The following is a 115343-nucleotide window of genomic DNA, read 5'->3' on the forward strand; positions in this document are numbered from 1 at the left end:
CTGCCGGCCAGCCGGCATGTGGAAGCGCTGTTCCTCGGCGAGGACGGCCTCCTGGCGCGCATGGCCACGGGCGCGCTGGTGATCGACTGCAGCACGATCGCCCCGGCGAGCGCGCAACGCGTCGCGCACGCGGCGCAGGCGCGCGGCCTCGCCATGCTCGACGCGCCGGTGTCCGGTGGCACCGCGGGCGCGGCGGCCGGCACGCTGACCTTCATCGTCGGCGGAGAAACGACGGCGCTGGAGCGTGCCCGGCCGGTGCTGTCGGCGATGGGCCGGAACATCTTCCACATGGGTGCGTCGGGCGCGGGGCAGGTCGCCAAGCTGTGCAACAACATGGCCTTGGGCGTGATCATGGCAGTGACGGGCGAGGCGCTGGCGCTGGGCGTCTCGCACGGACTCGATCCGCAGGCGCTGTCCGACATGATGGCCGTGAGCACCGGCCGCAGCTGGGCGACCGAGGTCTGCAACCCGTGGCCCGGCGTGAAACCCGAGGCACCGGCCTCACGCGGCTACAGCGGCGGTTTCGGGAACGACCTGATGCTCAAGGACCTGGGGCTCGCGGTCGAGGCGGCCCTGCAGGTCGGCGCCGCCGTGCCGCTGGGCGAGCTCGCGCGCAACCTGTATGCGCTCAACAGCCGCGCCGGACGCGGTGGACTGGACTTCTCGAGCGTGCAGGAGCTGCTGCTCAGCCCGCGCTAGCGTCGCGAAAAGGGTGCGGCCCTCTCGCCTGCGCGGTGAGAGCGGGAGTATGCAGAGCACCAATCGATCGCCCTCGCCCGCGAAGCGGGAGAGGGAGGGGTGAGGGCTCGGGTGAGGGCACGGTTCCCTTCGAAGAGCCCTCACCCCCCGCCCTCTCCCGCTTCGCGGGCGAGGGGGCCAAAAGCGCGCCGATTGACACGGTTGCTCTCCCGCTTCGCGGGCGAGTCTCCGGCGACGGAGCTATCTCCACAGGGCCACTCCCCCTAGACGCCGCCCGCGGAGACCACCGGACCGGTGGGCTGGCCCGTGGGCGATCCTCCGGCGGGTTCCAGGCTGACCGCGAACGCCTTCGTGCCCTGCAACAGGCCGGCGCGTCTGACCGTGGTCGGCACGTCCCCCGCCTGGATCAGGCCCAGCGAGCGGGGCGAGCCCTCGATCGGAATGGCCCACAGCTCCAGAACATGCGCGGGATCGATCTTGATCGGACCCAGCGGCTTGAGCACCAGCGCGCGCCCATCGGGCGTGACGCTGGCGACGAATCCGGTTTTCACCAAGGTCAGCCCCGCCGGTGTGCCTTGCAGCACGACGACCACGGGCGCCGGCTCCTCCACCGGACGGACCACCAGGAAGCCCAGGATCAGCGACGCCGCCAGCGCCATCGATCCCAGGACCTGCCATACCCGCAGCGCCCGCGAACCGGTGCCGGCGCCGCGAGCGCCGCCGCTCGTCGACGACAAGCGCTCATCGTTGGCCGCGCCGAACAGCTGGCGCTGGATGGCAGCCCAGACATGGGCCGGCGGGTCGACCGGATCGATCCGGTCGGCGAGCAGGTGCAGCCGGTCGGCCCAGCGGGCCGCGGCGGCCGCCAGCGCGGGATGCGCCGGCAGCAGGCGCTCGAAGCGACGGCGCGCGCCGCCGCGCAGCGTGCCCACCGCGTAATCCGCCGCGAGGCGATCGGCACGATCCGGATGGCCGTAGTCCATCAGGCAGTCCTCCCCAGCGCGCCGACGCGGGCCGCCGCGCGGTCCAGGCAGCCCCGCAGGCTCAGCAGACCACGCCGCACCCAGCTCTTCACGGTCCCCAGCGGTTGGTGCATGTGCTCGGCCACTTCCGCGTGCGACAGCCCCTGGTAATACGCCAGCGCCAGGCTGCTGCGCTGTTCCCCGCTCAGTTGGTCCATGCAATGCGCCAGCGCATGCGCGCGATTGGCGTCATCGAGCAGTTCCAGTGGGGATCGCTCCGGGCTGCTCATGCCATCGAGCAGGTCGATCTCGTCCTCGCCGCCGCCGGCCTCGTCCGCCAGTCCGCCGAAACGGCTGATGGTGACCGGCTGCGCGCTCTTGCGCCTCAGGCTGTCGATCGCGCGATGACGCGCGATCGTCGTCAGCCAGGTCATGACCTTGCCTTGCGTGCCGTCGTAGCTCGACGCCTGCCGCCAGGCGCTGATGTAGACCTCCTGCAAGACTTCCTCCGCGCAAGCTCGGTCGCCGTTGATGCGCAGCACCACGCCGAACAACGCGGCGCTGGTGGCGCGGTAGAGCTCGTCAAAAGCCGCTCGATCGAGCGCGGCGACCCGGACCATCAAAGCCTCGAGGCGCGCATCCCTTTCAGGACGCGCGGCATGCGAGGGACCGGCCGAGGCGGGCTCGGCATCGTCGAGTGGGGTGGTCATCCCGCTTGTACGCACGCGCATCGCGTTTGGATCAGCGGGAGGCACAGGGCCCGGACGACCGCGGGCCATCGCCGGCCATCGCCGGCCACCGCGGGGTGCGTGGTCAGCGCATGGCCACCGGCGTCCAGAAGATGTAGTCCGCCTGATAGTCCACGACCTGCTTCTGCCCCAGGCTGGACGCGTCACAGGCCGAGGCCGGTGCCACCCCGCCCTTGGTCGCCACGCGCTGGATGTGGCTGACGCCCTGCATCGCGCCCATGCCCATCGCGGGATTCGCCTTCACCAGCTGCAGCGGAATGCTGCCGGGCGAGGCCGGTGCCACCGCGAGCTGCGTGCCGGTGATCTTTGACCCGTCGCGCGATTCCCAGGTCGCAGGCGGGCCGTAATACTTGCCGACCATCTGCTGCTTGCGGTCCATCAGCGTGGCGTCGGGGCCGACGAAGGCCCACTCGTACTGGCCCGCCATGTCCTTCTTGCCGCGGCACTCGTAGGTGATCTTGCCCACACCCACCGTCTCCATCGACACCTTGTGCCCGTCGGGCACCTGCACGGCCGCCGGCAGTCCGGACTGCGAGTACATCGGCATCGCGCCGTCCCTGGAGGCGCCCGACATCGCGCAAGCGCCCAGCAGGGCCGCGAACATCAACGGAATCGCCAGCTTCGTCATGGTGGTGGCACGAGCCTGCAAGGGGGTCATGGTGGTTCCTCGTTGGTCAGGACCGCACCGACCGGTGGGGTCTCCCTGTGATGTACGCAGGGCGGCCGCTTTTGGATTCACCGCTTTCCAGGCGGCCGCGCTCGGAATTCCGGGCGCCGTCTCCGAATCTGTCTCTCAGAAGCTGCGCCTCAGCGTGACGCGCACGGTGCGCGGCTCGGCGGGATGCACATGGCGGTCGGCGACCGGGGCGGCCTCGCCGGGCAGGCGTGATTCATAGAAGTACGCGATGTCATTGACCCGGCGGTCCGTCAGGTTGAATACGTCCAGCGTCAGCTCGGTGCGCGCGCCGAATCGTCTCGCCACGCGCAGGTTGGTCGTGAGCGACGGGGACGACTGGACGCGGTTGTCCTCGATCAGCGGCGCGCGTCCGAGGTAGCGCCATTGCAGGCTGGCCGACCACGGCCCCAGCTCGCGCAGCGTCACGCCCGCCGAGGCGACGCGGTCGACCGCATTGGGAATGCGCGACCCCGCGGGATCGGCATCGGAGAAACGCGCCCGCGTCCACGCCAGATCGACGTCCAGCAGCAGCCATGGCACCGGCATGTAGCGGTTGTTCCATTCGACGCCATGCCGGCGGCTCGGACGATTGGCCTCGGTGGCGCCCGCGTCACCGACATAGACCAGCTCCGAGTCGAAGTCCAGCTTCCACAGCGCCAGCGAGGTCTGCAGGCCGGGCAGCCACTCGCTGCGCACGCCCAGTTCCCAGCCGCGGGCCTTCACCAGTCCCGGAACCGCCTCCACCGGCTCGAGGCTGCGTGGATCCACACGCGCCGTGACGCCCCGTGCATCGTTGCTGTGGAAGCCGCGCCCCGCGTTGACGAAGAACTCCGTGCGCGCCCAGGGTCCCAGGATCAGCGAGGCCTTGGGCGAGAACAGCGTCTGCGAGGCCCGGCCCGAGTTGTCCGCGTTGCTCAGGCTGTCCACGTGGAAGCGCGCCTGGTCCACGCGCGCGCCGACCACGGCCCGGGCCCACGGTGCAACCTCCACGCCCAGCTCGCCATAGGCGCTGCCGAGCGTCTCCCGCACGCGGTCGTCGCGGGTGGTGGCGAGGGTGACGCGGTCCCGGGTGTCGAAGAGCCCCACGCGCGCGCGGTCATGGCGCAGCTGCACGCCGGCCTCCGCCCGCGCGGGCAGGCCGCCCAGGGACAGCTCAGCCGCGTGGCTCGCGCTCAATCCGTAGATCTTCCGGTCATCCTTCTGCGCGAACTGGTCACCGGTCTCGGGGCGCTCCATCGCGTAGGTGAAGTTCGAGTACAGCGACAGCCGATAGGCCATCGCATAGGCGGCCACCCGGGTCGTGCGGCCGTCCTCGCTGCGGGACCACTCGCCCGAGACGCTGCTGCGCCGCGTGTCGCCGCCATCGCTCGGATCGATGGCATCGAAGCGGCCGAACGGACGGCCCTGGTAGCTGCCGGCGTCGATGAGGCGTTGGGGCACCTGGTCCGTCGAGGTCCAGTCCGCACGGTAGTCCATCAGGCCGATCCGCCAGCGGTCGATGCCCGATTCGCCCGAGACGCCCAGCACCACGTTCCTGCGGCGCAGGTCTTCCGGCAGCGTCCACGGACCGTCGTTGCCCATCGCCTCGACGGCGCCCAGCACCTCGATGCCCTCCCCCACACGCGCGGAGCCCGCCGCGAGCGCGCGCCGGTATCGGCCCTCGCCCAGGGTCAGGCTCACGAATGGCGCGTCGAGCCGGCGCTGGTAGTCGATGTCCGCCGAGCCCGCTGCGGCGAAGTCGCCATTGCGCGCGAAGTACGGTCCCTTGCGATAGTCGATGCGCTCGACCAGCTCCGGGATCAGGAAGTTGAGGTCCGCGTAGCCCTGGCCATGGGCGTGGCTGGGCATGTTCACCGGCAGGCCCATCACCGTCGTGGCGAAGTCCGTGCCGTGGTCCAGGTTGAAGCCGCGCAGGAAATACTGGTTGGCCTTCCCGTCGCCGCTGTGCTGCGTGACGATCAGGCCCGGCACGAACTCCAGCACCTCACCCGGACGCAGCACCGGCCGGCTCTTCATCAGCGCGGCGCGAATGGTGCCCTGCGACGCGGCATCGCTGCTGCCGACGCCGTTGTCGTAATGCTGGCCGTCGACCTCGACACGTTGCAGCGCGAGGATCTCCGGGCGTGGCGCCGCAGACGCCGCCGCTGGCGCTGGCGCTGGTGCGGATGGCGCTGATTGCCCTTGTGCCGAGCTCATCGTGAGGATGAGCAGGCTCAGCATCGGAAGGTTCCACGTCGTCATGCGCCCAGCCCCAGCAGTTGCACATCGAAGAGCCGCTCCACCAGCCAGGTCACCGCGATGGCGGCGATGGCGACGGAGCCGCCGCCCAGGATCCATCGCGCATAACCGTCCCAGCGTCGTGCCCACCACGCCAGCGGCACCAGCACGGCCACGATCACGAGCTGTCCCGCCTCGACGCCCAGGTTGAACATCACCAGCGGGCCGGCGAGGTCGGCGCGGCCCAGCCCCAGGTCGCGCAGCGCGCTCGCGAAGCCGAAGCCGTGCACGAGTCCGAAGACGAAGGTGAAGCGCCAGCGCGACTCCACCAGCACCGGACGAAGGTTGTTCAACGCCGCCAGCAGCACGCTGAGCGCGATCAGGCTCTCGACCCAGCGCGCGGGCGGCTGCACAAGCTCGAAGACCGCCAGGCCCAGCGTGATCGAGTGCGCCACGGTGAAGGCCGTGACGATGCCGATCACGCGCCACGACGCCTTCCGCCAGTCGCCGGCCGGACGCCAGCGCCCGTCCTCTCGCCGCATCACCGCGGGCAGCAGCAGCACGACCAGGAACAGCACGTGGTCGAGACCGATCCAGATGTGATGGACGCCGTCGCGGAAGATGCCGCTCAAGGTGGAAGCCGCTTCGGCGTCCGCCGCACCCGTGGCGCCGGAGGCAGCGGAGGCGTCGGAGGACGTCCGCGCGGAAGGGCCGGCCGAACCGGTGCCCCCATCGAGCAAGGGCACGGACAACACCGCGGCGTCGGGTGGCACGACGGCGGTGCGCGCTGCCTGTCCCTGGTCCTGTCCCTGGCCCAGTCTCCAGAGCAGCACGCCGCGATGGGTCGGATCGCTCGCGGCGAAGAGTCGATAGCGGAGTTCGGCAGACGCGGGTGCGCGCGCGCAGGTCCAGTCACGGCGCAGCACCGCATAGCGGCCGTCGCTGTGCTGCTCCAGCTGCAGCGGCGCCGCGCTGCCCGCGACGCACGGCGCGCCGGACGAGTCCTTCACCTGCCAGACGATGTCCCGGTCGGCGAGCGCCTGGATGTCGGCGGTCCTTGAGCGGACCTCGCCCCAGGTGAGCTGGCCGTCGTCATCGAGGTCCAGCACGAGGTCGCGGTCCAGATCACGCAACGCGATGTCGCTGCGCAGCGTGACGACGCGCTCCTCGACGCTCAGCTGCAGGTAGGCGTCGCTGGCCTTGTGGGCCCACGCCGGCGAGAGCGTCAGGGCCAGGATCGCGGTCAACGCCGTGGCCAGGGTCCTCGAGACCAACGTCCACCAGGCGACAAGGGATGGGCTCAGCGTCATCGCGCCGCCTCCAGCCGGCGGTCACGCAGGCCCTGCTCGCGCTGGAAGGCCATCACCGGGGCGGCCGCCTCGGGCCGACGGGCGGCGCGCGAGGCGCGCATCAGCAGCACGGCATCGGCGGGCTCCCGCTGTTGCGTCCAGTTGAGCGTGGCCTCCCGCAGCGCGACGGCGGCATCCTGGCGCACATCGAGCGCGAAACGCGCACGCTCCCGCGCGTGGGTCGTGTCGCCGCGCAGGGCCGCGGCATCGAAGCGGGACTGCATCTGCGCTGCGGCGCGCGCTGCATCCGGGTGACTGCTTCGCTTCCAGGCGATCGCCACACGCAGCAGCAAGGCATCGGGCAGATTCTCGATCGCCAAGGGCGCGGCGGCCTCGCTCGCCGCGCTGGCCGTTCCTGCGACGCCGGCCATCGCCACGGCCGCGGCATCGGCGGGCCGGCCGGCATCGAGCAGCCAGTCGGCGTAGGCCGCCCGGACATAGATGCCTTCCTCGAGCGCGAGCGCCCGCGCGTAAAGCTCGCCGGCCTCGGGGCGGCCCTGGCGCTCGGCCATCTCCGCGCGCAGCAGCATCAGCCACGCCTGTGGCGCCCGCGGATCGCGCTCCAGGGCGCTCAGTTGTTTCATGGCCTGGGCGTCCCGGCCCTGCAGGCTGTCCAGCTCCGCGAGGCAGGCGCGGCCATGCGGCAGCGACAGCGGCGGGCCGGCCAATCGCTGACACCCCTGACGGGCTTCGTCCCAACGTCCGCGCACCTGAAGCAGGGACGCGCGGGTCAAAGCCGCCTGGGCCTCCACCGCCGAGGGCAGCCGAGGCGTCGCGAGCACGTGGTCGAGTTCCGCCAGCGCGGCATCGAATTCATGACGCGCCTGCAGCACGATCGCCTTGAGCAGACGCGCCGCCGGCGGGGCCGCAGGATCGTCCCACCACGGGCGCAGCCAGGCCTGCGCGGTGCCCAGCTCGCGAGGATCGCCATCGCGACGGGCCCGCTCGATGGCCTCACGCGCGGCGCGCAGCGCCAGCCCGAGGTCACGCGGCTGCTGCGCCAGCACCCGCTGCTCGGCGCGTTGGCGAGCTCGCTCCTCGCTGGATCCCACCCGCAGGGGCAGGCGTTCCACGACTTCATCGTCACGGCGGGGCGTGACGGGCGCCGCCTCGACGCGTGTCCAGGCGGCGGACCACCCCGCGACCAGCGTCGCAAGGCAGCCGGCGAGCATCCGCGCTCGCGCGGGGCTCAAGTCACCGGGGCCGGTTCGTCGGTCTCGCTGGCGGGCGGGACCGTCACGTTGTCGGCCGTCAGCGGCTCCGCGGTCTCGCTGGTGGCCTGGCTGGTCATCAGCGTGAACTGCGTGTAGGCCGTCGACGAGGCCAGCGCGCTGTCCGGCACCGACGTGCCCATGGCCTGTCCCGGCGGCGTCATGTCGTCGTCGTCACCGCCGCCGAAGCAACCCACGGCGACAGCCGCCGCGGCCAGCGCGGTCACCGTCACGGCGAGCGTCGGGCCGCGATGAACGCGAGGGACGCGAGGGACGCGATCGGTGGGCGTGCCGGGGCCGGCGGGGGTGCCGTGAGAGGGGCTCGTCGCTGCGAAGGGAGATCGATGCTTGTCCATGTTCGGCTCCCGGTTCATTGCGAGGTCCCGCCGGTCGGCGTGAACAGATAGGGGAAGCCGGGCAGCAGCGGCACCACGGCCTGGTCGACCGCGTCGTGCAGCTTCAGCGACGTGGCGCCCAGCGGCACGGCGGACGGCTTGCAGGCGGCGCCGAAGCCCAGCGCGTCGGTGTTGCCGTTGGCCATGCACAGCCCGCCCATCACGGCCACCAGCGAGATGTCGACGACGTCATCCTTGGGCCGGCGGCCGTTGGGGAATCCGGCGTTGTCGTTGCCGCTGGCCAGGATGTTGCCCACCACGCCCAGGCGGTTCTGCTGCGCGAAGGGCACCGCGGCGATGCTGGTGTTGAGCCGCAACTCCTCCGACGCCACGACGTTGGCCGGCTGGTTCAGGCCCTTGATGCCGGTGAGGAAGGTCGTCACCAGGTCATTGCGCGGCAGGTTGGTCGGCGCGGAGCCGGGGATGTTCAGCACCGTGGCCAGCAGCGCGGGCAGGGTCGGGTTGGTCACGTAGTTGGCGAACTGCGTGTCGTCCTTGGGCTTGGAGGCGTTGAAGCGGTCCTTGTCGGGCAGGCCGATGACGACCTCGTTGACCAGCGGCATGCCCAGCCGCGAGACCTGCACCCAGGCGCCGCCGGCCTTGTCGCCGGACTGGTGGCCGGCCTTGGGCGACGGATCGAGGATGCGGGCCTGACGCATGCTGGCCGTGGTCCAGCCGCCGATCACCGGTTCGGAGCCCGCGACCAGGCAGCTCTTGTGCACTTCCAGCGCGAGCGTGGTGACGTTCTTGCCGTCCAGCGTGTTGGGCGCGGCGTTGATCTGGGCCGGGTCGGTGATGACGCCGACGGGCGCGTTCACGAGGTCGAAGATCGTGCCGAGGTTGACCGCGAAGGGGTCCTTGCGCTGGCCGACGAAGACCTTGGCCGGCTGGGCGCAGCCGGGGATGTTCACGGCGTAGATGTGCTTGGCGGCGTAGGACGCGTAGTCGGCGATGGTCTTCTTGCCGATGTTGTCGACCGGCTTGTCGAAGGTGGCGCCGCCGCCGGCGGCATTCGTGATGGAGCCCCGCGTGCCCGAGCGCCGGTCGCCGCGGACGATGTCGACGGTGTAGGACTCGTTGAGGTTGAGCGAGGCGGCCTTGGGATCGGAGACGGTGCCCGACTGGATCAGCGGGATGGGGACGCTCTTGTCGCCGATGGTGAGCGCGGTGGCCTTGAGGGTGTTCTTGAACCGGAACTGGAAGGTGATGTCTTCCTTGGCGTCCCCGTTGTTGTCGACGTGGATCTCGTAGAGGGCGTTGGGGTCCAGCGAGAAGTAGTTGGGCCCGCCATAGGGATCCTGCAGCGGCAGGTAGTTGGCGATGAGCGTGACGTAGTCCGTGCGACCGGTCTCGTAGCTCATGAACATGTAGAAGTCGGTGGCGTCCGCCTTGGGGACGGTTGTGATGAAGGGCGCCTCGCGATGACTGGACGCGAAGGCCATGGTGGCGCAGAGCGCAGCGCTCGCAAGCAACCCGGCGCGCAACGGCGCCGATCGGGACGGGGTCATGGGCAGCTCCTCGTGTGGGAGGGAACGTGTGGTGGATTCAGGAGGGACGAAGCCCGCCTGAGCCGTTCTACGCAGCTGCTGGCCGATTGGATGCAGGCCCTCGTCCTGGCGGTCGGGCAGACCTGGCGCGGTAGAGGGATGTGTCAACGCCTCCAGAGACGGTTCACGCCCTGTGAAGCCACGCCAACGGTCGGTGGATGCCGATCTGCCCAAGGCCGCGCGCGGTTGAATCGCCCGGCATTGCCGTCGACGATCCGCGAAATCGCTTGCAGCTAGCCGAGCGTCTGTTTGAGCAGGCGCTCGTACTCGCTCTTGACCACGGCGTAGCACTCGCAGGTGCGCCGCTCCAGGCCGGGACGATCCAGAACTCTGATATGGCCGCGGCGGTAGCTGATCAACCCCGCATCCTGTAGGTCGCCGGCCGCTTGCGTGACGCCTTCTCGCCGAACCCCGAGCATGTTGGCGATGAGATCTTGCGTCATGACGAGGTCGCACCCGTCGAGCCGATCCAGGCTGAGCAGGAGCCAGCGGCAAAGCTGCTGATCCAAGGAGTGATGCCGGTTGCACACCGCTGTCTGAGACATCTGCGTCAGCAGGGCTTGTGTGTAACGCAGCAGCAGATGCATCACAGGGCCCGCCCGGTTGAACTCCACGAGCATCAGATCGGATCGCAGGCGCAGAAGCTCCCCGGCACTTTGCACGACGCCCCGACTGGGCGTGGTTTGTCCGCCCATGAAGAGCGACACCCCCACCACGCCTTCGAAGCCCACCACCGAGATCTCGGCCGAACCGCCGTCCTCGAGGACATAGAGCAGGGACACGATGCAAGTCGTGGGGAAGTAGACGTGCGACAGATGTGCTCCGGACTCGTAGATCACTTGACCCAAAGAAGCCTGCACCGCTTCCAGGTCAGGCAGCCATCGCGACAGCTCCTCGTCCGGGAGCGCGGCAAGGAGCAGGTTCTGACGCGCGAGTTCCATGGACACCATGTGAGTCGCCTTTGGGTGTTGACCAGGGATCTGGGTAGCCCCAGGCAAAGCCGATCGATGCGGAAAGGAGGTGGCAATCGGGATCGGACCGCTGCGTGCGATGCCGCACCGACGCCGTGTGGGGAATGGCGCAGCCTGTGCTCGTCACGGGCATGAATGCTTCCCGCCCTCCGAGGGTGAAATTGTGCGCCCGCTGCCTCAGACTCATGAAGGACTCGATATGACGAAGCGTCAACACGGCAACAAGGAACTGAAGAAGCCCAGGCAGGAAAGGCCTCCCGAGGCCGATCGTCCCCCGTCGCCGACGATACCGGTTGCTCCCGCGGCGCGCCCGCGGGTGGGGAGGCGATAGATGGTGGATGTCGCCGCGCGTCTGAGCAGCCTGAGTCTCCTGAGGCGATGCGCGGTCACGGGCAGCGACGGAAACATCGGGGCCGTGCAACAGGCTCTCATCGATCCTTTCGATTGGCGCATCAGCTTCCTTGTCGTGGAAACCGGGGCTTGGCTATTTGGCCGCTGGGTGCTGATCCTGCCGTCATTGCTGCTCCAGCCCATCCAACGCAGAAGCATGCACATGGATGTCAATCAGCGCACGGTCAGGACCAGTCCCACCTTGCATCCGCTGCAGGGCGTCTCCGCGCAGCAGACCCGCGCCACGTTGCTCCACTACGGGCAACCGGCCCCGAGCTCGAGAAACCTGCCGCTGGTGTCCGATGAGGAACTGTGCCGATGTGAGTTGGTCTCGGAGGGCAGAGGCATGGGCAGCGTTGTCGATCTCATCTACGACGATGTCGCATGGAGGCTCCGTTACCTCCTCGTCGATACGTCCGGATGGTGGCAAGGTGGGCCACGTGTGCTGATCAGCCCCCATTGGCTCACGGAGGTGGATCTCGCAGCCAAGAAGATCCACCTGACCGTCCAACGCGAGGCGGTGCGGGCCAGCCCGCGATTTCAAGATATCGGCACGATCGATCGCGATTACGAGACGGCGCTGCACCGTGGATATGGGCAGAGACCCTACTGGATGGGTCCCGCACATGCCGGTTGATCGCTCGTTGTTGGTTGGCAGTCTTCGCATGAGGAGCAGAACATGAACCCCTACCTGGTTTTCTCAGCGGCGCCTTTGGCAGTGCTGGGCGCGGTACTCGTGGCCACAGGCTGGTTCGGCTGGGGAGTCGCGTTCTGGGTACTCGCGATGGTATTGAGTCAAGTGTCATTCGTGGCCGATGTCTGGGCAGAGTACCGGCAGCAAGGCCCGAACGACGTGTCCCTCTATGCCGCGCTCGTCACCTGCCTGCGGCGAAGCGCGTGACCGGGGACCGCCATGACCCACGTGCATCAGGACCCAGGCTTCGCCTCCCAGATCACCTTCGGCGAGCGAGCGGAAGACACGTTCACGAGCGAGGGCGGGCGACCGCGCTCCCACGCCAATGAAGCGGATCGACCGGGAAGGCTCGCCGTGACCGATGACTCGGCGCTCGCGCTGAACATGAAGGAATTCGACATGCATGAATCTATCCTCGTCCCCATCGACGGAAGCCAGGCGGCTGACGCGGGGCTCGCGTTCGCGATGGACCTGGCCACGGCGTTGAAATCTCGCCTGGTTCTCCTGCACGTGGTGGATGTGGAGCCGCTTTTCCTGCAGTCCGCGGGCGACTTCAAGGAACATCGCGACAGTCTTCGCGAGTATGGCAACGAGCTGCTCGCGAAAGCCGCCGTGGCCGCGCAGGATCGTGGGCTCGCGGTGTCGTATGCCCTGCACGAGACCGTTGAGTCGAACGCTGCTTCGATCATCGTGGCGGAGGCGATCAGCCGCGGTTGCTGCCTGATCGTTCTCGGGACCCATGGCCGTCGCCAGCTCAGCAAGCTGCTGCTCGGGCGAGATGCCGAGCTGGTGCTGCGAGACAGCGCAGTTCCCGTGCTGTTTGTCCGCGCAAAGCGTTCCCTGGATGCCGCGCCTCAGCTGCACGGATCGTCGTCGCGCCCGATGAGAGACGCCCATGCTTGATCTCGAGACAGCACCCTTGTCCCGGATGCCGCTGGCACTTGAGTCCGCGACCAAGGAACATGCTCGCCTTTCGCAGGAGGAACGTCGCGCCTGGCTGGCGTTCGTCTGGATTCGTGAAGACGATCAGGCCTTCGCGCCGAACTGGAGGAAATGGTTGCGCGCGAACGAGCGACTGTGCGCCGGCGCTGCACGCCTGTGGGAGCTCCGCATCGAGCTGCTCATGGGCGGCAGGACTGGCGCCTCCGACGCGCTCCGCGATGTCCGACCGGAAGCCGTCGCGAGCGCGGCCCTGACCCCACCTTCGCGCGAGGCGGACGAGGTATCGCTCGATCCGAACCCGAGGCCATCATGAAGCCAGCCGCGTTCTTCGACCTTTCTTCCGGCACCGTTCGCTTCTGGGTGAACATCGGTGAGCAATTCGTGGGTGCCTCAGTGCGAAGGGAGACCCTGCATTACCGCTACAGCCCGCACAGCACCACGGACGATCCGCTCGACACCTATCAGACGCATGCGGAAGAGCTTGCACAGGCGGTGCGCAGCAGGATTGCAGGCGGCTCACGTGAGCCCGTCATGCTGCGAGACACAGACCTGATTCCAGCCCAGGGATGACTCCAGGCGGCGGCGGTTTGGCGTCAACGATGCTTGGTCGTGACGTCGTCGATTGACATGAGGATGAGTGTGCGGTCTGGCCAGGCGACGCGGGCCGCGTTGACCTTGACCGTGCGCGGCCCGATGTGGGGGAACACCGCGCTGACCTCGTAGTCGCGCACCTTCGTGTGTCGAGGAACCAAGGTCTCCAGCAACTCTCTCAGGGCGGGGATGTCCCATTGCCCGTTGCCCAGCTCGTACAGCTTTCCGTCAATCGTCTCTCGCGGATTGGTCTCATAGCACGCGTAGAAGGCCTGGTTGGCCCGCGTGACGCGCAGATCGGGCGTCAGCACCAGCAGCGGCTGGGGCATGGTCTCGATGATCGCGTTGGCAAAGTCGCGGCTTTGCGATACCTCGTCGTGCAGGACCTTGAGCTCCCGGTTTCGGACACGCAACTCGTCGTTGGTCGTGGCGAGCTCCTCGTTCAGCGACTGAAGCTCTTCCTTGGCAGTCTCCAGTTCCTCGTTGGTGCCCTGCAGCTCCATGTTGCTCGACTGTGTCTCCTCCTCCAGCGCCCTGAGGTCTTCCATGGCGCGATCATGTTCCTCGAGCATCATGCGAGTCTGCTCGCGCGTCGCGCGCAACTCGTCGGTCAGGCGCCGAATCTCACTGCGATCCGCGTCGTTGCGTCGAGCGGACCCGCTCCCCAGGCGCGCAATCACTGCGGCTCTGACTGTTTGAGCGATTCCCCGCTGAAGGACAGCGCCGAGCTCCGGCGCGGCTTCCGCGGAGAGAAGAAAGAAGATCAGGAACCAGCGCGGCTCCTGCCCGCTGGGATAGAGCGGAACGACCTCGACGTCAACGTCACGCAGTTGGCCAGGCCCCGTTTCCACCCGCAGTCCGGTCCGTCGCACCGGAACGGATTCGGCGCGGGCAGTACGCAAGGCTTCGTTGACCGCGCCAAAGACGCCGGGACGCGCCAGACGCCGGAGCTGCAGCGTGGGAACGCCGGGGGGGAGTGTCAGGAACGCGCTGGTGTCGCCGCGGAACTCGAGCACGTTGAGGTCGTCGTCACACAGCACGCACGGCGGCGTGAACCGTGCGATCGAGACGCGGTCGATCTCGCGCCGAAGTCCATCGCGATCCGGGGTGGAAGAACTTTCTGCCAGGCGCGGGCTGGGCGGCGCCTTGGTCGACGTCTGCACGGGCCTGGTGATCGCAGCGAGGATGCGATGCGGCACCGAACGCTTCAGGAACAACTTGGAACGCTTTCCGTCCAGCGCGATGAAGAGCTCGGAATAGACACCCACGCTCTCCGAGAGGCCGAGCATCAACAGGCCGTCGCTCTGAAGCGCGAAGTGGAAGGCCGGCATGACGCGCTTCTGGAGTATGGGATCGAGATAGATCAGCAGATTGCGACAGCTGATCAGGTCGATACGCGAGAACGGAGGGTCGTACGCGACGTTCTGCCGCGCGAAGGTGCAACAGTCGCGCAGCCTGTTCGAGACCCGATAGTGATCGCCATCCTGAATGAAGAAACGAGCCAATCGCTCAGGGCTCACGTTGCGGGCGATGTTCTCGATGTAGCGGCCGCTACGTGCCACCGCCAGCGCCTCTTCGCTGATATCGGTGCCAAAGATCTGGACCTCTCGACCCGGCGAGTGTTCGGCCAGGTACTCCAGCACGCAGATCGCGATCGTGTAGACCTCTTCGCCGGTGGCGCAGCCGGGAACCCAGATGCGCAGCGGGCGTGCGGGTTCCACGTGCTGCAACAACCGTGGCAATGCGGTGTCTGCCAGCGCCGAGAAGGCATCGGGGTCGCGGAAGAACTCCGTGTAGCGGATCAGCAGATCACGGCATAACGCATGCGCCTCACCCGGGTCGGACTCCAGCAGCGGCAGGTAGGTCTTCAAGTCGCTCAGTCCGTGCAGGGCCAAGCGTCGCGCCAGACGCCGCTCAACCGTCCCTCGCTTGTAATGGGTGAAATCGATATGGCATACGGTGCTCAGTCGGCGTATGACCCGGTCCATGTGAGCGCCGTCGCGCGAGCCCGCGGTTTCGTCCGTGATGAGCGCCTGGGCATCGAGGAACGGATTGCGCGCCAAGCGCGCCAGTGCAGTGGCAATCTGCGCGGGAGGCAGTGTGAGGTCGACGCCGCCCAATTCCACCGCAGCGCGGGGCATGCTCGTGAACCGAGCTGAGTCGTCATCCTGCGCAAAGCCGATGCCACCGCAAGCTTTGATCTTCTGCATGCCGATTGCGCCATCGGTGCCGCTGCCCGACAGGATGACGCCAATGGCTTTGCAGCCCTGGTCCTTGGCCAAGGATTCGAGCATGTCATCGATCGGCATGGGCGGGCCAAGGCCCTTGCCACGCGGCTGGAGCACGAGGCGACACCCCGCCACCGACATGGTGGTGTCAGGCGGGATGACGTAGACATGGTTCTCTTCGATCAGTTGCCCGTCCCTCGCCTCGGACACGGAGAGTGGCGTGCGATTGGCAAGAATGTCCGCCAGCAGGCTGGGATGAGCGCGGTCGAGGTGCTGCACCACGAGCACCGCCATCCCCGCGTCCTGGGGCAAATGGGCGAGCAATTCGCTCAGAGCATCCAGGCCGCCAGCCGACGCGCCGATGCCCACGATGGGGAAGACCTGCTGGGTCACATCGGCGCTTTCGTGAGGGGAAGGCCCTGACCCATGACAGTCGGGGGCGTGGCGGTGAGTCACGAAACAGGATCGCGACCCATTGATCAGCCGGCAGTGATGCTACGCCAATTACGAGCGCATGTCGGTCATGCGGGGCAGCACTCACCAATCCTCGAGTCTCGGCTGAGTCCAGGCGACTGGAGCGAGACCATGCGCGACACCAACGATGCAAGCGGTTGATGCGAGAGGAGAAATGTTGGTAGGCCGTGCTGGACTTGAACCAGCGACCAAAGGATTATGAGTGCGAGTCCTAGGTCTCGACGGTGACTTCTGCCTCGCCGTAGCTAGCAAAATCAAGCACTTACGAGCAGTCGCTGGCAAGCACTTGCACCCGCTAGCAGCTCAGCTGTCCCAAAATTGTCCCAGCCACTGCCAGCGCCTGCATGGTAACGCGTCTAGGTTCTGAGTAAGCCAGACATAGGAGCCGGGGCCAGCGTTCGCGGGGGGTTGATGGCTCACGCCATTACCAGGCGGACGTCATCCGCGACCGGTCAAACACGTCTCACCAAGAAAACGGACCTTTAACGCGCAGGGCCCAGAAATGCACCGTGACGGTGCAAATTATGGAGCCTCATTATAATTTTTTATAGAAGTTTGCGGGCGTTCCGGAGCCACATCCCGCCCCGGCGAGCGGAGGTCCGACTAGGAAGTTTTCGGCCGTGACCCGCTCAGGTCCCAGCCCTCGCGACGAGCCAGCTCCGCCAAGACCCATCCAGCCTCGTCCGAGCTCAGTTCCCAGCGATGCTGCTCATGCGTGATGCCTCTACGCAGCCGCTCACACAGCTGCACTTTCGTCCACGTGGGGTTCTGCGCGGCGAACTGGAGCACAGTCTTCTGCAACTGCTCCACCAAGTCGACACAGCCCCTATGGCGCACTGCCAGCTCTTCTGGCGTGGGACCCACGATGTAGCGGCCATCGATGAAGCGCGCGAGGAACTTGGGGGCCGCGCCGGGCAACGTGGCGGCTTGAGTGCCGCGGGGGAAGTCAGCTGGAACCATGGCTCATTCTCTTGAGCTGGCTCGTCGCCCGCAAGACTCGCCACGCATGTGACGGCAGCAACGCGTACCACTTCGGCGCGCTGAGCCCCTAGCGGCCACAGAAAATGCTGTATTTGCTATCAATCAGATTGGGAAAGAACGTATTTACAGGTTGTAATTACTGAGTCGGCATTGGTGTCACATAGCAAATACAGCAAGAAACAGCTCCAGCGACATCAGCAGAAGATGCCTTATTTGCTATAGTCTGGGACGCGAGAGGCCTATCCAACCCCATTGGAGAGGGCTTCGCGCCAACCGCGGCGATAGCACATACAGCATATGGACAGCCTTTATTCCCTCGGCCGAGCGGTAGCGCAGCTCAGGCAAGAGCGCGGCATGACGCAGAAGCAGCTCGCTGCCCTCAGCGGCCTGGGCCAGTCGACCCTCGCGCGCTTTGAGACAGGCGGCGTCGCAGAGTTCGGCTCGCGCAAGCTGCTCCGCCTGCTGGAAGTCCTGGGTTACGAGCTGTCGGTAACCCCCAAGAGCAGCAGCTTCACGCTGGACGATGCCCTGGCGGAACGGCAGCGTCAGGCCCAGGAATCGAGTGAGGCCGGCACTCCGCGGTGGAGCACGAGCCGATGAAGCTCAACGTCTACGTCCACAACCAAGCTGTCGCCACGCTGGAGTCGACGGATGGCTTTAGGCATGTGATGACGTACCACCCTGACGTCCCGCCCGAGCAGTTCGTCTCGCTGCTCATGCCCGTGCGCACGGAGTCCTATGCCTACCCGGAGCTGCATCCGCTGTTCCGGATGAACCTACCCGAGGGCTTCCTGCTCTCCATCCTCCAAGAGCAGCTTGGCCCGCATGTCGGCGCATCGCCCCTGAGCCTACTCTCCGTCGTCGGGCGCAACGCCATCGGGCGGGTCAAGGTGGCCACACCGGGCGCAGACCCCACGCAGCCGCCAGTGCCCTTCGACCTGAACGGCATCCTGAGGGGAGACAACTCGGAAGAGGCCTTTGTTGACCTGGTGCGCCGGCACGCAGCGTCTGGTGTGTCCGGCGTCGTTCCGAAGTTCCTCTCGCCAAACACATTTGGCGAGCACACCAAGGGCACCCTCGCCACCGAGCGCTACATCATCAAAGGCACAACAGCGCGGCTGCCCGGCGTCGCCCTCAACGAGCATCTGTGCATGGAGGTGTCGCGCCAGGCGGGCTTCCCGACGGCGACGACCGAGGTCTCCGACGACGGACAAGCGCTCGTGGTGCACCGCTTCGACTTTGAAGCCGACGGTACGACACGCAAGGGCATGGAAGACCTGTGCAGCCTGCTCACGCTGCGGCCGGAGCAGAAATACGAATCAACCTGGGAGCGCGTTGTCGGCCGCATCAAGGACGTCACGCCTCAGGCCGAGCAGCAGAACGCAGCGCTCTCGCACCTCGCGGACCTGCTGCTATTGACCTATGCGCTCCGCAACGCCGATTGCCACACGAAGAACATCGCCCTGCTCTACAGCTCCCGTGAGCACATCGAGCTGGCTCCCATCTATGACATGCTTACCATCACGGTCTACGACGACTACGCGAAGAATCCACCGGGCATGCCCGTCGACGGGCGCAGCACATGGATGCCGGGCAAGGCCCTGGAGCGGTTTCTGCAGGCTAGGTGCAATGTGATGCCAGCGCAAACGCTCGAGCGAGTCGAACGCATCTGCGAGGCCATCGTGAAGGTCACCCCTCAAGTGGTCGCGGCCACAGAGCAGTACCCGGCGTTCTATGAGACAGGCAAGCGCATGCTGCATGCCTGGAACGACGGGATGAACAGCCTGCGTCTTCAGAAGACCTGGAGCTTGCCGTCGCTGGATGAGCCCATCGCCGCGGCCAAGTTCTCTGACCCAGAGCCCATCAAGCCCGCGAAGGTCGAGAAGATTGGCCGCTCGCCTCTCCTGGGGCAGCGCTAGACGCATCCTGTGGCTGTCACGTCCGCCCGGCGCTCACTCCTGGGTCTATTCCCTCGTTTTAGCCGCCTCTCACCAAGCCTTTCGGATGCGCCTCTTCCACGAACTCTCAGCAGGCCGCGCCGTGCTGAACAGCGTATAAAACGCGCCACTAGACCCTGTGTATCGAGGAGGGGGCTGGACACACCGCGCACGATACGCAGCAAAGCGCAGGCGGGACGTATGGCGCACAGCACCGTGGTATGCAGGGGTGCACGAGGACGCGTGGAACTGCGTCGAAGCCTGCAATCGTCGAATCAGACCACGATATCGGCGGGCCCAGATTTCATCGGCACCAGTCCCTTAGCCGTCTGGCTAAGGGGTGGTATTGCCCAGAAGACAAAACGTTCCTCATAGGAAGGACGTTTAGAAAAAACTCCTCCATGGAAAAACTTCTAAGAGTTCATCCTAGGAAGGACGTTAGCCAAGGTCCTCCTTCGGAGGACGAAGCTCTCCCGAAGGCAACACCTGCCATGGCCTTCGGCCAAACGCTCGTCCAGCGCGGCCCTGCGACGATAGGGCCATCAAACAGCACCTGGTGTTCTGTCTAGGAAGCTGCCACCGGAAGCTCTGGCAAGAGGCTACTGTCCCGCCCTTCCGTCGCCGCGGGGTCAAGGCCAGCGACCCATCAGGTGCCGGCACGCAAGACACGGACCTCTGGCGCAGTTCGGCTTCCCAAGCCGCGCTAAGTAGCTTTGCCGCTCGGCGCGCCAGGACCTTCATCGTCGTTCACGACTGAACACCCCTCGTCCGTCATCCTTCGCACAAGCTCAGGGGGCGCATGGTGGCCCGCAGCGTTCGACTGCTCGGCGAGTTCTTTGGCGCGGCGGATGAGCGCCAACTGCTCTACCGACGGGACGAACTTCTTCTCAGACATGACCCGAAGAATAATCCGCGTTCCATACAAGACACAAGACTACCTGCTGGATGCCTCGCATCGTCAACGTCGCTCATCGCAGCTAGCGAGCGTCCTCCAGCACACTACGTCGGCGACGAGCCACGAAACTCGTTCGCTCGATGGAATGCCAGGTAGGGGGCATGTGCGGGCTTGGTCGAGCCGATTTTCCAATCCGCAGAAACTCCCAAAACGGTCCGAGCCGGTGCGGGCAGCGCGCTCGAAATGAGCACAGCACCCGAGTCAGAGAAGGATATCCACCCACCATCAAAAAGCGCGTCCACATGCGGGGCCAAGAGCAATCCGTTGAAAACGTCGAGCCGCTCTTCATCTGTCCCGCATAAGTTCCAAGGCTTGATATGAGAAGCTCGCAAGAGGCTGGGCATCGACAGGCCAGTCACGCAACACCTTCCCTGCCAATAGTCGAGAAGCGCCCCCCGAAAAAGGTCTTGCCCCACGCGCTGCACGACTATGCGCTCCACCTCGGTTGAACGAGGCAGCATCTTGGTGGCTTGCTGGAACGCTTCAGCTACACGATTCGGCATGGTCCTGGCGACCGCGGAAGCGCGCTGCAGCGCCGTGTAGAGCTCCTCGAAGCCGAGAACTTCCTGCGCGCTATCGGCGCCGAGTGCATCCAACATCATTCGACTCGACGCCGAAAGGTGGAAGGCATCGTCTTCCGCCGCTCGCTGCCGAATCCAAAGGGCTTCAGGAAATGCTGCAGACCGCAACTCAAGAGAGCCATCGTCGACCATGCGCGGAGTCAAATCAAAGCCGCAGTCCGACGCCGCCTTCTCTAGCCGCAAGCGCACTAGCGGCGTCACTCGGAGCTCCCAAGCAGCTTCTGATAGCCAGCGCGCACGACGCCAGCTATGAGCGGGCGCCGAGCCGCAATGAACTCGGCATAAGACATGTCCCACCACGCGTCAGGAAGCGCATGCCAGGCACACATCTGCGCTAGGTCCGCGGCACCGAAGCGACTTGCATACGTCGGCCAGTAGGTCTTTGGCGGGTCATATGAAATCGCGATGTTGTCATCCCACTCCACCAGCGCGTAGTTAGCGATTTGATTGATATCCCGCACGCTATCAATGCCCAGCCCCTTCAAGTGCTGCTTGGGAAAGAGATGGTGCCGCTCTAGCGCCTTTTTCTGGCCGAGCGCAGGAGGGTCCAACAAGTCGACAACGGGACTCTGAGAGAACAAGGCGCGGGCACCGAGCAATGCCTGTGCAGCATAGAAGCCAAAAAGCGCGGGGCTTCGGCCCGCCGAGGTCGCCAAGTCCAGGGGCAAAGTTTTGGTCCAGTAGTCGTCAGTCAGCGTCGCGGCTTCCACCGTTGCAAGCCGCGCAAGGAACTGCTCGGCGGACTTCAGCTCCCGCAGTTCGGCCAAGTCTTGCTCCATGCGCGATTCAGGCGACGAGGTGAACCGCCCGGTCAGCAGGGACATGAAGAGCCAGCGCGCGATGGCGTTGCGCAGCTTGAACCCTTCGACGTCGTACTCGGTGCGGCCCAGCAGGTACAGCTGGTAGGCAAACACCAAGGCGTTGACCGAGCTGATTGTCTTGGCACTGCGGTAGCCGGCGGTGCGCACGACGTTCAGGAAGTCGGCCCAATAGGTCAGGTTCAGCACACGCCCCTGGGCGTCGCGCAGCTTTTCGAACTGGCTGTTGCGCTGCTCAAGGCTGACCTGGCCGCTGGCCAGGTCCTTGCCGCGTAGCAGCGAGTAGACGTGTTCCAGTCGCGCCCGGCGGAAGGCCACACCTACGTCGACGCGCAGCAGATGGTCGGGGTCGGGCTGGAATATCTGGTTGAACGGACTGGCCTTTCCAGCAGGCGCCGGCTGGCGTGCAGCGCGGCAAAAGTTCTCCAGCTCGGTACGCCCGTCGTCCCAGAACACCGACATCAGCGTCAGGATGAAGTCCGACTGGTTAAGCTTTTTACCCTCGCTGTTGATGCGCACGAAGACATCGGCCACCTGCTCCTCGGTGCATTGTTGGGACAGTTCCAGTGCGATGAACGGGAAGTTCGTCAGGCCCGCCAGCCGACCGATGGCGTCAGCCACCTTTTCTTCCTCGGCGTCAGAGACTTCGCGCGATGCGGTCAGGCGCTTCAGGTAGTCACCGATGGTCTTGTGGGTCGGCCGGTTGAACACCTCAGAGATATCGAGGATGTACTCCGGGTCACGCTCGGTCGTCGCGTCCGGCACCGCGAAAGTGCCACTTTGCGGTCGGAAGGCGATGCGGATGTGCTCGCGCTCAAAGTTCTCTCGCAGCACGGCCTCGCGCCGGATGACGGCGTAAAGGGAGGTCAGGCGCTGTTGCCCGTCCACGATGAGCAGCGATGGCGCCTTCTGCTTTTTCGCATCGCCGATGACCTTGGTCTCCACGCCCTCGGCGCCGGTCTGCCAGAACAGGAAGTAGCCGACAGGGTAGCCGCGGTACATTGAGTCGAACAGGTCACGGACCTTGGCATTGGCCCAGACGAAGGGGCGTTGGATGTCTGGTAGGCCGATACGGCCGAGCCCGATGTCGTTGATGAGGGCGCCCAGGGGATAGTGGACTTCCTTGAATAGGGTTTCACTCACTCTGCTCTCCTCCCTGCGCCAACCTGTCGCGCCCCCGCCCCTCCGGTTGCGCCGCGATACCCTTCCTCAAGGAGCACCATCCCAGCTTGGTAGCGCTTCTCGACCTGGGATGCCTTGCGGAACACCTCACCATACTCGTCACGGGGCCTGTCTTTCGGGTCGCCGCGGAACGACAACCAGTTGAAGCTCGTGGTGACTGCAAACTCGTCATCCGAGACCAAGAGCTTGCGGTGGGTGTTTCCAACGTAGACGAGATGGAAGTTCTTGTACTTGCTTTGGAGGCCGCGGAGGTCCTTCTCAGCCCGCTCAGTGATGGGAATCTTCGACTGCCCGGGCACACCTTTCCCTGCGCCTTCTCCCTCATCCAGCCCGTACCCGATGTGCACGGTGACGTTCGCGCGCAGCAGTGCTTCAAGGGACGCGATGAACTCCCAGTTCACTACCTGATGTCGAATCCATGGGGAGATGATGAGCAGCCGTTTACGCGACTTCAGAAGCGCGCGGCGCAAAAGGGCCGGATGCTCGTGGCATAGCACGGACTGAACCGTCAGCGGGTCATCGCCTTCGACGGCAGAACTGGGCTTCTGCGCGTTCGCCTCAGCCGAGGGCGCAGACGATAAAGGAGCTTGAGCGCGGTTCTCGATAGGCCGCTCAGGCCGCTCAGGCTGCGCAGTGCCAGCCGCCAGCGCTCCCTCCATTGTCAGCAAGTTGGCGCCTACGAGCTCGGGCCCACCAAGGGCGCGGAAGCGATTCTCGTGCTCAAGCGCCGGACCATCCTCTCGCCAGAAGGCGACGTCGACTTCGTTGCGATTCGCCTGGCTACGATAGAAGGCCATCACGCAGCCAAGGAAGTGGAGTTCACGGCGCTCGACCCGACGAATGGCCAGGAGTTCGCGCTTCTCTTCGAGGCCCGCCCGCTGAATCTGCAGAAACCGGTCGAATTCCTGTAGTGAGATGTCCTCAACCTCCGGCCGCTTTGCTTGGCCGACGGGCACCTCGACGAAGCCCATCTCCTTCAGCTCCCGCGGCTTGAAGAGTTGCTCCGGTGATATGAACAGGAGCTGCTTGGTCAAAGCGTCGAAACACACTCGAAGCGTACGCTCCTGGGGCCGTGTGGTGGACAGCTCAATGAGGGTAGTCTTCCCCTTCGCCGTCAGCGTCACCTTAGCCGCCGACTCACCGACGGCACGCGAATAGTTCACCTGCTCGGTCGTCGTAAGCCCAGCAAGCACCGGGTTCAGAACGTTTGCAGACAAGCCCAAGAAGCTCACCAGCTGTTCAGGTGCCGACAGGCCTGCCTGTACGGCACGAAGAACGCCTTCGTCAATCGGACCCAAGGGCTTCTGCTCAAGCGTTAAAACACGGAGTGTCAGCACATACACCGGTAGGCCCGCCTCGCGGAACGCGGCCAGTTCGTACCCAGGCCGTGCCGTTGACGCCTGTTCGAGAATTTGTTCGAGGCTCATTGCGCCAGCTCCTCAAGGGCACAGGTATCGGGATGCCGTCTGATGTAGTCAATAACCTCCTTCAGCGGGTTGACGGCTCCTGCGACGGTTTGGCAGTAGTAGTGGTCACCCACGATGGCCAACAGTTCCTTGCCACGCGAAAGGGCCACGTTGATGCGCTCCAACTCGCGCAGGAAACCCAGCCCTTGGACCTCGGACCGAGTGACGGAGAACAGCACCATGTCGGCCTCTCTGCCTTGGAACGCATCGACGACGTTCACGTAGATGTCCGAGTAGCTGGTCCAGGCGTGCCGTTTGGTCTGGATGGCCATCTGGAGCTTTGCCCGTTGTTCGCCGTAGCCTGTGAGCAGAGCGACACTGATTTGGCGCCCCTTGGCCTTGCCTTTCTGGAGGGTGAAGTCCACTCGCCCGAGCAAGGTCACGATGAACTCGACTTCAAGGTCGTTCACGTAGGACGTGCCAATCTTCCGGGATGCCTTGTTAGCGCGCTTACTCGTCGAATACCACGTCACCGGTTTCGGGAGAGCACCAATGAGCTGTGCGTCCACCTTCCTTTCGACGCTCTTCAAGGCGGAGCCGTAGAAGCACTCCGAGACGAGGTCGCCAATTGCCGGCAGCATGCGGTGCTGGGTTGTCAGTGTCTTGTGCAGCTCGGGCGGCAGCGTCTCCCTCAGATGATTGAACAAGGTGGCCTTCTGGTCTTCAGGGCGAAGCCCGAAGCGTTCCAGAAGCCCTCTCTCCCTGAGCTCCGGGTCCTGGAAAGGCGACAGCTGACGGCTGTCACCGACAAGCACCGTCCTCCGGGAACGGGACATCGGTACTAGAGCCTCGGTTGGCGTCGCAATCGAGGCCTCGTCCACGATGCACAAGTCGTAGACGATTTCGTTCCTGCCCGGAACGCTCATCACGCCCAAGCATGTCCCAGCCACCACCTGTGAGGAGGCGATGACGGCCGCCTGGAACTCGCGGCTGCGCCCGAAACGCGCCTCCCAGTCAGCGTGGGCCACCATCAGGGCCTTCAACTGGGCGCCTGAGCTCGTGCTGTCGGAGTAGGCCTCGGCCCATCCTCGCAGGTCAGCAGCCGAGCATTCGGCGAACTCCTTGAGCTCATCCTTGCTCTCCACATGGTTGGAAAGCTCTTTGAGGGACTCTCGGAGAGCCTTCTCAAGGTCATCGCGCTCACGCACCAGGCCCTGGGATTTGTCATCGAGCTCGGCGCGCGCTTCGGTGTCGAGCTTTCTTCGATGCTCGTCACTCATCTGCGGCTCAAGTAGACGCAGTTCGATGTCGACTGCTTCCAGGCGAGTCTTCAGCGTTGCATGCCCTTCGAGCGCCATGGCTCGTCGAATGTCCCTGGGTTTTAGCCCCCGCTCGACCGCCCACTGCTCGATGAAAGCCCGCCCGGAGGCCAGTGCCTTTTTGCGAAGCTCAGGCAGCTTCGCGTCGAGCAAAAGCTTGCGCGTGCTGTCCGCAATGCGGTCATCCCCTTCCTGGCCGATTCGCACGGCGCTCACGGTGCCACTGGACTGTTTGACGATGCGCTCAAGGGAGTTGTCCAGCGCCACATGGGTCTGTGACGTCAGCAGCACCCGCGCGCTTGGCTGAGCCCGAAGAGTTTGAAGCACGAGCTCTGTGATGAACGTCGTCTTGCCTGTTCCTGGCGGTCCCTCTACCAGCATGAGTGGAGGACCTGCCAATGCAGCCAGAACGGCATCCTTCTTATCCTCGTCAATGTCCTTTTGGAAGAACTCGACCTCAACTAGAGGCGGCACCTCCACTTGCTCGGGGTTGACGATGTAGCGTCCCAGGTCCGGGTTGACCGAGCGACCAAATCGCACGGCTTCCACAGCCGTCTTCTGCTTGTCGAGCGCAACGTCGCTCTTGGTCGTGTCGGTCTCCACCCAACCTTGGGTCGGAATCAGTTCAGGGTGGGTCCGATTTCGCTCGCTCGGGCGAACAAGCAGAACGCCGCTGTCAAACGACACAACGGTTCCCTTGAACTCCCCGGCAACACCCGTGTCAATCGAGATGTCCTGCTCTGCCAGCGCCGGTCCGCCAAGCGCGCCCTGGCGAAGCTTCAGCCGCAGAAACTCACCCTTTGCGTCCAGCCCTTCGTACTCGAGCCGAACCTTTCGCATTTTCTCGAGCTCAGTCTTCGCGCTGAGCAGGTCGAGCCAGGTCTTGTAGAGCGCCTGCTCTCGCAGCTCCAACTTCCGGAGCTTCTGGTCGCCTGCGAACATCGCAAGGTGCTCGAGGAACGCATCGGTGTTGGCGGCGGACTGGCTACCTGTGGCACCCGAAAGTCCGAATCGCACCATGGGGTCGCAGCAGAAAAGGCGCTGCTTCTCAATCTCCGACGGGGGCAACTCCACAGCATCGACGACGGACAGCCGTTGTCCGCTTTGGTCGCGGACAGCGGTGTACCTGTACTTATTGCCAATCAGCCGAAAGCTTCTGCCCTCTCGGTTTGGCTGTGCAGGAAGCTCTTCACATCGAACCTCCTCAAGGTCGCGCTCGACGAACTTCTCGGCCTGAGGGCCGCGCAAAGCCATGTCGTGCTCAACAATGCCCTTGACTCGCTGGGTTACCGCCAGAAGGACGACTGGCTTGGCCTCGGCGGCAGCGGCGGGAGCCGCGCGCTCCAGCTCAGCCATCAGAACGATGGCGTTAGTCGGCCGAGCCGCCGGCACGTCAAGACTCAGGCACCGTCGCAGGACCTTACGAATGCCTTCGTCGATGACGAGCCGCTCGAGGCCGTTGAGCAGGTCGGCGTGGCTGTTGAGCTGCTCACCAGACAGCAGCACCGTAGACAGTGCCGCGTAGGCAAACACGTCGCGGCTGTAGCTGTAGCTGCCATCGTCTGGCTCCGGAGGCGCGTAGGGCGCCGAGGCGAACTGCGCTAGGGTGACCCCTGGGGTCAGGAAGTTGCGAATCTTCGAGGTGCCGAAGTCACACAGCTTGACCTGCCCTTCCTCGGTGACCAGCACGTTGGTAGGCTTGATGTCGCGGTGCACCGTCGAACGCGAGTGGGCAAAAACCAGAGCATCCAGCACACCCTTGCCGACCGTGGCGTAGTAGTCCGCCCAACCTTCGAAGCGGCGCTTCTCAGCGAACGCCCGGAGGTCGTTCTCAACCCACTCCATCACGATGTAGTGCGCCGCATTCTCCTCGTCCCTGCCGGAGGCGAGGATTCGCACGATGTTGGGGTGCCTCAATTCCGACAGGGCCAGCACCTCCCGTCGGAAGGATTCTTCAATGACCTCGTCCGTTCCGTCTCCCGTGCGAAAAACCTTCAGCGCCACGGGCTGTTCGCTTTCCATGTCGATGGCTCGGTAGACCGATGCCAATCCGCCGCTGCGAGGATTGCCACGTGTGATGTACCTAGAGTCGGCGAACGTGAGGCGCTTCGCTTCCTTGCGCTCCGCGATGCTTTGCATCGTCAACTTCTTGTCTTCTCCCATTCAGCAGTTCTCCCTACCTATGCAAGATGCTCTGCAGCCGATAGACCGGCCGCAGAATCGTCGTCAACCCAAATCAAACCCCGTCAGCTCAGGCGCGAGCTGACGCTTGAACAGCAGCGCCTCGTCCGCACCCGGCGCCAGCTCCAAGACGACGTGCGGCGCCCCGCCAAGTTCTGCCGGCGGCGCCGAGGTCGTCGTGACAACGAACTGGAAAGGCGCCGCGCCATCCTTGCCAAGTTGCTCGGCAGCCTCGGCCGCGGCGAGGAAGAACTCCCGGTACAAGAGTTCGCTCATGTCGGCCTCTCTCGGGCAGTCGTGAACCAGGAAGCCTGGGTGCTGGCTGGCGCCGGACGTGGCTGAATCGAGCAAGCACACGATGTCGCCGAGTAGCACCTCCAGCACCTGGTAAGCCTCACCTCCACGTGCCACTTCGAAGGGGCGGACCTCATGCCCTGGGACGAATCGCGCATATCCCGCGGCACCGAGGAGCCTGGTCGACACGGTGGCTGTCAGGGCCTTGAGTGCGTCCACTCTCGACGACTGCTGAGACCGTCGGCTGACCTCGGCCGCTCGAAGGGAGTCCAGCGCTAATTCGAACCCCTGAAGTTGCTTCCGCGCTTCAACGAGCTCGGTCGTGTCGCCGCCCTGGGTCCTTTGGGTGTGCTTCAGCTGAAGCTCTTCCCAGGATTGCTTCAAGAACGTCCGCGCGCTCTCGCTGGTGGCGATGCGAACCCGCAGCCTGTGAAGTTCGGTCTTCTTCTTGGAGATGAGCTGCTGTTGGTCTGCGACCGCCTTCTCGGCCCTGTCGAATACATCCAAGCTGGCTCGATGGCGTGCGGCAAACAAGGAGGCGTCGGCCTGGGCCTGCCTGCCATCTTGGAACCAGGTCATATTGACGGCGCTCTTGTTCTTCTGGACGTACTCGCACGCACTGAACTCGACATTCCCGGGGTCGCATCGCCCCTCCAGGCCAGCTAGCCGGTCTCGGACCTTGCTCAGCCGCTCGAAGTCGTCGCGCTTGGCGTCGACAAGGGCCTTGGCGATTTCCGTGTCAAGCTTTGCCAGGTCGCGGGCTTTGGTCAGCTCGTGCAGACGCACCTGTTCTTCCGCCTGCGCATCCTCCGCCTGAGCCACCTCGCGCTCCCATCGCTTCTCGTCTTGCTCGGCGGCCTGCAGGGCTGCTTGAACACGAGATTCCACTGATTCCCCGACCGTGGTCGCGAAGACGGGTTCGTCTTCTTCTGCCCGTACTCGCAGACGCAGCTGGCGGTCTGCGTGGGCCAATGCGAACGCCGGCGCTCGTTCGAGCTCTGGGATGCGCTCCTTGGCCTGTTCGACCTGCTTCTGCTTGGCCTCGATTTCACGCAGCAGCTGGTCCAACTGTTGGTCCACGAGACCGAGCACCGAGCCGACCAGCAGCGGTGGGTCGCGCCGTGAGCGCTTGAAGCCCAAACCTTCGCCTTCGCGCCAGTGGTAGAAACCGTCGAAGCGAGTTCTCTGCTCCCGGATGCACCAGGCGAGCAGATGGCGCCACTCGAGCGGTTGATTCGTCCCTGGTAAGGAGCGGGCCGCCAGCCGGCCTATCGAGAACTGCTCTAGCACGCGTCCGTAACCATCGAAGTCATTCGGTGCCGTGCCATCGAGCAACTGGTCCAGCGCGTCGCTTTGGGCGGCCAGGGAGTGGCTGTACAAGCCGTACGGTCGGAAGACCAGCCAGACGGTGCCATCCACATGGACCTTCGCCGCCACTCCGCCCTTGGGAAAACTGCCCGCCGCCTTGCCCCGCAGCGTGGCGATGGCCGGCGCATCGTCACCCAGCACGTACCTCAGCAACAGGCACAGCGAAGTTTTGCCCACGCCGTGGCCTGCGCTCGCCAACCCCGAGGTGTCGTTCGAGGCGGACTCCTTGGCCCAGACGATGTTCAGCCCGGTGTGAAAGTTGATGGTGCGCGTCAGCACCAACGGCTCACGGGATTCGACCAACCACATCGTTTCAACCCAAAGCCTGGGCTGCGAGCGGACCGGTTTGCTTGCCTTGAGCCAGATTGACATGACGCCCTCTTACTGTTTTCCGGTGGCCTTTGGGCTTGCGTTCGTTGCCCCGCGCTTCTCGGCCTCCGACGCCACGCGGCGACTCTCGGCCAGCCACAGAAGATGAGCAGCTTCGGGATGCTCTGGAAGCTGGACGACATCGCTAGGTGGCGCGCCAATGCCGCGCACGTAGAAGACCTCGCCACCGCGGGTTGAACGCGCGAGCACATCAACGCCAGTCAGGCGCTGCACGATGGGCAGGATGCGGCTCAGGAGCGGTGCTACATCTGCAATTCCGAGCGAACCTCGAAGGGCCTCGAAACGTGCGCCGTCGACAGGGGTCAGGTAGCGCCCAGCAGCTGTCAACGTAGCCACCGCTGACTGAATGTCCATCAGCGAACTTCCTTCCGTTCGCTCAGCGACAAGTGCAGTCACCAGGCCCGCCAAGCGGCCTTCTTCTGCACTGCGAATCATCCCTTGCTCGGAGTACGAAACGGGCGTCGGCTGAGTCGCAGGCGAAATGGTGGCCTGCCGGTCCCAAGCCTCCAGCACCAACCTCCGAGTCCGGTACTCCCGGTAGGCCCGAATCTCGCTCTCCTTTAGCACCCGGAAGGTCTCGCTCGGGTAGTCGGCTCCCATGACGTCTCTGGGGTCGAGGATGTAGCGCAGTTCGTCGTGCGTGAGTCCGTAGAGGACGGAGTAGTAGACGTCCAGCTCCGCGCGCAGTTGAGCGCGGCGCTCCGCGTTCCATGCAAAGGACCTTCCCTGCTCGGCGGTGGGGCGCGGGTCGTAGGCGGCGAGGGCCTGACCCCAGGCCTGCAGGTCGTCCGCTGTGTAGGTCAGTTCGAGGACGCGGGGGACGATGAACGCGAGGTCGGCGGAGGTATATCGGTCCGGGGGGAGCACCGGGAACTGCTTCAAGTAGCCGTAAGTTAGGTGCGTGCCTCCGACCTTGGTTCGCGCCACATAGTCGAAGACCAGAGAACCCCAGTTCCCCAGCAGCGCGGCACACAGGGCCGGCGACTGCTCGGTGAAGAACAAGGGCATGGTGTGTCCAACGCCGACCCGAGGCACCACCGATGCAATCACAGTGCGCTCGTCTGTGCTCCGACAGATGTCCCGCCAGCCCATCAGCCAACGCGGACTGCGGGTGTCCATCCAGAGGTCGAGTAACGTGCGAAGCGGCTCCGCCAACGAACTGTCACGCAGCGTCTCTGCCAGGGTCGCCAGCTCATCGTCACTCAGGCGCGCGCTCTGGTTCTGTATAGCCCACTTGGGGAAGTCCGCTAGAGCTTTTCTTGTAGTCAGGCCTTCGCCGCGCAGCACGTCGTTCAAACGCGGGAAGCGAGTTTGGAGCTGCGCCTCAGTGGGTGCGATGTGGGGATGCGCTTGCGTCGGTGTCCAGCCGTCCGTTGCCGGGGCGGTAGCCACCTCACGGTGAAACAGTTCGCCAGCCACCCACTGCGCAAGTGCAAACAACACGCCGCTCAGCGCGGTATCCGTCGCCGATGCGTTCGCCTCTGCATCCGCCGTATTAAGTGCAAGCCAAGCCCGAGACACGCGTGCGGGCACTCGTGCAATGCGGACAAGCACATCGCGCTGGTGTACCCAGTATCGCGGGCGAGCGCTGCAGGTGGCGTCGAGCTTTTGCACATCGCCAAACTTCTCAGGTTCGACATCGTCGGACACCCCTGCAGCTACGCCCACATAGTTCGCCCACCGATGGTCGAACTGGTGAATCATCTTTGCTTCGTACACTGGCAAGTGGTCCGGCTCAGGCATCTGTATGAACGAGCCACTGTCGTCCGACATGTGAAGCATGCGGCGAAGTTCAACGTTCCAGGGATTGCCCGAGCTCACGTCGTCGCGGATGAGCACAGGCAGAGTCCTGTACAAGCGCTTGACGAGCTCGGCGTCTTGCTGACTGCGAAAAATGGGGCAGGTCAGACTGTTGGGGTTGATGAGAACGAACTCATCTGGTGACACAGTGAATCGACGGCGAGCATCGCTCAGGTGCTCGACCTGGGTGGCGAAACACACAAACTCTGCTTTCGGTGCAACGCCCAGCGTCACCAGCGAAAATTTGTAGCTTCGATGCACGGCCGGGAACACGGCGTCGCTGTTCTCAAAGTCGTACAGGCTGACTAGGCGCCCCCCGCTGGCGACGTGGCCGAAGTAGGCCTTAGTTGAATCGTCGGTGGCAATGCCGGTAGGCACGATGAAGCCAGCCCGTCCATTTGGAGCGGTTGCTTGCAGGAATGACTCGGCAAACAGCGCGTATGTATTGACGTCACCGGTGCCGGTCAGTGTGAATCGACGGCTTTCGCGCGAAAAATGTTTCGCGACATCTGCCTGCCGATGCGCATTGGCGAACTCTCGATAGAGGGACTGCTCAGCAACGTTCGGCGGGCTCAACCCTTCCGCAGCTTCCATATCAGGCGCGACCGTGTGCATGAGCAGTCCGTTAGCAAGTAATGCTATTCGCTTCGCGCGTTCGGCCTTGTGCTTTGCCTGAGCGACTAGTGGGCTTCGGCTTGCGAAAAACTCCTCTTCCTTCAGCGTGAATCTCTCCCACGGTGGATTGCCCAGCATCACGCTAAAGCCCCCCTTTGCCGCTACCTGCGGGAATGCCAACCACCAGTGAAACACGCCATGCTGACGGCACATGGCCTGGGCAGCTGCTTCAAACTCAGCTTTGGGTGCCTGGCCGCTCAGCACATCCCACAGGTGACCAGACAGCGGCACCGCGTCCTTGGAACTTTCCAGCTTGGGCGTCAGAAAGGCGGCCACGTAAATGTCTGCCAGGCGAGCGAAGGTGCTGTGTTCGGCCTGGGCTTGTGCGTCGGCCCAGGCTTGGCGTTTGACGGCTAGATGTTCAGGTGTGTTGTCGTCCAGCGTTTCCACGCCTACGGCTTGAGATGCCAGGCCGGCCTGGGTGAACAGGTCGCCACTCGCGATGTCGCGCCAGCTCTTCAGGTCAGCCTTGTTTCGCTTCTTTAGGTCCTTGGCGACTTCCTTGTCGTCCCCAGACAGCCCGGTATAGGCCTCATCGGGGATGCCGTCTTCCAGCACCTTGGGGTCCAGCAAGCCAAGCAGCGCGTCGCCGACGCGCAGGTGGTGGTCCACGAAGCTCAGCGGCCGGTCGGGCGAGTAGGCTTCCAGCCACAGTGCCGTCTTGGCGAGCTGGATGGCCATGGGGTTCTTGTCAACGCCGAAGATGCAGCGTCCCACCACGTCGCGCAGCGCGTGGCGGTAGTCCGATGGCGTCGGGGCACCGCCCTCTCGCTCTGCAGCGGCGCGGTGCAGCGCCACCTCGTCGGCCAGGCGTCGCGCGGCCGACAGTAGGAAGTGACCGCTGCCGCAGGCGGGGTCGCACACGGTGAGCGCGAGCAGGGCCTCCACCGGGCGCTCGGGGTTGGCCTTCACCGTCTGCGAAATGACGGGCTCCAGTGCGCTCTTGATGAGCTCCTGAACCAGGCTGTCGGGCGTGTAGTAGCTGCCCGTGAGCTTGCGGGTGTTGCCCTTGGTGCTGGCATCGGATTCGTCGTCACCGACGAAGGCCAGCCGCGCCGTGGCGGGCGATGCCAGGCCTTGCAGGTCGGGCACCAGCTCCAGCAGGCTTTCGTAGACGCTGCCCAGCTCCTCGGGGCCCATGTCGCGGTAGTTGACCCGGGACAAGCCCCCTTCGGCGCGGAACCAGCCGAGCTGGAACACGGCGGCCAGCAGGTTGCGGTTGTCGAGCTGGGCTGCGTCAAGGCGCGGGCACTGCTCGGCATCGAATAGGCCGCCCAGCGCGGGCAGGCCAAGAGCAGACTCGCCGGTGCCCAAGGCGCCGAAGGTGATGCTCAGCGCCTGCCAGAGGTCGGCATGGCGGTCATGCTGGCTCCGGCGCACGGCGCGCTCTCGCAGCCAGGTGAGCGAGTAGCCAGACAGGTAACGGGCCTTGGCCTCTTCGCTGGCATCGGGGGCGAAGACCAGGCGTTCGCCCGTGCCTCGGTCTCGGCGGTCTTCAACCGTGGCCAAGAAGATGAGTCGGTAGACCAGGCGCAACAGCTCTTCGAAGAAGGCCTGGCGGTCGTAGCCATCCTGCGTGCTCTGCAGCGCCGCGCGCAGGGCGCCGTTGGCCGGGTGCGAGAGGAAGCCCGTACCCAGCGCCCGTAGCGCCTCGGCCACCTGGTAGCGTAGCTTGCCGCGCACTGTGACGCCGGCTTGCTGACCTGCGGCGCGCCAACGCTCCCAGGGGCAGTCGGTGGGCGGCGTCTCGGCGGCGCCGAAGCGTGAGGCATGGGCCAGCAGCCAGAAGGCGCTGAAATCGGCAAGAAGCTCTTCGGTGAACAGCGCCTCAAGGTCGACCTCGATGTAGGCCGGCCGCGTAAGGCTGGCGTTGTCGCGCAGGATGCGCAGCGTCAAGCCGTTGCTGACGATGGCCCACAGCGACGCATCACTGGCATTCAGCGCTTCCTGCGCCAGCATGAACGGGCTGCGGCGGCGGGTTTTGCCGGTGTCGGGGTTGGTCTCGCCGAAGCGCTCGGCGGCGCTGTCTAGCGGCTGGTCGAAGCCGGCGAAGACCAACGGCACGCGTCCGCCAGTGCCCGCATGCCCGATGGCGTACTGATGGCCAGCATGCTCGATTGCTGGGCAGCGTGCTGCGTCATGGAAGTGCAGCACGTCATGCAGGAGCGGCAACAGCCATTCGCGTACGGTGACCTCGTGGGTCTGTACATCCTGCCGCCGACGCAGAGCCTGAAAGTCCTGCCAGAGGTTCAGCGCAATTTTGAAGTCGCGAGCAATTTCATCGCGCAGCTTCAGACCCTTGGCGATGCGGTATTGAGCTTCGGTCTGCTCGCTGGCCTTGGGGTCGGCCAGCAGGGTCAGACGCGTCAACTCCTCGGCGGGGATGAGGCCGCCTTCGATGCGGATGGCTCGGTAGGCGAGCTGGTGGAGAGGTTTCTTGGCCATGGTCTCAGGCTCCCATGGCGTTGTTGGCAGCCCCGGAATCCGGCAGCAGCACGTACAGGCCCATCACATCGACAGGCAGGCTGGCGGTGACCTGGTAGCTGCCACGACCTTCCGCGGCTTCGCGCACGCGGCGGTGGTCGGCCAGCAGCGCCTGAGCTCGGGCCTTAGCCAAGGCTTCCAGCTGGGGCTGCCAGCCGGGCAGGGCGTCTAGGGCTGTCTGCAGTTGACGGTCGCGCAGCGGTAGCGGCATGTTGCGGGTGGCTTCGGCGCCCAGCAGCTGGCGAGTCATATCAAGGTCAAGTTCGGCAAAGGGCTCAGACCCACTGGCGGCCACGGCGACGGCTTCCTCGCACATCAGCAGGCGGGTCTGGCTGCCATGGGCAACGGTGAGCTGATGTCGGATGCGCAGCAGCAGCACCGTGGTCTTGAGCGATACACCCTGCACGAAGGCGGCGCCAGCACGTGCAACGGCGGCGTCATCGACGGCAGTGCTGGCATCGTCCAGGGCCTGTTCGAGCAACGTGTCGGCCAGGACGGATACCAGCGGGTGAGTACGGTGAACGAACGTTGCGCCTTGAGCAGCAGGTTGGTGGAAGTCGATGCGCAAGGTATTCGCCAGGCCTTCGGCAGCCAGGCGCTCACGTACTGTGGCCGGTAGGTGTTCGGTCAGAAGCTTGAAGTGCTGCTTCACTGGTTGCAGCGGCGCACCGAGCTGGGCCGCAGCGCGGCTGACGAAGCGCTCGACTTCGGCCTCGCCACCCAACACGGCGGCAGACTTGCGCCACTCGGGCAGCACGTCCTCTGGTTTCAAGCGGCGCTGGGCGAAGATGCTTCGGTTCTGCTTGGCCTTCTCCTTGGCGCTCTGCCAGGCCAGGTCGATTTCCTTGGCCGGCTCGCCGAACAGGTCCAGCTGCGATTGGGCATTGAGGTGGCCCTTGCGTAACAGCACGGCGTTCATCAGCGCCTGCGTGAGCTTGCCCTCGTTGTCGGGCATGGGCACCAGCACGCCCAGCTCTTTGCGGATGCTTTCGGCTTTGCGCAAGATGACCTGCAGGACTGCGCCGTCGACGGGGTTGTCCTCGCCGTACAGCATGGTGCTGCGCACTTCCCGGGCCTTCTGCCCGAAGCGGTCCACGCGTCCTTCGCGCTGCTCGTGACGCGTCGGGTTCCAGCTGAGGTCATAGTGGACGACCGCAGTGAAGAGCCCTTGAAGGTTGATACCTTCAGACAGGCAGTCAGTAGCGACGAGGATGCGGACCTCGCCCTCTCCCAACTGCTCGACAGCAGCTTCACGCTCGTCGGGAGTGAGTTCGCCGGTCACGGCCTTGACGGTTGCGGACTTGAACTTGTCCTGCAGAGCCGCGGCCAGGTAATGCGCTGTAGCGATGTAGCGGCAAAAGACGACGGGCTGAAAGCCTTCCTTCAAGAGCAGGGCGACGTGCTCCTGCAGCTTGGCAAGCTTGGGGTCGTTCTGCTGTCCTGCCAGAGCCGCAGCACTGACCGTCAGGGCCTCCAGTCGCTGGCTGTCTTCGGTTCTGGCGCCGGGCTCGATGTCGTCGGTCGACAGGGCATCGTCCGTGCCGTCGAGCACTCGGTCCGTTGCCTGGGCTTCAAACTCTTCGAGCGAGGTGGCTTCGCACTGACCCGCTTCGCCAAGAGAACCTTGCAGGCGGGTGCGCAATGCGTTGACAGCTGCGGCCGGGGAAGACGAGATGCAGCGCAGCAGCGCGAGGGCCGCCCACCAGTTCATGCGCTGCTCCCGCAGGCCCTGGCCTTCGGAGCGCTCGACCAGCTCGCGGGCGTATGTCAGCACGTCGTTGAAGAGCTGGCCCCAGGCGCCGGTAAGCTTGTAGGTGATTTCGGCTGACTTGCGGTCCGGGAACATTGAGGTGTCTTGCCACTCCGCAATGTCAGGACGGCGGCGCTGGACGAAGTGGCGAGAGAGTTCCTCGCGCAGGTCGGTGCGCTGACCAGCAGGCAAGTCCTTCAGCTGCGTGAAGTCAGGGTCGAGTAGGCCCAGCAAGTTGAAAAACGCCTCTTCATCGCCACTGTGCGGAGTGGCGGTCAGCAGAACCAGATGGCGCGTCGCGTCGGCCGCCAAGCCTTTGAGCAACTGGTGGCGCTGCTGGCGCCCCTGGCCGGCCTGGGTGCAGGTGTGAGCCTCGTCGACGATGACGAATTCGGGGCAGAAGCGCTGGAACGCCTCGCGCCGGCGCTCGGACTTGATGTAGTCCAGGCTCACGACTGTGTAGGGGTGAGCATGGAAGACCGACGTACCGGGCGGCAGGTCGCGCTCCAGGCGGTCGGCGCTGTTGGAGCGCACGACGACGGCGGGGATGTGAAAGCGCTCGGCCAGCTCGCGCTGCCACTGCTCGCACAGATGCGGCGGACACAAAACCGCCAGGCGCTGGACTTCGCCGCGGTCGAGCAACTCACGCGCGATGAGTGCCCCTTCGATGGTCTTGCCGATACCGACGTCGTCGGCAATCAGCAGGCGTACTGTGGGCAGCTTCAATGCCATCAGCAGCGGCACGAGCTGGTAGGCGCGCGGCTCCACGGCGATGTTGCCAAAACTGCGGAAGGGGCCGGCACCGCTGCGCAGCCTGAGCTGCAGCGCGTCCAGCAGCAGCTGGCTGGCCGAGTGGTTGCGCGCCTGTGCCAGGCTGGGCCAGGGGAAGGTGGCAGGCTGGACAGGCTGACGCTCCAACGGCAGATAGATGAGCGTCTCGTCGCGCTCGCCCCCACCCAACGGGCGCAGGCGAAGGGTTTGCTTGTCGGATTCCGGGAGGACTATCCATTCACGGCCGCGCGCGGCAACCAGGCTGCCTGGAAGGAATTCCGGCGTTGGAGCATTCATAGCGAATCAGGGCTTGCCAGGACCAAAGAGGTCGGCGCTGTTCTTGAAGAGGTCTGGCCAGCGAGCTTGCTCTTTGGGGAAGCGCACCACCAGATAGCCCAGCTCGTCGAGGACGCGGTCGATGGCCGAATCCTTGGCTCGCTGGGTTTCGGCTTCGTGGTGCGGCCCGTCGATGAAGACGGCAAGGTTCAGGTCATCGTAGAAAAAATCAGCGCATGCATTGGCGCCGGGAACCGTATGCTGACCGCGGTCGGGCTTGCGGTAGCCGTACTCGTTGACGTGGTCCAGCCACGCTTGCTCCAGCGTGCTGCCGGCGGTGCGTGCGAGCTCGGCGTCGTGCTCCTGCGGGGCACGGCCCTGAGTACCTTGATGAGCTTTAGCTGTCGTCAGGCGACAGAGGATATCCAGCAGCAGTCCGCCGGCGTCCTTGTCCTTGCGGTCGATGAGCGTGTGGTCGGGCTGGTTGTAGTACGACAGCAGGCAGCGGTAGCACCCTGCCTCGCACAGCGGTTTGCCATCGTGGTCGAGCTCTTCGGTCAGCGCCTTGCGGGACCAGGCCTGTCCGGCGGGCGGTTGCTGGAAGTGCAAGACCTCCAGAGCCTTGGCGGCGACAGCAGACACCGCTTCGAGTTCAGTGGCCAGGCGAGTCAGCACACCGGCACCGCCCTCGGCGGCCTCGAACAGCAGGATGGACTGGCGGTTGTCACGGGTGGGAAGCGGCTCGGCCATCAGCTCGCTTTCCTCGAGCTGATATACCGCTTCGATGCCGCGTTTGAGTGCGTACTGCAGCGTGGTCAAGGTTTCGGCCTCGAGCACACCCAGACGGTGATGCGGACGCACGATGAGGATGTTCCGCCGGTCTTCAACGTAGGGAACGATGCGTTGTGGCGGCGTCTTATCAGGCGGCGCCTCCCCCTCGGCCTCCGCCTCTCCATTGCCATCGTCCACACCGCCGACCCAATGGCCGGTGACAGGGTTCATCATGAAGCCCTGGATGGACTTTTCCTTGCGACGGCGCCAGCCGAAGTTCATACGCCAGACCGTGGCGGCGGGGCCGTACTGCATCTCCAGCAGCGGGCCCTGGTCGTCCTCGACCACGGTGGTGACCATCTGCAGCTTGCCTTCGGCCTCGGCGAACTGCAGCGTGGTCTGCATTTCGTAGCCCTGGCGTACGCGCTCTTCTTCGTTCGCCGTGATTCGCTCGGCGCGCTTGGTGGAGACGTTCTCAATGCGGTAGAGGTTCTTGACCTCCTGTGCGCCGGACAGCGAGGCGCCGCAGGACAGGCAACGGTCGACATCGCGCTGGGACCGAAAGTGGCCATAGCCGCAGGCCGGGCAGAGGCGGGCAACCTCGGTAGGTAGCTTCGCGCCTTCACTCACCTGGTCCTGACCAGTGATAGTCAGCAGGGCCTTGGTGACGCGGTACTGGCTGCCCTCGTGGTAGATGAGGCTGTACGGGCCGAACTCGCCCAAAGCGAGGAAGCGGGGCCGCGACAGGAAGCTCTCGCGACCGATGGAGCCTCGTCGGGCAGGCAGGTAAGCCAGTAACGGAAGCCGAGGGAAGTTGTAGCCCGGTAGGAAGCCTTGGCTTGCTAGGTAGCGGTAGGTATAGAAGTCCGAGTTGAAGGCGCTGTCGCCGGCCAGCAGCAGGTCGCGCTGTTTGCGGGCCTCGTTATGGCGTTGCTGTGCCTCGCGGCGCTCGCGTTCACTTGCGGCGGGGTTGTTCTCGATTTTGAAGTTCAGCTCGATGGCCTGGGCCGTGGCGCGGTACAGGTCGCGCCAACGCTGTAGCGCGCCGTCGAACTCGTTGTAGGCCCGCTGGAAGACGGACTCGGCCCAATGGTCGGTGTACCAAGGGGCATTCTTGGTCGTGAGTTCGCTGGACAGCATGCCGAGTACCTTGAGGCCGCGCTGATGGGCTCGCTTCTTGGCTTCGGCCTTGTCGAGGTCGGCGGCCATGTCCTCGGTCACCGGCAGCTTCTCGGGCTCGTTCATGTCGAGCAGGTCGCGCACGCTATTGCCTAGCCGCTTGCCCGTTTCCGCGAGCCAGATGGCATGCATGTGGCTCTTGACCAGCTCCAGGTTGGCCAGGTCCAGCGTCGGCGCGTTGACTTGGCCATGAACCATGCGCACTGGGTCGCGGAAGTAGTACTGGTCATGCGGGCTCTGCGACGCACAGTAAGTGATGACCAGGGCCGGCTGGCCGGCACGTCCGGCACGGCCGCTGCGTTGCGCGTAGTTGGCCGGCGTGGGCGGCACGTTGCGCATGTAGACCGTGTTGAGCGACGAGATGTCGACGCCCAGCTCCATGGTCGGCGAGCAGAACAGCACCGGCAGCCATTCGAGCTCCGTGCCATTCTTTTTGCGCCACTCGTCGCGGTCTTTATCCGTGTAGCGGAAGCGGGCTTCACGCTCCAGCCGGTCATCCTGCTCGACCTGGGCCGTGTGCTCTCGCGCCTCGAAGTCGAAGAGCTGGTGGATGGGGCTGGCCAGCAATCCAGCGATGTTCCGGTACAGGGCGCGGAAGAACTCGTTGTCTTCGGCCTGGCGCTGGCTCTGACCTGAGCCAGCTTCCCATAGCAGCGCGGTGCCGTTGAGCTGCCAGCCGGTGAGACCTACATCGGTCTCTTCGCGTTTGACCAGCCCGTAGGACTCGGCAGCCTTGAGCAATGCCGCGATGACATCCGGGTAGGTCTGGTCATTGATGTGCTTGTAGTACGGGTTACCACCGCCCCAGGTGCTGCCTTGGCGCAGCAGCTTTCCCAGGCGAGAGCGGCTGGAACCGATGACCAGGAAATCTTCCAGCAGCAACCGACGACCGCGGCGGTCGGTTTCTTCGCGTGGACGCGAAGTGACGAACCAACGCGCGGGTACAGGCCGTTCGTCCTCGGTGAAGCCCCAGGGCTCACGGAGGTTGGCATAGCTCTGCGTGCGCAGCTGCTCGAGCTCGGTGCGGTCGAGGTAGCGCGTGGCGATGCAGAGCCCTTGTCGCATGAACTCGAACAACGCGCGCAGCACGACGGCGCGCTCACCCGCAGTCGCGGATTGCAGAACTTGGGGCGCTTCGGACCACTCTGCTGCGTCGGCCGCGAGGGCGTCGATATCCTGGTAGCCGATGCGAACCAGGCCCAGCTGTTCGAGGTTGGGGTTGTTGAAGCGCCAACCGCGGCGAAGGTCGAAGTAGGTTCGGTAACCCAGGATGCCGCGCATGGCCTCCTGCACCTGACGGCGCGTGTTGCCCTTGACTTCCGGCTGCTGCATGTACTCGGCACGCACTGCCGGGTCATCGCGGTGGAACCCAAGCGCTTCGAAGACCGCGTTGGCAACCTCGCGCTCTGACAGCGACTGACCGCCCCCCTTTTGCACGGCAGACAGCAGGGCAGCACGGGTCAGCAGCACCTGCAGGAAGTCGTTGAAATGGCCGGCCTGAAGTGCAGCGTCCTGTCGGTTGTCGGAGAAGCCCAGGACCTTCTTTGCTTCCGCGGAAAGCTGCTGGTCCTGCTCGTACAGGTAGCGCAGCGCCGACAGCGTGAGCATCGTCGTGGCCGAGCTCCGACCCTCGCCCGACAGTGAAGTCAGTCGCAGTGCGTCCTTACCGGACGAGGTGTGAGAAACCCCGCATGCCAGACAAAAGCGGAAGGCGCCGGGGATGAACCAGGCCGGCAGTCCCTTGTCGGTCGTCGTGACCCCGTCAGAGCGGACTTTGACAGCTTGCGGCATGAACTTGCGCTGGCCCGACTTGATGCGCCACTCGCCGTCGGCTCGCTCTTCAAGCCACGTCTCCGGATATCGTTCCAGAACATCTGGCTCCCACAAGCCGCGGTCGTCGGGCATCAAGAAGCCGAACTTGACGGCCTCATCGTCGTGCTGCCGCTCGTCGATGCTGCGAACGTCGAAACCTCGGCCCTCAGGGCCATCGCTATCCCAGACAGGGATGTACTCCTGGCCGCAGTCGCGGCAGAAATGCACGTGGTAATACCGCCGTTGGCGGTCGTCATCGCCAGAGACAAACTGCTGGCCGTCCAGTGTGATGGCCCGGCGTCCGGGCGTCTCCAGGGTCGTGTAGACCTTGCCACCGCCAGCGATGAACTGGTGTAGCTTGAAGGCGAAGAGGCTCTTTCCTGCGCCATCCGTGATTGCGTAGGCCTGGAGCATGTACTGCTGAAGGTAGGCCAGGCAGCTTTCGACAGGCTCGCCTGACGCCTCGTGCAACAGCTGTGAAGCGTCGGCCAGGGTGCGCGGGCGGGCTCGGCGGGGCTTGTCGTCCTCGTAGGTCAGTCCCAGGGTGAGCTCAACCCATACCGACATCGGATGGGCAGCCATCGCCTCGAAACCGAGGTCCATCGGCACGCCGGTGCGGATGGCCGCGCCGAGTTGGCTACGCACTGTGTCCAGCGTCTGGCTTTCAGGCGTCGTTCGGCGCAACGTCTCGGTAATGATGTTGCGGTCGGCGATTGAGGTGCCGAAGAGGCGTCGAGCCACATTCGCCACGACGGCGTTGCGCTCCATCTGCGTGCCTTCGGAGGCCATCGTTGCCGAGGTTCCGATGCAGATGAGCTTGTCCGACAGAGCCTCGCGCACGCGACGCACCAGTAGTGCGACATCGGCGCCTTGACGACCGCGGTAGGTGTGCAGCTCGTCGAGGACCAGGAAGCGCAGGCCCTTGGCGTTGCGCATCACCGCCTTGTCGATGTCGTTCTGCCGGGTCATCAGCAGTTCAAGCATCATGAAGTTGGTCAGCAGGATGTCCGGTGGGGTCGCGGCCATGGCCTGACGCTCCTCGTCGGACTCTTGACCGGTGTAGCGACCAAAGCTGACGTCCCGTGTGGCCGGGTCCGAGCCCAGAAACTTCTTGAGCTCCTCAAGCTGCGAATTTGCCAGCGCGTTCATCGGATAGATGACGATGGCGCGTGTGCGCGGCGTTGGGTCGGCGCTCTTCGCCTTGAGGCAGGCGTCCACGACGGGAATGAAGTAGCTGAGCGACTTGCCAGAGCCCGTGCCGGTGGTCAGAACGTAGCTCTCGCCTGCCAAGGCCAGACTGATAGCCTCCGCCTGGTGCTTATGCAGTGGCAGCGTCACTCCGGCCGAGCTGGCCGACTTTCCGAGGCGGAAGATGTCGGAGCACTCAGGGCTCAACTGTCCTGCTTGGACAAGCTCATCGACCGTGCCACCCGACCGGTAGTTCGGGTTGATTTGGATGAGCGGTTCGGGCCAGTATCTTTGGCTCGCGTACTGACCGTTCACATAGTCGCGGATGTCGCCAGCACGTATGCGCGTGAAGCTACGCGTGAACTCCTCGTACTCACCGACGATGTGTTCGCGGAACTTAAAAACGTCCAACGTCACCTCCCTTGGATGCCCTCCTCGGGCAGCCGTGACTGTTTCTGACCTGTCGAGATGCTTTTTTCCTGGCAGTAGTCTCGAACCAGTACCTCTACAAAACTGCTGATGCTTCGGCGCTCTGCCTCAGCCGCCTGCCTTATCAGGTCCTTGAGGTCAGGCGCCACTCGCAGATTCAAGGTTTCGGTTTTTCTAACCACGACGGTTCCTCAGGCCAGCCCGCAAAAATGTAACGCAATTGTGCGCCGGTCGAGGCGCCGAGGAATCCAACTGCGCGGGCGAATTTGCGCGGATACGACTCCATCGCGACGAATCCCGCCACCACCAATCTTGAGCGGGCGGTACGCGCATCTCTGAGGCCAGGCACAGCCATCCGCCGCCCTGAATAAACCCCGACTCCCTATACCAGGCAGTCGCGGGAAGCGGGCTCGTCGCCTTGCTCGACCTCCCAAGACACACACCCGGCTGCACGCCGGGCAAGCGCCGTAACGGCGCTTCTTCTGAATTTCGTGAACCAAATTCGGATGAACGTTGCGTCGATGCATTACGCATCGACGGGGCCGCCGGGGTGTTTGCCGTTTTCCCTTCCTTCACGACGCCGTTATTGGCTGAGAAAAAGCAACTGTTTATGAGCATCACATCAAACCCTCATCCCACAGCGACCGACGCCGCCCCGGCGCCCGCTACAGCCACGCCGCTGACCTACGAGCAACTGCTGCACCATGGCTGCATGCTTGCCGCCCAGGAAGGCATGCAAGAACAGCAAGTCAAGAATCTGGCCTCCGCGTTGCGCCAGTGGATAGCTCGGCACGGATTTTCGACATCGCGACTTGTGGGCGATGACTTCGCGGGCAACTTTGACGAGCTGTTCCAGCGGCATTGCGACGACATCGCCGAGGACCTGGCACAACGCTCGCAACGCGACCGGCAAGAGCTGCTTCTGCGCTGGCGTCGCATTGCGAAGTTACTACGCCGACAGGACACCCTTCCACAGGACTTTGGGGCAGCGCTGGCGCAATGCCTCAAGGCCTCCTCGATGAGCATGGCAGCTTTGGCGCGAGAGGTCGGGCTGTCGCCCACGGCAATTCGCCACTGGATTGCTGGCAAAGGCTGGCCGATTGGCAGCACCCTTCAACATGTCGCCAAGATTGAGATGGTGCTTGAGCTGCCCGTCGGAGCATTGACGAGCCGAGTGCCTCTGGCGCGGAGGACACGCTACGAGCGCGGCGTGGTCAAACGAGACGGGACCACCTCGTTCACAAAGACCGTCCGTAAGCAGCGCTCAGCTTTCCGTCGCCGGACAGTGCCATATGCCGGCCGAATCCGCGACCAATGGCAACGGCTCGGTCGCTTCAAGACGGATTCATTTCGTGAAGGCGCGCGGGCCCACAACACTTGGCGATTGAAGCCAATAGAGCGCTCAAGCTCGGACATTACCGCCCCGATGCTCGTTGACGGACAAATCTGCATCACTTCAGGAGTGCAGTGGCTAGCCACGTCTCCATTCATCGGTTGGCTTGCCACGCCAGCGCCCAACGGCCTAGACATGCCGCTCGAATCGGCCGACACCTTGGCGTGGCTGAGCCATTCTGAGTATGTCATTCAGTACGCACGTTGGATGATTCGTCGCTCTGACAACAAGTTCCACAACGGGGTAAATGTCTTCCTGCAGTACGTAGAGAGTCATCTTCGCGCCGGCTCAGGTTTCGTCTGGATGAACAGTGACTTGCAGTCGACATTACCTGAAGACCTCTATCTGCAGCTGACAGCGGGCATCGAGACCAGCGGCGTGCAGGCCCGTTGGCGAGAGCATTGCGAGTTGGCCCGCAAGAAAATTCAAGACTTTCGAAACAAAGCCATCGACCAGATGGGCGTCCGACGCTCGCGCGACCCCGTGGAGCGAGCGTCGGCCGTGCTCAACGATGAGTTTCCCCTCCGCAAGCTCGTCGATTTCGTTGAACGGCTCGAGCGGTCGATGCCACCACCCGCCCATGCGCGGGACTACCGAGCTTGGCTGAGGAACGTCGTACTGTGCCGGATGCTTATCAGCAACCCCATCCGCGTTGGTCAATACGCTGCGATGACCTACCGCGCAGACGGTATGGGAAACCTGATACGCGTGGCACCAGGTCGGTATCGCATGTGCTTCGAGCCCTCCGATTTCAAGAACGAGAAGGGTGCCGCGAAAGAGCGCTACGACGTGGAGGTCCCGATGGACGTCGGCAAGTGGATTGACCGTTACCTCACGGAGGCCCGCCCCTACCTGCCGGATGCTGAAGTCTCGGACCGCTTCTTTCTCATGGCCGTAAAAGGTAACAGGAAACAGAAGGCGCATCTGGCAGCTGATGGCCTCGAGGCTGACGCTGGCCCAACGGGACAAGCGCTGTACACATGCTTCAAGATTCTCACCTCGAAGTACTGTGATGATTGCCCCGGTTTCGGCCCGCACACCGTGCGACATGCCATCGCAACGGACCATCTGCGGCGCCACCCTGGCGACTACCTGACCGTCGCAAAGCTGTTGCACGACAAGTTGGAAACCGTGCTCAAGAACTACTCGCACTTGAGGGTTCAGGATGGGCTTCGCGTGCTCCACGCCGGCATCGCGCAAGCCAGCCACGACTTGGCTGCCGCTCGCGGAAAAGTCTGAGGAGTTCCGCCTGGACGAATGGAGGAGGCCCCGCTCGCGCGGGGCCCTTTTTCAATTAGGTAACGTCAATGCCGATGCGCCGGGCCCCAGAATCCGTCGCCCACATGAGCTGCCAGCTCGTCGGGTATGACCAACGAGGCAGAAGCTCTGCTGGCAGGTGCGCCGGTGGTAGCAAGTTGCACAGCCAAAGACCAAAACTCGAAGGCACGTTCTCGAGGGTCTCCCTCAAGAGGAAGCACCAGCGAGTCAAGCCTCTCCCGGTGAAGAGATTCCAACGGTGCGATGGCCACAAGGCCATCGCCGTCCACCTGACCATCTCCAAGCCACAACGCCAGCGGGTCGCCTCGTCGCAACGACTCGACCCACGCAGCGGCGCGGATACCCACCAGCGGAACGCAGAAATGATGCCGCCAGTTTCCGAGGTCAAGCGCCGCGACCAGTACCGCGCAGCCCGAGGCGGACGGCATCAGTTGAACGTAGGAGGTCGCGCGCCGACCTGCTGCCATTTCCTTATGGAACTCCGCCGGCGGCATGGCGCCGCAGATAAGCCACTCAGCGGGCGCTACGCCGCGCTGTTCATACATCTCTTTGACCGCGCGCGGCGCCAGCATTTCGCCGACGACGAGACGATGCTCACTCTCCAGCTCGTGCATACGGGCAGCCAAAGTCTCCCCATCGAAAGATTGCTTCTTCATGATGTCCAAATTGACGCGTCAACATCGACGCATCATGTGTAGACAACAGCGAAAAATCAGGCTTGGCTGCATGCAGCAGCGCTGATATGCACCGGTGCATAAACCGCAACCGTGCCCGGCGAAAGCGTTCTGTCGCGACATTCAACCTGACGCGCTCAGCACCTTGGCTCTCTTGAGAATTTCCACCCGGACTTCCTATGGCAGCAGTGGTGCGAGCGGCGACGCCTGCCTGAGTTGCTGGCCTTCCTCCGTCAGGGAAGTCGCCGCATCCCAGTCTCGGGCATCAATGATTTGCCGCCAGCGCTCTTCGAGCTATCTACTGTTGACGTCCTGACGCAGCGCCCACCGGTCCAACGTCTCCATGAGGCGGCTTGCCAGGGACGGCTCGGCCCGAAGCAACCGAACGGCTGCTTGATGGAGCAAAAAGCTTTGTAGGTCCTGTTCTGCGTAGCGGGGCATCACAAGCTCTTATTGATGGGGTCGAGGGGCATGGTGCCCTGCCGCTCTGCCGCCCGGTCAAGGAATTCTCAGAATCAACATCCGCCTGTAGCGGTCACATGATGCAAAGACCATTGGCCGTACAAAGGTCGATTTCTCTTCTTTTACGGCCAATGCGAGTTGGCCCAGTGCGCTCCAAATCGAACGGCTTGCTGCCTATGCACCGGTGCATAAACTCGCTGCGAACTTGGCGGACCACGTGGCCACTCAACACTTCGCCCACAGCCGGATAAACGCTCCCGCTAGACGAGTTCCCCACCAACTCGGGAACTCCCATGATTGAAAGCCTCAATTTCCTGTCAAAGGAAGACATTTGCCGACTCCTCGCCATCTCTCCACGAGGTCTTGGCGACATGGTCTCGGAGAAGAGATTTCCACGACCACTTCGCATTGGAAAGCGCTGCATGTGGACGGAGGAGGCGGTGACCAAATGGCGCCAGGAACTTGGCGACAAGCAGACCAGTGACGCCGCATTTAGACGGCGCTCCTGAGCGAAAGGAGAGCGGGCCCGCAGTCCGTCCGAAGGACTTGCGGGAGGCGTCGCGAGGCACCTGCACAGTAGCTGCAGCTCGGAAATACTGACTGAACGAGTCGGAGTCCAAGGCTGCTGGAACAGCATTGCGGGCTTGCGGATAGCCTATTCAGATGACCACGCAGCCAGCCCCTAGCAATGTCATCCGCCCGACGCTGTTCCTCGACATCGACGACACGCTATGCCTGAACAGCCCGCTCACCGGCCACGATGCTCTCCTGGCACTTCGGGCGACTGCAACCGACGCCGAAGCTCCGGGGCAGTCCGAATTTTGGTCAAGCTTGTTCCATCGCCTATCCGTCGATGTTCTGGAGTGCGTAATGCGAGAACACCGACCCCGTGTGGTCATTACGAGCAGTTGGCTGCTCCACTTCGACGACCAGATGCTGAAAGCCGTGTTCCACCGAACCGGGCTCAGCTCCGTTGCCGAGAGCTTTCACGACCATTGGGATGCCCAGCAAGACCGCGGAATGACTCGCCTAGAAGCCATCACACGATGGCTAGAGAACCATCACCGCGGCGAGCCCATAGCAATCATTGACGACATTGAAAGCGGGACGGGTCTACGCGGCTCGCACATGGACAGAGCAGGCTGCGTCATTCTTTGCGAACCCAATGTCGGACTTCACGCGCAGCACGTGTCGGCAATCAACACAGCGTTCGGTGCAGCTCATCGCTTTCGAGCGGCCAGTCGCTGAGACGAAATGCGTCGTTCGTCGGTTTATGCACCGGTGCATAGATGCAGCCGGCCCCCTCATCAGTCTGACGGAGTTCTTCGATACGGGCGGCCAAGGCGTGACCGCCCCTCGTCTCAGCTTTCACCGTTCCCCTTTAGTTATCCGCAGGGCCAAGCCCCTGCAACGCGCTGCGTCTCCAAACGAAGAGGGGCTGCTCGCAAACGAAGCAGCCCCTCCCTCTCAGTCACTGCATCGGGGCGCGCTGCGCCGGCAGGTGAAGTGGTGCACCTCGCCCACCTTCCCAGCAATGTCAGCCTCAGCTCTCTGCCAACTTCGGCTCCAGCTCGGGCTCAGCGTCACCGTGCTGTTGCCGAGCCCGCCGTGCTTTCGCTGCCATCAGATTGATGACTTCGAACTGCGGCTTCAATGACGAGTTCTCGGGCTGCGACTCGGTCTTGCCATCCGCGCCCGATGTGTCGGTCGCCATCTTCATGCGATGCCCCAACGAAGGAGCGCTCATCGACCCCATGACATCGACCACTTCATCGACCTGCCGGTTGACATACCGCCTCAGCATGGCGAGCGACTTGTGCCCGGTAACCAGCTGGAGCATGAAGATGTCGCCATGGAACAGCTTTGCGTAGAACGTCGCCGACGTGTGTCGAAGGTCGTGGATGGTGAGATTGCTGACCTTCGCATCGGCACACAGTCGCTTCCAAGCCGAGTTGACCTGACCATCCGTCAGTCCAAAAATCTTCTCTGTCGGCTCCCCGGGTCCCATTTCTTGCAGCACCTCAATGGCCACCGGCGAGAGCGGCACGGGCCGCTTCCCACCTTTGGAATCAGGCAGGTTCAGGACGCGGCGCTCCCAATCCACGTCGCACCAACACGCGGTGGTAGTTGACTCCCCTTTCCTCATCGCCGTTTCGATGGAGAAGACCACGAAGCTCTTGAACTTCGTGTTTCTGAGCTTCGTCATCTCCGCAGCAATCCGCATCGATTCGTCTGCGCTCATCACGCGTTCGCGACCAGCACCGGTAGGCCAGTCAATCGCAAGTGCTGGGTTCTCCTCCAGCCTCCACTTCCAGACGCGCATGGCGTGGGAGAACATGCCGCTCAGAATCGCAACCTCCTGTCGTTGCGTGTTCGCGGCATAACCATCCTTGGACATCAGGCTGAAGAGGTCCTCAAAGTGATGCGGGCTGATGTCCGCAACGTTCATGCCTGCCATGACGGTCCGATGCTTCTGCGCCGCGCGTCCCTGTTGCTCGATGCGCTGCTTTCGGTCCGCAAATGCCTTCTGACGCGCGGCTTTGAAAAGCTCGGTCGGCTCTTCTTCGACGATGTCGAACAGAACGTTCTCGACCTTCTGTTGTTCGGCGGCCAGCTTGCCGTCTGCGTCCTTGCCGAAGACGCGCCCACCTGTCTTCTTCACTGCCTTCAAGGGAAGAAGCCCTGCAGCAACCCGGTACTTGTTCACCTTGGTCAAGACCTGCGGACACCCTTTCTGCTTGCACGTGACAGCCTTGACGTAATCCGTCAGTGCTTCGGCCAGGGTCGTGTGATGCGGCCCAAGGCCCTTCATCTTGGGCGATTGGCGCATCGCGCTTTCGCGCTCAACGGCCCAATCTTTCGCCTCCTGCTTGGTCCGGAATCCGCCTTCGGTCACCTCCGGGCGGCCACTGAGCCGAATGCGGACAGTCCATCCGCACTTCTTCTTGACGTAGGTCGCCATGTCAGTGCACCCCCACCAGATAAACACCGATAGGGAGACTGTTCAGGTGCGCGTCAGCGCAAAACAGGACGGGGGGTCGTTGGAGTTTGCCGCTTTCGGCGCGGCGTTCGTTGACGGTCATAAAAATCACTTCTTGTTGACGCCGGCATCCGGCGAGAAGTGAAGTCCCCAGATTTATTTCGCGCCGGTTTTCTTGAAAAACCTGCGCGCCAAACCTGGGCGTCGATGACCTGACCGCCATTTCTCTGTCCCAAAACTGTCCCAGGACGTGTTTTGAAGCAGAAACAGCAAGGGCCTGCATACGCAAACCCTTGATTCGCAAACATAATTTTTGGTAGGCCGTGCTGGACTTGAACCAGCGACCAAAGGATTATGAGTCCTCTGCTCTAACCAACTGAGCTAACGGCCCACGGGGGTAATGCGTGCTTGCGAACCCTGGCGGGTTCACGGCTCCGGCCTTGCACCGGAGGCGCGGATTGTATGCGTGCTTGTCGGCCTTGCTCGGCAGGCTGATGCGGGCGCGCTCACGCCGGCACCTTCACTTCTGCGACAACGCGTTGGTCACCATCCGCGACGTGATGTCCACGATCTCGATCATCCGGTCGTACGCCATGCGCGTCGGACCGATCACGCCCAGCGTCCCGACCACCTCGCCATCGACCTCGTACGGCGCCGACACGATCGACAGCTCCTCCACCGGCACCACCTGGCTCTCCCCGCCGATGTAGATCCGCACCCCCTCCGCGCGCTCCGACACGTCCAGCAGGCGCATCAGCTGCGTCTTCTGCTCGAACAGGTCGAACATGCGCCGCAGGCTGCCCATGTCGTGGCTGAAGTCCTGCACCGTCAGCAGGTTGCGCTCGCCGGAAATGATCATCGGCTCGTGCTCCTGCAGCCCCTGATGACCCACATCCACCGCCGCGCTCATCAGCTTGGCGATCTCCCCGCGCAGCTGATCCACCTCGGTCCTCAAGCGGTCCCGCACCACGTCCAGGCTCAGCCCCGAGTAATGCGCGTTCAGCCGGTTGCTCGCCTCCGTCAGGTCCGACTGCGTCAGGTCCTGGGCCGTGAACACCAGCCGGTTCTGCACATCCCCGTCCGGCGACACCATGATCACCAGCACCCGCCGGTCGCCCAGCCGAAGGAACTCGATGTGGTGGAACACCGCCGTCTTGCGCGGCGACGTCACCACCCCCACGAAACTCGACAGGCTGCTCAGCAGATGCGCCGCGCTCGCGATCACGCGCTGCGGCTGGTCGGGCAGCAACTGGCTCTCGAAACTGCCCGCCTCGCGCGACATGCCCGGCTTGGCGGTCAGCAAGGTGTCCACGAACAGGCGGTAGCCGCGCGCCGTCGGAATCCGTCCGGCGCTCGTGTGCGGGCTCGCGATCAGACCCAGTTCCTCCAGGTCCGCCATCACGTTGCGGATCGTCGCCGGGCTCAGCTCCAGCCCCGACGCCTTGGACAGCGTGCGCGACCCCACGGGCTGGCCGTCAGCGATGTACCGCTCCACCAGAGCCTTCAGCAGTAATTTCGCGCGGTCGTCGAGCATGCTTTTCATTCTAAAGAACCCGGCCCGGCCCCCTCGGCCCAGCCCCGGCCCCGCCACATCGCTGTGGTGTAATTCCACGCTATGTCCAAGCGCTTCCGCCACGTGGCCATCGTCGGAAAACCCCAGGCTCGGGGAATCCGGCCCATCCTGGAAGAGATTGCCGATTTTGTCGCCTCCCAGGGATTGGATGTTTCCCTCGAACAGGAAACCGCCGACAGCACCGGCATCACCGCCTTCCCCGCTCTCTCCCACGCCGAGCTCGGCACCCAGTGCGACCTCGCCATCGTCGTGGGCGGCGACGGCACCATGCTCGGCTTCGCCCGCCAGGTCGCCCGCTACGGCCTCCCGCTCGTGGGCATCAACCAGGGCCGCCTCGGTTTCATCACCGACATCTCCGCGGACCAGTTCCGCGAAGCCCTCGTCCCCATCCTCGCCGGTGACTTCGAGATCGAGCACCGCTCCCTGCTCGAAGGCGCCGTCTTCCGCGACGGTGAACAGATCTTCTCCGGCGTCGCCCTGAACGACGTCGTCGTCTCCCGCGGCGCCACCGCCGCCATGGTCGAGCTGCGCGTGGACGTCGGCGACGAGTTCGTCGCCAACATGCGCGCCGACGGCGTCATCGTGGGCACCCCCACCGGCTCCACCGCCTACGCGCTGTCCGCCGGCGGACCCATCCTCCATCCCGGCATCGCCGGCTGGGTCCTCCTGCCCATCGCGTCCCACGCGCTGTCCAACCGGCCCATCGTCCTGCCCGACAGCGGCGAGGTCCGCCTCACCATCGTCGCCGGCCGCGACGCCTCGGTGAACTTCGACATGCAGTCGCTGGCCTCGCTGCTGCACGGCGACTGCATCACCGTGCGCCGCTCGCTGCACCGCGCCCCCTTCCTCCACCCCCGCGGCTGGTCCTACTACGCCACGCTGCGACGCAAGCTCCGCTGGAACGAAGGCAACACCTGATGCTCCGCCGCCTCAGCCTCAAGGACTTCGTCATCGTCCCGGCCCTCGAGCTGGACTTCGCCTCGGGCTTCTCCGCCCTCACCGGTGAGACCGGCGCCGGCAAGTCCATCCTGATCGACGCTCTCCAGCTCGCGCTCGGCTCGCGCGGCGATGCCGCCGTCGTGCGCGAGGGCGCCGCCCGCGCCGAGATCTCCGCCGAGTTCGACCGCCCCGCCGCCCTCGCCGCCTGGCTCGAGGAAGCCGGCTTCGAATCCTCGGTCAACGGCGCCGACGACCTGCTCCTGCTGCGCCGCGTGATCGACGCGCAGGGCAAGAGCCGCGCGTGGATCAACGGCGGCACCGCCACCGTCGCCCAGTTGCGCGAGCTCGCCGAGCACCTGCTCGACATCCACGGCCAGCACGCCTGGCAAGGCCTGACCCGCCCGGCGAGCGTGCGCGAGCTGCTCGACACCTTCGCCCAGATCGAGTCCAGGCCCGTCGCCGCCGCCTTCGCCGACTGGCGCCAGGCCAGCGAGGCCCTCGCCGTCGCCCAATCGAAACAGGCCGACCTCGCCCGCGAGCACGAACGCCTGAGCTGGCAGATCGGCGAGGTCGACCGCCTCGGCCCCGACGCCGACGAGTGGGACGAGCTCAACGCCGAGCACCAGCGCCTGTCGCACGCGCAGTCGCTGATGGACGCCGCCCGCGGCGCGCTCGAGCGCATCGCCGAGGCCGAGATCAACGCGGAGGCGCTCACCGACGAGGCGCTGTCCGCGCTGCAGGATGTGCTCGGCTACGACGCCGGGCTGCAGGACACGGTCAACGCGCTGCTGGGCGCGCAGGCGCAGCTGCAGGACGCCGCCCACAGCCTGGGCTCCTACCTGAACGCCGCGGACCTCGATCCCGACCGGCTGCAGCAGCTCGACGAGCGGCTGTCCGCCTGGATCACGCTGGCGCGCCGTTACCGCCGCCAGCCCGCCGAGCTGCCCGCGCTGCTCGCGGAATGGAAGGCCGAGCTCCAGCAGCTCGACGCCGCCACCGACCTCGACGCGCTGCAGGCCCGGGTGGCCGCCGCGCTCAAGAGCTATCAGAAGGAAGCGAAGGCCGTCAGCACCGCGCGCGCCAAGGCCGCGCCGCTGCTGTCCACCGCCGTGTCGCAGGCGATGCAGCAGCTGGGCATGTCCGGCGGCCGCTTCGAGGTCGCCCTGCTGCCGCAGGACGAGCCGCAGGGCTTCGGCCTGGAGTCCGCCGAATTCCTCGTGGCCGGTCACGCCGGCAGCACACCGCGTCCGCTGGCCAAGGTCGCCTCGGGCGGTGAGCTCTCGCGCATCGCGCTGGCCATCGCCGTCACGACGAGTCAGCGCAACAGCGGCGCCGGCACGCTGATCTTCGACGAGATCGACGCCGGTGTCGGCGGCGCGGTCGCCGAGACCGTCGGCCGCCTGATGAAGCAGCTCGGTCAGCGCGTGCAGGTCCTGGCGGTCACGCACCTGCCGCAGGTCGCCGCCTGCGCCGATCAGCATTTCCTCGTGGCCAAGGCGCTCAAGGACGGCAAGACGAATTCCGACGTGCGCCCCATCGCCGGCGAGGCCCGCACCGCCGAGATCGCCCGCATGCTCGGCGGCGAGCGGCTGTCGTCGACCTCGCTCGCCCACGCACAGGAAATGCTCGATCTGTCCGCCAGAGCCGTTCCGGCCGCTCCCCCAACCGCGCCCGCGAGGAAGGTCAAGCCATGAGCGCGCCCCATACCGCGCCCGTGCCCGCGCCGCTCGCCACGCCCACCGCCAACTCGCCGCGCGGCGAGGTGGTGCTCGTCACCGGCATGTCCGGCGGCGGCAAGTCCATCGCGATGCACGCGCTGGAGGATGCCGGCTTCTTCTGCGTGGACAACCTGCCGCCCGAGCTGTTGCCGCAGTTCCTGGACCTGGAGCGCGAGCGCGGCTGGCGCCGCGTCGCCATCGCCGTGGACGTGCGCAGCGCGGGCTCGCTGCCGCAGCTGCTGTCACACATCAAGACGATGCGCCAGGAGGGCGTCACGCTGCGCTCGGTGTTCCTGGACGCTGACGACGACACGCTGCTCCGCCGCTTCTCCGAGACCCGCCGCCCGCATCCGCTGCGCGTGGGCAACGCGGACGGCGACACGCACCGTGCGCTGCAGGAGGCCATCGCGCTGGAGCGCGAACTGCTCACGCCGCTGCGCATGGAGTCCACGGTCATCGACAGCTCGCAGCTGCGGCCGGCGCAACTGCGCGGCTGGCTGCGCGACCTGGTGCAGGTCAGCGGCGCGTCACTGACGCTGGTCTTCGAGTCCTTCGCGTTCAAGCACGGCGTGCCCAGCGACGCGGATTTCGTCTTCGACGTGCGGGTGCTGCCCAATCCGTATTACGACCGCGAGCTGCGCCCGTTGACCGGACGTGACGAGCCGGTCGCCGCCTATCTGGAAGGTCAGCCCGAGGTGCGGCTGATGCTCAGCCAGATCGGCGCGTTCATCGCGCAGTGGCTGCCCAACTTCGCGCAGGACCAGCGCAGCTACCTGACGGTGGCGATCGGCTGCACGGGCGGTCAGCACCGCTCGGTCTATCTGGTCGAGACGCTGGCCCGGCAGTTCGCCTTCCACGGCCAGGTGCTCAAGCGACACCGCGAGCTCGACGCCCGTTGATCAAGCCGCCCGTTCCGCGCCATCGTCCTGCGCATGCTGCTCCATGTCCTGGACCTGGTTGAACAGCAGGATCCCCAGCACCACCGACGCGAACGGCATCAGCACGACCATCAGGATCAGCCAGAGCACGACGTTGCGCTGCGCGCGCTTGAGCGCGATCCCCATGTAGGCGAAGTGGGCGCAGAGCCCGGCGAACAGCCCCAGCCCGAACATCGTCAGCTTGGCGGGGTCACCCTCACCGGGCACCTGCGTCTCGCTGATCAGGAACCACAGGCACACGCCACTGGCGAGCACGGCGAGGAAGGCCGATTCCAGGGCGCTCTTGAGCGCCGCGGCACGGCCGGGCTTGACGACGGTCGACGACATGATGTCCCTGGGATGCAATGAGCGCGCGAGGGGCTGAGGACGCCCCCTTCTGGCGATCGCGCGAGCATACCGGAGCGCCCGGGGATTTCCTCCAGGGACATGCCCCGTGGCGCCAGGGATTCCTGATGGACCGATGAACCCCGATCACGCGACCCCGACTAACACCGCCGTCCCTCAGCCTGGAAAGGTGTTCGCATGTTCGTCCAACTCACGCCATCGCCTGTCATCCACCGGTCCTGTGCCGACGTGGCGCGCGCGCCGCTGCCCGAGGCCTTGAGCGCCAGGCAGGGCCACCTTGCCGCCTGCGAGAGCGAGCAACGGGAACTCTCACGCTTGCGCACCGCGCTGGACGGGATCGGCCGCCAGGCCCGGCTGAGCGGACCGGACTTCGCCGAGGCCCACGGCTGGGCCGACAGCGCGCAGACGCACCTGGACCGTGCCCGCCGGGCCATCGAGGCGGAAGAGTTCGAGGACATGCCGGCGCATGTGGCCACCATCCGATTCCGCATGAACCTGCTGCGCAACTTCCTCGTACGCGCCGGTGCGCTCGATCGCGCCGAAACGGCGCCCGACGCAGGCAGCCCGCGTCTGACGGACCATTTCTCCGCACCCGCGCGCGAGGCCGGTTCCGAGCCGCCCTCGGCACGCGCGGGCAAGCACAAGGTGACGCCCGCGCAGTTCCTGCGGTCCGGCATCGTCCGCATCGCGCATGCGATGACGTGCGTGCCGCAGCTCGTGAGGCGCCACGCGCCCGGCCAGATCCAGCGCGAGAAGATCGGCAAGATGATGGAGCGGGACCTCGCCCTCATGCCCTTGCGCGAAGAACTGAGGCAGCTCGAGCTGGATCTGACGCTCGCCGATCTGAGAACGAGCCTGATCCTGGGCGTGTCGGGGCAGGCTGATCGAAGGACCTGGGCCCGCCAGACCTTGGGGCCCCTGCTCGCGGACGCTCAGCGCGCGGCGGCGGAGGGCTCGCGAGCGCTCAAGAGCAGCCGGCATCCGCAGAAGGACATCGAGGCCTCGATCGCCACCATCCGATCCGATCTGACCTCCTTCAACACCGCCCTCGAGACCAGGGACCTGAGCAGCATGAACTTCGGATTCCTGAATCGCCCCTGTCCGACGCCGTCGGCCTGAGCGGTTACCGGAATCCGGCGGAACCACGAGAGGAGGCGCGCGACTGACCGGCCTTCTCCGGTTTCTCAGGCGTCTGCTGCCCTCGACATGCCCGCTCTGTCCCCCTGCTGTTCGGTTGCCGCGATCAATACGTCGGTCGACCACGACCTCGCCCCCGCACTCCCCGCCCGCCCGTCGCGCTTCGCGAACACGGCCGCCGAGGTCGACCTCTTCGCGCACCGCCGCCTGCTGATCGGCAACCTCGCCCGGCTCGTCGACGATCATCTGAAGGACCTGGACCCCCGCTCCGTCCTGGCTCGCGATGTCCAGAGGCTGCGCGACAGCGATGGCCGAGTCCTGTCCGAGCGGCTCGACTTCACCGCGCCGCTCGGCGACCTGATCGACGTCGCCGCGCGCGCCATCGCCTGTGCGCGGCAGACGCTGCGACTCGACGAGGTCAACACCTTCCTCCTGCGGCAAGAGTGGCGCCAGCCTCTTCCGGCCAGCGAGCAAGTCATCGTGTCTCACGAGCTGAAGCACGCGCGGACCGCGCTCGCCTTGGGCGATGCCAAAGAAGCGGCCCAGTGTTTTCGCCGCATCGAGCGCATCCGGATCCAGGCCCTGGGCTGCGATGCAGACCCGCTGCCCGCGCTGCCCGCGCTGTCCTCCACCGCGCCCGCCGACAGGCCGTCGCCCATCCCGCCGCGCCGGCTCCGGTCGATCGAGCCCTCGGAGCCCCGGTCTGTCGCGAGCGGCCGTGCGCCCCGGTCCGACCTTGTCTACGGCGAGGCCGCGGACATGGATGCGTCCATGAAGCAGAAGTTCCTCGGCGGCCTCAACCGTATCGGCCAGGCCGTCCGGTCCATCCCGCACGGCCTGCGCACCCACTTGTCGCCGGCCCACCTCCAGCGCGCCAGGATCGACCGGGCCATCGATTAGGAGATCCCGCTCGTGCCGATGCGCGAGGAGCTCAAGCTGCTGAAAGCGGACATCCATTGCGCCGGCGTCTACCGCGGGGAGCTGCTCGCCCAGTTGGGGCAGCCAGAGGGTCAAACCATGTGGGCGCGCCACACGCTGGGCGCGCTCCTGCGGGAATCCCGGCAGGCGCTGGCCAGCGCCGACCAGGCGATGGCCACCGGCCGAACGCCGGAGTCCAGCGCTCGACTTTCGATCGAGCAGATCCGTCGCAAGTTGACCGCCTTCAAGGCGGATTGCGACTTCGCGTCGCTGGCCGTGCCGGATTTCGCCTTCCTCTCGCGGCCGTGGCCACGGGCCAGCGTCTAGTCGAGCAGCTTCTTCAGCGGCGCTGGCAGCGCATAGTCGCCCAGCCGCTCGCGCGGGACCCAGACACCCTCGCCGGCCGGACGGGTCTCGCGCGCCAGCACCGCGCGGCGCGGATGCAGCAGCCAGTCGAAGTGCGTCAGCACGTGCTTCACCCGCGGCAGCGTCTCTGGCGCCGCCACGCCCAGCGCGGCGCTCTGCGCCGTCAGCGCCGCCTCGTCGTCGAACAGCGGCAGCGTCCACAAGCCGCCCCAGACGCCTTCGGCCGGCCGCTGCTGCAGCCAGATGCGGCCCTCGTGCTCCAGCCACAACCACCAGTTCTCCCGCTGGCCGCGCTTGAGCTTCTTCGTCTTGATCGGGTAACGCGTCGGATCGCCCTCGGCCAGGCCCGCGCACAGCGTGCTCACCGGGCACAGCAGGCATTGCGGGCTGCGCGTCGCGCACAGGCTCGCGCCCAGATCCATCATCCCCTGCGTGTAGGCCGGCATGTCCGCCGCCGACGCCGGCAGCAGCGCCTCCGCCTGGCGCCACAGGCGCTTCTCCTGCGCCGCCGAGGCCAGATCCCCGTCGAAGGCCAGCAGCCGGCCCAGCACACGCTTGACGTTGCCGTCCAGGATGGCGACCCGCTCGTCGAAGCAGAACGACGAGATCGCCGCGGCGGTCGATCGGCCGATGCCCGGCAGGGTCTCGAGCAGCTCCGCGCTGCGCGGGAACGCACCACCATGCAGCTCGACCACCGCCTGCGCGCACTTGTGCAGGTTGCGGGCCCGGCTGTAATAGCCCAGCCCGGCCCAGGCGGCCATGACCTCCTCGTTGGGCGCGGCGGCCAGCGCGGCCACGTCGGGGAAGCGCTCCAGGAAGCGCTTGTAGTAGCCCAGCACCGTGGTGACCTGCGTCTGCTGCAGCATGATCTCCGACAGCCACACGCGATACGGGTCGCGCGTGTTCTGCCAGGGCAGGTCGTGCCGGCCATCGCGGCGCTGCCACGCGAGCAGCCTGGGCGCGAAGTCCTCGCGCACCGCGGCCACGCGGGCCGCCAGTTCCTCGTCGCTCATCGCTCTTGGGTCATCTCTTCTGGCAAGTGGGGCAATAGAAGGTCGAACGCTGGCCCTGCACGATGCGCCGGATCACGCTGCCGCAGCCGCGGCACAACTGGCCCTCGCGGCCGTACACGCGCGCCTGCATCTGGAAGCTGCCGGCCACGCCATGCGCGTCCTTGAAGTCGCGCAGCGTGCTGCCGCCGGCCTCCAGCGCCTCGCCCAGCACCTGGCGCAGCGCCGCGGCGAGCCTGGCGGCACGCGGCCGGCTGAGCTTGCCCGCGGCCACGCGGGGATCCACGCCAGCCAGGAACAGCGCCTCGCACGCGTAGATGTTGCCCGCGCCGACCACGACATCGCCGGCCAGGATGGCCTGCTTCACCGCGACGCGGCGGCCGCGGAAACCGTCATGCAGGTGGGGGCCGTGGAACTCGATGTCGAAGGGCTCCAGGCCGATGCGCGACAGCAGCTTGGCCGCGGGTTCCGCGTCCAGCGCGTCGGACCACACCACGGCGCCGAAGCGCCGCGGATCGGTCAGCCGCAGGACGCCGCGATCGGTGATCAGCTCGAAGTGGTCGTGCGGCCCGGGCGCCGGAGGATCTTCACGGAACGCCAAGGACCCGGACATGCCCAGGTGCATCAGCAGGCCGCCGCCCTCCTCGCCGATCGGCAGCCACAGGTACTTGCCGCGGCGCAGCGTCTGACCGACGCGGCGTCCGATGAGCCGGTCGGGGCTCACGCCCAGCGGCCAGCGCAGCGGTTTGCCCAGCCGCAGGTCCAGCACGCGGGCGCCCTCGATGGCCGAGGCAAAACTTCGACGTGTAACTTCAACTTCCGGTAACTCGGGCATCCCGGGATCATAGGCGCGCGGCCTTTCCAGCTTCCCTAGAATGGTCCGCCACTTGCCCCGCAAGCGGATCCGCCCAGTTCAGGAGTCTCCTCATGCCCGCCCTCGTGCGCCACCGCTGGTGGCTCGTCGCTGCCCTCGCCCTGAGCTGCGCCTCCCACGCCCAGACCCTACCGCCCGCCGGTACCGCGCCGGCCGCCGCCGATGCCCCCGCGCCGGCCGCCTCCGAGCCCGTGGTCAATTCCGAGCTCGACGCGCCGATGTTCTATCAGGTGCTCATCGGCGAGCTGGAGCTTCAGGGCGGCGAACCCGGTGTCGCCTATCAGGTGCTGCTGGACGCCGCGCGCCGCAGCAACGACGAGGAGCTCTTCCGCCGCGTCGTGCAGATCGCGCTGCAGTCGCGCGCCGGTGACCAGGCCGCCATCGCCGCCCGCACCTGGCGCGAGGCCATCCCCACCTCGCTCGAGGCTCATCGCACGCAGATCCAGCTGCTGGCGCTGCTGAACCGCCCGGGCGAGATCCCGCCGGTGATGCGCTCGCTGCTAGCGCTGACGCCGCCCGACAACCGCGGCGCGCTGATCGCGGCGATCCCGGCGCTGTTCCAGCGCGCACCCGAACCGGCGCGCGTCCAGGACGCCTTCGAGCCGCTGCTGCGCGAGACCGCCGCCCGGCCCGAGACCCGTTTCGCCTCGCTGCTCGTGCTGGGGCAACTCGCGCAGAACGCCGGCCGGTATGAGACCGCGCTGATCCACGTGCGCACCGCCGCCAAGGAATTCCCCGGCCGCGAGGAACCGCTGCTGATGGCGCTGGAGCTGCTGCCCCGCCGCCCGGAGGCCGAGGCGCTGATCACCGCCGAGCTCCAGGCCAAGCCCGACCGCCAGTCGCTGCGCCTGGCCTATGCCCGCGCGCTCGCCCGCGCCCAGCGTCCCGGCGACGCGGCGCGCGAGTTCCGGCTGCTGACGCAGGAATCGCCGACGGAGGCGTCGAACTGGCTGGCGCTGGGCTCGCTGGAGCTCGACCTGCAGCATCCCGACGCCGCCGAGGACGCGCTGCAGCGCTACCTGAAGCTGGTCGACAAGACCGGCGAGCCGACGCTGGCCGATCGCGCGATCGCCGCCGCCGGTCTGGACAAGGGCGAGAACGAAGCCCGCCTTCAGGGCCAGCTGTTGCTGGCGCAGGCCGCGGAGATGCGCGGGGACCTGAAGACCGCCGAGAAGCGCCTGGCCGGCATCGAGGCCGCGCCGGGCAACCTCGACATCGCCTACCGCCGCGCGTCGCTGCTGGCGCGTCAAGGCAAGCTGGCCGAGGGCCGCAAGCTGCTGCAGCAACTGCCCGCGGACCGCGAGCAGGACCGCCGGGCCCGCGTGCTGGCTGAGTCCCAGCTACTGCGCGAGAACCGACAGTGGCAGGCCGCCTATGACCTGCTGGCGCAGGCCGTGAAGCAGTCGCCCGAGGACGCGGACCTGATCTACGAGCAATCGATGATGGCCGAGAAGCTGGGCCGGGCGCAGGAGATGGAGACGCTGCTGCAGAAGGTCATCGCGCTCAAGCCGCAGCATTACCACGCGTACAACGCGCTCGGTTACTCGCTGGCCGATCGCAACGAACGGCTGCAGGAAGCGCGCGATTTGATCTCCAAGGCGCTGAGCTTCGCGCCGGGCGAGCCCTTCATCGTCGACAGCATGGGCTGGGTGGAGTTCCGCCTGGGCCGCCTGGGCGAGGCCGAACGGCTGCTGCGCCAGGCCTATGGCTCGCGTCCGGATGCCGAGATCGCCGCCCACCTGGGCGAGGTGCTCTGGGCGGCCGGCCAGCAGGACGAGGCCCGCCGCGTCTTCGCCGATGCCGCCCGGCGCGATCCGCGCAACGAGGCGCTGCAGTCGGTGATGCAACGCCTGCAGGTCCGCCCCTGATGCGGCGGCGGCAGTTCCACTCGGGCGCGCTGGCCGCGCTGGCGGCCCTGACGGGCGTGGCGCTCGGCGGATGCAGTTCGCTGTCCCGGACCCCGGAGGCCGAGGCGGCGGCGCTGGCCAGCGCGGGACGGTTGACCGGCCGGCTCGGGCTGATCGTGCCGCCGGGCGCCGGCGGTCAGCCGCGCGGCCAGAACGTCACCGCCAACTTCGAGTTGCTGGGCGACCCGCGCCGCGGCCAGCTCGAGATGAGCACCCCGATGGGCAGCCTGGTCGCCCGTGTCACCTGGCAGCCGGGCTCGGCCTGGGTGAAGACGCCCGACGGCGACCGCGCCTATGACGACATCGATGCGCTGACGCAGGAGCTGCTCGGCGAGCCGCTGCCGCTGCAGGCGCTGTTCGACTGGCTGCGCGGCCGGCCCTGGCCGCAGGCGCCGTCGCGTCCGGACGGCGAGACGGGCTTCCAGCAACTGGGCTGGCAGGTCGACCTGCGCCGTTTCGGTGATCAGCTGATCTCGGCCCAACGACTCAATCCCCAGGGGCCGCAACCGCTGGCGACGCTGCGCTTGAAACTCGACGCGCCCGCCGCGCCTTGATATCCCCTCGATCACCCGGGGTATTTTTGCGCAGTATTCACGCCGAGAATCCGGGATAGCCGTTAGTCGCACAGACGGCCTTTCCAAAGCCTTTTGATACTCGGCGGCATACTGCGCCTCCCCCAGGTCCACGACGTCCATGACTGCCCTCTCCACCGCAGCCCCGCTCAAGGCGCTCTACGACGTGCCGGCGCCGGCCAAGCTCAACCTCTTCCTGCACGTGGTGGGCAAGCGCCCGGACGGTTATCACCTGCTGCAGTCGCTGTTCGTGCTGATCGACTGGGCGGACACGCTGCACTTCGAGCGCCGCGCCGACGGCGCGCTGCACCGCCACGATCGCGGCGACGCCCTGCCCCCGGACGACCTGTGCCTGCGCGCGGCACGGGCGCTGCAGCAGGCCAGCGGCTGCGGCTTCGGGGCGGACATCCACATCGACAAGCGCCTGCCTGCAGGCGCGGGGATGGGTGGGGGCTCCTCGGACGCGGCCAGCACGCTGCTGGCGCTGAACCGGCTGTGGGGGCTGAACTGGTCGCGGGAGCGCCTGCTGCCGATCGCGCTGACGCTGGGGGCGGACGTGCCGTTCTTCGTCGGCGGACGCAACGCCTTCATCGAGGGCATCGGCGAGCGCATGACGCCGATCGAGGTGCCGGAACTGCGTCTGGCGGTGGTGAAACCGGCCATGAGCATCGGCACCAAGGAAATTTTTTCGAGCCCCCTGTTGCAAAGGTCAGAAAGCGTGGCTATAGTAGCGGGCTTTCCTGCAGCGAACGACACACGCAGCGAAGACGGCCTCGAAAGGGGTTTTCAGAGCAACGAAATCGATCGCTCGGGTGAACGCAAAGGCAGTATCTGCCGCGATCACCAAACGCAAGAAATACCCGTGTACCGGTTGTACGAGGGTTGGGGCAGAAATGATCTGCAACCTCCCGCGGAAGCTGCGAGTCACGAAGTATCGACAGCGCTTGAATGGTTGCAGGCCCGCTACGAAAATTCTCGTATGACGGGTTCAGGTAGCGCAGTTTTTGCTATAGTTCAGCCCTCGCGAATTGATGAGCAAACAGCTGATCGAAACGCGAAGCAGGAAATAGACACGGTCACCGGCCTGGAGAGCAATCTCAAGGCGACACCAGAAGGCGGGTTCCAGGAACTCCCGGATGGTTGGGTCGGAAGGATGTGTCGCAGTCTGTCGGTTCACCCCTTGCGGGGCTGGGCAGAAGACTGAAGGTTGTAGGGTGCTGTTCCTCGAACAGTGTCCGGTGTAGGGGAGTCGCCAAGTTGGTCAAGGCATCGGATTTTGATTCCGACATGCGAGGGTTCGAGTCCTTCCTCCCCTGCCAAATTCTCAGTTTCAATCCGGGACCCGCTGGGTTGGCCACCGGGCCATAAGTCTAAGGATGGCCCGTCGTGCTGCTCAATACCGTCCTCTTCACGGGTAACGCTAACCCGACCCTCTCCAAGGAAATCGCCACGCATCTGGGCCTCGAGCTCGGCAAGGCTGTGGTTGGTCGTTTTTCCGATGGCGAGGTGGCCGTTGAAATCCAGCAGAACGTCCGCGCCCGCGACGTCTTCATCGTCCAGCCCACCTGCGCGCCGACGAACGAGAACCTGATGGAACTGCTGATCATGGTCGATGCGATGAAGCGCGCCAGCGCGCGCCGCATCACCGCCGTGATCCCCTACTTCGGATATGCCCGCCAGGACCGCCGCCCGCGTTCGACGCGCGTGCCGATCTCGGCCAAGGTCGTGGCCAACCTGCTGGAGACCGTCGGCGTCGAGCGCGTCCTGACGATGGACCTGCACGCGGACCAGATCCAGGGCTTCTTCGACATTCCCGTCGACAACATCTACGCCTCGCCGGTGCTGCTGTCGGACCTGAAGGCCCGCAACTACAGCGACCTGGTGGTGGTCAGCCCTGACGTCGGCGGCGTGGTGCGCGCCCGCGCGCTGGCCAAGCAGCTGGGTTGCGACCTGGCGATCATCGACAAGCGCCGTCCGGCCGCCAACGTCTCCGAAGTGATGCATGTCATCGGCGAGATCGATGGCCGCAACTGCGTGATCATGGACGACATGATCGACACGGCCGGCACGCTGGTGAAGGCGGCCGAGGTCCTGAAGGACCGCGGCGCCAAGAGCGTCTTCGCGTACTGCACGCACCCGATCCTGTCGGGCCCGGCGATCGAGCGCATCGCGGGTTCGCATCTGGACGAAGTCGTCATCAGCAACACGATCCCGTTGTCGGAGGCCGCCAAGGCCTGCGGCAAGATCCGTCAGCTGTCGGTCGCATTCCTGTTCGCCGAGACCATCCGCCGCATTTCGGACGGTGAATCGGTGACCTCCCTGTTCAGCGAGCAGAACAACAACTTCTGATCGCGTCCTGAGTTCGGCCGCTGTTCGCGAGGACAGCGGCCGTTTCGCGAAGGTGCCTGGTCGCGGGGCCTTCCACCGGTGCGTCAATGGTGTCGCACCGTCCATTTGGAGATTGATATGAAATTCGTCGCTTTTGAGCGCAAGCTGCAGGGGACCGGAGCGAGCCGCCGCCTGCGTTTCGCTGGCAAGGTTCCTGGCATCGTCTACGGTGCGGGCGAGCCGTCCGTGATCGAGCTGGATCACAACGCGCTGTTCCACGCCATGAAGAAGGAAGCTTTCCACAGCTCCATCCTCGACATGGAACTGGACGGCAAGACCACGCAAGTGCTGCTGCGTGACTTCCAGATGCACCCCTACAAGCAGCAAGTGCTGCACGTGGACTTCCAGCGCGTTGACGCGACGACGAAGATCACGAAGAAGGTGCCGCTGCACTTCGTGGGCGAAGCCGAATCGCCGGCCGTGAAGACCGACAAGGGCACCGTGAACCACGTGCTGACCCAGCTGGAAATCACCTGCCTGGCGCAACAGCTGCCCGAGTTCATCGAAGTCGACCTGAGCGGTCTGACGCTGGGTCACTCGATCCACGTGAACGACCTGAAGCTGGCTGACCACATCAAGGTCGTCACGCACGGCAAGCCGAACCCGGTCATCGCGACCCCGGTGGCCGCTGTGGTCGAAGAGATCGTCGTGGCTGCCGCTCCGGCCGCTGACGACAAGAAGAAGAAGAAGAAGTAATTTTTCTTCCTTCGCGGCGGATGCGCACCTGACGAGGCGCGTGTCCATCGCCCAGAAGAAGGCCCCGCTCGCGGGGCCTTCTTCATTTGAGTCTCCCCCTGATAATCGCGCTCCATGATTCGTCTCTTTGTCGGCCTGGGCAACCCGGGCTCCGAATACGAGGACACGCGGCACAACGCCGGGTTCTGGTGGATCGACGCGTTGGCGCGTGGCCTGAAGGTCACGCCGCAGCTGGACACCAAGTACCACGGGCTGGTGGCGCGGGTGAACGATGCGCCGGGCGCATCGGGTCCGATCTGGCTGCTGCAGCCGATGACCTACATGAATCTGTCGGGCAAGTCGGTGGCGGCGCTCGCGCGATTCTTCAAGATCGCGCCCGAGGAGATCCTCGCGATCCATGACGAGCTCGAGATCGCGCCGGGTGAGCTCAAGCTCAAGCAGGGCGGCGGCAACGCGGGCCACAACGGGCTGAAGGACATGCAGGCCCAGCTGGGCAGCGGGAACTTCTGGCGCTTGCGGCTGGGCATCGGCCATCCGGGGCATCGGGACGAGGTCGCCGGTTATGTGCTGCGCAAGCCGCCGCTGGCCGAGCGCCAGGCGGTGGAGGACAGCATCGGCAAGTCCTTCGAGGCCTTCAAGCTGATGACTGCCGGCGACATGGCCAAGGCCGTGGCGCTGCTGCACGCGAAGCCGCCGCGGCCCAAGCCGCCGAGACCGGCGAACCTGCCGCCCAAGCCGGGCACCCCGACAACGACCGATCCCCAGCCGGCCGCGACGACGGCCGCGCCCCCACCTTCTGGAGACTGACATGCCTGCGCGCACCGCATCGATCCTGACGACTGTTGTTCTGGTCCTCTTGCTCGGCGCGGTGAACGCGCAGCCGGCACCGGCCACGCGCAACCCCGGCGAACGCACGCTGGGGTATTACCGCTGCGGACCGGACGGCCTGGATCTTCGCGACAGCCCCTGCCCGGACGGGCAAGGCCAGGCACTGGCGCTGCCGCAGGACAAGGTCGATGCGAAGGATGCGGCCGCCGCGCGCAAGCGCTCGGCCGACGAATCGCGCGAGCTCGCCGCGCGACAACGAAACCGGGAGCGTGTGGCGGCCAGCACGGCGCCGGCGGGCGCGGCCGGCATCGACGGCGACGCGACACCGCGGGGCGCGAAAGCGCCCTCGAAGTCCACGATCAAGGGCGCGTCCAACCCGTCCAAGCCCAAGGATCCGAAGCGGCCCAAGCCGAAGGATCCGAAGCCGAAGAAAAAGCCCAAGCTGCCCAAGTCGCCGACGGAGCCGACCACACCTCGCTAGAATGCGCGCCGTTGGTGCTCGTGCGGACATTGCGTCCGCGCAGTTAAACGGGAATCAGGGAGTGGTCGCATCGACGATGCGCGAACCAACCTGAGCTGTCCCCGCAACGGTAAGTGGCCCGCCGGCCGCGCGACCGGGATCCTGATCAGGACCGAGATCGCCGCCCGCACTGCCTGTCCCCATGTCCACTGGCGCGCTCGCGCTGGGAAGGACACAGGCAGCGGCCACCAGCCCGGATACCGGCCAACAGGTGGTGTCATCAGCCGATCGCGCGCCCTTCCCTCATGGATGGGCAGCGCGACGCAGCGGGTGATGCCGTTTCTCAGCGGTCCTGCGGGTGAGCAGGCTGCTGAACGTCCGTCGTTGGTCCTTGCTCATGCTTCCGTACGTCTCGCGCGCGCGCACTGCTGCCCGCTCGCTGCTCGTCCTCACCCCGCTGGCGTTCGCCTCGGCCGTGCTCGCGCAGTCGCTCCCCTCCCCCGCTGCTGGCGGCACCTCCCCCGCCTCCCCCACCACATCCCCCGTCACATCCCCCACGGCCTCCCCCAACAGGCTGGATGAGGTCACCGTCACCGGCACGCGCAGTCCGATGAAGCTGTCGGACGTCGCGGCAGACCTGACCGTCATCAACCGCGACGCGATCGAGCGTCAGGGCTTCGGCAACATCGCTGCGCTGCTGCGCAACGTGGCCGGCCTGCAGATGACCAGCAACGGGGGGCCGGGCAACTCGACCTCGGTCTTCATCCGGGGCGCGGAGACGCGCCACACGGTGGTGCTGATCGACGGCGTGCGGGTGGATGGCCAGTCCACCGGCGGCGCGAGCTGGCAGAACCTGCCGGTCTCGCAGATCGAGCGCATCGAGGTGCTCAAGGGTCCGGCCAGCGCACTGTATGGCTCCGACGCCATCGGTGGCGTGGTGCAGATCTTCACGCGCAAGGGCTCGGGTCGTCCGCAGCTCGACATGGGCGTGGGCGGCGGCAACCTGGGTCAGGTGAAGGCCGACGTCGGCGTGAGCGGCGGCTCGGCGGACTTCGATTACGCCGGCTCCCTCGCGATCGACCGTGGCACCGGCTTCAACGCTTTCCTCAACACCGCTTCGCGCAGCTACAACCCCGATGCCGACGGCTGGCGCAACTACAGCGGCAGCCTGCGCCTGGGCGGCCGCGTGGCCGAGGGCCAGCGCCTGGAGCTCCTCGCGCTGAAGAGCCGCGGCAATGCGGGCTACGACGCCGGCAAGAACGCCGATGACCGCGGCATCACCGACACGATGGCCGCCAAGGTGAGCCTGCGCTCGACGTGGTCGGACGCGTTCTCGACGCAACTCTCGGTCGGTCAGTCCGAGGAGGACTACGAGACCAAGCCCAGCTCGCCCTACCTCACCGAGACGCGCATCCGCAGCGCCTCGCTGCAGGGCTTCTATCAGATCACCCCGCGGCACCAGCTCAACGGCGTGCTGGAGCGTCGCGAGGACCGGCTCGTCAACAGCGGTCTCATCAGCGGCGGCAAGAGCACGCGCGACCAGAACGCCGTGGGCCTCAGCTACCTGGGCACGCTGGGCGACCTGAGCCTGCAGGCGCACGGCCGTCATGACGACGACAGCGACTTCGGTGGCGTCGACACCGGCAGCGTCGCAGCGGGCTACAAGCTCGGCGGCGGCTGGCGCGTGACGGCCTCGGCGGGCAATGCCTTCCGCGCGCCGACACCGTATCAGCGCGGCAGCGTCTATGGTCCCGACACCAGCAAGGGCTTCGCCGAGCTGCAGCCCGAGCAGGGTCACAACCGCGAGGCCGGCCTGAGCTGGGCGCAGGACGGGTTCGACGCGGCGATCACCACCTTCCACAACCGCGTCACCAACCTGATCGCGTTCGGCGCGGCGGGCTCGTGCCGATCGACGTCGGGCTGCTACAGCAACGTCGCGCGCGCGCTGCTCAAGGGCACCAGCCTGAAGGCCGGCGCGCAGATGGGGCCGGTGAACCTGAGCGCCACCGCGGACTTCCTGGATCCAACCGATGCCAACAGCGGCCGCCAGTTGCAGCGGCGCGCCAAGCGCTTCGGCACGCTGCGCGCCGAGACGGCGATCAGCGCCTGGACGATGGGCGCGACGGTGGTCGGGTCGGGCAAGCGCTTCGACGATGCGGCCAACACGATCCGGCTGGGCGGCTATGGGCTGCTCAACCTGGACGCGCAGTACGCGTTCGCCAAGGACTGGCGTCTGCAGCTGAACGTCGACAACGCGTTCAACCGCGATTACCAGACGGCGAACTACTACCAACAGGCGCCGCGGACCTGGTTCGTGATGCTGCGTTACTCGCCTTCGCTGTAAGGTCGGCGCTTCCTCTCGTCGCCACCTCGATCTCACGGAGCCTCGCATGCCCGCACACCATCTCATCGTCGGCGGCCAGCGCAGCGGCAAGTCGCGCCACGCGGAGCGGCTGGCCTTGCGATGGGCGCGCACGCCGGGGCAACGCGTCGTGGTGATCGCCACCGCCGAGGCGCATGACGACGAGATGCGCGAGCGAATCGCGCGGCATCAGGCGGATCGGCCCGAGGGGTTCGAGACGGTCGAGGCGCCGCTCAGGCTGTGCGACGCGCTGCGCGAGGCGGCGTCGCCGGATCGGCTGTTGGTCGTCGACTGTCTGACCTTGTGGCTGACCAACTGGTTGATGCCGATGGACGGTGAGCCGCGGATGGAGGATTGGCGCGGTGAATGCGCGGAGCTGCAGTTGCTGCTGCCGACGCTGGCTTCGCCAGTGGTGTTCGTGTCCAACGAGGTCGGCTGGGGTGTGATGCCGATGGGACGCGAGGTGCGTGCTTATGTGGATGATTTGGGAAGGCTCAATCAGCTGGTCGCACGGCAGTGCGGCGAGTTGACGCTGATGGTCGCAGGGCAGGCGTGGACGCGCGCGGTGGAGAAAGAGGAGAACGAGCGATGAAAACAATGGGAATGGATGCGTACTGCCACCGCCAATGGCCCTCACCCCTGCCCTCTCCCGCAAGCGGGAGAGGGAGTAAGACCTCCTGGCGCAATCGCGTGGTGGTGGGTGTCGTGGCGATGTTGGGTGCGACGGCGATCGCCGCGCCGATCACGTTGAAGGATGACCGTGGGCACACGGTCACGCTGCCCGACGTCCCCAAGCGCATCGTCAGCCTCCTTCCCTCGCTGACGGAGACCATCTGCGAGTTGGGTGACTGCGCCAAGGTTGTCGGCGTCGATCGCTTCTCCAACTTCCCCGCGAGCGTGCAGAAGCTGCCACGGCTCGGCGGTCTGGACGACACCAGCATCGAGACGCTCGTCGCGCTCAAGCCCGACGTCGTCGTGCTCGGCGTGTCCGCGCGCGTCATCGACCGGCTCGAGGGACTGGGGATCAAGGTCGTCGCGCTCGAGCCCAAGAGCATGAACGACGTCCAGCGCGTGCTGGGCAAGATGGGGCAGATCCTCGGCAAGGAGGACGACGCGCGGCGCCTGTGGAACCGCGTCGACGGCCACATCGCGCAGAGCGCCGCGACGCTGCCCCCGGGCGCTCGCGGGCTGAGCGTCTATTACGAGGTCGACGCCGGGCCCTACGGCGCGGGCACGGCGTCCTTCATGGGCGAGATCCTCACGCGACTCGGCGCGAAGAACATCATCCCCGCCGAGCTTGGCCCCTTCCCCAAGCTCAATCCTGAATTCATCGTGCGCGCCGATCCGCAAGTGATCATGGTCGGACAGCGCAACGCGGGCGGATTGCCGCAACGGCCCGGCTGGTCGGCGATCCGCGCAGTCAAGAACCAGCGCCTCTGCGTCTGGATCCCGTCGGAGTCCGACGTGCTGGTGCGGCCGGGTCCACGCATGGCGGAGGCAGCGGCGCTGATGGCGCGCTGCCTGCGTGAAGCGGCGGCCGGTCCGGTCGCGCTGCCCACGGTGCCCTTCAACGCGCCGCCCGGAGGCATGCGCTGATGGCGGCCTTCCTGCGTTCGCGCACGGCTGCACAGCTCGTGGCCTTGCTGCTGCTGAGCGCGGTGCTGATGGCGCTCGGGCTGGCGATCGGCAGCATGGGCTGGAGCCCGTGGACCGAGGCCAGCGACACGATGCGGATGATCCTCTGGGACATCCGCGCGCCGCGCTCCCTCGGCGCCTGGCTGGCGGGCGCGCTGCTCGCGCTGGCCGGCGCGATCGCGCAGGGGCTCTTCCGCAATCCGCTGGCGGATCCGTATCTGCTGGGCTGCTCGGCGGGCGCGTCGCTCGGCGTCGCGGCGCTGCTCTTCGTCATGGGCATCTCGCCGGCGGCGGCCGCGCTGGCGCTGCGCGTGGGCATGACCGGCGCGGCCTTCGTCGGCGCGATCGGCGCGGTGCTGCTCACGCTGGTGCTCGCGCGCGGCGTCACGCAGAGCCTGCGCCTGCTGCTGGCGGGTGTCGTCGTCGGCGTGGTGCTGGGCTCCGGCTCCGCGCTGCTGACGCTGATGAATCCCGACATCCTGCGCGCCATGCAGGCCTTCATGCTGGGCAGCACCGGGTATGTCGGCTGGAGCGCGGTGCAGGTGATGGTCGTCGCGCTGGCGGTGTGCCTGCTGACCGCGCTGGGCTGCAGCCGCGCGCTGGACGCGCTGACGCTGGGCGAAGACACCGCGCGCTCGCTCGGTCAGCGGCTCACGGTGATCCGGCTGCTGCTGATCGCGGCGCTGTCGCTCGCGACGGGCGCGGCGGTCGCGCAATGCGGATTGATCGCCTTTGTCGGACTGGTCGCGCCGCACCTCGTGCGCAGCTGGGGACCGACGACGCACGGCGCCTTGCTGCTGCTGTCGCCGTTGACGGGTGGCGCGCTGCTGCTGGCGGCGGACATCGCCGCGCGCTGGGTGATCGCGCCGCAGGAGTTGCCCGTGGGCATCATCACCGCGCTGCTGGGCGGCAGCTACCTGCTCTGGCTGATGCATCGGCGCAAGGCGCACTTCAGCGGACTCGGGGGTGGACGATGAACGCCTCCGCGCTGCGCATCGAGCTGAAGTCGCTCTCGCTGGGGCATCGCCCGGTGCTGCATCCGCTGACGCTGGCGCCCGCACCGCGCGCCTGGACGGCAATCGTCGGCCCGAACGGAGCGGGCAAGTCCACGCTGCTGCGCGCGATCGCGGGGCTGTTGCCCTTCGACGGGACGCTCACGATGGACAACCAGGACTGGACCGCATGGCCCGCGAAGGAGCGTGCGCGACGCGTCGCGTGGCTGGGTCAGAACGAAGCGGCGTCGGAGGACCTGACGGCGTATGACGTCGTGATGCTGGGCCGCTTGCCGCATCAGGCGTGGCTGGCGCCGGCGAGCGCGGCGGATCACGAGGCGGTCGAGCACGCGATGCGCCAGACGCAGAGCTGGGACTGGCGCGAGCGCGCGTTGGGCAGCCTGTCGGGCGGAGAGCGGCAGCGGGTGCTGCTGGCGCGGGCCTTGGCGGTGCGCTCGGGCGTGTTGTTGATGGATGAGCCCTTGGCTCACCTGGATCCGCCGCATCAGAGCGACTGGGCGCGCATCGTGCGTGAGCGCGTGGAGGCGGGGGCCGCGGTGGTCAGCGTGCTGCATGAGCTGAATGTCGCGATGCAGGCGGACCGATTGGTGGTGATGGATGAGGGGCGGATCGTGCACGAGGGTGCGCCGCATGACGAGGCGACGCACGAGGCGTTGCAGCGTGTGTTCCATCACCGGTTGTTGATCCTGCAGGTGCAGGGACGTTGGGTGGCGTTGAACGCATGATGAGTTGTCCGGCTTTTCTGATCAGTGCACCGGCCTCGGGCCAGGGCAAGACGAGCGTGACGGCGGCGCTGGCGCGCTCCGCGCGCCGGCGTGGGCTGCGCGTGCGCGTGTTCAAGACGGGGCCGGACTACCTGGATCCGATGGTGCTGGAGCGTGCGAGTGGGCAGACGGTGTATCAGCTGGATCTGTTCATGGGTGGCGAGGCTCATTGCAGGGAACTGCTGACGCGCGCTTCCGAGGACTCGGATCTGATCTTGGTCGAAGGGGTGATGGGCTTGTTTGATGGCAAGCCCAGCAGTGCCGATCTGGCGGCGACGTTTGGGTTGCCGGTGATTGTGGTGATGGATGCGTCGGCGATGGCGCAGACCTTCGCGGCGTTGGCGACGGGGCTCGCGCGATTCCGCGATGACATCCGTGTCGCGGGCATCGTCGCGAATCGTGTGGGCAGCGACGCACATGCACACATGGTTGGCGAAGGATTGCCCGCCGATCTGCCGTTGATCGCCGCCCTCAAGCGCAATGAGGCGCTTTCGCTGCCTGAGCGGCATCTGGGATTGGTGCAGGCGTTGGAGTTGCCGGAGATTGATGGGCAGCTGGATGCGTGGGCGGATGTGTGGGACGCGGCGGCGGAGTCTTCGATGAAGGACTCGGTCGTCCTGGAGGGCGACGACCGGTGGCCCCTCCTCCGAGGTAAAGGAAGGAATTCGCCAGCCGGGAGGCTGGTGAAGGGGGGACAGGAGGAGGAGGGGCTACCGGTTGGCGGCCTCGTGCTCGGTCGATCCCTGGAGGGGCGGCGCATCGCCATTGCGACCGACGCGTGTTTCTCCTTCATCTACCCGGCGAATCTGGATTTGCTGAAGCGCCTGGGTGCGGAGGTGATGGCGTTCAGCCCATTGGCGGGCGATGAGGTTCCGGAGTGCGATGGGATGTGGCTGCCAGGCGGGTACCCGGAGCTGCATGCGGAGACGTTGCGGAGGCATCCGAGTTTCTTCCGCGCGATCGCGGCGCACCTTGATGCGGAGAAGCCGTTGCTTGCCGAGTGTGGCGGCATGTTGGTGCTGCTGGATGAGTTGGCGGATGCCGATGGGCGGCGACACGTGATGGCCGCGCTGATGCCGGGCAAGGCGTCGATGCAGAAGCGCCTGGCGGCGTTGGGCTTGCAGTCGATCGCGTGGCCTGAGGGTGAGCTGCGAGGTCACACCTTCCATTACTCGACGATGGAAACGTCGATGGAGCCCATCGCGACGGCGACGAATCCGAATGCGGGACGTGCTGCAGAGCGCTTGTATGCGCGGGGCTCGCTGAGGGCGAGCTACGTCCACCACTACTTCCCGTCGAACCCCGAAGCCATCGCGGCGTTCTTCGGCGGGGCTGAATTCAACTTCAAGAACTGATTGCTCATCATGCTGCTCGAAACCGGATTTGCTCACATCGCGCAGGCCTTGCTGTGGCCGGTGCTGATTCTCGTGGCCCTGGGTTTTGTCTACGCGTTGTGGACGGCGGGGGCGACGCTGATGGAGGCGGTGCAGCGTCGTCGGCCGGGCTTCCGGCTGCTGACGGTGGCGGAGGGCAGCAACCTCGAGACGCTCGAGTTGCAGGTGGTGCGCCGACTGGAGGCACCGCGTCTGCTGGGCCGGGTGGCACCGCTGCTGGGACTGATCGCGACGATGGTGCCGCTGGGCCCGGCGTTGCAGAGCGTCGCGGCGGGGCAAGGTCAGCAGGCGCTGGCGGTGTTCAGCTCGGCGTTCTCGGGCGTCGTGCTCGCGCTGGCGGCCGCGGCCATCGCGCTGGTCGTGTACTCGATCCGTCGCCGCTGGTTGATCGCGGAGCTCCTGTCGATCAAGGCTGAGAAGGGCTGGGCATGAGCGCCGGTCATCGCCTGTCAATCCTCGCCGAGGAGGACGACGATCCGATGCTGTCCGCGGTGAACCTCGTGGACGTGTTCCTGGTGCTGGTCGTGGCGTTGCTCACCGCGGTGGCGCTGCAGCAGCAGTCGCATGCCGATGAGACGGTGATCCGCAATCCGGGTCAGCCGGGCATGGAGATCGTCGTGCGCAAGGATGGCCAGGAGATCAAGTACCGCGGCAACGGCGGCAGTGCCGAAGGCCAGGGCCAACGGGCCGGTGTCGCCTACAAGATGAAGGACGGCTCGATCATCTACGTGCCCGAAGCCGGTGAGGCCGGCGCGGGCGCGGGCGCGGGAACCGGCACGGCGCGGCCATGAGCTGGCGCGCTCTCCTGACCCGCGGCCTCGCGACCGCGGGATTCGTCGCGTTGTGCGTGCCGGCCGTGGCGCAGGCCGCATCGCGGCTGCTGTTCCTCAGCGTCGACATCACGCCCTCGGCCAAGCACGCGCTGATCGAGCGCGAGGGCAAGGCGGCCGGCTTTGAAGTGCGTCAGCTGGAGTACCCCTTGCGCGGCGCTCCGCAAGACAAGGATCCCGCGCTGGATCGCGCGCTGCGTGACGCCGACCTCGTCTGGATCGACATCCCGCATGCGACGGCCGAAGCGCGTCTGCATCAGATCGTCGATGGCGCGCTGCAACGCGCCGCCCTGCCCGCCTCGCGTGTGTTGTGGATCCCGGCTGGCGAGCCCGCCGCCACCGATCGCAGCGCTCGCGCCTATCTGCAAGCGGGGGGCCCCGCCAACACGCGAGCCGCCTTCGCCATCGCCCGCGCGCAACTCGCCAATCAACCGGCGCCGGATCTCGGCCCACCGCAATTGATCCCGCAGCGCGGCATCCACTATCCCGGTGCGCCCAAGCTTTTCGCCGATGCCGGCGAGTTCCGCGACTGGGCCGCGCGACAAGGCCTGCGCGGCGAGCCCGTCGCGATCCTGCTGCATCGGTATCACTTCGTCCAGGGCAACACCGAGTGGCTGGACCGCTGGCTCGCGATGTTCCGTGAGCGCGGCCTGCTCGCCTTCGCCGCGTTCAGCGGTCAGTTGAGCGACAAGCCGTTGTCGGAGCTGCTCGAGCGCCAGGGGCAGTTCCAGGCCCGGGTGATCGTCAACCATAGCCTGCTGCCGCAGGGCGCCAGCCTGCAGCCGACCTTCGAGCGCTGGGGCGTGCCCGTGCTGCAGACGCAGCCCTATCGACAGGACGAGGCCGCCGCGTGGGCGGCGAGCGAGACCGGACTCGCGCAGGCGGACATCCCGTTCTACTTCGCGCAGCCCGAGGCCGCCGGACTGATCGACCCCGTCGTCGTTGTCGCGCATCCCAAGCGGGGCGAGCCCGAATTGATTGATCGCCAGGCCGCGAGCGTCGCCGGCAAGACCGCGCGCTGGGTCGCGCTGCAGACCAAGGCCAACGCCGACAAGCGCCTCGTCGCCTTCGTCTACAACTATCCGCCCGGCGGCAGCAACTTCGGCGCGTCCTTCCTGAACGTGCCACGCAGCCTCGCGCGCGTCAGCACCGGCCTGAAGGACGCGGGTTACGGCGTCACGCCGATGGACGAGGCGGACTGGATCTCCGGCCTGAAGCCGCTGCTCTCGGCCTACTACCCGGGCACCGACCTGCAGGCGCTGCTGGACGCAGGCCAGGCCGAGGCGCTCCCGCTGTCGCGCTACACCGCGTGGTTCGACGCGCTGCCCAAGGCGGTACGCGACCCCATCGTGGCGCGTTGGGGATCGCCGGCCAGCAGCCGCTACGTCGTGCGCCAGCACGGCGAGCCGGTCTTCATCATCCCTCGCCTGAAGCTGGGCGCGCTGTCCGTGCTGCCGCAGCCGCCGCGCGAGGAAACGCTGCGCAACGGGCAGGACCCGTTCATGCATCGCAGCAAGACGCCGCTGTCCCACCATTACCTGGCCACCTATCTGTGGGCTCGGCAGGCCGACGCCATCATCCACTTCGGCACGCACGGCACGCAGGAATGGGCGCCGGGCAAGCTGCGCGGCCCTGATGTCAATGATCCCGTGTGGCTGCCGCTGGGCGACACGCCGGTGATCTATCCCTACATCGTCGACAACCTCGGTGAGGCGCTCACCGCCAAGCGACGCGGTCGCGCGTTGATGGTGAGCCACCGCACGCCGAGTTTCGCGCCCGCCGGTTTCAACGCGCAGATGGCCCACATGCATGAGCTGATGCACGAGTGGGAGACCGTCGATCCGGGTCCGACCCGCCAAGGACTGGAGCGGCAGATGATCCAGCAGTTCGTCGAGCACAACCTGCATCGCGACCTGGGTTGGACCGCCGAGCAGATCGCCGCCAACTTCAGCGGCTACCTCGAGCTGCTGCATCCCTATCTGGATCGACTCGCGCAGAGCTCGCAACCCAAGGGGCTGGCGGTCTTCGGTGTCGTGCCCGACGAGGACCAGCGGCGCGGCTCGATCCTGCAGCTGCTGCGCGTGCCGCTCATCGAGGCGCTCGGCGAGGACATCGACGAGGCCTTCCTGATCAATCACGAAGGCGTGGCGAAGGCGCGTCCGGCGCGTTGGCTGGACGTCGCGTTGAAGGACCCGCAAGCGGCCAGCAAGCTCGACCTGCGGCCCTCCTCCGACACCGAGGCCTTTGTCCCCAACCGCGCCGCGCGCAAGCCGATCGACGAGGCCGCGCTGTACCAGCTCGCGCTGCGCGCGCAGGAGATGTCCGCGCGTCTGTCGACCGAGGGCGAGATGCCCGGCTTGCTGCGCGCGCTCGAGGGCGGCTTCATTCCCGCGGCCTACGGCGGCGACCTGCTGCGCAATCCCGAGAGCGTGCCCACCGGCCGCAACCTCACCGGCCTGGATCCCGCGCGGCTGCCGACGCGTCAGGCGTATGAGGCCGCGCAGTCGCTGTTCAAGCGCTGGTACGAGGAACAGGTCAAGGCAGGCAGCGCGCCCAAGCGGCTCGCGCTGTCGCTGTGGGCCGGCGAGACGCTGCGCCATCAGGGGATCATGGAAGCGCAGGCGCTGGTCGCGCTCGGCGCCACGCCGGTGTGGGACGCGAGCGGCCGCCCGACCGCGATCAAGCTGCTCAGCCCACAGGAACTCGGCCGCCCGCGCGTGGATGTGCTGCTGTCCATCACCGGCTCCTATCGTGATCAGTTCCCGGCGCTGATGAAGCTGCTCGATCAGGCCGTGGCCGCCGCCGGACAGGCGGAGCCCGACAACGCCGTCGCGCTCAACAACCGCGCGATCGCGGCCGAGCTGCGCAAGGCGGGGCTCAAGCCCGCGCAGGCCCAGGCGCTCGCGCAGGCCCGCGTCTTCGGCAATCCGGCTGGCGATTACGGCACCGGCATCGCCGACGCGGTGCAGGACAACGGGCTCAAGAGCCGGGACGGGCAGACCGATCCGCGGCTGGGGCAGCTCTTCCTGTCGACGATGAGCCAGCCGTATGTCGACGGCGAGCCGCTCAGCGTGCCCGCCGCACAGGCCCAGCAGGCGCTGGGCGCGCACCTGCGTCACACCGACGCGGCGCTGATGTCGCGCAGCAGCCATCTGTACGCGATGGTCAGCAGCGACGACCCGTTCCAATACCTGGGCGGCCTGGCCGCGGCGGCCAAGGTGGCCGGCAAGTCGGGCGACATCTCGCTGCATGTGAGCCAGTTGCAGGACGCCGCCGAGCAGCACACCGAGACCGCCGCGCAGGCGATCGCGCTGGAGATGCAGAGCCGCTACCTGCACCCCGGCTGGCTGCAGGCGCAGAAGGCCGAGGGCTGGGCGGGCGCGCTGCAGGTGCTCAAGGCGGTGCAGTACAGCTTCGGCTGGCAGCACGTCGCGCCGGGCACCGTGCGGCCCGATCACTGGCAGAGCTTCTACGACGTGCTCGTCAAGGACAAGCACAAGCTCGGCGTGCCGGACTGGCTCAAGCAGAACCCGCAGGCCTACGCGCAGGCGCTGGAGCGCATGGTGCAGGCCGAGCGCATGGGCTACTGGAAGCCGGACGCGCAGACGAAGCAGGAGCTGGCCACGCTGTATCGCGATCTGACGCGGGACGCGCCGCTCAACAACGAGCTCGCCGCGGTGCGCCGCTGGACGGCGGATCAGTTGCCGCAGGCGGTGCCGGTCGCGTCGCCAGCCGTTCAGCCCGCCGCGCCGCGTCCGGCCGCGAAATCGCCGTATCGCGCGCAGCCGCAGCCTCGGGCCGCGCCGCCGGTGCCAACGATCCGCGGCATGGCTCTGCAACGCGTGCCCGACGCGCCGAAGCCCTCCCCAGCGTCGCCCACGGCAGCACGGCTGGAACAGGCGCTGGCCTGGGTCGCGATGGCGCTGTTGATGAGCGCGGGCGCGATGTGGCAATCGCGGCGCGCGACGAAGAACACCAACAACAACAACTTGATCCCTCAGGGAACGGCATGAACAACCAGAAGAAGATCACCGCGATCGCCGGCGCCGCCGCCGGTGTCATCGCGATGCTGACGGGCGCGAGCGCGCAGGCGCAATCGCAGACGCAATCGCAGGCGCAGACCCAGTCGCAGGAGACCAACAAGCTCGACACCGTGCGCATCAGCAGCCGCGCGCAGCTCGGCGAGGCCGAGAGCGCCTCGGAGGGCGAGGTCGGCGTCGAGCGCCTCGCGCTGCGTCCGCTGCTGCGCCCGGCGGAGCTGCTCGAGGCCATGCCGGGCATGACCGTCACGCAGCACAGCGGCGACGGCAAGGCCAACCAGTATTTCCTGCGCGGCTACAACCTCGACCACGGCAGCGACTTCGCGACCTTCGTGCTGGGCATGCCGGTCAACATGGCCAGTCATGCGCACGGCCAGGGCTACATGGACCTGAACTTCCTGGTGCCGGAGCTCGTCGATAGCCTGCGTTACCGCAAGGGCGCCTTCGCCGCCGAGGACGGCGACTTCGCCACCACCGGCGCCTCGCGCATCGGCTACATGAGCGAGATCGAGCGGCCCTACGCGCAGCTCACCGCCGGACCCTACGGCTATCAGCGGCTGCTGGCCGCTGGCAGCACGAAGGTCGGCGGCGGCTGGACGCTGCTGGGCGCGGTCGAGGGCAGCCGCTACGACGGCCCCTGGGATCAGCCTGAAGACCTGCACCGCCGCAACGCCGTGCTGCGCCTGACGCGCGGCGACGAGCGCAACGGCGCGCACATCGACCTGCTGAGCTACAGCGCCGCCTGGCGCGCCAGCGAGCACGTGCCCGAGCGCGCCATCGACAGCGGCGAGATCGGCCGCTACGGCACGCTGTCGCCCAACGACGGCGGACGCACGCATCGCCACAGCCTGAGCAGCGGCTTCGCCTACAACCAGGGCAGCGGTCAATGGACCGTGGATGCGTGGGCGATCGACTACGCGCTGAACCTGTTCTCCGCGCCTTCGGGCTTCATCAACGGCCCGGACGGCGATCAGCACGAGCAGGCCGACCATCGCAAGCTCTGGGGCGGCTCGATCAAGCATCAGCTGCCGGCCGCGTGGCTGCCGGCCGATCAGTCGCTGACCTGGGGCCTGCAATGGCGCCATGACCGCATCGGCACGCTGGGCCTGAACGACACCGTCGATCGCGTGCGCACGCACACCGTGCGCGAGGACCGCGTCACGCAGGACAGCCTGGGCGGCTTCGTCGAGCTGGGCAGCCGCTGGACCGATTGGCTGCGCTCCACCGTCGGCGCGCGCTGGGACACGATGCGCGCGACCGTCTCGCCCACCGGCGGTGAATTCAACCTGGACAACGGCGGCAAGGCGCGTCAATCGCAGCTCAGCCCCAAGCTGGGACTGATCGCGCGCGTGGCGGCCGACACCGAGGTCTATCTGCACTGGGCGCGCGCCTTCCGCTCCAATGACGCGCGCGGCGCGACCACGACGACCAACCCCGCCGATGGCAGCGCCACGGACACGCTGCCCTTGCTGGCGCGCACGAAGAGCACCGAGCTGGGCCTGCGCACCAAGCCGGCCAAGGGCTGGACCACCAGCCTCGCGCTGTGGCAGGCCAACCTGGCTTCGGAGCTGGTCTTCGTCGGCGATGAAGGCGTGACCGAGGCGCGCGGCGCGTCCAAGCGCCTCGGGCTGGAGTGGTCCAACGACGTGCAGGTCGGGCGAGACTGGTTGATCGATGCGGACGTGGCCTGGTCGCGGGCGCGGTTTGTGGACGCCGTGGACTCGGATTTCGGCAGCGGCAAGCGCGTGCCCAACGCGGTGCCGGTGTCGGCGTCGCTGTCGGCGAACTGGGCGCCGGCAGGGCGGTGGTCGAGCGGCGTGAAGCTGCGGTATCTCGGCGCCTACGCGCTGGAGGAGACCGGCACGCAGCAGTCCAAGGCGGTGTTCACCGCCAACTGGCGGCTGGGGTATCAGCTCAGCGATCGCTGGCAGCTCGGGCTGGACGTGCTCAACGTCTTCGACAACAAGGCCAACGACATCGAGTACTGGGGCGGCGCCTGCACCCGGGCCGAAGGCGCGGGCTGCAACAACGGCGAAGGCATCAACGGACGGCTCGTCCATCCGATGGAGCCTCGCACCTTCCGCTTGACGCTGCGCGCGCGGATTTAACCCTCGGAGTATCAACATGGAAATCGAACAACCGCCGGTCGACCGCGTGCGCATCATTCCCGAGGGCGAGCGCCGCGGGCTGGTGCTCGTGCACACGGGCAACGGCAAGGGCAAGAGCACTGCCGCCTTCGGGCTGGCGCTGCGCGCGCATGGGCGCGGGCGCAAGGTCCACATCTACCAGTTCATGAAGGTGCCCAGCGCACGCTTCGGCGAGCATCGGCTCTTCGAGCAGATCGGCGTGCCCATCGAGGGTCTGGGCGATGGATTCTCCTGGAAGAGCAAGGACCTGGACCATTCCGCGCAGCTCGCGCGCGACGGCTGGGAACGCGCCAAGGCGACGATCCTCGGCGGCGAGCATTTCCTCGTCGTGCTCGACGAGATCATGTATCCGCTGCGATACGGCTGGCTGCCGCTGGAGCCCGTGCTGCAGACGCTGCGCGAGCGGCCGTCCCACGTGCACGTCTGCCTGACCGGCCGCGGCGCCCCGCAGGAGCTGATCGACCTGGCCGACACCGTCACCGAGATGACCATGGTGAAACACCACTTCAAGGCTGGGGTGCCCGCGCAGCGAGGAATTGAAGATTGACCGCTAAGCTGCGCGCCTGATCCGACCTCCCCGACCGAAGTGCCGACCGTCATGAACTGGATGCCCTGGCTGCCCGCGCTCGCGATCCCGATCGCGCTGCTGCTCGACCGAACCTTCGGTGAGCCGCCCTCGGCCGTCCATCCCGTCGTGGGCATGGGCCGTTTCCTCGCCCTCTTCGGCGATCGGCTCTGCGCGATGTCATCCAAGCCCGCCTTCCTCGGCGGCGCGCTCGTCTGGCTGCTCGGCGCCACGCTCGCTGCCCTCAGCGCCTGGGCCATCGAACACCTCGTCATCGCCGGACTCGAGCCGTGGTGGGGCGGTTGGCATCTCGCGGCCGCCGCCGTCGTGCTCGGCCTCGCGCTCAAACCCATGCTCGCGTGGCGCATGCTCCGCGACGAGGTCAGCGCCGTGGAAACCGCCCTCTCCCGCTCGCTCGGCGAGGGCCGCGCCCAGTTGTCCCGTCTCGTGAGCCGCGACACCAGCACCCTCTCCGCCCTCGAGGTCCGCGAGACCGCCATCGAGACGCTCGCCGAGAACCTCAACGATTCCGTCATCGCGCCACTCTTCTGGTTCATGGTCGCCGGCCTGCCCGGCGCGGCCCTCTACCGCTTCGCCAACACCGCCGACGCGATGTGGGGCTATCGCGGCCGCTGGGAATGGGCCGGCAAGTGGGCCGCGCGCGCCGACGACGTGCTGTCCTGGATCCCCGCGCGGCTCACCGGTCTGGCACTCGTCGCGCTGCGCCCGGCGCTGCTGCGCCCGCTGCTGCGCGAGGCCGCGCGCACGCCTTCGCCCAACGGCGGCTGGCCGATGGGCGCGATGGCGCTGCGGCTGGGCCGCAGCCTGAGCAAACCCGGTCACTATCGACTGAACCCCGCCGGCGGCCCCGTCGCCGCTGACGACATCACCACCGCGCAAGGCCTGGCCGCCGGCGCGATGCTCGCGCTGGCCGCCGTGCTGGCGCTGGGCACCGCCGCGCTGCGCGGCGGCCTGCATTTCGGTCCGGGAGTCTCGTGATGCCGTTCCCGATCTCGCCCATCCACGGCGGCAACGCCGGCAGCACCCACGGCGGCACCGACGCCGGCCCGCCGGTGCTGCACGACTTCTCGACCAACTCCCACCCGCTCGGCCCGCCGCCGGCGGTGCTCGAGGCCGTGCTGGCCGCGGATCGGCAGCGTTATCCGGATCCCAGCTACACCGCGCTGCGCCAGCGCTTGGCGGACTGGCATGGCGTCGATCCCGACCGCGTGCTGCCCGCCTCGGGCGGCGCCGAAGCGATCCGCCGACTGACGCTCGCTGCCATGCTCGCAGGCGTCGTCCGCGTGTGCGTGCCGCGGCCCGGCTTCGGCGACTACGCTGCGGCCGCGGCCGCGCTGGGCCTGGAGGTCATCGGCTACGAAGACCCCTTCCAGCTGGCCGACTCGCTCACGCGACCGTCGCTGGTCTGGGTCTGCGATCCCAACAACCCGACCGGCGCGAGCCTCGGTCCCGACGAGTGGGGCGCCGTCGCGCACGCGCTGGGTCAAAGCGGCTCGCAACTGGTGATCGACCAGGCCTACGACGCCTTGCGCCTGGGCGGCGCGAGCGCGCTGCCGCAGGCGATCGCCGATGCCGCCTGGCGCCTGATCTGTCCCAACAAGGCGCTGGGACTGACCGGCGTGCGCGGCGCCTACCTGCTGGGCCCGCGCGATGGGCTGTGGATCGACCGCGTCGAGGAACTCGCGCCGAGCTGGGTGCTGTCCGCCGAGGGCGTGGCGCTGCTGCAGGCCTGGTCCACGCCGGCCATCCGCCATGAGCTGAACGCCTCGCTGCCGGTGCTGCGCGACTGGCGCGCGACGCAATGGGCGCGACTCGCGGCGTTGGGTTTCGATCAGATCGACGGCGGCGTGGCCAACTTCTGGCTCGCGGCGCTGCCCGCGCCGTGGCAGTCCGCGCCCGAGCCGCTGCTCGCGGGCCTGCGGGCGATGGGCGTCAAGCTGCGCGATGCGAGCTCCTTCGGCCTGCCCGGGCTGGTGCGGATCTCGGTGCAGGCGCCCGCGGCCGTCGATGCGCTGGCCGCGGCGCTGCGCACCTTCACCGAGCACACACCGATGCCCCTCCTGCCCCCCGCACCTGCCCGCGTCTCGCGCCACGGTGCCTTCGACACCACGCAGTTTGATTCACGCCTCGAATCCCGCATCGACACCCGCTTCGAAGGAGAGGCCCTGTGAGCGCGCGTCCCTCGACCCGAGGCCGGGCCGTCATGGTTCTGGGCACCACGAGCGGCGCGGGCAAGAGTTTCCTCACCACCGCGCTGTGCCGCTGGTACGCGCGCCAGGGCCTGCGCGTGGCGCCGTACAAGGCGCAGAACATGAGCAACAACGCGCGCGTGGTGCCCGGCCTCGGCGGCCGGCCCGGCGAGATCGGCTCGGCGCAGTACTTCCAGGCGCTGGCGGCGCGCGCGCGGCCCGAGGTCCGCATGAACCCGGTGCTGCTCAAGCCCGAGAAGGACACCGCGTCGCAGGTCGTCGTGCTGGGCGAGGTCGACGAGGCGCTGAGCCGCGCGCCGTGGCGCGAGCGCAGCGAGGCGCTGTGGCTGCGCGCGCGCGGCGCGCTGCATGAGCTGCTCGACGAGAACGAGGTCGTCGTCATCGAGGGCGCCGGCTCGCCCGCCGAGATCAACCTGCACAGCAGCGACTACGTGAACATGCGCACCGCGCGCGAGGCCGAGGCCGCCTGCCTGCTGGTCACCGACATCGATCGCGGCGGCGCCTTCGCGCATCTGTACGGCACGCACCAGCTGCTGCCCGCCGAAGAGCGCGCGCTGATCCGCGGCTTCGTGCTCAACCGCTTCCGCGGCGACGCCTCGCTGCTGTCGCCCGGCCCCGAGATGCTGCAGCAGCTGACCGGTGTGCCCACGATCGCAACGCTGCCGATGTGGCGCGGGCACGGACTGCCCGAGGAGGACGGCGTCTTCGATGACCGCGCCACGGGCGGTTTCTCCAGCGGCGATGGCCAGCGCCCGATCCGCGTCGTGGTGGTCGCGTATCCGCGGCTGTCCAACCTGGATGAGTTCCAGCCGCTGCGCAACCTCGACGAAGTCCGCCTGAGCTGGGCGCGCACGCCCGCGGAGCTCGAAGGCGCCGACTGGATCGTGCTGCCGGGCTCGAAGGCGGTCGCCTCGGACCTGGCCTGGCTGCGCGCGCAGCGGCTCGATGTCGCGATCTCGGCGCATGCCGCCGCCGGCCGCCCGGTGCTGGGCATCTGCGGTGGCCTGCAGATGCTGGGCGAGGCGCTGGTCGATCCGCACGGGCTGGACGGCAACGCACCCGGGCTCGGCCTGCTGCCGCTGGTCACGCTGTTCGAGCGCGAGAAGCTGCTGCGCGAGACCGAATGCCGCTTCGCCACCGCGCTGGAAGCGCCCTGGGCCGGCCTGTCCGACCAGGCGGCGCGCGGCTACGAGATCCATCACGGCCGCACCGCCCAGCATCCCGGCCTGCCGACGGCGCGGCCGGTGCTGTTCGACGGCCTGGGCGAGCCGCTGGGCTGGCAGCACGGGCCGGTGATCGGCCACTACCTGCACGGCCTCTTCGAGGACGAGCGCGTGTTGACCGCGCTGTTCCGCCGGCCGGTGCGCCCGCTCGACCAGGTCTTCGATGAGCTGGCCGACTACATCGACCGACATTTCGCGCCCGGCGCGCTGATGGGGCTGCTCGCCCCGACGCGTTGAACGCGGCCCCCTTTCCCCTGAAGTTCCGACGTCCATGACCACGCAAGACCTGATCCCCGCGATTCCCTCCCTGCACGACGCCACGCTGGCGGCGGCGCTGCGTCACCGCATCGACCGCAAGACCAAGCCGCTCGGCGCGCTGGGCCGGCTCGAGGGGCTCATGATGCAGCTCGGCCTGATCCTGGGCAGCGAGCAGCCGCGCCTGGTGGAGCCGCAACTGATGGTCTTCGCCGCCGACCACGGGCTGGCCGCGCATGGCATCTCGGCCTATCCGTCCGATGTGACCTGGCAGATGGTCGAGAACTTCCTGGCCGGCGGCGCGGCGGTGTCGGTGCTGGCGCGCCAGCACGGCCTGCAGCTGAGCGTCGTCGATGCCGGAGTGCGTCACAGCTTCGAGCCGCGTCCGGGCCTGCTGATCGCCAAGATCGCGATGGGCAGCCGCGACATGCTGGAAGGTCCGGCCATGACGGTGGATGAATGCGCCACCGCGGTGGCCGCGGGCAAGACGCTGCTGCAGAAGCGCCCCGGCAACGCGCTGCTGCTGGGCGAGATGGGCATCGGCAACACGTCGGCCGCCGCGCTGCTGCTGGCGCGCCTGGGCGGTCATGCGCTGGCGGACTGCGTCGGCCGCGGGACCGGGCTGGATGACGCGCAGCTGCGCCACAAGCTGGACGTGCTCACGCGCGTGCTGGCCAAGCATCCGCGCGCGACCGAGCCGCTGGCGGCGCTGGCCGCGCTGGGTGGCCTCGAGATCGCGATGATGGTCGGCTCCATCCTGCAGGCGGCGCTGGAACGGCGCGTGATCGTCGTCGACGGCTTCATCACCGGCGCGGCGGTGCTGGTGGCGGCCAAGCTGCAGCCGGCGGTGCTGGAGCGCTGCGTCTTCGCGCACCGTTCCAACGAGCAGGGCCATCGACTGATGCTGCAGTCGCTGGAGGCCGAGCCGCTGCTGGATCTCAGCCTGCGGCTGGGCGAGGGCTCGGGCGCCGCGCTGGCCTGGCCGCTGCTGGAGTCGGCGTGTCGCGTCCTGGCCGAGATGGCGAGCTTCGATTCGGCGGGCGTCAGCGACAAGGCCTGAGCGCGGGGGCCGGGAGCGCGCGCTCCAGGATCGAGAACCCAGGCAAGCCACGACGGAATGGGGCCTCCCGCGCGGACACAATGTCGCCTGCGGCCATGGAGCCGCCTTCGACAAGACCACACATCCTCGGGAGGATCCTCATGAATACCGATCTGCCGGCGTCGCCGGACGCCCCCATGACGCTGTCGCCCTCGCCGCTGTCGGCGAACGGGCTGTTCCAGCTCCTGTTCCAGCCGCGCAAGTTCTTCCTGGACACGCCCCGCCTCGCGCGTCGTTTCGAGCTGATGGTGGCCGTGTACCTGATCGGCATCGCGGGCGCGATCGACAAGGTGGACCAGCGCCTGCTGGAAGCCGCGCTCAAGGGCGACGCGCTGCCCAACGACGACTTCATGGCGACGCTGCTCAACTCCTGGCCCTCGTACTGGGGCGTAGTGCTGGGCGGCGGCATCCTGGCGGCCGCCATTGCGTGGTTGATCGGCGGCTGGTTCTACGGCACGCGCGTGTCCTGGAGCGGCGCGAAGGACATGGATCCGACACTGGCTCGCCGCGTCTGGGCGTGGCAATCGCTGGTCACGGCGCTCCCGCTGACGCTGCTGGCGGTGGCGCACACACTGCTTTATTCGAACTACGCCGCGGCATGGCGCGCCGATGACTTCGTCGGCGGCCTGCTGGTGATGGTGGCGATCGTCTGGAGCTGCACGGTGAGCTACGTGGGCGCAACGACGGTGTTCACGCTCAAGCGCGGACGCGCGGTGTTCTGGTTCCTGATCGCGCCGATCACGTTCTACCTGGTCATCGCGTTCGGCGCCGGGCTGATGGCCTACAACAACGCGACCGGCGGATGAGCGGGCCGTTGCTCGACACGTCCGACCAGGGCACGGCGGCCGCACAAGCGTGGTGAGCGTCGGCGGTCGGGACGCCGAAGCGGTGCGCTGACGCACGCTTCGCGAGCGACGCCGGGTCAGGGGACACGAGCGCGGCGCAGGACGAAGGTCACGTCGCGGGAAGGCCGATGGGCGCTAGATTCCCGGCGGCTCCGCTGCCGCGGGGCTGGCCGGGTCCAGCCGGCCGTGGCCTCCCCAGACCTCCTCCCATGATCGATCCGACCGCTTTCGCCGCGCCTTTCGGCGGCTTGCCAGTGCCCGAGGCGCTGCTCGCCTTGCTCCGTTTCCAGAACGACGTGGGCTACGGCAACTACTCCGCCGCGTTGACCCTCACCGATGACGACCACTCGGGCCTTGAGCACGGCTGGTCCGGTGATCCGGCGTTTCTCTCACGACTGATTCCTTTCGCGCGGGCGAGCGCTTCGGGGTCGTTCTACGCGTTGTGGAATCCGGACCCCTCGCAGACGCCGATGCCCGATCGATGGCCGGTGGTGGCGTTCGGGGACGAAGGCGGCGAGTGGATCGTCGCGCGCGACGTGCGCGAGCTGCTGCGCGTGAGCAGCTGCGATGTGGAACCGCGCATCGATTTCGACCGCATCCACTTCTTCCGCAGCGAGCATCACTATCGCAAGAGCGACGGGCTCGATGCCTACATCAACTGGTTGCGTGAGCAACTGCAGCTGGCGCCGGTGGATGACCCCGAGGAGATCCTCAAGGCCGCACAGCGCGAATGGCAGGGCGACTTCGAGACGTGGCTACATGGGTTCTTGCAGGGGTGAGGGGATCACTCCCCCTGCCTCGGACTGAAAGTCCGCGGGAACACGACCAGCCGCTTGCGGTCCTTGAGACAGTAGCCCATCGCTGAGCGCTTGGCGTCACCGGACATCGCGCCCTCCTCGTCGAGGAAATCGGCCGCAAGCATGCGCGTGCGGAAACCGCTCTTGTCCACCGGACGGCCGAGCACGATCTCGTACATGCGCTGCAACTGCGGCAAGGTGAAGGGCTCGGGCAGCAGGAATGCGGGCAGCGAGGTGTACTCGACCTTGCCGCGCAGGCGCTCGACCCCGGCCTTCAGGATCGCGGCGTGGTCGAAGGCCAATCGCGGCCGCTTGAGGAGCGCATCGACCTCGAACCAGCCGACGTCCGCTGCGTTCGCGCCCTTGGACAAGGTCACGCCGTCGGCCGGGATCAGCGCGAAGTAGACATGCGTCGCGGACCAGCCGCGCGGATCGCGGTCGCGCCCGCCCCAGCTGCCGAGCTGCTCCAGGTAGGGGCTGGTGACGCCGGTCTTCTCCGACAGCTTGCGACGCGCGCAGGCTTCGAGGTCGCGATCCCGATCGACATCGACGAACCCGCCTGGCAACGCCCACCGCTCGGGGAACGGCTCGTTGGTCGTGGCGGGTCTCTGCACGAGCAGCACACGCAGTTGCTCCTCGATCACCGAGAAGATCACCACGTCCACGGTCGTGTAAGGCAACGGGAAGGCCGGGATCTGTGGCTTGCGGCGCGAAGCGTCGGTCTTCATCGTCATTGGCGCTTGCTTCATTCGATTCTGAGTTGTATTGTGCAACCCTTGATGAGTTGCACTATACAACTCATCTTCGATTGGGAGAACAAGAATGACTTCACCACATCAGACACGCGACGTGCGAGCGCTCGTCGAATCGCTGCAATCCGGGAGCTCTGCGGAGTACATCTTCTTCTGGGGCCACCGCCCGCCCAAGGGCGAAGGCGTGACGGCTTCCTGCTTCAGCCAGTGGTACGACGCGCCGTTCACGGTGGACGGGGAGCACTTCCGCACGGCGGAGCACTTCATGATGGCCGGCAAGGCCGCGCTGTTCGGCGATCTCGAACTGCGTCGGCAGATCCTCGACGCGGAGACGCCCGATCAAGCCAAGGGGCTGGGACGCAAGGTCGCCAGCTTCGATGAAGCGCGCTGGGCGCAACACCGCTTCGAGATCGTCGTGGCCGCCAACCTGGGCAAGTTCAGCGGAAACGGGAAGCTGCGCCGTTTCCTGCTCGACACGGGAGATCGTGTGCTGGTCGAGGCCAGCCCGGTCGACCCGGTCTGGGGTATCGGTCTCGCGGCCAACGACCCGGCCGCGCAGGACCCCGCACAGTGGCGAGGGCTGAACCTGCTCGGATTCGCGCTGATGGAGGTGCGGGAGCGGCTGCGTTAGCACGAGGGCATGCCGCTCTAGCCCCCTCGCCTGCGAAGCGGGAGAGGGCGGGGGGTGAGGGCTCGGGTGAGGACACGGTGCCCTTCGAAGAGCCCTCACCCCAACCCTCTCCCGCTTCGCAGGAGAGGGGGTTCACCGGGTGGTCGCACTGTCCGTACGCACAACCCCAGATCTGACCGATTCCGGCGGCCCGATAGAATCGCGCCCTGTGACCCGCTGGCTCCGCATCCTCGTCCTGACGATCCTCCTCCCCGCTTACGGCATCGCTGCCGCCGGCGTGACGATGTTCGCCGCGGGCGTCGCCCATGCGCAGCACCTGCTGGTCGACGGGCAACCCGCCGATCCCTCGCTCGCACCGAACACCAGCTCGGAAGACGACCACGCCGCCGACATCGCCGCCCTGCTCTTCGAGCTCGGCGACACCTCGGACGACATGCCCGACCACTGCAAGCCCGACGCCGAGCCCCTGCCCGCCGCCGAGCCCGCGCCCTCCGCACTTCCCACGCCTGCCCTGCACGAGCCTCAGCGCTGCCCCCAGCCGCTGCTGCGGCCGCCGCGCGCCTGACGCGCACCCCCGTGTAGCCCGCAGCGAGGCGCCTCGTCGCCTCATCCCTCCTCGTTCCCTTTCACAACGCCACACGCGTCACGCCTTCGCGCGTCCGCGCGTTCCCGCGCCCGTCCCGCCGCGCGCCTCGATCACGAGGCGTCTCGGGCCATGGCGCGTTCAACGCCTGCATCATGGAAATCGCCATACTCTTCGCCCTCATCCTGCTCAACGGCCTGTTCGCCATGTCCGAGATCGGACTGGTGACCGCGCGCCGCGCGCGCCTGCAGAAACTCATCGACGACGGCGACTCCGCCGCCGCCGCGGCCGTCAAGCTGGGTGAGGACCCGACTCGATTCCTGTCCACGATCCAGATCGGCATCACCTCCATCGGCGTGCTCAACGGCATCGTCGGCGAGGCCGCCCTCGCCGGTCCGCTCGCCATCTGGCTCACCGGCCACGGCGTGCCCGCCGAGTACGCCAGCGGCGCCGCCACCGGCCTCGTGGTCGTGCTGATCACCTACTTCTCAATCGTGCTGGGCGAGCTCGTGCCCAAGCGCCTGGGCCAGTCCAACCCGGAAGCGGTGGCCCGCCTGGTCGCGCGCCCGATCGCCGCGCTCGCCGTGGCGACCAAGCCCTTCGTGCGGCTGCTGTCGGGCTCGACGAACGCCTTGCTGCGCCTGCTCGGCGTGAAGCAGACGGCGGCGTTCAACGTCACCGAGGAAGAGATCCACGCGGTGCTCGCCGAGGGCACCAGTGCCGGTGTCATCGAGTCGCATGAACACGCGATGGTGCGCAACGTCTTCCGCCTGGACGATCGCCAGATCGGCTCGCTGATGGTGCCGCGCAATGACGTCGTGTGGCTGGACCTGGCCGATCCGATGGAGACGACGCTCGCGCGCATCGAGGCGACGGACCATGCGCTGTTCCCCGTAGTGCGCGGTGGACTGCACGACATCGTCGGCGTGGTGAACGCGCGGCAGTTGTTGTCCGAGATGCTGCGTGATCGCAAGCCCAAGCTGGATGAGCGACTCGCGCCGGCGCTGTACGTGCCGGAGACGATCACCGGCATGGAGCTGCTGGCCAACTTCCGCTCGTCGGCGGTGCACATGGCGTTCGTCATCGACGAGTACGGCGAGGTGCAAGGCCTGGTGACGCTGCACGACCTGATCGAGGCGATCACCGGCGAGTTCCAGCCGCGCGATCCGTCGTCGGCCTGGGCGGTGCGCCGCGACGATGGCTCCTGGCTGCTGGACGGTCACATCCCGGTGCCCGAACTCAAGGACAGCCTGGGGCTCGATGAAGTGCCCGAGGAGCAGCGCGGCCGATATCACACGCTGAGCGGAATGATGATGCTGCTCACCGGCCGTCTGCCGCGCGAGGCCGATTCGGTCGAGTGGGAAGGCTGGCGCTTCGAGATCGTCGACATGGACGGCAAGACGATCGACAAGGTGCTGGCCACGCGCTTGAAGAAGGTCGTGGAGGACGCGGAGGGCGATCATGTCGTGGCCTGACATCGCGCGGGTGGCGGCCGTCGTGATCGCTGCGCCGCTGCTGGTGTCCTGCTCGGAGGGCTATCCCGGCGAGGATCGGCCCATCGTCAGCCCGTTCGACATGAACAACGCGCAGCGCGTGGCGGAGCTCAACGTGGTCGGACGCGACGCACCCGGCGTGCGCTGGCGTTACGCGTTGAGCGAGGGCTGTGCGCTGGAGGTCGAGCACGGCAGCGGCAAGGACAAGCGCCGGGTGGCGGTCACGCTGACGCGCGGGATGGACGCTGAGGTGGTCTTCGACCAGGCGACGAAGACCTACGACGTCGCGTTGATCGATCGGTCCACGGACGCGGCTCAGCCGATCGCCACGCTGTTCAAGACGGACGGATGGACCTATGCGACGCAGGCAAGCCTGCTGGTGGATCTGTTGATCAGGGATTGTGGGAAGAGCGTTTAGCGCGACCACCCCCAGCTCACCGTCGCTTCGAACGACGGCACCTCCGCGGTTCCGGCGTCGGTCCGCAGGATCAGCAGGTAGTGCTCGACGCCCTGGCCCAAGGTGCGTTGAAGCTCGATCCCCGTCACCCGCGGTGAGGTCTGCGAGAAGAGGTCCGCACGCGGATGCCCGTCTCGATCGAGCAGATCGCCCGTGATCGGGTAGACCGCGTGTTGCACGATCTCCATCTGAGCCTGCAACACGATGCGCTCCGCTGCGCGCCGCAGTCCGACCGCCTCCAGCATCCGCTTCGCGCGAGCGCGCCAGCAGTCCGCCACGGCCACGCCGTCGAAGCCCAGCGTCAGGTGTTGCCCGGTCGCGTCAGACCAAGGCGTCGACGAGCGCAGCGTCCATGCCACCTGCTTGCCGCTCCAATCGGCGAGAAGCTCCTCCGTCATCGGGCTGCCGCGCTCACCTCGAATACCCCGAATCCTTGATGAACACGGCGCGCTGCTTGTCGCCGTTGAACGCGAAGAGCACGCGTTGCTGCTCGCCGTTGTCGCGCTCCACGACCATGGCCCAGCGGTCCAGCCGATACCGGCCCGTGAAGTCCGCGCCATTCCTGCGCTGCGTCGACCCACCACCCGCGCCCGCCCCCACCGCGCTCACCGACGAGGTCCCCGTGCTGCCGCCGCGCGAGTAGCTCGTCGTCGCCATCCCTGTCACGCCCGCCGCCGCGGCCATGCCGCCCGTCCCGAACATCGCGCGGCCGCTCTGCTCGAACTGCCCATCCCCGCGGAACTGGAAATGGTTCTGCGCGCTGCTCCCGCCCAGGATCGAGTACCACGAGTGCGTGAACTTGCCCTCCACCTTCTCCCCCGCCGACGCCGGCTGCGCCGGATTGCCGAGGATCGTGCGCCACTTCGACTCGTCGCTCTCCTTGATCTGCCAGTCCTTGCCCTCTCGCCGCCACTGCATCACCCGCTCGGGCTGCAGCCGCCGCACCGCGGCCATGTCGAGCTCATCGGGCGGCGTGTCCAGCCGCAGATATCCCGTGCCGTCCTTGAGCAGCAGATGCAGATGCTCGACCCGGCTCTCGCCGCTGGGCTGATACCAGGTCCACAGCACGTACGCGATGTCCTTGTCCGCCACGCCCTTGCCCGGCGCGACATGGATCGCGCGCTCCACCGCGGCGCGGCGCTCCTGCTGCTCGCTGCGCGCCGTCGTCTCGCGCTGTCGCTTGTCATCGCCCGCCTGCGCGCGCAGCGCCGGCCACAGCTCATTCGATCGCGTCGAGATCGCCTTCAACCCGCCGCCGTAGCGCTGCAGCAGCGCCTCGTCCTGCGAGAACGCGATGCGCATCCACTCGACCTGACCGTCGCGCGGCGGGCGCATGTAGACCTGCGTCTCGACGTTCTCACCCGCCACCGTCACCACGCAGCTCTGCACGATCACACCCGCGGTCAACACCTCCGGCGGCTTGCAGGCGGGGCGTCCACTCGTGCCCAGACCCCGCATCGGATCGGTGATCCGCGCGAACGCGTCCAGGCCCTGCGCGCCGCCCACCGACAGCGGCGGCGCGGCCCAGAGCTGGAAGATCCGTCCCGGCGGCAGATCCGCCGGTTGCTGCAGCAGGCCGTTGTCGGCCACGCGCATCGTCCATCCGGGCGGCGGCTCGTACGCGAGCGCCGGCAGCACCGGCGCCATCGTCATGGCGAGCACGAACGCTCGCACCGGCGAAGTGAAGCATCGACGAAAGACTTCCAGGCGCATGACGGTCCCGCGGCAGTGAGGAGCGCGCAGTGTCACGGCGATGCGCCCGCGCGCGCCCCCCAAGCCCTAGGGAGTGCAAGACCCGGCATCTCGCCACCGCATTCCGGACCCACAAACGCCAAGCGGGCCCGAAGGCCCGCCTGTTCTCATCGATCAGCGATCAGCGATCAGCGATCAGCGATCAGCGATCAGATCGAGTAACCCAGCAGCATCGCAACGCCGGCTTCCTTGTTGGGACGCTTGAAGCCGTCACGCGTCAGGCGGTTCATCGGGATCGACAGCGCCGAGGTCTGGAACCACTTGGCGTAGAGCTGGTCGATCTCGCCGCTGCTGTATACGCGGCTCAGCGCACGGTCCACCGCGGTCGCGAGCTTCGCGTCACCCTTGCGCATCATGATCCCGTAGGGCTCCACCGAGAACGCCATCTGCCCCAGGCTCAGGCTGTCCAGCGCCTTGTCCTTGGACGCCAGGCCCAGCAGCAGCGCATCGTCCTGCGCGAACGCGCGGGCCTTGCCGTCGCGCAGCGCCTTGAAGGCATCGTTGTTGCTCGGGTACTGCACCAGCTGCATCTTGGCTTCGCCGGACTGGTTCAGCTGGTTGAACAGCTTCTCCGACGTCGTGCCCTTGCTCAGCGCGATCGTCATGCCGTCCAGGTCCTTGATGGACTCCACCTTCGAGCCGCTGGCCAGCAGCACGCGCATGCCCGCGACGAAGATCGTGTAGCTGAAGTCGACCTGCTCCTGACGCGCCTTGGTGTTGGTCGTCGACCCGCACTCCAGGTCGATCTCGCCCTTCTGCAGCTTCGGGATGCGGTCCGCACCCGACACGACCACGTAATTCACCTTCAGCTCGGGGAGCTTCAGTTCCTTCTTGATCTCGTCGACCGCGGCCAGGCACAGCTCGACCGAGTAGCCCTGTCCCTGCTTCTGCTCGTTGACGAACGAGAACGGACGGGCCGCTTCGCGCACGCCCAGCGTGATGGTGCGGGAATCCTTGATGCGGGCCATCGTGTCGATGGCGGGACCGGCGGCAGCGGCGGAGAACGACGTCAGAGCCGTCGCGGACAAGACAACGGCGCCGCTCAGGCGCCGGATCGCGGAGGACATGGTGGACTTCAGATCGGTGAAAACCCTGAATTCTAAAGATCGCACTTACCGCAGGTGTAACCATCGCCCCCGCTCAGCCGTGCGATCTGCACCGTTCCTCGGAAAGACCCCGTGATCCGTGAATTCCGTCACGGACCGAGGGTCAGGTGGATCAGGCGGACCGAACGGATCAGGCCGATCAGCCCTTGGCCGGCGTCGGCACCGCGGCCTTCGGCGCGCCGCGCACCAGCTGGCGCATCAGCAGCGCGGCGATCAGCGTCGAGCCGATGACGACATAGCCCACCACCGGGAAGTCGTTGACGTGGCCATCCGGGCCGATGTGCACCAGATGTCCCGCCAGCAGTGACGCCGCGCCGCCCGCGAGCTGCTGCAGCGCCGAGTTGATTGCGTTGAACGAGCCGCGCTGCTCCGGCGCGGGCACGCCGGCCAGCGTCGCCTGCGCGGGGATCATCCGCGAGAAGATGCCCACGAACATCACCACGTTCACCAGGATCAGCACCCAGATCGGCGACGGGCCCAGGTGCGTGTAGAACGCCACCATCGCGATGGTGATCACACAGCCCGTGTAGAACACCGGCATCGCGCCTACACGGTCGGCTAGGCGGCCGATCATCGGCGAGAACACCAGCGTGCAGATGCCCGTGACCAGATAGATCAGCGGCAGGTGGTCCAGCGGAATGCCCACGTTGTGCACCACGAAGGCGCTCGCGAACGGCATCAGCATGAAGCCGCCCGTCGTGAGCAGCGCCGTCAGCGCGAAGGCCAGCTGCTGGCGCGAGATCCGCACCGTCTGCAGCAGATGGCGCAGCGCGCTGTGCTGACCGGTGCCGGCCGCGCCAAGGTGCGCGTTCACCGGCTGCAGCTTCATCACGATCACCCCCGCCGCGATCAGCCCGAACAGCACGATCGCCACGAACGGCGCGTGCCAGTCGAAGTGCGAGGCCAGGTAGATCGAGAACGGCAGGCCCAGCACCTGGCTCGCGGCGAAACCGCCCTGCAGCAGGCCCATCACGCGGCCACGCTGCGCGGGCGGGAACAGGTCCGCGGTGATCGCCATCACGATCGAGCCGATGACGCCGCCAAACAGGCCGGTCACGATCCGCGCGGCCAGCAGCGACGCGAAGCTTGTCGCCAGCCCGCACCACAGCGTGCCCAGCAGGAAGCCGCCGAAGAAGAACAGCAGCAGCCGCTTGCGGTCGAAACGATCGGCGAAGCCCGCCGTCAGCAGGCCCGCGATGCCCGCGCTGAATGCGTAGGCGGAGACCGCGGTGCCGAACTCGGCCGAGCTCATGTTCAGCGCCGGCATGATCATCACGCCCAGCGGCGACATGATCATGAAGTCCAGCACCACGGCGAACTGCAGCAGCGCCATCAGGCCGGCCGCCAGGCGCTGATAGGGCGTGAAGGGCACGATGGCCGCGGTGGCCGGGGAGGCCGCGGACCCGGCAGGAGATTTGTTTTCTGACATGGGGCGCGATTCTGCGCATGCCCCGTATCCGCAGCGTAAAGACATGGGCCGAATCGGGACAATCCCCGAGAACTTCGTGTCCATCGTGTCCGCCGAGGCACGCCGCAACACGCCGCAGCACGCCGCGTCACCGGAAACAGGGGGTGAAGCGCGCGGGCGCCCGATCTAGACTGGCGACACGCCGGCAGGTGGTCCCGCGCAACGACGCACGACAGTGCGCGCGCGGAGGTGGCCGGCGCGGACCAGGGAGCGGGTCTCTTCGGGACGGTCGTCGATGCCGAGCCGCGAGGCGCTGCTGCGCATCATCGAGATCCACAGCCAGGTCGCCCAGCTGGGGCTGGACCTGGCCGGGGTGATGTCGCTTTCCGTACACGGCACGCTGGAGCTCGTCGAGGCCGACGGCGCCGCCATCGAGCTCACGGAAGGCGAGGATCTGGTCTACCGCGCGGTGGCGGGCGCCGCCTCGCATCAGCTCGGCGTGCGCGTGCGCCGCGACGGCAGCCTCTCCGGCACCTGCCTGCGACAGGGCATCCCGCTGATCTGCGAGGACGTCGATACCGACAGCCGCGTCGACCGCGAGGCCTGCCGGCGCGTCGGCCTGCGCTCCATGGTCGTGCTGCCGCTCAGCCATCAGGGCACGCCGGTGGGCGTGCTCAAGGCCTTCTCCTCGCGCACCCACAACTTCGGCAACCGCGAGGTGGAGGTGCTGTCGCTGATGTCCAAGGTGCTGGGCGCGGCGATGTACTGGGCCACGCGCTACGGCCGGGACGACCTCTTCCACCGCGCCACCCACGACGACATGACCGGACTGGCCAATCGCTCGCTCTTCATGGACCGCCTGCGCCACGCCACCGCCGAGGTCGAGCGCGGCGATCCGCCCATCGCCGTCGTGCTGCTGGACATGGACGGCCTCAAGCACATCAACGACACGCTCGGCCACGCCGCGGGCGATGCCGCGCTGATCGAGTTCAGCCGCCGCCTGTCCAGCGCCACGCGCGAGTCCGACACCGTCGCCCGGCTCGGCGGCGACGAGTTCGCGATCCTGCTCACGCATGCGGGGTCGGCGTCCACGCTGGAGACGACGCTGGAACGGATCCAGTCGGCGATCGAGGGCCCCTTCAGTTATCTGGACCGTGTGCTGCGCCTGCGCGCGAGCATGGGCGCGTCGCGATGCCCCGAGGACTGGCGCGAGGCCACCTCGCTGATGGAATGCGCGGACATGCGCATGTACGAAGCCAAGCGCACGCGCCAGGGCCGCGACCGCACGGGCCCGGCGCCGCTCACGCCCGAGTGCTGATCCGTGCAGGGATCACGCGCGGCGGCCGATGCCGCGCTTGTCCGGATTCCCTTGTCACGCGCGCTGCTGATAATGGGCCGCACATTCAAGAGTCAGCGAGGGAGGAACCGCGATGACCGACATGGTGTTCGCCGATGAATTGCCGGAGGCCGACGCGCGCCACCGCGCGCTCGATCCGTGGGTGGTCATGATCGTCGACGACGATCCGGCGGTGCACCAGGTCACGCAGCTCGTGATGGCGGATTTCGAATTCGCCGGACGCAGGCTCCAGTTCCTCAATGCCTACAGCGGATCGGAAGCGCGCGACGTGCTGCGCGATCGCCAGGACATCGCGCTGATCCTGCTGGACGTGGTGATGGAGTCCGAGCACGCGGGGCTGGACGTGGCGCGCTTCATCCGCGAGGAGCTGCGCAACACGCATGTGCGCATCGTGCTGCGCACCGGCCAGCCCGGCCAGGCGCCCGAAGAGCACGTCATCAAGACCTACGACATCAACGACTACAAGGAGAAGACCGAGCTGACCAAGCGCAAGCTGATCACGGTCTTCTACTCGGCGCTGCGCTCCTACCGCGACATCGTCATCCTGTCGCAGTCCCGCGCCGCGCTGCGCCGCTCGATCGACGCCATCACGCAGATCCACGACTCCAGCAACCTGCGCCACTTCGCGTCGGCGCTGCTGGAGCAGGTCGGGCATCTGCTCGGTTACCAGGCGCAGGGCCTGTGCGCGAGCCGCATGTACGCGGCCTCGCATGCCGAGGGCCGGCTGCAGGTGCTGGCCGCGACCTCCGAGTACCAGGGCCTGCTCGCCGACAGCGCCGTCGCGGACCTGCCCGCCGATGTGCGCGACGCGCTGGACCGCGCGCTCGTCGCGCGCGCGAGCAGCTTCGAGGACGGGCGTTTCATCGGCTACTACCGCACCCATTCGGGCAACGAGAGCCTGCTCTACATGGTGTTGTCAGACCCGCTCGACGACGACGGACGCGAGCTGCTCGACATCTTCTGCGCCAACGTCGCCATCGCCTACGAGGGCCTGCTGGCGCGGGACCACTCGGCGGCGAGGGCCTGAGGCGCGACCCGCTTCAGGCGTCCACGAACGCGGCCGCGATCATCTCGCCGGCGTTGATCGGCGACGGCTCATCCACGCGCGGCGTATAGATCATGTCGCCGGCGCGGATGGCGCTGCCGGTGAGCACGCAGGTGCCGTCGCGCTTGGACGGGACCATGTCCCAGATCTGATAACCGTAATGGCAGGCGCCGGGATCGGACCAGGAGACCGCCGCCGTGCGCGGCGTCGGGCGATCGAGCACGTGGATGGTCGGCGCGGCCTTCACGGGGCGGAACGACGCGGTGCGGGGCGCTTCGGCGACACCGCCGTTGCCCAGCCAGGACACGGTGCGCAACCACCCGTCGCGGGTGGGATCGATCGAGAGTTCCCTGTGCATGCCGCACCGCCTTTCACGTCCGCCGACAATCCGGCGTCCAAGCCTGAGATAATTCAACAGGTGATGAATATAACAAACAGGGGCATCGAATGAGCAAGACCCCGCGGTCGGTCGGGACTGCGCGGCGCCGCGGGCGGCCGAGCGCGGAATGTGCACAAGGCGCGGACAACTTGCTGCGCACGGCGCGGCGCATCTTCGCGCTGCGCGGCTACGAGGCCACCAGCGTGCGCGAGATCGCGCGCCAGGCTGAGGTCGACCCCGCGCTGATCGCCCACCACTTCGGCTCCAAGGAGGCGTTGTGGCTGGCCGTCGTCGAGCAGATCAAGCAGCTGCTGGACCCGATGCTCGAGACCGCGGCCGCCTTGCGCGCGGACGCCTCGCTGTCGCCGCGCGCGCGGGTCGAGGGCTGCCTGCTCGCGTTCATCGACCGCGTCTTCGATCAGCCCGACATCGGGATCTTCTTCTCCACTGCGGCGACCGAGGAAGGCGAGCGGCTCAACGTGCTGGTCGACACCATGGTGCGGCCCTTCCACGACGTCTGCCTGCCGCTGTTCAGCGACGCGATGGACGCGGGCGAGCTGCGGCGCTGCGATCCGGCGTTGCTGTTCTCGCTGCTGATGCAGGGCATCAGCAAGACGGTGGCCTATGCCCATGTGCTGCGCGCCGTGTCCACGCTGCCCGACGAGCCCGAGCGCTTCAAGCTCGAGCTCACGGACGTCGCGCTGCATCTGTTGCGCTGAGCGCCCGCGGACGCGGGACGTGTAGCGGCACGCAACGGATCGTCTTTCCTTCCCAGGGCGGATACACAGGCATACGCTGGCGCTGGCCGGACCGCGGCCGCCTGCGAAGAATCCGTTCCATCGCAGCACCTCGCTGCCCGACTGGAAAGGAATTCCCCATGACAAGCACCCGTCGCTCCCTGATCCCGCTGGCACTGGCCGGCGTGGCCGCCGCCGCGGCGCTCGCGTTCTCGATCCCGTCGCTGAGCCCGGAGGCCGCCGCGGCCTCGCTGCTGGGCGGCGGGGGCATGACCGGCAAGCCCGCGCCGGCCTTCGACGGCATCCAGACCTGGATCAACAGCCCGCCGCTGAAGATGGAGGAACTGCGCGGCAAGGTCGTGCTGGTGGACTTCTGGACCTACACCTGCATCAACTGCCTGAACGCGCTGCCCTCGGTGAAGTCCTGGCACGAGAAGTACAAGGACCAAGGCCTGGTGGTCATCGGCGTGCATTCGCCGGAGTACGAGGAAGAGAAGTCGCTCGCGGGCCTGAAGGACGCGATCGCGCGGCTGGGCATCAAGCACGCGGTCGCGCAGGACAACGACTTCAAGACCTGGCGCAACTACAGCAACCGCTACTGGCCGGCGCTGTATCTCATCGACAAGCAGGGCAAGGTCGTCTACACGCACTTCGGCGAAGGCGCGTATCAGCAGACCGAGGCGCAGATCCAGGCGCTGCTCAAGCAGCCCGGTTGACATCGACGATCGGGGGGCGCGGCGTCGCGTCCCCGGGGCGGCCGCGTCAGTCGCGGCCCTCGACGCCCATCGACAGCACGTAGCCCTCGCTGCGGACCGTCTTGATGTAGCGCGGCTCGCGCGCGTCGTCGCGCAGCCGCTGCCGGATGCGGCTCACCAGCAGGTCGATCGACCGCTCGAAGAGCTCGGCCTCGCGCCCCTGCGTCAGGCCCAGCAGCTGATCGCGGCTGAGCACCCGTTGCGGGTGGTCCAGGAACACGCGCAGCAGCCGGTACTCCGCGCCGCTGAGCGGTACGACGGTGCCCTGCTCGTCGATCAGGTGGCGCTCCACCGTGTCGAGCACCCATTCGCCGAACGCCAGCCGCGGAGACTCGTCGGTCGAGCGCATGTTGGGCGGCAGCATCCGCGCGCGGCGCAACACCGACTTGATGCGGGCCAGCAGTTCGCGCGCCGCGAAGGGCTTGGCCAGGTAATCGTCCGCGCCCATCTCCAATCCGAGGATGCGATCGGCCTCGTCCCCGCGGGCGGTCAGCATGATCACCGGCGTGGCCTTGTGCCGGCCCGCGCGCAGGTCGCGGCACAGCGACAGGCCGTCCTCGCCCGGCAGCATCAGGTCCAGGATCACCAGGTCGAAGGGACCGGCCGTCTCCATGGCGATGCGCATGTGGCGACCGGTGGGCACCGCCGTCACGCGCAGGCCGTTGCGGGTCAGGTAGGTCGTGAGCAGCTCGCGGATCTCGCGGTCGTCATCGACGATCAGCACGTGGTCCTGGGTGGGCGCGGTGGTCTGCATGAGGGAGCGGCGCGAGGCAGAAGGCGGGGATGGAGCGCAATGTACCGGGGCGCGCCTCGCCTGTGTCCGATGCGGCAATGTTGTGTCTCCCGCATGGGGGATGGATACACAGCCATACAAAGCTGTCCACAAGCGCGCGGGACCAGCCTATAAACCAGCCTGCGCACCGCGCCCTGCGACGGCCACTGGCCCTCACCCCTCCCTCTCCCGCAAGCGGGAGAGGGGGAAACACCGCCCGCCTTCAGTCTGCATCGGAGATCCCCGTGAGCCGCGTCATCGACTACTTCTTCGCCCCGCACAGTCCCTGGACCTACCTTGGTCACGAGCGCTTCGCCGCCATCGCGCGCGAGGCCGGCGCCACCGTGCGGCTGATCCCGGTCGACCTGCTCAAGGTCTTCGAGGTCTCCGGCGGCCTGCCACTCTCGCAGCGTCCCGCGCAGCGCCAGGCCTATCGGCTGCTGGAGCTGCGACGCTTCTCCACCCACCTGGGCAAGCCGATGCACGTCGAGCCCCAGCACTTCCCGGTCGCGCCGCACAAGGCCGCGCGGCTGATCATCGCGGTCGACCAGATCGATGGCGCCGACGCCGCGATGCGCCTCACCGGCGCGCTGCTCAATGCCGTCTGGGAACAGCAGCGCGACATCGCCGATGACGTGACGCTCACCGCGATCCTCACCGAGCAAGGCCTGCCGGCCGAGCGCCTGACGCGGTCCACGGACGCCGACATCGGCGCGCAGTACGACGCCAACACCCAGCGCGGCATCGACGCGAGCCTCTTCGGCGCGCCGAGCTACGTCATCGACGGCGAGCTGTTCTGGGGCCAGGACCGGCTGGACTTCGTGCAGCGCGCGCTGGCGACCGAGCGCGCATGAGCGCTTCTCCCGGCTCTTCCGGCTCTTCCGCCTCGCCGGCTGGCACCACGCCGGCCTCGCCGGCCGCGGGCAAGCGGCGCTTCGGGCCGCGCACGCTGTTCGCGCGCGTGTTCTGGCTGATGGTGATGGGCATCGCGATCGCGCAGGCGCTGGCCTATGTCGCGATCCGGCAGGAGCGCTCGATGGCGCTGCGCACGCTGATGATGTCGGGCGTCGAGCGCGACATCGCCACCGGCGTGGCAGTGCTCGACCGACTGCCTCCCACCGAGCGCGCCGCCTGGCTGGATCGGCTGGAGCGGCCCAACTACCGCTTCGCGCTGGCCGCGGAGATCGATCCGAAGGCGGGCCCGGTCGACCCCAGCGAATTCAGCGGCGCCTTCGTCGACGCGCTCACGCAGGCGATGCGGCCCTTCCCCATCGAGCGGGTCGCGCAGGTCGGCCCGCGCCGCTATGAGCTGCTGGTGCGCCTGAGCGACGGCGCGCCGGTCACCGTGCATGCGCGCCGCGTCGACATGCCGGTGCCCGAATGGGTCATGTGGGTGCTGGGCGCGCAGCTGCTGGTGCTGGCGCTGTGCACCTGGGCCGTGGTGCGGCTGGTCACGCGGCCGCTGCATGCGCTGGCGACCGCGGCGGATGACCTGGGACCGGACCTCACGCCGCGCCTGATCCCCGAGGAGGGACCGGCCGAGATCGCCCGCGCCGCGCGTGCGTTCAACGCGATGCAGCAACGCATCGCCGGCTACACGGCCGAACGGGTCGAGATCCTCGCGGCCATCTCGCACGACCTGCAGACCCCGATCACCCGCATGCGGCTGCGCGCCGACCTGATGGCCGACGAGGCGCTGCGCGACAAGTTCCACCACGACCTCAACGCGATGCAGGTGCTGGTGCGCGAGGGCGTCACCTACGCGCGCACGCTGCATGGGACTTCGGAACCCGCGGCGCGCCTGGATGTCGGCGCGCTGCTGGCGAGCCTGGTGGGCGACTACGAGGACGCTGGCGAGGCGGTCACGCTGCGCGGCGACGCGGGCGCGCCGCTGATGGCCCAGCCGCAGGCGCTCAAGCGCATCCTGGTCAACCTGGTGGACAACGCGCTGGCCTTCGGCGGCCAGGCGGAGATCCAGGTCGCGCGCACGACCGAACAAGACCCGGCCCCGCGTCTGACGATCGCCGTGCTGGACCGCGGCCCCGGCATCCCGGAGGACCAGCTGCAGGCAGTGTTCAAGCCCTTCCACCGGCTGGAGACCTCCCGCAACCGCGACACCGGCGGCACGGGCCTGGGCCTGGCGATCGCCCAGCAGCTGGCCACCGCGATGGGGGGACGGTTGTCGCTGCACAACCGGACCGAGGGGGGACTCGAGGCGCGCCTCGAACTGCCCGGCGCCCCCGCGCGGGCGCTGTCCACGGCTTCTGTGGACAAGTCTGTTGGCTCAACGGGCAGCAATGCTGCAAGCCGTTGATTCGTCACGGAATTCATTGCAGTGCCTTGAAATGAGGCAGTAATCCGAACGGCTCATCCGGCGGGGTATTTCCAGCGGCACGGACTATCCCCGCGTACTGTGGACAACTCTGTTGGCTGCCTCTGCAGGGCCGCCGCAAGTGCTTGTCGCCGTACGGGAATACTTGCTATGCCTCAAAACAAGGCAGCCGGAAAACGTGGGCGGTCTGCGAGCGTCAGGTCTTGACGGCCAAGCCGCGCTCGGTGGGCAAACGGCGTTCCTCCTGGAAGTTGCTCACAGTGCCCACCGGTTGTGCACCGACGCGCCAGACTGTCCACGGCCTCTGTGGACAAGTCTGTTGGCTGCCCGGGCAAGGATGCTGCAAGTGCTTGTCACGGCAAGGATTTGATTGGGGTGCTGCGCAATGAGGCAGCCCCCTTTGTGGCGGCCCCCTGTCGCGGCCCCTCCCCCGCCGAAGGAGGAGCATTGGACGATCGTCAGGCGCCCCTTAGACGATCTTCAAACCCAGGTTCGGCAGCCCGTCGATATGGCAGTCGATGACATCGCCGCGCACCACCGGACCGACGTTCTCAGGCGTACCGCTGTAGATGAGGTCGCCGGGCTGGAGCTCGAACGCGCGCGACAGCTGTGCGATCTGCTCGGCGACGCTCCAGATCATCTGGCTGAGGTCCGCGTCCTGCTTGGTCTGCCCGTTCACCTTGAGCCAGATCGATCCCTTCGCGGGATGACCGCCCAGCCGCGCGACCGGGTGGATGGGGCCGATCGGCGCGGAATGATCGAAGCTCTTGCCGATCTCCCAGGGCTTCTTCTGGTCGCCCATGCCGCGCTGCAGGTCGCGCCGGGTCATGTCCAACCCGATCGCGTAACCGAAGACGCAATCCAGCGCCTGCTCCGGCGCGATGTCGCGGCCGCCCTTGTGCAGCGCGGCCACCAGCTCGCATTCATAGTGATAGTTCTTCGTCAGCGTCGGATAGGCGTGATCGGCGACCGTGCCCGGCGCGACGTTCTGGATCGCATCCGAGGGCTTCTGGAAGAAGAACGGCGGCTCGCGCGTCGGGTCGCTGCCCATCTCGCGCGCATGCGCCGCGTAGTTGCGGCCGATGCAATAGATGCGGCGCACGGGGAAGCGCTGGTCGCTGCCGACGATGGGGACCGTCGTCGCGGCGACCTCGAACGGGGTCTTCGCCGAGGACTGGGCCTGGCCCGGCAGCGCGCAGCCGGACACGGCGCCGGCGGCCATCGCGGCCGAGGTGTGAAGCAGGGAACGTCGATCCATCGCGGTCTCCTTGGAGGAATGAGGTTCGACGCGGAGCGCCCCTGGCGGACTTCCGCGGCCGAGGCAGCGTAGGCCTGCCGCCGCGCCGACGCTTGCGCGTTTCCCCTCGACTTCCCAGCCCGGCGGGCGAGCCGCGCACTGAGCCGCAGCGCGCGCCGTGGCTGTGTCGCCCGGCGCGCCTCCGCGCGTCAAAGCACGTCAAAGCGCGTCGGCCGCCACCGCCTCGACGATCACCTGCAGGCCCTTGAGCACCGCCGCGACATCCGCCGCGTACTGCGCCTGCACGATCGCGCCATCGACGGCCACGGCCAGCGCCGCGGCGACCTTGCGCCGCTGGCGCGACGCCGGCAACAACGCGGCGATCGCGTCCGTCATGTCCTGCTTGTGAGCGCGCGTGATCGCCACGACCTCGGGCAGCGCGGGGCCCATCTCGCCAACGCCGTTGAGGAAGGCGCAGCCGCGGAAGTCGCCCAGCGCCTCCCCCCGGAACCACTCGCCCATCGCCGGCACCAGCGCCGACGCGCCGCGCCGCTCGCCGCCATGGCGCTCCAGCGCGCCCGTGAACCACGCCATCCAGCGCGCGTGGCGCAGGTCGAGGTAGGCCACGATCAGGTCGTTCTTGCTCGGGAAGTGCCGATAGAAGGTCACCTTGGTCACGCCGGACTCGGCGATCACCTTGTCGATACCGGTCGCACGGATGCCGTCCGCATAGAACAGGTCGTGCGCGCTGCGCAGGATGCGATCGCGGGCGGGCAGCTCGCCGATGTCCACGCTGCCGACGGTGTCGTTCATTCGGCCATTGTAGACAGAGCTGTCTACATCGACCAGAATACGCAATGTAGACAGACCTGTCTACAAGGGACACGCACCCGATCGCTGCCTGACGCCACCCTCCACGAAAGCCCTGCCATGGACACCCGACCGCCCCTACCCCCATTCACCCGCGAGACCGCGATCCAGAAGATCCGCCTCGCCGAGGATGCCTGGAACAGCCGCGATCCCGCGCGCATCGTGCTGGCCTACAGCCCGGACACGCAGTGGCGCAACCGCGCGGAGTTCCCGCGCGGCCGCGCCGAGGCGCAGGCCTTCCTCGAGCGCAAGTGGGTGCGCGAACTCGACTACCGCCTGATCAAGGAACTCTGGGCGCACGACGGCAACCGCATCGCCGTGCGCTTCGCCTACGAATGGCGCGACGACGCCGGCAACTGGTATCGCAGCCACGGCAACGAGAACTGGGCCTTCGACGAGAACGGCCTGATGACGCACCGCCACGCCAGCATCAACGACCAGCCGATCAAGGCCGAGGACCGCAAGTTCTTCTGGCCGCAAGGCCGCCGGCCCAACGACCATCCCGGGCTGAGCGATCTGGCTCTCTGACCTCAGCGCTCACCGGACTGCGCCCGCCAGTCGCTGGGCGAGCGGCCGGTGAGCTTCACGAAGAAGCGCGTGAAGTAGGCCGGGTCCGCGAAGCCGAGTCCATCGGCGATCTGGCGGACCATCAGGTTCGTGTAGCCCAGCTCCCGCTTCGCTTCGAGCAGCACGCGCTGGTGCAGCACCGCCAGCGCTGAGCACTGCAGATGCCGCCGGCACAGCCGATTCAGCTGCGTCGCGGTGATGCCCAGCGGCGCGGTCAACTCGGCGACCGAGGGCTGGCGGCGGAAATGGCGCTCCACCTGCTCGCGATACCGCGCGAGGTGCTGCAGCGCACGGCCTTCGATCGCATGCGAGGAACTGGCGCCCTCGCCCGCCGGGACACGCTCGGCAGGGAAACGCGCGGCCTGGGTCGCGAGCCAGGCCACGGCGTGGTCCAGCGACGGCGCCCGCCACGCCCGCGCGTCGGCGTAGTCCTCGCGCAGGCCGTGGCCGACGGCGAACAGCGCGCGCGTCACCGTCGCGCCGCGCTCCAGCGCCACGAGCCGCGGCTCGGTCAGGCTCTCCAATAAATCGGGCAGGTGATCGAGCAGGTCCCGCAGCCGGCCCTGATCCAGCGTCACCACCAGCCCTTGCGTCTCCGGCGCGAAACGGAAGCCGTGCACCGCCAGCGCCGGCACCCAGACCAGCGCGGGCGCACGCAGCACCGCCTCGGTCTCGTCCATGCGCACCGTGACACGGCCACGCTCGATCAGCAGCAACTGGACCAGCGCGCCATGCCGATGGGGCTGGATTTCCCAATTGTGCAAGCGGCTTCGATCCGCGATCGATTCCAGATGCAGCCCATCCAGCGCCGGTGAACGCCCATCCTCGCCGTAGAGCGCATAGACAGGTGTGGCCGTCACGCGGCGGCGCGTCGATCGGGAAGACGGTGTGTCGGACATGGGTTCCGATTGTGCAAGCCGACGCGCGGCCCGTCCATTCACGGTCCTGGGGCCCGGCCGTAGTCTTCGCTCATCGGAGACACACGACGCGCCTCGTCAGAAGGCCGGACACCTCATGAAGACACTGCGCACCCAGGTGCTCATCGTCGGCGCCGGGCCGTCGGGACTGCTGCTCGGACAACTGCTGCACCGCGCCGGCATCGACACCGTGATCGTCGAGCGCCAGAGCGGCGAGCACGTCCTGTCGCGCATCCGCGCCGGCGTGCTCGAACAGGGCACGGCCGAGCTGATGAATGAAGCCGGCGTCGGCGCGCGCATGCAGGCCGAGGGCCTCGTGCACGACGGCTTCGCGCTGGCCGTGGACGGTGTGCGGCATCGGATCGATCTGCGCGCGCTCACCGGCGGACGCACGGTGCTGGTCTATGGCCAGACCGAGGTCACCCGCGACCTGATGACCGCGCGCGCGGCAGCGGACCTGCCGACGCTGTACGAAGCGGCCGATGTCTGCATCGAGGGCTTTGACGGCGATCACCCCGTGGCCCGCTGCACGGTGCGCGGCGAAGCCATCGAGATCACCGCCGACTTCATCGCCGGCTGCGACGGCTTCCACGGGGTCTGCCGCGCGAGCGTGCCCGCCGACGCGATCCGGCTCTTCGAGAAGGTCTATCCCTTTGGCTGGCTGGGCCTGCTCAGCGACACGCCGCCCGTCTCCGACGAGCTGATCTACAGCCGCCACGCGCGCGGATTCAGCCTGTGCAGCATGCGCTCGGCAACGCGCAGCCGCTACTACCTGCAGGTCCCGTTGACCGAACGCGTCGAGGACTGGAGCGACACGCGCTTCTGGGACGAGTTGCGCGCGCGGCTCGATCCGCAGACGGCGTCGGCACTCGTCACCGGACCGTCGCTGGAGAAGAGCATCGCCCCGCTGCGCAGCTTCGTCGCCGAGCCGATGCGCTTCGGCCGGCTGTTCCTGGCGGGCGACGCCGCCCACATCGTGCCGCCCACCGGCGCGAAGGGGCTGAACCTCGCGGCCTCCGACGTGCGTTATCTGTCGCAGGCCCTCATCGAGCACTATCGCGAGCGCAGCGACGCCGGGCTCGATCACTACTCGGCGCGTTGCCTGTCGCGCGTATGGAAGGCCGAGCGCTTTTCGTGGTGGCTGACCAGCCTGATGCACAACTTCGACCAGGAACCCGCGTTCCAGGCGAGGCTGCAGAGCGCGGAGCTGGACTACGTGCTGGGCTCGCAGGCCGCGCGGCAGGTGCTGGCCGAGAACTACGTCGGCCTGCCCCTGTAGCCCGCCGATCAATCCTCGATCAGTCCTCGATCAACCCGAGGAAGTGATCGAGGATCACGAAGTGGTCCTCAAAGAGCTGCGGCTCCATCGCGGCCAGCTCGTCGCGATGGAACCAGCGCGACTCCTTGGTCTCGTCACTGCTCGTGACCTCCGGCAGGCTCGCCATCGGACCGAACTTGAAGTGATGCGCCATCGAGATCAGTCGGCCGCGCGGACTGCGCAGCGGATCCTCGAAGGTCTCCACACCTGCAAGCGTCGCCAGGATCGAGGCCGGCATCAGCGGGAAGCCGGTCTCCTCGATGAGCTCCCGGATCGCGCAGGCGACGAGTTTCTCGCCGCGATCGAGGTGGCCGCCGGGCAAGGCCCACAGGCCTTCGCCGAACGGTCCGTTGCGCCGCACCAGCAGCACGTGGTCGCCGACGGTCACGACCGCGTCGCCCGTCATGTAGGCCACCGCCGTGTACTTCTTCCGATACGCCTGCACGGCGGCGTGCTCGGTCTTGCGGCGCTGGTACTCGGGCAGGCGGCTCCACGCCTGCAGCCAGGCGCGCACCGGGGCGCTCACGTAGGGCGCCATCACCGCCAGCGCGGCGTCCGGATCGTCGGCCTCGAAGAACACCTCGCGCATCGCGGTCGCATCCACCTCGGCGAGCCGATCGACCAGTTGCTGCCGCCAGCGCGGAAAGCCGTGGAGGTAGTAGCTCGTGTGGTCCTTGTGATGGCCGACCAGCACGATGTCCGCGCCCTCGCCGGCCAGCGCCTGCACGCCCATCGCCACGGCGGCATTCCAGCGCTGGTCGTCGAAGTAGTCGCGCACCGGCAGCACGTGCAGCCGCTCGCGCTGCGCCGGCGTGAGATTGGCCATCAGCATCTGCCGGCGTTCCTCATGGACAAAGGGATTGCGCGGATCGCGCGCCCGATGCGACGAGCCCAGCACGGCGATCACCTCGTCGGCCAGGCCGAAGGCCGCCTGGAACAGCGCCTCCTGCCCCAGGTGGACGAGTTGCCACCGGCCGACCACCACGGCCACGGTCTTGCGGGTCATGAAGAGATCCTTTCAGTCGATACGATCGGGCAAGCGAGGCGCCGTCTCCATCGGCAGCATCCACGGGCCCGAGATCAGTAATGCCGAGCCGCGATGGGCCATTGCCGGCCGCTGCCGAAGGCTCGGCCACGCAGCCGCACGATCGGCGGCGCCTGGCGGCGCTTGTATTCGTTGCGCGCGACCATGCCCTTCACCCGCGCGATCAGGGCCTGACCTTCGTCGCTGGCGCGCAGCGCCGCGACCGCGGCTTCAGCGGCCTCGCGCTCCGGCCCGCCCAGCCGATCGCCCTCGATCAGCCACTTGAGCACTTCGTCCAGCACCTCGTAGGGCGGCAGGCTGTCGGTGTCGCGCTGATCGGGCGCAAGCTCCGCGCTCGGCGGCTTGTCGAGGATCGCCTCGGGGATCAACGCCCGGCCGGCGACTTCGTTGAGGTGGCGGCACAAGGCGAAGACCTCGGTCTTGTAGAGATCGCCGATCAGGCCCAGGCCGCCGTTCGTGTCGCCGTAGAGCGTGCAGTACCCGACCGCGATCTCGCTCTTGTTGCCGGTCGTCAGCAGCAGATGGCCGCGCGCGTTGGACACCGTCATCAGCAGCGTGCCGCGCACGCGCGCCTGCAGGTTCTCCAATGCCAGTCCGGTCGGCCGGAGCGCCAGGCTGCTCGCCGCCATCGAATCGCTGACCTGCCGCACCACGTCCTCGATCGGGCAGACCTCCAGCGCCAGGCCGAGGTTGGCGCACAGCGCGCGGGAATCCTCGACGCTGCCGGTCGACGAGAACCGCGACGGCATCGTGATCGCGAGCACGCGGTCCGGGCCGAAGGCCTCGGCGGCCAGCGCGAGCGTCAGCGCCGAATCGATCCCGCCGGAGCAGCCCACGACGACACGATCGAACCCGCAGCGCCGGGCGTAGTCGCGCAGGCCGAGGACGATCTGCTGCCGGTAGAAGGCCATCGGCTCGAGGCCGGCTGGCGCCGGCAGCGGGCCGCCGTCGCGCGCGGCGAAGGTGCCGCGCGCGGTCTCGAAGCGCAGCGTGACGAGGTCCTCCTCGAAACGCCGCGCCTCGAAGACCACGCCCGGTTCGGGCTCGATGAGGAAGGACGCGCCGTCATACACGAGCTGGTCATGTCCGCCGACCTGGTTCACGAACACCAGCGGCAGGCGGTGGCGCCAGCAGGCGGCGCGGAACACGTCATGACGCTGCTCGCGCTTGCCGAGGTGACTGGGGCTCGCGTTGATCGACACAATCAGGTCGGGCGCGGCGTCGGCCAGCCGCTGGAAGGGATTGACCGCGTAGTCCTTGCCCTCGTCGTTCCAGCCGTCCTCGCAGATCATGAACCCGACCTGCGTGCCGCCGATGCGCAGCACCCGCGCGACGTCCGGCCCCGGCTCGAAATGCCGCCGCTCGTCGAAGACGTTGTAGGTCGGCAGCAGCTGCTTGTGATAGTCGAGCAGCACCTCGCCGTCGCGGATCACCAGCAGCGAGTTGCGATACGCCTTGCCGGGGCCCGCATGCCGCGTCGGCACGCCGACGACCCAGTGCAGCGAGGACACCTCCCGCGTCGCCTCGAGCAGCGCGGCCATCGCAGCGTCCAGGCGGTCGCGGAAGTCTTCCTCGTCGAGCAGGTCGGCGGGGTAGTAGCCGGTCAGCGAGAGCTCGGGGAAGACGACGAGATCGGCGCCTTCATGAAGCGCGCGCCGGGCCGCGTCCAGGTGCAGGCGCAGGTTGCCGTCCAGATCCCCGATGGTCGGGTTGATCTGGGCCAGGGTGATCTTGAGCATGACTTCACTCCTTCATGTCGACCGTCGCCGCGACCTTGGCTTCGGCCTTCTCATCGGCCTTCACATCGGCCTTCTCACCAGCCTTCACATCGAAGACCTGTCGCAGGTAGTCGAGGAAGGTCTGGTCGTCGCACAGGGTCTTGCCGGGCGCGTCGGACAGCTTGGCCACGGGCTGGCCGTTGCAGCGCACCAGCTTCATGACGATGTTCAGCGGCTTGGGGCCGAGGTCGTTGCTCAGGTGCGTGCCGATGCCGAAACCCACCGGCACCCGGCGCGCGAAGTGGGCGTGCAGCCGGCAGGCCTCGGCCGTGTCCAGCCCGTCGCTGAACACCAGCCGCTTGCCGCGCGGGTCGATGCGCAGCGCGGCGTAATGCGCCAGCGCCTTCTCGCCCCACACGACCGGGTCGCCGCTGTCGTGGCGAAGACCGTCGAAGAGCTTGGCGAAGTACAGGTCGAAGTCGGCGAGGAACGCGTCCATGCCGATCACATCGGTCAGCGCGATGCCGAGGTCGCCGCGGAACTCCTGGACCCAGCCTTCCAGCGCCGCGCGCTGCGACAGCCGCAGCTGCACGCCGACCGCCTGGAAGGTCTGCAGGTACTCGTGCGCCATCGTGCCGATCGGCAGCAGCCCATGGCGACGGGCCAGCGCGACGTTGGAGCTGCCCTTGAAGACCTGCGGGATCTCGCGCGCGAGCGTCGCCACCACCTCGTCCTGCCACGCGCCGGAGAAGCGGCGGCGCAGGCCGAAGTCGAAGAACTCGAAGGGCGCGGCCTCGGCGCCCAGCGCCTCGGGCACCGACGCGGCGTAGTCGCGCAGGCGCGCGATCTTGGCGCCCAGCCGCGCGCGGCCCTCGGCCAGCACCTCGGCCTCGCGGCCTGCACACAGGCGACGGAAGTAGAGCTCGTTCACGATGGCCAGCACGAAGATCTCGAAGCCCATCACGTGGACCTGCGGTCCACGGGCCGTGATGACGAGCTGCCCGGACTCGGCGCCCTCGCCGGGCCGCGCCTCGATGAAGCGCCGCTGGAATCGGAAGATCCGCAGGAAGTCGATGAAGTCGGACTTCATGAACCGCAGTCCGCCGAGGTAGCTCAGTTCCTCGTCACTGAAGCTCAGCGTGCACAGGTGATCGAGCTCGCGGTTGACCGCGTCGCAGAGCTCGGCCAGCGGGAAGGCCGGCGTGTTGCGGCACACGAAGCGGTACTCGGCGTCATTGGCCGGGAAGGCATGCAGCAGCGTCTGCCACATGGTGAACTTGTAGAGATCGGTCTCGAGCAGCGAGCCGATCACCGGGGCAACAGCAACGTCAGTCATGGCGCGCGCTCCTCAAGCCGACAGCAGGCCCAGCGCCTGCGCGGCCGTCATCGTGCGCACGCCCAGCGCGCGAGCCCGATCGAGGAAGCTCCCCGCCCCCGCCTCGAAGCCGCCCACCGGGCTCATCGCATCCTCGATCAGCACGATGCGCGCGAGGCGTTCCGGCGACATCGCCGCGAAGAGATCCTCCGCCGTCGCCGCGACGCAATGGCTGCTGGCCTCGCCCGCGATGAAGGTCAGACCGGGGAAGTCGACGATGCGATTCACCACCGCGTGGTTGGTCTGCGTGCGGGGATCGCTGTCGATCGGCACCTCCGCGCGCACCGCGCTGTATTGCTCGGTCATCGGGTTCTGGCCCTTGAGCACCTTCTCGACGGTGCGCAGCCGGGTCGCTTCCCATCGGCCGAGCGCCGCGGCCAGCTCACCGTGCACGTTGTGACCCCAGGTGCCGACCACGCAGTGCGTGGGCCAGACCATCAGCACGTACTTGCGGGGGCTGGCTTCCAGCGCGTCGAGATACGCCAGCACCGCCTCACGCAACGCGGCGTCGCGCGGCGAGTAGCGGCCCTCGCGCACGTCCGCCGCGCGGATCTGCGTGAAGGGCGCCACGGGCAGGACGGCCTCCCCGCCGACGCCGGGTCCGTCCATTGCCGGACCGCCCTGGCGCCAGAACGCCGGGCGCTCGATCGCGTAGACGGGATGCGAGTCCAGCGTCACGACGATGTCCGCGAGCGCCGCGCCGGCCTGGTCCACCCAGGCGGCCAGGCGCTTCATGTCCGCGTCGGCGCCGGTCACCGGCAGCGTGGCGCCGGGGATGTCGCAGAAGTCGTTCTGCGGATCGACGATCAGCAGCTGGCTGGCCGGGACGGGGGTGACGGGCGTGACGAGGGGGGTCATGAGGAACTCCGTGATCGCTTCGTGGATGTCGTGCCGCCAGCATAGCCCACTTCGTGCCCGTTTGCACGAACAAAGTCACCAGCAGGGTTTAGCGGATGAAACGAGTTGTCGCTATGATTCGTGCCTCGCCGCACTAAGACGCCCCAACCCACCGTGGACTTCGAACGCCCCATCGTCACCGTCGACATCGTCCTGCTCACTTTGCAGCAGGGCGCGCTGCATGCGGGACTCGCGCAGCGGGACAAGGCGCCCAGCGCCGGCGCGTGGACGCTGCCCGGCGGCTGGGTCCACACCGACCAGGACCAGGACGCCGACGACGCCGCCGCGCGCATCCTGCGCGAGAAGACCGGCATCGCCTCGCCCTATCTGGAACAGCTGCGGACCTTCTCGGGCATGCACCGCGACTCGCGCGGCTGGTCGCTGTCGGTCAGCTACTACGCGGTGGTGCCGGCGGAGATCGACGCGGCGGCGGGTGATCGTTTCCGCTGGGCCGCCGTCGATGGATTGCGCTCGCTGCCCTTCGACCATGCGCAGATCCTGCGCACGGCCGTCGAGCGGGTGCGGTCCAAGACCTTGTACTCCTCGCTGCCGCTGCACCTGATGCCGCCGGCATTCACGCTCGGCGAGCTCCAGCGCACCTACGAGCAGGTGCTGGGCGGCGCGCTGGACAAGCGCGGCTTCCGCCGCCGCATCGAGGAGCTCGATGTGATCGAGGAGATCCCCGGCGCGCTCAGCGGCGGCAGCCATCGGCCCGCGCAGCTGTACCGCCGCAAGGCCCACGCGCCCGCGCTCAGGACCGCGCCGAGCAACCTGCCGGTGGGTTGAACGAAGGCTTGAACAAAGGCCCGAACGAAGGCCCCAACCAAGGGCGGGTCAGCGGCCTCGGCGGCCTCAACGGTCCAGGTAGCCGAACGTGCCGTGATCGCGGATCTCCTCCGCGGCCAGGCGCGCCGCCTGCATCGCATGGCGGAACAGCGACATCGCGAGGCTCACGCGCTTCACGCCGGCCTCGCCCAGCTCGCGCACCGTGAACGATCGCCCCGGGATGCCGGCCATGAAGTTCACCGGTCGCGAGACCGACGCGCAGACCTGCCGCACCGCGTCCAGGCTGGGCAGCAGCGGCGCGAAGAGCACGTCCGCGCCGGCGCGCTCGAAGGCCTGCAGGCGCCGGATCGTGTCGTCCAGGTCCTGGATGCCGTGCAGGAAGTTCTCCGACCGCGCCGTGACCAGGAAGGGCACCGGCAGCGCGCGCGCCGCCTCGACCGCCGCCGCAATGCGCTCCACCGCGAGATCGAAGTCCAGGATGGGCGGGCCGCCCTCGCTGGACGAATCCTCGATGGAGCCGCCGACCGCGCCGGCCTCGAAGGCCTGGCGGATGGTCAACGCGCAGTCCTCGGGGCGATGGCCGAAACCGTTGCCCAGGTCGGCGCTGAGCGGCAGACCGGTCGCGCCGGCCAGCAGCCGGATGTGCGCCATCGTCTCCTCGCGCGACAACTGCCCGTCGCGGCGTCCGATGGCCTCGGCCGCCGCGGCGCTGGAGGTCGCCAGCGCGCGAAAGCCCGCCGTCTCCAGCATCCGCGCCGAGGCGATGTCCCAGGCGTTGGCGATGACGAAAGGCCCGGGCCCCTCGTGCAGCGCGAAGAGCGCGGCGGTCCTCTGGGCAGGAGTGTGGGCAGGTGTGTGGGCGGGCGTGGGCGAGGTTTCGGCGGTCATGGGGGCTCCTGACGGGTGATCGACGGATCCTAGGCTGGGGCCCCTGTCGTCGTCTGGCAGGAATCGGACCCCTTCCTCACCCGCCGCAGGGGGACCCGCGGGGGATGGCCGCCGGGGCGATTACCTCGAAAGGGGTGGCGCGTCCGCCACGGAATCCCCCGTTTCACCCGGATCGCGGACCTCCCGCGCGTCCTGCGCACGTTTTCCCGTACCCGGAATGTTGCGAACCGTTCGCATTTGATAACGTATCGCATCCGCTAGCTGTGACCCCTCCCCCGGGCCACCCACCGACCTCCCCCGCTTTCCCGGTCCCCCGGTCCTTGTCCATGTCCTCCATCGTTTCCCGTGCCGCGCACGGCGCCACGCCGCGCCTGTCCCTGATCTCCCTGTCCGTGCTGGCGGCGATCGCCGCGGTGGCGCCGATGGCCGTCTCGGCGCAATCGGTGGCGGCCACGCCGGCCGCGCCCGCAGCCTCCGACGCCAAGGACGCGGCCGCGCCGAAGCGCCTGCTCGACGAAGTGGTCGTCACCGGCGTGCGCAGGAAGACCTTCGCGCCGACGACGGTGCAGGTCGGCGCCTTCCGCGACCAGGACCCGCTGGACGTGCCGCTGACCAACAACGTCATGCCGCGCGACCTGCTCGACGCGCAAGCGGCGCAGGGTCTGTACGACGCGCTCAAGAACACCGCCGGCGTGACGCGCTCGCAGGTGAGCGGCTCGACCTACGACAACCTGTCCATCCGCGGGATCATCGTGGAGAACCGCGGCAACTACCGCCTCAACGGCAACCTGCCGATCGTCAACCTGATCGACATCCCGCTCGAGGACAAGGAACAGGTCGAGGTGCTCAAGGGCGCGTCGTCGATGTA

At 67.1% G+C, this 115343-nt stretch carries 96 protein-coding genes, 2 tRNA genes and 1 riboswitch (2 of these 99 running past the window's edge); of the genes, 55 read left to right on the top strand and 43 right to left on the bottom strand.

Translation table 11 applies throughout. The features are described 5' to 3' along the window. Positions 1-699, top strand: the 3' portion of a protein-coding gene (mmsB, locus tag ACNI65_RS17990; RefSeq protein WP_416758413.1) for a 3-hydroxyisobutyrate dehydrogenase. It extends 219 nt beyond the left edge of the window; 699 of the gene's 918 nt are visible here — the last part of the coding sequence; its start codon lies off the left edge, out of view; the stop codon is at positions 697-699. A 263-nt stretch (positions 700-962) separates the two neighbouring features. Here the strand turns inward: mmsB and ACNI65_RS17995 are convergent, their stop codons facing one another. The 9 genes from ACNI65_RS17995 to ACNI65_RS18035 form a co-directional block, all read right to left on the bottom strand. Then, positions 963-1682, bottom strand: coding sequence for an anti-sigma factor domain-containing protein (locus ACNI65_RS17995; RefSeq protein ID WP_416758414.1), 720 nt, complete (start codon positions 1680-1682; stop codon positions 963-965). After that, the gene (locus ACNI65_RS18000; protein ID WP_416758415.1) at positions 1682-2371 is read right to left on the bottom strand and encodes a sigma-70 family RNA polymerase sigma factor; all 690 of its coding nucleotides are present in this window, start codon (positions 2369-2371) and stop codon (positions 1682-1684) included. The genes ACNI65_RS17995 and ACNI65_RS18000 overlap by 1 nt, the downstream gene beginning before the upstream one ends. 103 nt (positions 2372-2474) lie before the next feature. Then, positions 2475-3068 carry a DUF3455 domain-containing protein gene (locus tag ACNI65_RS18005; RefSeq protein WP_416758416.1) on the bottom strand — a complete coding sequence of 198 codons (594 nt, stop codon included), beginning with the start codon at positions 3066-3068 and terminating at the stop codon, positions 2475-2477. A 135-nt stretch (positions 3069-3203) separates the two neighbouring features. Next, a complete protein-coding gene (locus tag ACNI65_RS18010; RefSeq protein WP_416758417.1) occupies positions 3204-5306 on the bottom strand; it encodes a TonB-dependent receptor in 2103 nt (700 codons plus the stop codon). Positions 5307-5323: 17 nt separating this feature from the next. Continuing rightward, positions 5324-6613: a HupE/UreJ family protein gene (locus ACNI65_RS18015; protein ID WP_416758418.1), complete on the bottom strand. Its 1290-nt coding sequence runs from the start codon at positions 6611-6613 to the stop codon at positions 5324-5326. Next, a complete protein-coding gene (locus ACNI65_RS18020) occupies positions 6610-7845 on the bottom strand; it encodes a hypothetical protein (RefSeq protein WP_416758419.1) in 1236 nt (411 codons plus the stop codon). The genes ACNI65_RS18015 and ACNI65_RS18020 overlap by 4 nt, the downstream gene beginning before the upstream one ends. Continuing rightward, positions 7842-8219, bottom strand: coding sequence for a hypothetical protein (locus ACNI65_RS18025; protein ID WP_416758420.1), 378 nt, complete (start codon positions 8217-8219; stop codon positions 7842-7844). The genes ACNI65_RS18020 and ACNI65_RS18025 overlap by 4 nt, the downstream gene beginning before the upstream one ends. A gap of 14 nt (positions 8220-8233) precedes the next feature. Further along, positions 8234-9766, bottom strand: a complete 1533-nt coding sequence (locus ACNI65_RS18030) for a DUF4331 domain-containing protein (protein WP_416758421.1) — start codon at positions 9764-9766, stop codon at positions 8234-8236. Positions 9767-10038: 272 nt separating this feature from the next. Further along, on the bottom strand, positions 10039-10755 hold the full coding sequence (locus ACNI65_RS18035; RefSeq protein ID WP_416758422.1) for a Crp/Fnr family transcriptional regulator: 717 nt from the start codon (positions 10753-10755) through the stop codon (positions 10039-10041). 352 nt (positions 10756-11107) lie between these two features. Here ACNI65_RS18035 and ACNI65_RS18040 point away from each other — a divergent pair, with 352 nt between their 5' ends. The 5 genes from ACNI65_RS18040 to ACNI65_RS18060 are packed head-to-tail and all read left to right on the top strand — an operon-like array spanning position 11108 to position 13372. Next, entirely contained in the window at positions 11108-11803 is a 696-nt protein-coding gene (locus tag ACNI65_RS18040; protein WP_416758423.1) for a hypothetical protein, read from the top strand. 42 nt (positions 11804-11845) lie between these two features. Further along, a complete protein-coding gene (locus ACNI65_RS18045; RefSeq protein ID WP_416758424.1) occupies positions 11846-12067 on the top strand; it encodes a hypothetical protein in 222 nt (73 codons plus the stop codon). Positions 12068-12079: 12 nt separating this feature from the next. Beyond that, positions 12080-12763, top strand: a complete 684-nt coding sequence (locus ACNI65_RS18050; protein ID WP_416758426.1) for a universal stress protein — start codon at positions 12080-12082, stop codon at positions 12761-12763. Continuing rightward, positions 12756-13115: a hypothetical protein gene (locus ACNI65_RS18055; RefSeq protein WP_416758427.1), complete on the top strand. Its 360-nt coding sequence runs from the start codon at positions 12756-12758 to the stop codon at positions 13113-13115. The genes ACNI65_RS18050 and ACNI65_RS18055 overlap by 8 nt, the downstream gene beginning before the upstream one ends. Then, a complete protein-coding gene (locus ACNI65_RS18060; RefSeq protein ID WP_416758428.1) occupies positions 13112-13372 on the top strand; it encodes a hypothetical protein in 261 nt (86 codons plus the stop codon). Before ACNI65_RS18055 ends, ACNI65_RS18060 begins: the two co-directional genes overlap by 4 nt. 23 nt (positions 13373-13395) lie before the next feature. Here ACNI65_RS18060 and ACNI65_RS18065 read toward each other — a convergent pair whose 3' ends face one another. Both ACNI65_RS18065 and ACNI65_RS18070 read right to left on the bottom strand, forming a co-directional pair. Beyond that, complete coding sequence (locus tag ACNI65_RS18065; protein WP_416758429.1) at positions 13396-16014, bottom strand: chemotaxis protein CheB; 2619 nt, start codon at positions 16012-16014, stop codon at positions 13396-13398. Positions 16015-16698: 684 nt separating this feature from the next. Next, positions 16699-17055: a hypothetical protein gene (locus ACNI65_RS18070; RefSeq protein ID WP_416758430.1), complete on the bottom strand. Its 357-nt coding sequence runs from the start codon at positions 17053-17055 to the stop codon at positions 16699-16701. A 318-nt stretch (positions 17056-17373) separates the two neighbouring features. On the opposite strand from ACNI65_RS18070, the gene ACNI65_RS18075 reads away from it, so the two are divergent. Further along, positions 17374-17676 (top strand): helix-turn-helix domain-containing protein, encoded by a 303-nt coding sequence (locus tag ACNI65_RS18075; protein WP_416758431.1) that lies wholly within the window; start codon positions 17374-17376, stop codon positions 17674-17676. After that, the gene (locus ACNI65_RS18080; protein ID WP_416758432.1) at positions 17673-18995 is read left to right on the top strand and encodes a type II toxin-antitoxin system HipA family toxin; all 1323 of its coding nucleotides are present in this window, start codon (positions 17673-17675) and stop codon (positions 18993-18995) included. Before ACNI65_RS18075 ends, ACNI65_RS18080 begins: the two co-directional genes overlap by 4 nt. Positions 18996-20012: 1017 nt before the next feature. Here the strand turns inward: ACNI65_RS18080 and ACNI65_RS18085 are convergent. The 9 genes from ACNI65_RS18085 to ACNI65_RS18125 form a co-directional block, all read right to left on the bottom strand. After that, the gene (locus ACNI65_RS18085) at positions 20013-20750 is read right to left on the bottom strand and encodes an HNH endonuclease (protein WP_416758433.1); all 738 of its coding nucleotides are present in this window, start codon (positions 20748-20750) and stop codon (positions 20013-20015) included. Next, a complete protein-coding gene (locus ACNI65_RS18090; protein WP_416758434.1) occupies positions 20747-22510 on the bottom strand; it encodes a GmrSD restriction endonuclease domain-containing protein in 1764 nt (587 codons plus the stop codon). Before ACNI65_RS18090 ends, ACNI65_RS18085 begins: the two co-directional genes overlap by 4 nt. Further along, the gene (locus ACNI65_RS18095; RefSeq protein ID WP_416758436.1) at positions 22507-23976 is read right to left on the bottom strand and encodes a hypothetical protein; all 1470 of its coding nucleotides are present in this window, start codon (positions 23974-23976) and stop codon (positions 22507-22509) included. The genes ACNI65_RS18090 and ACNI65_RS18095 overlap by 4 nt, the downstream gene beginning before the upstream one ends. Beyond that, positions 23973-27437: an AAA domain-containing protein gene (locus tag ACNI65_RS18100; RefSeq protein ID WP_416758438.1), complete on the bottom strand. Its 3465-nt coding sequence runs from the start codon at positions 27435-27437 to the stop codon at positions 23973-23975. Before ACNI65_RS18100 ends, ACNI65_RS18095 begins: the two co-directional genes overlap by 4 nt. A 63-nt stretch (positions 27438-27500) precedes the next feature. Next, entirely contained in the window at positions 27501-29489 is a 1989-nt protein-coding gene (locus ACNI65_RS18105) for a hypothetical protein (RefSeq protein ID WP_416758439.1), read from the bottom strand. Between the two features lie 9 nt (positions 29490-29498). Beyond that, the gene (locus ACNI65_RS18110) at positions 29499-34427 is read right to left on the bottom strand and encodes an Eco57I restriction-modification methylase domain-containing protein (protein WP_416758440.1); all 4929 of its coding nucleotides are present in this window, start codon (positions 34425-34427) and stop codon (positions 29499-29501) included. Positions 34428-34431: 4 nt separating this feature from the next. Next, complete coding sequence (locus tag ACNI65_RS18115) at positions 34432-37284, bottom strand: helicase-related protein (RefSeq protein ID WP_416758441.1); 2853 nt, start codon at positions 37282-37284, stop codon at positions 34432-34434. Between the two features lie 6 nt (positions 37285-37290). Continuing rightward, the gene (locus ACNI65_RS18120) at positions 37291-42624 is read right to left on the bottom strand and encodes a DEAD/DEAH box helicase (protein ID WP_416758443.1); all 5334 of its coding nucleotides are present in this window, start codon (positions 42622-42624) and stop codon (positions 37291-37293) included. Positions 42625-42626: 2 nt separating this feature from the next. Next, entirely contained in the window at positions 42627-42824 is a 198-nt protein-coding gene (locus ACNI65_RS18125) for a DUF1778 domain-containing protein (protein WP_416758444.1), read from the bottom strand. Positions 42825-43060: 236 nt separating this feature from the next. Between ACNI65_RS18125 and ACNI65_RS18130 the strand changes: the two genes are divergently transcribed. After that, positions 43061-45274 carry a hypothetical protein gene (locus ACNI65_RS18130; protein ID WP_416758445.1) on the top strand — a complete coding sequence of 738 codons (2214 nt, stop codon included), beginning with the start codon at positions 43061-43063 and terminating at the stop codon, positions 45272-45274. Positions 45275-45339: 65 nt separating this feature from the next. Here the strand turns inward: ACNI65_RS18130 and ACNI65_RS18135 are convergent, their stop codons facing one another. After that, a complete protein-coding gene (locus ACNI65_RS18135; protein WP_416758446.1) occupies positions 45340-45969 on the bottom strand; it encodes a hypothetical protein in 630 nt (209 codons plus the stop codon). 1143 nt (positions 45970-47112) lie between these two features. Here ACNI65_RS18135 and ACNI65_RS18140 point away from each other — a divergent pair. Then, entirely contained in the window at positions 47113-47697 is a 585-nt protein-coding gene (locus ACNI65_RS18140) for an HAD domain-containing protein (RefSeq protein ID WP_416758447.1), read from the top strand. Positions 47698-47992: 295 nt separating this feature from the next. Here ACNI65_RS18140 and ACNI65_RS18145 read toward each other — a convergent pair whose 3' ends face one another. From ACNI65_RS18145 to hrcA, 4 genes are all read right to left on the bottom strand, one after another. Further along, the gene (locus tag ACNI65_RS18145) at positions 47993-49411 is read right to left on the bottom strand and encodes a tyrosine-type recombinase/integrase (protein ID WP_416758449.1); all 1419 of its coding nucleotides are present in this window, start codon (positions 49409-49411) and stop codon (positions 47993-47995) included. Position 49412: 1 nt separating this feature from the next. Further along, positions 49413-49712 carry a hypothetical protein gene (locus tag ACNI65_RS18150; RefSeq protein WP_416758450.1) on the bottom strand — a complete coding sequence of 100 codons (300 nt, stop codon included), beginning with the start codon at positions 49710-49712 and terminating at the stop codon, positions 49413-49415. A 31-nt stretch (positions 49713-49743) separates the two neighbouring features. Then, positions 49744-49820 (bottom strand) — tRNA-Ile (locus ACNI65_RS18155). 129 nt (positions 49821-49949) lie between these two features. Next, entirely contained in the window at positions 49950-50963 is a 1014-nt protein-coding gene (gene hrcA, locus ACNI65_RS18160) for a heat-inducible transcriptional repressor HrcA (RefSeq protein WP_416758451.1), read from the bottom strand. Between the two features lie 81 nt (positions 50964-51044). On the opposite strand from hrcA, the gene ACNI65_RS18165 reads away from it, so the two are divergent. The 3 genes from ACNI65_RS18165 to rapZ are packed head-to-tail and all read left to right on the top strand — an operon-like array spanning position 51045 to position 54558. Next, entirely contained in the window at positions 51045-51920 is an 876-nt protein-coding gene (locus ACNI65_RS18165) for an NAD kinase (RefSeq protein WP_416758452.1), read from the top strand. Continuing rightward, positions 51920-53635: a DNA repair protein RecN gene (recN, locus tag ACNI65_RS18170; protein WP_416758453.1), complete on the top strand. Its 1716-nt coding sequence runs from the start codon at positions 51920-51922 to the stop codon at positions 53633-53635. The genes ACNI65_RS18165 and recN overlap by 1 nt, the downstream gene beginning before the upstream one ends. Next, positions 53632-54558 (top strand): RNase adapter RapZ, encoded by a 927-nt coding sequence (gene rapZ / locus ACNI65_RS18175; RefSeq protein WP_416758454.1) that lies wholly within the window; start codon positions 53632-53634, stop codon positions 54556-54558. Before recN ends, rapZ begins: the two co-directional genes overlap by 4 nt. Here rapZ and ACNI65_RS18180 read toward each other — a convergent pair whose 3' ends face one another. Continuing rightward, complete coding sequence (locus tag ACNI65_RS18180; protein WP_416758455.1) at positions 54559-54924, bottom strand: hypothetical protein; 366 nt, start codon at positions 54922-54924, stop codon at positions 54559-54561. Between the two features lie 195 nt (positions 54925-55119). On the opposite strand from ACNI65_RS18180, the gene ACNI65_RS18185 reads away from it, so the two are divergent. The 3 genes from ACNI65_RS18185 to ACNI65_RS18195 all read left to right on the top strand — a co-directional run bounded on the left by ACNI65_RS18185 (position 55120) and on the right by ACNI65_RS18195 (position 57324). After that, entirely contained in the window at positions 55120-56061 is a 942-nt protein-coding gene (locus ACNI65_RS18185) for a hypothetical protein (protein WP_416758457.1), read from the top strand. A gap of 87 nt (positions 56062-56148) precedes the next feature. After that, complete coding sequence (locus ACNI65_RS18190; RefSeq protein ID WP_416758458.1) at positions 56149-56979, top strand: hypothetical protein; 831 nt, start codon at positions 56149-56151, stop codon at positions 56977-56979. A gap of 12 nt (positions 56980-56991) precedes the next feature. Beyond that, on the top strand, positions 56992-57324 hold the full coding sequence (locus ACNI65_RS18195) for a hypothetical protein (protein ID WP_416758459.1): 333 nt from the start codon (positions 56992-56994) through the stop codon (positions 57322-57324). Here ACNI65_RS18195 and mutY read toward each other — a convergent pair. Further along, entirely contained in the window at positions 57321-58376 is a 1056-nt protein-coding gene (gene mutY, locus ACNI65_RS18200) for an A/G-specific adenine glycosylase (RefSeq protein ID WP_416758460.1), read from the bottom strand. The two genes, ACNI65_RS18195 and mutY, sit on opposite strands and share 4 nt — an antisense overlap. 10 nt (positions 58377-58386) lie before the next feature. Then, positions 58387-59208, bottom strand: a complete 822-nt coding sequence (gene mutM / locus ACNI65_RS18205) for a bifunctional DNA-formamidopyrimidine glycosylase/DNA-(apurinic or apyrimidinic site) lyase (protein ID WP_416758462.1) — start codon at positions 59206-59208, stop codon at positions 58387-58389. A gap of 92 nt (positions 59209-59300) precedes the next feature. Between mutM and ACNI65_RS18210 the strand changes: the two genes are divergently transcribed. From ACNI65_RS18210 to ACNI65_RS18330, 25 genes are all read left to right on the top strand, one after another. Beyond that, positions 59301-61115, top strand: coding sequence for a tetratricopeptide repeat protein (locus ACNI65_RS18210; RefSeq protein ID WP_416758464.1), 1815 nt, complete (start codon positions 59301-59303; stop codon positions 61113-61115). Beyond that, positions 61115-61708 (top strand): outer membrane lipoprotein LolB, encoded by a 594-nt coding sequence (locus ACNI65_RS18215; RefSeq protein ID WP_416758466.1) that lies wholly within the window; start codon positions 61115-61117, stop codon positions 61706-61708. Before ACNI65_RS18210 ends, ACNI65_RS18215 begins: the two co-directional genes overlap by 1 nt. Before the next feature lie 139 nt (positions 61709-61847). Continuing rightward, positions 61848-62930, top strand: coding sequence for a 4-(cytidine 5'-diphospho)-2-C-methyl-D-erythritol kinase (gene ispE / locus ACNI65_RS18220; RefSeq protein ID WP_416758468.1), 1083 nt, complete (start codon positions 61848-61850; stop codon positions 62928-62930). 38 nt (positions 62931-62968) lie between these two features. Beyond that, positions 62969-63045: transfer RNA gene (locus tag ACNI65_RS18225), tRNA-Gln, on the top strand. Positions 63046-63112: 67 nt separating this feature from the next. Then, positions 63113-64075 (top strand): ribose-phosphate pyrophosphokinase, encoded by a 963-nt coding sequence (locus ACNI65_RS18230; protein WP_416758470.1) that lies wholly within the window; start codon positions 63113-63115, stop codon positions 64073-64075. Positions 64076-64192: 117 nt separating this feature from the next. Continuing rightward, positions 64193-64810 carry a 50S ribosomal protein L25/general stress protein Ctc gene (locus ACNI65_RS18235; RefSeq protein WP_416758471.1) on the top strand — a complete coding sequence of 206 codons (618 nt, stop codon included), beginning with the start codon at positions 64193-64195 and terminating at the stop codon, positions 64808-64810. Between the two features lie 114 nt (positions 64811-64924). Further along, positions 64925-65617, top strand: coding sequence for an aminoacyl-tRNA hydrolase (gene pth / locus ACNI65_RS18240; protein WP_416758473.1), 693 nt, complete (start codon positions 64925-64927; stop codon positions 65615-65617). A 1-nt stretch (position 65618) separates the two neighbouring features. Continuing rightward, complete coding sequence (locus ACNI65_RS18245; RefSeq protein WP_416758474.1) at positions 65619-66119, top strand: hypothetical protein; 501 nt, start codon at positions 65619-65621, stop codon at positions 66117-66119. Continuing rightward, a riboswitch (cobalamin riboswitch) is annotated at positions 66115-66382 on the top strand. It overlaps the preceding gene by 5 nt. Before the next feature lie 113 nt (positions 66383-66495). Then, on the top strand, positions 66496-68442 hold the full coding sequence (locus ACNI65_RS18250; RefSeq protein WP_416758475.1) for a TonB-dependent receptor domain-containing protein: 1947 nt from the start codon (positions 66496-66498) through the stop codon (positions 68440-68442). Between the two features lie 46 nt (positions 68443-68488). Beyond that, positions 68489-69052 (top strand): bifunctional adenosylcobinamide kinase/adenosylcobinamide-phosphate guanylyltransferase, encoded by a 564-nt coding sequence (gene cobU / locus ACNI65_RS18255; RefSeq protein WP_416758476.1) that lies wholly within the window; start codon positions 68489-68491, stop codon positions 69050-69052. Beyond that, positions 69049-70056 (top strand): ABC transporter substrate-binding protein, encoded by a 1008-nt coding sequence (locus ACNI65_RS18260; RefSeq protein ID WP_416758477.1) that lies wholly within the window; start codon positions 69049-69051, stop codon positions 70054-70056. The genes cobU and ACNI65_RS18260 overlap by 4 nt, the downstream gene beginning before the upstream one ends. Continuing rightward, a complete protein-coding gene (locus tag ACNI65_RS18265; RefSeq protein WP_416758478.1) occupies positions 70056-71072 on the top strand; it encodes a FecCD family ABC transporter permease in 1017 nt (338 codons plus the stop codon). Before ACNI65_RS18260 ends, ACNI65_RS18265 begins: the two co-directional genes overlap by 1 nt. Beyond that, complete coding sequence (locus ACNI65_RS18270; protein WP_416758479.1) at positions 71069-71833, top strand: ABC transporter ATP-binding protein; 765 nt, start codon at positions 71069-71071, stop codon at positions 71831-71833. The genes ACNI65_RS18265 and ACNI65_RS18270 overlap by 4 nt, the downstream gene beginning before the upstream one ends. After that, complete coding sequence (locus ACNI65_RS18275) at positions 71830-73227, top strand: cobyrinate a,c-diamide synthase (protein ID WP_416758480.1); 1398 nt, start codon at positions 71830-71832, stop codon at positions 73225-73227. Before ACNI65_RS18270 ends, ACNI65_RS18275 begins: the two co-directional genes overlap by 4 nt. A 9-nt stretch (positions 73228-73236) precedes the next feature. Continuing rightward, positions 73237-73698 carry a hypothetical protein gene (locus ACNI65_RS18280; RefSeq protein ID WP_416758481.1) on the top strand — a complete coding sequence of 154 codons (462 nt, stop codon included), beginning with the start codon at positions 73237-73239 and terminating at the stop codon, positions 73696-73698. After that, entirely contained in the window at positions 73695-74057 is a 363-nt protein-coding gene (locus ACNI65_RS18285) for a DUF2149 domain-containing protein (protein ID WP_416758482.1), read from the top strand. The genes ACNI65_RS18280 and ACNI65_RS18285 overlap by 4 nt, the downstream gene beginning before the upstream one ends. Further along, positions 74054-78109 (top strand): cobaltochelatase subunit CobN, encoded by a 4056-nt coding sequence (gene cobN, locus ACNI65_RS18290; protein WP_416758483.1) that lies wholly within the window; start codon positions 74054-74056, stop codon positions 78107-78109. The genes ACNI65_RS18285 and cobN overlap by 4 nt, the downstream gene beginning before the upstream one ends. Further along, entirely contained in the window at positions 78106-80244 is a 2139-nt protein-coding gene (locus ACNI65_RS18295; protein ID WP_416758484.1) for a TonB-dependent receptor, read from the top strand. Before cobN ends, ACNI65_RS18295 begins: the two co-directional genes overlap by 4 nt. A gap of 16 nt (positions 80245-80260) precedes the next feature. Continuing rightward, on the top strand, positions 80261-80830 hold the full coding sequence (cobO, locus tag ACNI65_RS18300) for a cob(I)yrinic acid a,c-diamide adenosyltransferase (protein ID WP_416758485.1): 570 nt from the start codon (positions 80261-80263) through the stop codon (positions 80828-80830). 60 nt (positions 80831-80890) lie between these two features. After that, positions 80891-81847, top strand: a complete 957-nt coding sequence (gene cbiB / locus ACNI65_RS18305) for an adenosylcobinamide-phosphate synthase CbiB (protein WP_416763651.1) — start codon at positions 80891-80893, stop codon at positions 81845-81847. Beyond that, positions 81847-83040 (top strand): pyridoxal phosphate-dependent aminotransferase, encoded by a 1194-nt coding sequence (locus tag ACNI65_RS18310; protein ID WP_416758486.1) that lies wholly within the window; start codon positions 81847-81849, stop codon positions 83038-83040. Before cbiB ends, ACNI65_RS18310 begins: the two co-directional genes overlap by 1 nt. Before the next feature lie 32 nt (positions 83041-83072). Next, positions 83073-84539 carry a cobyric acid synthase gene (locus tag ACNI65_RS18315; protein ID WP_416758487.1) on the top strand — a complete coding sequence of 489 codons (1467 nt, stop codon included), beginning with the start codon at positions 83073-83075 and terminating at the stop codon, positions 84537-84539. A gap of 34 nt (positions 84540-84573) precedes the next feature. Next, positions 84574-85617, top strand: a complete 1044-nt coding sequence (gene cobT, locus ACNI65_RS18320) for a nicotinate-nucleotide--dimethylbenzimidazole phosphoribosyltransferase (protein ID WP_416758488.1) — start codon at positions 84574-84576, stop codon at positions 85615-85617. 140 nt (positions 85618-85757) lie between these two features. Next, a complete protein-coding gene (locus tag ACNI65_RS18325; protein ID WP_416758489.1) occupies positions 85758-86462 on the top strand; it encodes a YIP1 family protein in 705 nt (234 codons plus the stop codon). Between the two features lie 248 nt (positions 86463-86710). After that, positions 86711-87280: a hypothetical protein gene (locus ACNI65_RS18330; RefSeq protein ID WP_416758491.1), complete on the top strand. Its 570-nt coding sequence runs from the start codon at positions 86711-86713 to the stop codon at positions 87278-87280. A gap of 5 nt (positions 87281-87285) precedes the next feature. On the opposite strand, the gene ACNI65_RS18335 is transcribed toward ACNI65_RS18330, so the two are convergent. Then, a complete protein-coding gene (locus ACNI65_RS18335; protein ID WP_416758493.1) occupies positions 87286-88026 on the bottom strand; it encodes an NUDIX hydrolase in 741 nt (246 codons plus the stop codon). A gap of 94 nt (positions 88027-88120) precedes the next feature. Here ACNI65_RS18335 and ACNI65_RS18340 point away from each other — a divergent pair, with 94 nt between their 5' ends. From ACNI65_RS18340 to ACNI65_RS18355, 4 genes are all read left to right on the top strand, one after another. Continuing rightward, positions 88121-88681 carry an NADAR family protein gene (locus ACNI65_RS18340; protein WP_416758494.1) on the top strand — a complete coding sequence of 187 codons (561 nt, stop codon included), beginning with the start codon at positions 88121-88123 and terminating at the stop codon, positions 88679-88681. A gap of 208 nt (positions 88682-88889) precedes the next feature. Continuing rightward, on the top strand, positions 88890-89246 hold the full coding sequence (locus ACNI65_RS18345; protein WP_416758495.1) for a hypothetical protein: 357 nt from the start codon (positions 88890-88892) through the stop codon (positions 89244-89246). A gap of 173 nt (positions 89247-89419) precedes the next feature. Beyond that, positions 89420-90739 (top strand): hemolysin family protein, encoded by a 1320-nt coding sequence (locus tag ACNI65_RS18350; protein ID WP_416758496.1) that lies wholly within the window; start codon positions 89420-89422, stop codon positions 90737-90739. Continuing rightward, complete coding sequence (locus ACNI65_RS18355; RefSeq protein WP_416758498.1) at positions 90726-91175, top strand: hypothetical protein; 450 nt, start codon at positions 90726-90728, stop codon at positions 91173-91175. Before ACNI65_RS18350 ends, ACNI65_RS18355 begins: the two co-directional genes overlap by 14 nt. On the opposite strand, the gene ACNI65_RS18360 is transcribed toward ACNI65_RS18355, so the two are convergent. From ACNI65_RS18360 to ACNI65_RS18375, 4 genes are all read right to left on the bottom strand, one after another. Then, positions 91172-91612: a hypothetical protein gene (locus tag ACNI65_RS18360; RefSeq protein WP_416758499.1), complete on the bottom strand. Its 441-nt coding sequence runs from the start codon at positions 91610-91612 to the stop codon at positions 91172-91174. The two genes, ACNI65_RS18355 and ACNI65_RS18360, sit on opposite strands and share 4 nt — an antisense overlap. A 13-nt stretch (positions 91613-91625) precedes the next feature. Continuing rightward, positions 91626-92876: a hypothetical protein gene (locus ACNI65_RS18365; protein WP_416758500.1), complete on the bottom strand. Its 1251-nt coding sequence runs from the start codon at positions 92874-92876 to the stop codon at positions 91626-91628. 239 nt (positions 92877-93115) lie between these two features. Continuing rightward, the gene (locus ACNI65_RS18370) at positions 93116-94033 is read right to left on the bottom strand and encodes an amino acid ABC transporter substrate-binding protein (RefSeq protein ID WP_416758501.1); all 918 of its coding nucleotides are present in this window, start codon (positions 94031-94033) and stop codon (positions 93116-93118) included. A 178-nt stretch (positions 94034-94211) separates the two neighbouring features. Further along, the gene (locus ACNI65_RS18375; protein WP_416758502.1) at positions 94212-95501 is read right to left on the bottom strand and encodes an MFS transporter; all 1290 of its coding nucleotides are present in this window, start codon (positions 95499-95501) and stop codon (positions 94212-94214) included. Positions 95502-95775: 274 nt separating this feature from the next. On the opposite strand from ACNI65_RS18375, the gene ACNI65_RS18380 reads away from it, so the two are divergent. Next, a complete protein-coding gene (locus ACNI65_RS18380) occupies positions 95776-96798 on the top strand; it encodes a diguanylate cyclase domain-containing protein (protein WP_416758503.1) in 1023 nt (340 codons plus the stop codon). A gap of 112 nt (positions 96799-96910) precedes the next feature. Continuing rightward, entirely contained in the window at positions 96911-97864 is a 954-nt protein-coding gene (locus tag ACNI65_RS18385) for a DUF3369 domain-containing protein (RefSeq protein WP_416758504.1), read from the top strand. A gap of 13 nt (positions 97865-97877) precedes the next feature. Here ACNI65_RS18385 and ACNI65_RS18390 read toward each other — a convergent pair whose 3' ends face one another. Next, positions 97878-98240, bottom strand: a complete 363-nt coding sequence (locus ACNI65_RS18390; RefSeq protein WP_416758505.1) for a DUF3331 domain-containing protein — start codon at positions 98238-98240, stop codon at positions 97878-97880. Positions 98241-98410: 170 nt separating this feature from the next. On the opposite strand from ACNI65_RS18390, the gene ACNI65_RS18395 reads away from it, so the two are divergent. Further along, entirely contained in the window at positions 98411-98980 is a 570-nt protein-coding gene (locus tag ACNI65_RS18395) for a TetR/AcrR family transcriptional regulator (RefSeq protein ID WP_416758506.1), read from the top strand. 158 nt (positions 98981-99138) lie between these two features. Next, positions 99139-99714 carry a thioredoxin family protein gene (locus ACNI65_RS18400; RefSeq protein ID WP_416758507.1) on the top strand — a complete coding sequence of 192 codons (576 nt, stop codon included), beginning with the start codon at positions 99139-99141 and terminating at the stop codon, positions 99712-99714. Positions 99715-99760: 46 nt separating this feature from the next. On the opposite strand, the gene ACNI65_RS18405 is transcribed toward ACNI65_RS18400, so the two are convergent. Then, positions 99761-100507, bottom strand: coding sequence for a response regulator (locus ACNI65_RS18405; protein WP_416758508.1), 747 nt, complete (start codon positions 100505-100507; stop codon positions 99761-99763). 263 nt (positions 100508-100770) lie between these two features. On the opposite strand from ACNI65_RS18405, the gene ACNI65_RS18410 reads away from it, so the two are divergent. Beyond that, positions 100771-101379 (top strand): 2-hydroxychromene-2-carboxylate isomerase, encoded by a 609-nt coding sequence (locus ACNI65_RS18410; protein ID WP_416758510.1) that lies wholly within the window; start codon positions 100771-100773, stop codon positions 101377-101379. Then, positions 101376-102839, top strand: a complete 1464-nt coding sequence (locus tag ACNI65_RS18415) for an ATP-binding protein (RefSeq protein WP_416758511.1) — start codon at positions 101376-101378, stop codon at positions 102837-102839. Before ACNI65_RS18410 ends, ACNI65_RS18415 begins: the two co-directional genes overlap by 4 nt. Before the next feature lie 487 nt (positions 102840-103326). Here ACNI65_RS18415 and ACNI65_RS18420 read toward each other — a convergent pair whose 3' ends face one another. Next, positions 103327-104115, bottom strand: coding sequence for a fumarylacetoacetate hydrolase family protein (locus ACNI65_RS18420; protein ID WP_416758513.1), 789 nt, complete (start codon positions 104113-104115; stop codon positions 103327-103329). Between the two features lie 198 nt (positions 104116-104313). Further along, on the bottom strand, positions 104314-104907 hold the full coding sequence (locus ACNI65_RS18425; RefSeq protein ID WP_416758514.1) for a TetR/AcrR family transcriptional regulator: 594 nt from the start codon (positions 104905-104907) through the stop codon (positions 104314-104316). A gap of 117 nt (positions 104908-105024) precedes the next feature. On the opposite strand from ACNI65_RS18425, the gene ACNI65_RS18430 reads away from it, so the two are divergent. Further along, entirely contained in the window at positions 105025-105492 is a 468-nt protein-coding gene (locus ACNI65_RS18430; RefSeq protein ID WP_416758516.1) for a DUF1348 family protein, read from the top strand. Between the two features lie 2 nt (positions 105493-105494). Here ACNI65_RS18430 and ACNI65_RS18435 read toward each other — a convergent pair whose 3' ends face one another. Next, a complete protein-coding gene (locus ACNI65_RS18435) occupies positions 105495-106430 on the bottom strand; it encodes a helix-turn-helix domain-containing protein (RefSeq protein ID WP_416758517.1) in 936 nt (311 codons plus the stop codon). A 124-nt stretch (positions 106431-106554) separates the two neighbouring features. On the opposite strand from ACNI65_RS18435, the gene pobA reads away from it, so the two are divergent. After that, a complete protein-coding gene (pobA, locus tag ACNI65_RS18440) occupies positions 106555-107727 on the top strand; it encodes a 4-hydroxybenzoate 3-monooxygenase (protein ID WP_416763652.1) in 1173 nt (390 codons plus the stop codon). Between the two features lie 19 nt (positions 107728-107746). Here pobA and ACNI65_RS18445 read toward each other — a convergent pair whose 3' ends face one another. From ACNI65_RS18445 to ACNI65_RS18460, 4 genes are all read right to left on the bottom strand, one after another. Next, on the bottom strand, positions 107747-108772 hold the full coding sequence (locus ACNI65_RS18445; protein ID WP_416758519.1) for an NUDIX domain-containing protein: 1026 nt from the start codon (positions 108770-108772) through the stop codon (positions 107747-107749). A 74-nt stretch (positions 108773-108846) separates the two neighbouring features. Next, positions 108847-110550, bottom strand: coding sequence for an NAD+ synthase (locus tag ACNI65_RS18450; protein ID WP_416758520.1), 1704 nt, complete (start codon positions 110548-110550; stop codon positions 108847-108849). A gap of 4 nt (positions 110551-110554) precedes the next feature. Further along, positions 110555-111865 carry a nicotinate phosphoribosyltransferase gene (pncB, locus tag ACNI65_RS18455; protein WP_416758522.1) on the bottom strand — a complete coding sequence of 437 codons (1311 nt, stop codon included), beginning with the start codon at positions 111863-111865 and terminating at the stop codon, positions 110555-110557. Positions 111866-111877: 12 nt separating this feature from the next. Next, the gene (locus ACNI65_RS18460) at positions 111878-112762 is read right to left on the bottom strand and encodes a cysteine hydrolase (protein ID WP_416758524.1); all 885 of its coding nucleotides are present in this window, start codon (positions 112760-112762) and stop codon (positions 111878-111880) included. Positions 112763-112915: 153 nt separating this feature from the next. Between ACNI65_RS18460 and ACNI65_RS18465 the strand changes: the two genes are divergently transcribed. After that, positions 112916-113587: an NUDIX hydrolase gene (locus tag ACNI65_RS18465; protein WP_416758525.1), complete on the top strand. Its 672-nt coding sequence runs from the start codon at positions 112916-112918 to the stop codon at positions 113585-113587. A gap of 66 nt (positions 113588-113653) precedes the next feature. On the opposite strand, the gene ACNI65_RS18470 is transcribed toward ACNI65_RS18465, so the two are convergent. Then, the gene (locus ACNI65_RS18470; protein WP_416758526.1) at positions 113654-114475 is read right to left on the bottom strand and encodes an isocitrate lyase/PEP mutase family protein; all 822 of its coding nucleotides are present in this window, start codon (positions 114473-114475) and stop codon (positions 113654-113656) included. Between the two features lie 326 nt (positions 114476-114801). Between ACNI65_RS18470 and ACNI65_RS18475 the strand changes: the two genes are divergently transcribed. Further along, a protein-coding gene (locus ACNI65_RS18475) for a TonB-dependent receptor (RefSeq protein ID WP_416758528.1) crosses the window boundary here: on the top strand, positions 114802-115343 show its beginning. It continues 1651 nt past the right edge of the window; only the first 542 of its 2193 coding nucleotides appear in the window; it begins with the start codon at positions 114802-114804; the stop codon falls past the right edge of the window.

The organism is Roseateles sp. So40a, assembly GCF_048081605.1.
In the GTDB taxonomy this organism is placed as follows: Bacteria; Pseudomonadota; Gammaproteobacteria; order Burkholderiales; family Burkholderiaceae_C; genus Roseateles.

Excerpts from the sequence above, each read along its gene's own strand:
- ACNI65_RS18260 (WP_416758477.1), top strand. The coding sequence starts at position 69,049 with ATGAAAACAATGGGAATGGATGCGTACTGCCACCGCCAATGGCCCTCA.
- ACNI65_RS18445 (WP_416758519.1), bottom strand. The coding sequence starts at position 108,772 with ATGACCCGCAAGACCGTGGCCGTGGTGGTCGGCCGGTGGCAACTCGTC.
- ACNI65_RS18335 (WP_416758493.1), bottom strand. The coding sequence starts at position 88,026 with ATGAAGACCGACGCTTCGCGCCGCAAGCCACAGATCCCGGCCTTCCCG.
- ACNI65_RS18030 (WP_416758421.1), bottom strand. The coding sequence starts at position 9,766 with ATGACCCCGTCCCGATCGGCGCCGTTGCGCGCCGGGTTGCTTGCGAGC.
- rapZ (WP_416758454.1), top strand. The coding sequence starts at position 53,632 with ATGAGCGCGCCCCATACCGCGCCCGTGCCCGCGCCGCTCGCCACGCCC.
- ACNI65_RS18095 (WP_416758436.1), bottom strand. The coding sequence starts at position 23,976 with ATGAGCCTCGAACAAATTCTCGAACAGGCGTCAACGGCACGGCCTGGG.
- ACNI65_RS18360 (WP_416758499.1), bottom strand. The coding sequence starts at position 91,612 with ATGACGGAGGAGCTTCTCGCCGATTGGAGCGGCAAGCAGGTGGCATGG.
- ACNI65_RS18185 (WP_416758457.1), top strand. The coding sequence starts at position 55,120 with ATGTTCGTCCAACTCACGCCATCGCCTGTCATCCACCGGTCCTGTGCC.
- ACNI65_RS18460 (WP_416758524.1), bottom strand. The coding sequence starts at position 112,762 with ATGACCCCCCTCGTCACGCCCGTCACCCCCGTCCCGGCCAGCCAGCTG.
- ACNI65_RS18420 (WP_416758513.1), bottom strand. The coding sequence starts at position 104,115 with ATGGATCGACGTTCCCTGCTTCACACCTCGGCCGCGATGGCCGCCGGC.
- ACNI65_RS18005 (WP_416758416.1), bottom strand. The coding sequence starts at position 3,068 with ATGACCCCCTTGCAGGCTCGTGCCACCACCATGACGAAGCTGGCGATT.
- ACNI65_RS18400 (WP_416758507.1), top strand. The coding sequence starts at position 99,139 with ATGACAAGCACCCGTCGCTCCCTGATCCCGCTGGCACTGGCCGGCGTG.
- ACNI65_RS18215 (WP_416758466.1), top strand. The coding sequence starts at position 61,115 with ATGCGGCGGCGGCAGTTCCACTCGGGCGCGCTGGCCGCGCTGGCGGCC.
- ACNI65_RS18165 (WP_416758452.1), top strand. The coding sequence starts at position 51,045 with ATGTCCAAGCGCTTCCGCCACGTGGCCATCGTCGGAAAACCCCAGGCT.
- mutY (WP_416758460.1), bottom strand. The coding sequence starts at position 58,376 with ATGAGCGACGAGGAACTGGCGGCCCGCGTGGCCGCGGTGCGCGAGGAC.
- ACNI65_RS18430 (WP_416758516.1), top strand. The coding sequence starts at position 105,025 with ATGGACACCCGACCGCCCCTACCCCCATTCACCCGCGAGACCGCGATC.
- ACNI65_RS18450 (WP_416758520.1), bottom strand. The coding sequence starts at position 110,550 with ATGCTCAAGATCACCCTGGCCCAGATCAACCCGACCATCGGGGATCTG.
- ACNI65_RS18210 (WP_416758464.1), top strand. The coding sequence starts at position 59,301 with ATGCCCGCCCTCGTGCGCCACCGCTGGTGGCTCGTCGCTGCCCTCGCC.
- ACNI65_RS18235 (WP_416758471.1), top strand. The coding sequence starts at position 64,193 with ATGAAATTCGTCGCTTTTGAGCGCAAGCTGCAGGGGACCGGAGCGAGC.
- ACNI65_RS18100 (WP_416758438.1), bottom strand. The coding sequence starts at position 27,437 with ATGGGAGAAGACAAGAAGTTGACGATGCAAAGCATCGCGGAGCGCAAG.
- ACNI65_RS18015 (WP_416758418.1), bottom strand. The coding sequence starts at position 6,613 with ATGACGCTGAGCCCATCCCTTGTCGCCTGGTGGACGTTGGTCTCGAGG.
- ACNI65_RS18390 (WP_416758505.1), bottom strand. The coding sequence starts at position 98,240 with ATGCACAGGGAACTCTCGATCGATCCCACCCGCGACGGGTGGTTGCGC.
- ACNI65_RS18385 (WP_416758504.1), top strand. The coding sequence starts at position 96,911 with ATGACCGACATGGTGTTCGCCGATGAATTGCCGGAGGCCGACGCGCGC.
- ACNI65_RS17995 (WP_416758414.1), bottom strand. The coding sequence starts at position 1,682 with ATGGACTACGGCCATCCGGATCGTGCCGATCGCCTCGCGGCGGATTAC.
- ACNI65_RS18080 (WP_416758432.1), top strand. The coding sequence starts at position 17,673 with ATGAAGCTCAACGTCTACGTCCACAACCAAGCTGTCGCCACGCTGGAG.
- ACNI65_RS18070 (WP_416758430.1), bottom strand. The coding sequence starts at position 17,055 with ATGGTTCCAGCTGACTTCCCCCGCGGCACTCAAGCCGCCACGTTGCCC.
- ACNI65_RS18275 (WP_416758480.1), top strand. The coding sequence starts at position 71,830 with ATGATGAGTTGTCCGGCTTTTCTGATCAGTGCACCGGCCTCGGGCCAG.
- ACNI65_RS18115 (WP_416758441.1), bottom strand. The coding sequence starts at position 37,284 with ATGAATGCTCCAACGCCGGAATTCCTTCCAGGCAGCCTGGTTGCCGCG.
- cobU (WP_416758476.1), top strand. The coding sequence starts at position 68,489 with ATGCCCGCACACCATCTCATCGTCGGCGGCCAGCGCAGCGGCAAGTCG.
- ACNI65_RS18035 (WP_416758422.1), bottom strand. The coding sequence starts at position 10,755 with ATGGTGTCCATGGAACTCGCGCGTCAGAACCTGCTCCTTGCCGCGCTC.
- ACNI65_RS18355 (WP_416758498.1), top strand. The coding sequence starts at position 90,726 with ATGTCGTGGCCTGACATCGCGCGGGTGGCGGCCGTCGTGATCGCTGCG.
- ACNI65_RS18285 (WP_416758482.1), top strand. The coding sequence starts at position 73,695 with ATGAGCGCCGGTCATCGCCTGTCAATCCTCGCCGAGGAGGACGACGAT.
- ACNI65_RS18425 (WP_416758514.1), bottom strand. The coding sequence starts at position 104,907 with ATGAACGACACCGTCGGCAGCGTGGACATCGGCGAGCTGCCCGCCCGC.
- cobO (WP_416758485.1), top strand. The coding sequence starts at position 80,261 with ATGGAAATCGAACAACCGCCGGTCGACCGCGTGCGCATCATTCCCGAG.
- mutM (WP_416758462.1), bottom strand. The coding sequence starts at position 59,208 with ATGCCCGAGTTACCGGAAGTTGAAGTTACACGTCGAAGTTTTGCCTCG.
- ACNI65_RS18045 (WP_416758424.1), top strand. The coding sequence starts at position 11,846 with ATGAACCCCTACCTGGTTTTCTCAGCGGCGCCTTTGGCAGTGCTGGGC.
- ACNI65_RS18280 (WP_416758481.1), top strand. The coding sequence starts at position 73,237 with ATGCTGCTCGAAACCGGATTTGCTCACATCGCGCAGGCCTTGCTGTGG.
- pncB (WP_416758522.1), bottom strand. The coding sequence starts at position 111,865 with ATGACTGACGTTGCTGTTGCCCCGGTGATCGGCTCGCTGCTCGAGACC.
- ACNI65_RS18140 (WP_416758447.1), top strand. The coding sequence starts at position 47,113 with ATGACCACGCAGCCAGCCCCTAGCAATGTCATCCGCCCGACGCTGTTC.
- ACNI65_RS18340 (WP_416758494.1), top strand. The coding sequence starts at position 88,121 with ATGACTTCACCACATCAGACACGCGACGTGCGAGCGCTCGTCGAATCG.
- cobN (WP_416758483.1), top strand. The coding sequence starts at position 74,054 with ATGAGCTGGCGCGCTCTCCTGACCCGCGGCCTCGCGACCGCGGGATTC.
- hrcA (WP_416758451.1), bottom strand. The coding sequence starts at position 50,963 with ATGCTCGACGACCGCGCGAAATTACTGCTGAAGGCTCTGGTGGAGCGG.
- pth (WP_416758473.1), top strand. The coding sequence starts at position 64,925 with ATGATTCGTCTCTTTGTCGGCCTGGGCAACCCGGGCTCCGAATACGAG.
- ACNI65_RS18110 (WP_416758440.1), bottom strand. The coding sequence starts at position 34,427 with ATGGCCAAGAAACCTCTCCACCAGCTCGCCTACCGAGCCATCCGCATC.
- cbiB (WP_416763651.1), top strand. The coding sequence starts at position 80,891 with ATGCCCTGGCTGCCCGCGCTCGCGATCCCGATCGCGCTGCTGCTCGAC.
- ACNI65_RS18025 (WP_416758420.1), bottom strand. The coding sequence starts at position 8,219 with ATGGACAAGCATCGATCTCCCTTCGCAGCGACGAGCCCCTCTCACGGC.
- ispE (WP_416758468.1), top strand. The coding sequence starts at position 61,848 with ATGACTGCCCTCTCCACCGCAGCCCCGCTCAAGGCGCTCTACGACGTG.
- ACNI65_RS18190 (WP_416758458.1), top strand. The coding sequence starts at position 56,149 with ATGCCCGCTCTGTCCCCCTGCTGTTCGGTTGCCGCGATCAATACGTCG.
- ACNI65_RS18435 (WP_416758517.1), bottom strand. The coding sequence starts at position 106,430 with ATGTCCGACACACCGTCTTCCCGATCGACGCGCCGCCGCGTGACGGCC.
- ACNI65_RS18075 (WP_416758431.1), top strand. The coding sequence starts at position 17,374 with ATGGACAGCCTTTATTCCCTCGGCCGAGCGGTAGCGCAGCTCAGGCAA.
- ACNI65_RS18350 (WP_416758496.1), top strand. The coding sequence starts at position 89,420 with ATGGAAATCGCCATACTCTTCGCCCTCATCCTGCTCAACGGCCTGTTC.
- ACNI65_RS18330 (WP_416758491.1), top strand. The coding sequence starts at position 86,711 with ATGATCGATCCGACCGCTTTCGCCGCGCCTTTCGGCGGCTTGCCAGTG.
- ACNI65_RS18050 (WP_416758426.1), top strand. The coding sequence starts at position 12,080 with ATGACCCACGTGCATCAGGACCCAGGCTTCGCCTCCCAGATCACCTTC.
- ACNI65_RS18145 (WP_416758449.1), bottom strand. The coding sequence starts at position 49,411 with ATGGCGACCTACGTCAAGAAGAAGTGCGGATGGACTGTCCGCATTCGG.
- ACNI65_RS18150 (WP_416758450.1), bottom strand. The coding sequence starts at position 49,712 with ATGCAGGCCCTTGCTGTTTCTGCTTCAAAACACGTCCTGGGACAGTTT.
- ACNI65_RS18310 (WP_416758486.1), top strand. The coding sequence starts at position 81,847 with ATGCCGTTCCCGATCTCGCCCATCCACGGCGGCAACGCCGGCAGCACC.
- ACNI65_RS18370 (WP_416758501.1), bottom strand. The coding sequence starts at position 94,033 with ATGTCCTCCGCGATCCGGCGCCTGAGCGGCGCCGTTGTCTTGTCCGCG.
- ACNI65_RS18380 (WP_416758503.1), top strand. The coding sequence starts at position 95,776 with ATGCCGAGCCGCGAGGCGCTGCTGCGCATCATCGAGATCCACAGCCAG.
- ACNI65_RS18040 (WP_416758423.1), top strand. The coding sequence starts at position 11,108 with ATGGTGGATGTCGCCGCGCGTCTGAGCAGCCTGAGTCTCCTGAGGCGA.
- ACNI65_RS18265 (WP_416758478.1), top strand. The coding sequence starts at position 70,056 with ATGGCGGCCTTCCTGCGTTCGCGCACGGCTGCACAGCTCGTGGCCTTG.
- cobT (WP_416758488.1), top strand. The coding sequence starts at position 84,574 with ATGACCACGCAAGACCTGATCCCCGCGATTCCCTCCCTGCACGACGCC.
- recN (WP_416758453.1), top strand. The coding sequence starts at position 51,920 with ATGCTCCGCCGCCTCAGCCTCAAGGACTTCGTCATCGTCCCGGCCCTC.
- ACNI65_RS18405 (WP_416758508.1), bottom strand. The coding sequence starts at position 100,507 with ATGCAGACCACCGCGCCCACCCAGGACCACGTGCTGATCGTCGATGAC.
- ACNI65_RS18415 (WP_416758511.1), top strand. The coding sequence starts at position 101,376 with ATGAGCGCTTCTCCCGGCTCTTCCGGCTCTTCCGCCTCGCCGGCTGGC.
- ACNI65_RS18375 (WP_416758502.1), bottom strand. The coding sequence starts at position 95,501 with ATGTCAGAAAACAAATCTCCTGCCGGGTCCGCGGCCTCCCCGGCCACC.
- ACNI65_RS18270 (WP_416758479.1), top strand. The coding sequence starts at position 71,069 with ATGAACGCCTCCGCGCTGCGCATCGAGCTGAAGTCGCTCTCGCTGGGG.
- ACNI65_RS18250 (WP_416758475.1), top strand. The coding sequence starts at position 66,496 with ATGCTTCCGTACGTCTCGCGCGCGCGCACTGCTGCCCGCTCGCTGCTC.
- ACNI65_RS18180 (WP_416758455.1), bottom strand. The coding sequence starts at position 54,924 with ATGTCGTCGACCGTCGTCAAGCCCGGCCGTGCCGCGGCGCTCAAGAGC.
- ACNI65_RS18055 (WP_416758427.1), top strand. The coding sequence starts at position 12,756 with ATGCTTGATCTCGAGACAGCACCCTTGTCCCGGATGCCGCTGGCACTT.
- ACNI65_RS18105 (WP_416758439.1), bottom strand. The coding sequence starts at position 29,489 with ATGTCAATCTGGCTCAAGGCAAGCAAACCGGTCCGCTCGCAGCCCAGG.
- ACNI65_RS18245 (WP_416758474.1), top strand. The coding sequence starts at position 65,619 with ATGCCTGCGCGCACCGCATCGATCCTGACGACTGTTGTTCTGGTCCTC.
- ACNI65_RS18000 (WP_416758415.1), bottom strand. The coding sequence starts at position 2,371 with ATGACCACCCCACTCGACGATGCCGAGCCCGCCTCGGCCGGTCCCTCG.
- ACNI65_RS18060 (WP_416758428.1), top strand. The coding sequence starts at position 13,112 with ATGAAGCCAGCCGCGTTCTTCGACCTTTCTTCCGGCACCGTTCGCTTC.
- ACNI65_RS18135 (WP_416758446.1), bottom strand. The coding sequence starts at position 45,969 with ATGAAGAAGCAATCTTTCGATGGGGAGACTTTGGCTGCCCGTATGCAC.
- ACNI65_RS18325 (WP_416758489.1), top strand. The coding sequence starts at position 85,758 with ATGAATACCGATCTGCCGGCGTCGCCGGACGCCCCCATGACGCTGTCG.
- ACNI65_RS18315 (WP_416758487.1), top strand. The coding sequence starts at position 83,073 with ATGGTTCTGGGCACCACGAGCGGCGCGGGCAAGAGTTTCCTCACCACC.
- ACNI65_RS18010 (WP_416758417.1), bottom strand. The coding sequence starts at position 5,306 with ATGCTGAGCCTGCTCATCCTCACGATGAGCTCGGCACAAGGGCAATCA.
- ACNI65_RS18295 (WP_416758484.1), top strand. The coding sequence starts at position 78,106 with ATGAACAACCAGAAGAAGATCACCGCGATCGCCGGCGCCGCCGCCGGT.
- ACNI65_RS18470 (WP_416758526.1), bottom strand. The coding sequence starts at position 114,475 with ATGACCGCCGAAACCTCGCCCACGCCCGCCCACACACCTGCCCACACT.